Consider the following 112,926-nt stretch of genomic DNA (forward strand, 5'->3'; position numbering starts at 1 on the left):
GGGGGCCGGGGGGGGGGGGGGGGGGGCCCCGGGGGGGGGGGGGGGGGGGCCCCCGGCGGGGGGGGGGGGCGGGGCGCCCCCCGGGGGGGGGCCCCCCCGGGGGGGGGCCCCCCGCCCCGGTACGGGGTCGGTTGCGGGGCCGGGCCCAGGGCCGTGGCGCTACTGGCGGTGCCGGGGCGCGCCCTTGCGCGGGGGCAGGGTCAGGGTGATCTGCCGGACGAGCTGCTGGAGACAGGCCAGGCACGCGACGGCGGGCAGGGCGGCGCCGGCGACACCGGTGAAGGTCCTGTCGGCCTGGGCCACGCACAGCGCCATCGCGACGGAGGAGAACAGCAGGACGATGAACCACGAGTGCAGGGCCCGGCGCTGGTGCAGGGCGGTCCGCAGGATGGAGAGGGAGGCCACTGCCCAGGGGCCGTACACGAGGAGGGGCCACCAGGGGATCACGCCGCCCTGCGAACCGGACGGGATGTTCTGCAGGGGCCCGTACGCCACCACGCCGGAGAAGACGCTGACCATCGCCACGATGACGGCGACGAACGCGACGATGACGAAGCTGCCGGCCTGGAGCCACTTGAACCGGAACCTGCGGACCCGGATCTTCCGGTGCCCGGCGGAGGAACGGCGGAGGGGCGGCAGCTGAGCGGTGATCTGCGCCAGGTTCTCCATCGGATCGGAGTGATCGGCGCCGGAGTAGTCGGTACGGGAGTGGTCGGCGCCGGAGAAGTCGGCGCCGGAGAAGTCGGCGCCGGACGGCGGCTCGCTGCGCGGTGGCGGCACCGTGGCCGCCTGCTCCGCCGGAACGGCCTCCTGCAGGAGGTAGGCGAGTTCCTCGACCGGGTCCCAGTTCGTGTCGGGGGGCACCAGGGGCGTTCCCGGGTCCGCGGTGTCGACAGGGCGGACGCGCCGGCCGACGCCCGTCCCGTAGACGTACGAGTCGGAATACCATTCATGTCGCATGAAGGACGGATCCGCATAGTCGTTGTTCATGGAATCCGCCCCCCGTCACGCGAGATCGGCGTGGCAAGCGGCGCTTTTCCGGCCGCTCCACCGCCGGTCGAGTTCCGCCTGGGCCGTCTCGAGGAGCGTGAGGAACTCGCGCAACAGCGGTTCGGTGACCTGGAGTTCGGCCCGCGTACCGGCCCCGTGCGAGGTGCCGCGTGCCGCAAGCGCCGAATGTGTGCCACCGGGCGAGCACGTGCATTTCCCCGCTGTCACATCACGCGGCGCAGGCGGATTATCCTCCCTCACACGACGGTGAGGAAGGCCGTGGAACCTTGCTTTGGTCATATCCCGCTAACGCCTGTTCCACTCATCCAGATGCGCGCCAAACGAGTGACCCCGGCGCGGAGTGAAACGTTGCGGAGAGCGTTTCTTCATTTATGTCATCCGCGTTCCGCCCCGCACATCATGGGCCGAACGGGTTGTCCGATCGGCGGACGAAGGGCCGTCGGCGCCGTGTGCGGCGCGGGGCGGCGCGCCGGTGTCCGGTCGGTTCCGCCGGTGCGCGGCCGGCGCGGGTCAGCCGATGATCGGGGGCACGGGAGCGGGAGTGCCGCGCAGCGCGTGCACGGCTGACCGCGCCGCACGCTCCACGGCGGATATGCCGTGGGACATGGTCGGACTGCCGTGGGAGAGGACGGCGAGGTAGTACGTGTCCCCGTGGGCCTTGACCCGGCCCATGCTGTTGATCGCCCAACGCTGGGAGACGGACCGCTGGAGCCAGCCGTTCTTGAGCTGCCATCGGCTGCCTTCCGCGGACACGCCCCAGTCCTGGTCGGCGTCGATGCGGCCCATGAAGGTCTGGATCAGGCGGCGTGAGGACGCGCTGAGGGGGGAGTTGTCGGCGAACACGGCGGTCAGCAGCGTCAGTTGGTCGGCCGCCGTGGTGCGGGTGAGGCCCCAGTGGGTGCCTGGTCCCGCCTGGGTGGAGGTCAGCCCCAGGGTCTTGTTGGCCTCCGTGAGCCCCGCGCCGCGGCCGATCCGCCGCCACAGGGCGTCCGCGGAGGCGTTGTCGCTGCTCTGGATCATCGAAGCGGCGGTGGAGGTCTCCCACGAGGTGAGCGACCGCCCCTCGCGCTGGGCCTGCAGCAGCAGGGTCACCAGGATGTTCACCTTCGCCAGGCTCGCCGTGATGTGCGTCTGGGAGCCGGACACCGCCCGTCGGCCGGTCCTGGGCTCCAGAACGGCGACCGACAGCCGGGTGCCGCCCTTCCTCCGGATCGGTTCGAGGGAGCGGGCGAGCACGCTGTTCGCGTCCGTCGCGTCCGTCGCGTCCCCCACGCCCCCCACGTCCCCCGCGTCCCCCGCGTCGGGAGTCCGTGCGCCGGGGCTGCCCTGCGCCGCCCGGGCCGGCTTGCCGTCCTCCGTCGCCGCGGGCGCCCGGTTCTGCGCCGGGGGGCGTCCGTCCCGGTCGTCGGGCGCGCCGTGACCGGCGGCGAAGCAGCCGGTGAGCAGTACGCCCGCCGCCGAGGAGGCCAGCGCCATGCGTATCCGCTCCCGGCGCAGGCGGGCCCTGACGGGGCCGCTCGGTGCGGGCGGGACGGGCGCGTGCCCCTTCCCGTGGGGCGGACGGGTGGCGTGGTGCGCAGTCATCGGGAACCTCGATCACACGAGCGGCGGCAGCCGGGACGGAAGAGCATGCCCCCAGTCTTTTCCGGGGTCAGGCGCGCCGCACTCGGAGGCGGATTCCCCCGAACGGCGCAACACCCGCACCGCGGAACCGACCTGACGCCCCGTCGGCTTCGATGCGAAGGCCCGTTCTCCCAGCCCGGCGCGCCCGCTCCGAGCCGGGATGCCGTGTGACACGGGCCGGCCGGGCCCGGCTGCCGCGGCCTGCCCGGACCACCCTTGCCGGTGAGCGTCCCGAGGCGTTCGGGGGAGTCGGCGCCGCTGCCCCGCTCCCGCACCTCCGCCTCCGCTCCCGCATCCCCGGAGCGCCGCGGCCGCCGCCTCACGCCCGCTGTTCCCGGCGTGCCGCCGCCACCTCCGACGGCCGGGTCCGCGCCCACCCCGGCACGCGCCCAGCCCCGGGACGCGCCCAGCCCCGACACGCGCCCAGCCCTCGGCATGCGCCTCCAGACGCGACGAGGGCCCCGGTCGTCCCGCCCCGGCATGCGTCCTACCCCGGCATGCGCCCCGCCCCGGCACACGCCCCCAGACACGACGAGGGCCCCGGTCGTCCCGCCGGGGCCCTCGTCGTCGTACCAGGTGGTCCTACCGGATCAGCCGCACTGGCAGGGGTTGCCCGACTGGCATCCGCAGCCGCACCCGGAGCCGCAGCCGCACGCGGCGATCAGCGTCAGGTTCACGATCTCGGCGGGCTGCTCGGTCGGGCGTTCCTGGGTGGGGTCGGGCGTGGAGGTGCTGAGGGCTTCGGCCATGGGTTCCTCCTGGGCTAGGGCGCCTGTGCCCATTGCACGCCCGTTCCGCCGGGCGCATCAACGGCGCACGGTGGCTTCTCCGCGCCCCGGGCGTCCGCGCACCCCCCTGCGCACTCCCCGGCGACCCGCCTACGCCCCCTCGATCGGCTGGATCTCCGTCGGCAGGTCCTGCTGGATCTCGTCCGCGTGCTCACCCGTCACCAGGAACACGACCCGCTTGGCGACCGCGACCGCGTGGTCGGCGAAACGCTCGTAGTAGCGGCCGAGCAGGGTGACGTCCACCGCCGTCTCGATGCTGTGCTTCCAGCGCTCGTCGATCAGGTGCTGGAAGAGCGTGCGGTGCAGGAGGTCCATCGCGTCGTCGTCCGTCTCCAGCTGGAGCGCCAGGTCGACGTCCTTGGTGATGATCACCTCGGCCGCCTTGGCCATCAGGCGCTGCGCGAGCTGGCCCATCTCCAGGATGGTGGCGTGCAGGTCCTGCGGCACCGCCCGCTCGGGGAAGCGCAGCCGGGTCAGCTTCGCCACGTGCTGGGCGAGGTCGCCGGAGCGCTCCAGGTCGGCCGACATGCGCAGCGACGTGACGACGATCCGCAGGTCCGTCGCCACCGGCTGCTGCCGCGCCAGCAGGGCTATGGCCCGGGCCTCCAGGTCGTGCTGGAGCTCGTCGATCTTCTTGTCGGCCTCGATGACGCTCTCGGCCAGCTTCAGATCGGCATCGAGGATGGACGTCGTGGCGCGCCCGACGGCCGACCCGACCAGTCGGGCCATCTCCACCAGACCGTCGCCGATCGAGTCCAGTTCCTCGTGGTACGCGTCCCGCATCGGGGGTTCCTCTCGTACTCGTCCTTCGGGGGGGCTCAAGGGGCCGGAACCGGCCGTCGACCGGTACCGGGACCGGCCTGGAACCGGCGCTGTGAACCCCACGGTGCCACGGTCCGCCCCGTACGCGTCGGTTTCCGTCATCCCGAATGAACCACTTCTGGCTCCCAGGTGAACTCTGGGCGACGAGTGTTCGAGCTCCCACCTCCGCGTCTGTGGCCAGGCAGGATCGCATGCCTAACCTGGACGCATGGACGTGAACGCGGCGGTCGCCGCAGCGGCGGCGATCGCCGGGGTGCTCACCGGTGTCATCGCCATGCTGGCGTTCCGTTGGAGTGAACGCGACCAGAACCGACCCACCAGGACCTCCTTGCACACCGATCCCGTGCTCCCCCCCGGCGTGGACACCGTCCTCTCCGTCCTCCGTTCCTCGGCCGTCGTCCTCGACGAGGCCGACGCCGTCGTCAAGGCCAGCTCCGCCGCGTACGCCCTCGGACTCGTCCGCGGCGGCAAGCTCGCCGTGGAGCCCATGCTCCAGATGGCGCGGGACACCAGACGCGACGGGGAGATACGGCAGGTCGAGCTGGACCTCCCGCGGCGGGGGACCGGGCGCGGCGAGGCCCTCGCGGTCTCCGCGCGCGTGGCCCCGCTGGGCTCCCGGCTGGTCCTCCTCCTCGTCGAGGACCTCACCGAGGCCCGGCGCATCGAGGCCGTGCGGCGCGACTTCGTCGCGAACGTCAGCCACGAGCTGAAGACGCCGGTCGGCGCGCTCTCCCTGCTCTCCGAGGCCGTCATGGACGCCTCCGACGACCCGGAGGCGGTGCAGCGCTTCGCCGGCCGCATGCAGATCGAGGCGACCCGGCTGACCAATCTGGTGCAGGAGCTCATCGACCTCTCACGGGTCCAGAACGACGACCCCCTCGAGGACGCCGAGCCGGTCCGCGTGGACGAGCTGGTCGCCGAGGCCGTCGACCGCTGCCGCCACCAGGCGGGCGCCAAGCAGATCACCATGGCCGCCGCGATCCAGGGGGCCGCGGGCCACTTCGAGGACGGCGACGAGAGCCGCACGGGCACCGCCGGACTGCGCGTGTGGGGCAACCGCGGCCAGTTGGCCGCCGCCCTCGGCAACCTGGTCGAGAACGCCGTCAACTACTCGCCCGCCCGCACCCGCGTCGGCATCGCCGCCCGCCGGGTGACCGGGAACGGCGGGGACCTCATCGAGATCGCCGTGACCGACCAGGGCATCGGCATCTCCGACAAGGACAAGGAGCGCATCTTCGAGCGCTTCTACCGGGTCGACCCGGCCCGCTCCCGTGCCACCGGCGGCACGGGGCTCGGCCTGGCGATCGTCAAGCACGTGGCCGCCTCGCACGGCGGGGAGGTCACGGTGTGGAGCGCCGAGGGACAGGGCTCCACCTTCACGCTCCGGCTGCCGGAGGCGGGCCCCGCCCGCGACCGCGCCCCACAGCACCCCGATCTCGACGCCTACGGAGTGGACGACGAGGACGGGCCCGCAGCCGGCACCCCCCATGCCTCACCCCCCGATTCAACCGCGTACCAGACGCTTTCCGCCCCGGAGGTCCTTCCGTGACCCGAGTGCTCGTCGTCGAGGACGAGGAGTCCTTCTCCGACGCCCTGTCGTACATGCTCCGCAAGGAGGGCTTCGAGGTCGCCGTCGCGACCACCGGGCCCGACGGACTCGACGAGTTCGAGCGCAACGGCGCCGACCTCGTCCTCCTCGACCTGATGCTGCCCGGCCTGCCGGGCACCGAGGTGTGCCGTCAGCTGCGCGGCCGCTCCAACGTCCCCGTGATCATGGTGACCGCGAAGGACAGCGAGATCGACAAGGTCGTCGGCCTGGAGATAGGAGCCGACGACTACGTCACCAAGCCGTTCTCCTCGCGTGAGCTGGTGGCCCGCATCCGGGCCGTCCTGCGCCGCCGCGGCGAACCCGAGGAGGTCACGCCGGCCGCCCTGGAGGCGGGGCCGGTCCGCATGGACGTCGACCGCCACGTCGTCACCGTCTCCGGCGCGAAGGTCGACCTGCCGCTGAAGGAGTTCGACCTCCTGGAGATGCTGCTGCGCAACGCCGGCCGCGTCCTGACCCGCATGCAGCTCATCGACCGGGTCTGGGGCGCCGACTACGTCGGCGACACCAAGACCCTCGACGTCCACGTCAAGCGCCTGCGCGCCAAGATCGAACCCGACCCGGGGGCGCCCCGGTACCTGGTGACGGTCCGGGGGCTGGGCTACAAGTTCGAGCCGTAGACCGAAGGCCGCCGGGTCCGCCCGGGCCGCCGGACGGAGTCCGGCGCGGCGCTCCGGTGCCCGCGCGGCGGCGGCCGTGCCGGCGGCCGGCGGGCACCGGCGTGTACGACGGAGGGCGGCACCCCGCGCGGGATGCCGCCCTCCGTCGTACGGACCAGGCGTCCGTGGCTCAGTGGCCGGTCGTCGCCGACTCCGAGGCGCTCGCGGAGGCCGTGCCGGCCGGGGACGACCCGTCCGTCTCCTCCTGCGCGCCCTCGTCCTCGGAGCCCGGCCGGCCCGACGGGGAGGCCGACTCGCCCGTGGCCGGGGAGGTGGCGGGGGAGGCCGCGGGGGCGGACGGGACCGCGGTCGGGCCCCACGAGCTGAAGTAGCTCTCGGCGGGGACGACGAAGGCGTCCACGCTGACCTGGCCGGTCTTGCTGAAGGTGAAGGTGACCTTCTGGGCGTTGCCGTCCTCGACCGCCTCGCCGGCGTCGGGCAGCACGGCGGAGGCGTTGTTCGCGCCGCCGATGACGACCGAGCCGCCGGCCGGGACGGTCAGCTTGCCGCTGCCCTTGGCGGGCTTGATCGTGACGGGTTCGCTGACGCCGTCCACGGTGATGGAATCCAGCGTCTGCTCGCTGCTGCCGCTGTTGAAGACGGTCGCGGACACCGCGGCCGGGCCCGGCGTCTCCGGGTCGGGCTGGGTGATGACGACGACGTTCTGCAGCTTGATGTCACCGACGCTGGTGGCGGCGTTGTCCGGCTTGATCTCCAACGTCTGGGCGTCGTTGCCGGCGCCGCAGGCGGCGAGCGTGGCGATCGAGAACGCGAGGGCGGAGGCGGCGAGGGCGCCGCGTCGAAGGCTGCTGCTCACGGCGGCGGCAACTCCTTTGGAACGCGCGGGCAGCTCTCCTCAATAAAGCCGCCCTAAGGGTCTGTCAGCGGCCTCAGGTTACCGAGCCGTTCCCGCGGCGCCGCACCCGACCCGCCTCTAACGCCCTCCCGGGCCCCGCCGGCCGCTCCGGCCGCCTCCTCTTCCCTCACGTCACCGGAGGCCACGGACGTCCACAAGTGACCCGTCGGTCACATCGGCTTCTTCCCGCTCGCCGGTACGTCGCCCCCCATTCACATAAGCGCCGCTCGGCGCCGCCCGCGGATTTTCCGTGCCGGAATGCGGGACCCTCCCGAGAATTGATCATCGGCTGTTCGGCCGACGGCGTGATCAATTCCGGAAACGGCGAGGATCCGCCTCCGGTCGCCGAACGGAGTAACGTAAGTCGCACACACGGAACCGGACATATCGGGATGTTCGGCCGTTCGGTGGGACCTTCGGGTGTGTGTGACGTGCGCGTTTCGTCCCCCTCGGAGAGACGCTCCGACCTGCGAATACCTGCTTCCGCCGCCCGTCCGCAGCACGTCCCTGTCACTGTTGTCAAGCCCCGAGATATGCCCTGACCTGCGAAAACGCCATTCAGAAGACGCCGTATCCGTGTTACCCTGGATAGCCACGGAAGGGGTACCTGTCACATGACGTTCAAGGTTGGCGACACCGTGGTCTATCCCCATCACGGGGCCGCGCTGATCGAGGCCATCGAAACTCGCCAGATCAAAGGCGTGGACAAGACCTACTTGGTGCTGAAGGTCGCCCAGGGTGACCTGACGGTACGTGTGCCAGCGGACAATGCGGAGTTCGTCGGCGTGCGTGATGTGGTCGGTCAGGACGGGCTGGACCGGGTCTTCGAGGTGCTGCGCGCGCCGTACGCCGAGGAGCCCACGAACTGGTCGCGTCGCTACAAGGCAAATCTGGAGAAGCTCGCCTCCGGCGATGTCATCAAGGTCGCGGAAGTCGTGCGTGACCTGTGGCGTCGTGAGCGCGAGCGCGGACTCTCCGCCGGCGAGAAGCGCATGCTCGCCAAGGCCCGCCAGATCCTGGTGAGCGAGCTCGCCCTCGCGGAGAACACCAACGAGGACAAGGCCGAGGCGCTCCTCGACGAGGTCCTCGCGTCCTGACGCCGACGCAGGCCGGCCTGCTTCAGCTCAGCACACTGAAATGCCGCGGTGCCCGATGACGTATCTCCTGTCGCCGGGCGCTGCGGCATGTTCGCGTCCGATGCCGTACGCCTGATCCCCTCGGGGGACACTCCCCCGACCCCTCGACCTGACATGCCGGGCCCGGGCAGCTGGCTCGACCGGCGCGTCACGGAAGGGTCCGGTCAAGGCGTCGCGCCCGGCACGCTGTCTCCGTACCCACGTAGGCCGAGCACACAAACCTGACAGGAACCGATGTCTGAGGATTCGCTTCCCGCACCCGCCCCCACCCGCACGGCCGCGGTGATCCCGGCCGCCGGCCGGGGCGTACGCCTGGGTCCGGGCGCCCCCAAGGCGCTCCGTGCCCTGGGCGGCACCCCCATGCTCATCCACGCGGTGCGCGCCCTCGCCGCCTCCCGCGCCGTCTCCCTCGTGGTCGTGGTGGCCCCGCCGGACGGCGCCGCCGAGGTCAGGTCGCTGCTCGACGCGCACGCGCTGCCCGAGAGGACCGACTTCGTCGTCGTCCCCGGCGGCGACACCCGGCAGGAGTCCGTCAGGCTCGGCCTGGACGCGCTGCCGCCCGGCTACGACGTCGTCCTCGTGCACGACGCCGCCCGCCCGCTGGTGCCCGTCGACACCGTCGACGCCGTGATCGAGGCCGTCCGCGAGGGCGCCCCGGCCGTCGTCCCGGCGCTGCCGCTCGCCGACACCGTCAAGGAGGTCACGCCGGCCGCCGTCGCCGGCGAGCCCGAGCCGGTCGCCGCCACCCCCGACCGCGCCCGCCTGCGCGCCGTCCAGACGCCCCAGGGCTTCGACCGGGCCACGCTGGCGCGCGCCCACGAGACGGTCACCGAGGACGTCACCGACGACGCGAGCATGGTGGAGCGGCTCGGCCTGACCGTCGTGGTCGTGCCGGGCCACGAGGAGGCCTTCAAGGTCACCCGCCCGCTCGACCTGGTCCTCGCCGAGGCGGTCCTGGCCCGCAGGAGGCTGAACGATGGCTTCTGACGCATCCGCCGCCCCGCTGCCGCAGGACGGCCCGCCGCTGCCCCAGGTCGGCATCGGCACCGACATCCACGCCTTCGAGGAAGGCCGCGAGCTGTGGTGCGCCGGCCTGAAGTGGGAGGGCGAGGGCCCGGGGCTGGCCGGCCACTCGGACGCGGACGTCGTCGCGCACGCCGCGTGCAACGCCCTGTTCTCCGCCGCCGGCCTCGGTGACCTCGGCCGGCACTTCGGCACCGGGCGCCCGGAGTGGTCGGGCGCCTCCGGCGTCGCGCTGCTGACGGAGGCGGCCCGGATCGTGAACGCGGCGGGCTTCCGGATCGGCAACATCGCCGTGCAGGTCGTGGGCCCCCGGCCGAAGATCGGCAAGCGGCGGGACGAGGCGCAGAAGATCCTGTCGGAGGCGGCGGGGGCGCCGGTGTCGGTGTCCGGGGCGACGACGGACGGACTGGGCTTCCCGGGCCGGGACGAAGGGCTGATGGCGGTGGCCACCGCGCTGGTGGTCCGGCAGGCGTGAGGGCGCCGGGCCGAGGCGGCGCCGGCCCGAGGGGGCGCGGCTCCGCGCCCCCTCGGGCCCCCGCCGCCTCGGCCCGGCCACGGTGGAACCGCCCTCTTGCGCCACGCACTCCCCGAGGCCCACTACCCTGGTGGCGTGACTATTCGCCTGTACGACACCAGCGCCCGGCAGATCCGTGACTTCGCCCCGCTCACGCCGGGTTGTGTCTCGATCTACCTGTGTGGCGCCACCGTGCAGGCGGCCCCCCACATCGGGCACATCCGGTCGGGTCTGAACTTCGACATCATGCGCCGCTGGTTCGAGCACCGCGGCTACGACGTCACGTTCATCCGCAACGTCACCGACATCGACGACAAGATCATCGCCAAGTCGCACGACCAGGACCGCCCCTGGTGGTCCATCGGCTACGACAACGAGCGCGCGTTCAACGACGGCTACCAGGCCCTCGGGTGCCTGCCGCCGACGTACGAGCCGCGCGCCACCGGGCACGTGCCCGAGATGATCGAGATGATGCGCGGGCTCATCGAGCGCGGCCACGCGTACGAGGCCGACGGCAACGTCTACTTCGACGTGCGCTCGTTCCCCGAGTACCTCCAGCTGTCCAACCAGGAGCTGGACAACCTGCTCCAGCCGTCGGGCGAGGGCGAGACCGGGAAGCGGGACGCCCGTGACTTCGCCATGTGGAAGGCGGCCAAGCCGGGCGAGCCCAGCTGGGAGACGCCGTGGGGGCGCGGCCGGCCCGGCTGGCACCTGGAGTGCTCGGCGATGGCCCACAAGTACCTGGGCAGCGCCTTCGACATCCACGGCGGCGGCCTCGACCTGATCTTCCCGCACCACGAGAACGAGATCGCCCAGGCCAAGGCCTACGGCGACGACTTCGCGCGGTACTGGGTGCACAACGCCTGGGTCACCATGCGCGGCGAGAAGATGTCGAAGTCGCTCGGCAACAGCGTCCTCGTCTCCGAGATGGTCAAGCAGTGGCGTCCGATCGTGCTGCGCTACTACCTGGGCACCCCGCACTACCGCTCGATGATCGAGTACAGCGTGGAGGCCCTGCGCGACGCCGAGTCGGCGTTCGCGCGGATCGAGGGCTTCGTGCAGCGCGTCGTCGAGAAGGCCGGGGGAGCGGTCGAGCCGGCCGCCGAGGTGCCGCCCGCCTTCGCCGAGGCGATGGACGACGACCTGGGCGTCCCGCAGGCGCTCGCCGTCGTGCACACCACCGTCCGGCAGGGCAACAGCGCGCTGGCCGCCGACGACAAGGAAGCCGCCGTGGCCCGCCTCGCCGAGGTCCGCGCCATGCTCGGCGTCCTCGGTCTCGACCCGCTCGACCCGCACTGGGCCGGGGAGACCGACCGGGGCGAGGACCTGCACGGCGTGGTCGACAGCCTCGTACGCCTGGTCCTGGACCAGCGGGAGGCGGCCCGCGGGCGGAAGGACTGGGGGACCGCGGACGCGATCCGCGACCAGCTCAACCAGTCCGGGCTGGTCATCGAGGACAGCCCGCAGGGGCCGCGCTGGACGCTCGGTCCGCGCTAGTCGCGCCCCGTAGATCGACTGTGCCGCCCGGCCCCCCGGGCGGCACACTGCATAAGACGCACCACGCGTACGCACGACAGCTCATACGACAGCTCAACGGAAACAGGTAGGTCATGGCAGCCAACAACCGTCGCATGTCCGGCAAGAAGGGCGCGCAGGTCGGCAGTGGCGGCCAGCGGCGCCGGGGCCTGGAGGGCAAGGGCCCGACCCCGCCCGCCGAGATGCGCAAGGGGCACAAGAAGAACCGCATCGCCACCGCCAAGGCCAAGCAGGCCCAGCGCCGTCCCGCGGCGCGCGGTCGGGGCGGCAAGGGCACGTCCGAGATGGTCGTCGGCCGCAACCCGGTCGTCGAGGCGCTGCGCGAGGGCGTGCCCGCCACCACGCTCTACGTCCAGCAGTTCATCGACAACGACGAGCGGGTGCGCGAGGCGCTCCAGCTCGCGGCCGAGCGCGGCGGCATCAACCTCATGGAGGCCCCGCGCCCCGAGCTGGACCGCATGACGAACGGCCTCAACCACCAGGGCCTGGTGCTCCAGGTCCCGCCGTACGAGTACGCGCACCCCGAGGACCTCGTCGAGGCCGCCCACGACGAGGGCACCGACCCGCTGATCGTCGCGCTCGACGGCGTGACCGACCCGCGCAACCTCGGTGCCGTCGTCCGCTCGGTCTCCGCCTTCGGCGGCCACGGCGTGGTCGTCCCCGAGCGGCGCGCGGCCGGGATGACCGCCGGCGCCTGGAAGACGTCCGCCGGCACGGCGGCCCGTACGCCGGTGGCCCGCGCCACCAACCTCACCCGCGCCCTGGAGGCCTACAAGAAGGCCGGCATCGCGGTCGTCGGCCTCGCCGCCGACGGCGAGCACGAGATCGGCGAACTGGAGGCGCTGGAGGGCCCGGTCGTCGTCGTGGTGGGCAGCGAGGGCAAGGGACTGTCCCGACTGGTCGGCGAAACCTGCGACTTCCGGGTGCGGATCCCGATGCCGGGCGGGGCCGAGTCCCTCAACGCCGGTGTGGCCGCGGGGATCGTGCTCTACGAGGCGGCGCGCCGACGGTCCTGAACAGCCGTGCGTCGCCTCACCCGAACGGGTCAATTCCGGCGCGCGGGGCAACCTTGACGGGGTCCGGACAGATCCGGCGGGTCAAGGCAGTGTCCTAATCACACGTCACTCGGTTAGATGAGTGTGGACACCAGAACACCCCGCACACCCACGGGGGACCGCTCGTCGGGATTCGACGACGCTCCCGCGCTGAGCATGGTGAAGGTGCCGAGCGATCCGGCGCAGATCATCGTCAACCACGCGAGTTTCCGCGTGCAGTTGGGAGCGTCCGCACGGCGCAGCCAGTCTCCGCGGATCGCCCGGCAGCCGAGTGCCGGCCAGAACACCGCGCGCATGCCCGGCGCCGCGGCGGCGGGCAGAGCGGGGGCGGCCGCCGCGGCGGCCGCGGCCCGTCGCCGGCCCGTCGTCTGGAGCGGCAGGTCGGCCCCGGACGACACCGGCGCCCACCGGCTGCTCCAGGCCGTGCGGGCGGGCAGCGTCGGCCACGGCGGCGACGCGCCCACCGCGGACGCCGGCGCCACCCAGGTCATCCCGCGGGTCACGGTCGGCGACGGCTACGGCGGCGACCCCACCGCGCAGACCGTCGAGACCCCGGTCGTCGGCCACCCGCGCGGCCCCGGCGCCGGCGAACAGCGGCTCCTGCCGCCCCTGCGCACGGCCGGCAGCGCCTACGACGAACCCGGCTACGACCAGCAGGACTACGACCGGCAGGACCACGACGGGCCCGGCTACGACCGGTCCGGCCACGACGCCCGCTTCGAGGACTTCGGCGAGGCCGTCGCCGCGGAGACCGCCCCGCGCGCCAGGCGGCACGGCGACGACCCCGCCCGGCACGCCTACTTCCCGGGCCGCCGGATGAACCTCGGCGGGGTCCTGCTGCCGCTGCGCGTCCTGCTCGGCTGCATCTCCGTCTACGCCGGCATGGGCAAGCTGTGCGACCCCCTGTACTTCGACGGCGGCGAGCGCGGCTCCATGGTGAAGTGGCTCAACACCCTGCACCCCTGGGAAGTCGCCGAGCCGCTGCGCCAGTTCGCCCTGCACCACCCCGTCGGCTCCGGGCTCGTCATCGCCTTCCTCCAGGTCGTCGTGGGCGTCCTCACGGTCCTGGGCTGCTGGCAGCGGGTCGCCGCGGCCGGCGGCGCGATGCTCTCCGCCGCGCTCCTCGTCACCGTCAGCTGGAAGACCGCCCCGGTCTACGAGACCCCCGACATCATCTACCTCGCCGCCTGGTCGCCGCTGATCATCGCGGGCGCGCCCGTCTACTCCGTCGACGGCCGTCTCGCCGCCGGCGCCTGGCGCCGGCTCGGCCCGCGCGCCGACCTGTGGGAGCTGCGCTACCACGTCCTGCGCCGCGGCGCCCTCGTCACCGCGATCGTCGTCGGACTCACCCTGCTCGTCGGCTCCCTGCTCGGCGGCGCGGTCCGCGACGCCGACCGGGTGGTCGTGCCCGGCCCGGGCGAGGCCCCGCGCAACGAACTGCCCGGCTCGCCCCTCCCGGAGGAGCCCGAGGAGCGCCGGCCCAGCGAGAACCCGTCCGCGTCCACCTCGCCCACCCGGGGCGCCACCTCGCAGGCGCCGACGGAGGAGGAAGAGAGCGCTCCGGACACCACCGAGGACACCGAGGGCGCCGCCACCGGCGCGCCCAGCCAGACCCAGGGCACGGGCGGCGAGGCCCCGCCGGAGCAGTCCACGCCCGTCGAGCAGGAGCCCAGCACCAGTTCCGGCCCCACCTCCGGCGGTTCCACCGGCTCGGGCGGCTCGACCGGTTCCGGCGGCTCGACCGGCGGCTCCGACGGCGGCGGCTCGTCGTCCTCCGACCGGTCGGGCCTGGTCGGCGGCCTCCTGGGCTAGCACCGGGCCACCCGCGGCACGACGACGGGGTCCCGCACGTGAGAACGTGCGGGACCCCGTCGTCGTACGGCCGTGAACGGCTCTCAGCGGCCCAGGGCGGCCAGTTCCTTGGCGGCCTCCGTCAGGTCCTTCGCCGTGTCGATCGCCCGCCAGTACGCGCCCTGGGGGATCGGGAACCCCGCGAGCCGCCGCTCACGCGCGAGGTGCGGGAACGTCGTCCGCTCGTGGTCCCCGCGCTCGGGCAGCAGCCCGGCGAACTCGGGGGAGAAGACGTAGACGCCCGCGTTGATCTCGAACGTCGACGGCGGGGCCTCGATGAAGTCGGTGATGTGGCCGAAGCCGTCCGTCTGCACCGCCCCCCACGGGATGCGCGGCCGCGCCAGCGCGAGGGTCGCGACGGCGTCGCGCTCGGTGTGGAAGTCCGCCATGTCGCGCAGCGAGAACCGGGTCCAGATGTCGCCGTTGGTGGCGTACCAGGGCCGGTCGGGGTGGGGCAGGCGGGCGGCCGCGTACTTCAGGCCGCCGCCGCGGCCGAGGGGCTCGGACTCGACGACCGTGATCACCTTCAGGGGCAGGTCGGCGGAGTCCAGCCAGTGCTGGAGGACGTCGGCGAGGTGGCCGCAGGAGACGACGACGTCCGTCACGCCCTCCTCGGCGAGCCAGCCGAGCTGGTGACCGATGATCGGCGTCCCCGTCCCGGGGATCTCGACCATCGGCTTGGGCCGGTCGTCGGTGTAGGGACGCAGCCGGGAACCCTGGCCACCGGCCAGGACGACGGCTTGCGTGGGGCGGGACGCGGCGTGCGGATGGGTCATGCCCGCACTGTACGCGGCACCCGATCACGGGCACGCGGCTCCCCCGACGGAGGGGAGCGGCACGGACGGGACGGGGTGCGGGGGCGCGGCCGGACGGGGCCGGCCAGGCCGGCCGGAGTCGGCCAGGCCGGCCGGAGTCGGCCGATGCCGGGGGGAGTCGGAGAGGGCCGGTGCCGGGCAGGCCGGGCCGAGTGGGGTCGGCTGATGCCGGGCAGGTCCGGGCAGTGGCCGAGCCGGATGGGGATGGTGTCGGGGCCGACCAGGGGGTGGCGCGGGGCCGTGGTCGCGGAGGTGGGCGTGCCGGGTCGGCGGGGAGAGGGCGGTGGGGGGAGTGGGTGGTGGCGCGGGAGCGGCGTCGGACCTTCGTCACCTCGTCCGCCGCCGGCCGCCCGGCGCCACCACCCGTCGGCAGCGCCCCGGCGACCGATGACGACGCCGCAGATGCGCGTGCCGGGCCCCGCGACCGCGGCAGGATCCGAAAGGGAGGCCCTAGCTGTGCGCGGCCAGGACGCCCGAGGCGAAGGACGTGTCGCAGACGGGGCGCGAGTAGGACTGGGCGCGGGAGGGGCCGTAGACGCGGACGGCCGCGCGGCCCAGGGCGCGGGCGATGGAGGCGCAGTGCTCCGCCAGGGACGGCTTGCCGTTCACCGCCGCCTGGAGGTGGGTCAGCGCGACGCCCGGGTCCTTCTCCTGGAGCTCGGTCAGCAGCTGGTCGCGCAGGACGTCCTGCGGGGCCCGGGCCGCGCCGTGGGAGGCGCGGTGCGCCGTGGAGACGTCGGCGGCGGTGAGCACCGAGTCGGAGGAGGGGTTCCCCGTCCAGTTGACCCGGGTGACCGCGAGGGTCCCCGAGAGCACCATGACGACGGGCAGGACGAGGGCGAGGGAGCGGCCGATCCGCCGGGCGGGGCCCCGGCCGCGTCGCGTCTGTGGGGTGCTGGAGTGCTTCACGGAGTGCTTCACGCGTGTGAGGGTAGCGCGGCGTGATGCCCTCGCGACGTTCAGTCACCCGGTCGGGGGATGAAGGAGTGCCTCTTTTTGGGTAGGGGGTTGACGCCCGTCGTCCGGGTCGTCCCGCTGCGCCGGGGGTTCGACCCCAGCGAGAAGGGCCCCGCAGCGCTCTGCGGGGCCCTTCTCGTCGACCCGGGGTGGATTCACCCGGTTCCGTACATCGCTCGCGCTCAGTCGGAGAGGCGCGCGCCCGTGGAGGTCGAGAACACGTGGGTCTCGCCCGCGCGCGGGACGACGTGCAGCGTGCTGCCCTTCTCCGGGACGTCACGGCCGCCGACGCGCACCACGAGGTCCTTCGACTCGCCGCCGACCCGGGCGGTGCCGTAGACGAAGGCGTCGGAGCCGAGCTCCTCGACGACGTTCACGGTGACCTCGACGCCCTGGTCGGAGTCGGCGCCGGCCACGTCGAAGTGCTCGGGGCGGACACCGACGGTGACCGTCTTGTCGGTGGCGGCGGTGAGCGCGTCACGCTGCACCGGCACCACGCTGTTGCCGAACTTCACGCCGCCGTCGGTGATCGGCACCTCGACGAGGTTCATCGCCGGGGAGCCGATGAAGCCGGCCACGAAGAGGTTGGCGGGCCTGTCGTACATGTTGCGCGGGGTGTCGACCTGCTGGAGCAGACCGTCCTTGAGGACCGCCACGCGGTCGCCCATCGTCAGGGCCTCGACCTGGTCGTGGGTGACGTAGACGGTGGTGATGCCCAGGCGGCGCTGCAGCGAGGCGATCTGGGTACGCGTCGACACGCGCAGCTTGGCGTCGAGGTTGGACAGCGGCTCGTCCATGAGGAAGACCTGCGGCTCGCGCACGATGGCGCGGCCCATCGCGACACGCTGGCGCTGACCGCCGGAGAGCGCCTTCGGCTTGCGGTCCAGGTACTCGGTGAGGTCGAGGATCTTCGCGGCCTCCTCGACCTTCTGCCGGATCTCCGCCTTGTTGACGCCGGCGATCTTGAGCGCGAAGCCCATGTTGTCGGCGACGGTCATGTGCGGGTAGAGCGCGTAGTTCTGGAACACCATGGCGATGTCCCGGTCCTTGGGCGGCAGGTGGGTGACGTCGCGGTCGCCGATGCGGATGGCGCCGCCGTTGACGTCCTCGAGCCCCGCGAGCATCCGCAGCGAGGTGGACTTGCCGCAACCCGACGGGCCGACCAGGACGAGGAACTCGCCGTCCGCGATCTCGATGTCGAGTGCGTCGACGGCGGGCTTGGTGGAACCCGGGTAGATCCGGGTCGCCTTGTCGAACGTGACTGTGGCCATGGTGATGGGCCCCCTTCTACCGGCAGGAACGTGCCGGACGATCCGTTGTAGGAAGGTGGTTGGTGTAGTCCACACGGGTGAACTGGCTCAGGACGCTACCTGGCGTCCACCCGCTCTGTCAGCACCCGAGGCCATGTGAACTTCGCGGAAATTTTCGACAGGGCACCCCCGCGAGCTGGGTACACTGCACGGGCACCTGTGTGCAGGCCTCCTTAGCTCAGCTGGTAGAGCACCGCTCTTGTAAAGCGAAGGTCGTCGGTTCGAGTCCGACAGGGGGCTCTTCTCCTCTTCCCTCCCGGCCCGCCTCGCCGTCGTACCGCGCCTGTGCTCGCGCCGACCCGTCCGGAACGTCGATCACGCCGCCGACGACAACGGCCGCACGCCGGGGCGGGCGGTGTCCGGTCATACGGCGGGCTGGGGCACGGCCTCCTCGGACGGGGCGTCGCGCCGGGGGCGCTCGGCCGTGACCAGCAGGCCCGCGCTCAGGCTCGCCAGCACCATGATGGCGGCGGCCCATCCGATGGCGACCGTGTAGCCGTGCACCGTGCCCTGCGCGGTGAGGTCCGCCGGGCGGCCGGGGTCGGTGAGGCGGGCGTCGACGTACGCAGCGCCCGTCGTGGTGGCGACGGTGTTGAGCAGGGCCGTGCCGATGGAGCCGCCCACCTGCTGGGAGGTGTTGACGGTCGCCGAGGTGACGCCGGCGTCCTGCGGGTCGACTCCGGCGGTGGCCGTGGAGAAGACCGGCATGAAGGTGAGGCCCATGCCGAGGCCCATCAGGACCAGGGCGGGGAGGATCTCGGTGGCGTACGCGCTGTGGACCGTCATGCGGGTGAGGATCAGCATGCCGACGGCCGCGAGGAGCATGCCCGGCACCATCAGGGCGCGGGGTGGGAAGCGCGGCAGCAGACGGGCCGAGATCTGCTGGGAGCCGAGGAAGATCGAGGCGGTCAGGGGGAGGAACGCGAGGCCCGTCCGCAGGGGGGAGTAGCCGAGGACGGCCTGGAGGTAGTAGGTCATGAACAGGAACATGCCGAACATGCCGATGACCGCCAGGGCCATGGTCAGGAAGCAGCCGGCGCGGTTGCGGTCCTTGAGGACGTGCAGGGGCAGCAGCGGCACCCGTGCCCTCTTCTGCCACCACACGAACACCGCGAGCAGCACGACGCCGCCCGCGAACGCGGCCGTCACCAGCGGGTCGGTCCAGCCGCGCGGCTCGGCCTCGCCGCACCCGTAGACGATCAGGACCACACCGCCGCAGCCCAGCAGGGCCCCGGGCACGTCGAGGCGGGCGCCCTCGCGGCCGGGGCCGTCGTGCAGGAAGACGAGGGCGCCGATCACGCCGACGACCGCGATGGGCACGTTGACGTACAGGCACCAGCGCCAGGTCAGGTACTCGCTGACCAGGCCGCCGGCGACGAAGCCGATCGCGGCGCCGCCGGCGGCGAGCGTGCCGAAGATCCCGAAGGCCCGGTGCCGTTCCTCGGGGTCGGTGAAGGTGGTGGTCAGCAGGCTCAGCGCGGACGGGGCCAGGGCGGCGGCGAAGACGCCCTGGAGGGCGCGGGCGGCGAACAGCATGCCCGGGGTGGTCGCCGCGCCGCCGAACGCGGAGGCCGCGGCGAAGCCGATCAGGGCGACGACGACGGTGCGTTTGCGGCCCGCCAGGTCGGCGATCCGGCCGCCGAGCAGGAGCAGACCGCCGAAGGCCAGCGAGTAGGACGTGATCACCCACTGCCGGCTGCCGTCCGTCATGCCCAGGTCGCGCTGCGCGGAGGGCAGTGCGATGTTCACGATCGTCGAGTCGAGGACGACCATGAGCTGGGCCAGGGCGATGAAGACAAGGCTCCACCAGCGGCGGGGGTCGGGTCCCGCCACGGACTCCTCTGCCCGCGTCTCGCTCACCCGGCCAGAAGACCACGGAACGGGTGGCCCCGCGACTCGGAGCGTGCGCGCCCGGTCACGTTCCGTCAGACCGCGGCGTCCGGGGGACGTAGGCGCGAGGCGCGAGGTGCGTGGTGCGGACGGAGGCCGCCCGCCGGGCCCGCGGCCGTGGCGCCCGCGTCCGCCGCCCGTCCGGCACCGGCGCGTCCGCGCGGGTCGGCGGGATTGTCGGTGGTGGGGTGCAGCATGGGGGCATGGCGAGGACGGGTGCGGGTTCGGGCAGGCTGAAGCTGAAGGGGGCGCGGCGGCCGGAGGTGCGGCTGCCGGCACTGGAGGCGTACGGGGGCGGGGAGGTGGAGCCCGACGGGGACTACGACGGGGTGGAGTTCGCGGGGACCGACCTCGCCGGCCAGGACGGCGCGGGGGCGCGTTTCCTGGACTGCGCGTTGCGGGCGTGCGCGCTGGACGGGACGCGGCTGCCGCACGCCCGGTTCCTCGACTCGGTCCTCACCGGCATCCGGGGCGTCGGCACGGACCTGGCCGGGGCGACCCTGCGGGACGTCGAGATCGTCGACGCCCGCCTCGGCGGCACCCAGGCGCACGGCGCGGTCCTGGAGCGCGTCCTGGTGCGCGGCGGCAAGATCGACTACCTGAATCTGCGGCAGGCCCGGCTGCGGGACGTCGTCTTCGAGGGCTGCGTCCTGGTCGAGCCCGACTTCGGGGGCGCCCGGCTGGAGCGGGTCGAGTTCGTCGACTGCGCCCTGAGGGCCGCCGACTTCACCGCGGCGGCCCTCGCCGACGTGGACCTGCGCGGCGCGACCGAGCTGGGCGTCGCGGGCGGCCTGGACCGCCTGTCCGGCGCGGTCGTCAGCACGGCCCAGCTGCTCGATCTGGCGCCGGCGCTGGCGGCGGAGCTGGGCATCAGGGTGGAGGACTGACGGTGGGGACGCCCCACGGCGACGTGGGGCCGGGCCGGTCAGCTCACCCGGGGGAAGCGGGCCTGGAGGGTCCAGATCGCCGGGTTCTCGCCCAGGTCCTCGTGCAGGTCGACCAGGTCGGCGATCAGGTCGTGCAGGAAGTCGCGGGCCTCCCGGCGCAGTTCGCTGTGGGAGAAGGTGAGCGGGGGCTCCTCGGCCGGCATCCAGTCGGCCTCGATGTCCACCCAGCCGAAGCGGCGCTCGAAGAGCATGCGGTCGGTCGACTCGGTGAAGTCCAGCTCCGCGTACTGGGGGCGGGAGGCGCGGGAGCCGGCCGGGTCCCGGTCGACGCGCTCCACGATGTCGCACAGCGCCCACGCGAAGTCGAGCACCGGCACCCATCCCCAGGCCGTGGACAGCTCCCGGTCCGCCTTGGTGTCGGCGAGGTAGACGTCCCCGCAGAACAGGTCGTGGCGCAGGGCGTGGACGTCCGCCCGGCGGTAGTCCGTCTGCGGCGGGTCCGGGAAGCGGGTGGAGAGGGCGTAGCCGATGTCGAGCACGTAGCGATGGTGTCACGCCGCCGACCGGCCCCGGCCCGCCGACCGTAGGATCCCTGACATGTCCAGATCCGCGCGCCTTGTCCGGTCGACCGCCGTCCTCCTGGCGTTAGCCCTCCCCGCCGTCCTCACCGCATGCGACTCGGACGGGCGGGAGGAGAGCGGCGGCGCGGGCGCCGGAGACCCGTACTTCCCGAAGGCCGGCAACGGCGGCTACGACGCCCGCCACTACGCCCTCGACCTCGCCTACGACCCGGCGGCCCGCCGGCTGTCCGGCACCGCCCGCATCACCGCCCGCGCCACCCGCCCCCTGACCGCCTTCGACCTCGACCTGAAGGGCATGACGGTGCGGAAGGTCACCGTCGAGGGCGCGGCCGCCTCCTTCGACCGGGACGGCCAGGAGCTGACCGTCCGCCCGAAGGACCGCCTCGACCGGGGCGAGACCTTCGAGGTGACGGTGGACTACGCGGGCCGCCCGCAGACGGTCACCGACCCGGACGGCTCGAAGGAGGGCTGGCTGTACACCGAGGACGGCGCCCTGGCGCTCGGCCAGCCGACCGGCTCCATGGCGTGGTTCCCCGGCAGCCACCACCCCTCCGACAAGGCGGCCTACGACCTCACCGTCACCGTGCCGGCCGGCCTGACGGCGGTCTCCAACGGGGAACTGCGCGGCAGGAGCACCGCCGGCGGGCGCACCACCTTCGTCTGGCACACCGCCGAACCCATGGCCAGCCACGTCGTCACGCTCGCCGTCGGGCGCTACGACGTCACGTCCTCCACCACCCCGGAGGGCCTGCCCCTGTACGTCGCCGTCGACCCCACCCAGGCCGCCGCCGGCCGCACGGCGCTCACCCGGCTCCCCGAGGTCCTCCAGTGGGCGCAGGACAGCTTCGGCCCGTACCCCTTCTCCTCCGCCGGAGCGATCGTCGACCGCCCGGGCGACGCCCGGTACGCGCTGGAGACCCAGAACCGGCCCGTCTTCCCCGGCGCCCCCGGTGCCGAGCTGCTCGTCCACGAGATCGCCCACCAGTGGTTCGGCGACTCCGTCACGCCGAGGACCTGGCAGGACATGTGGCTCAGCGAGGGCTTCGCCACCTACGCCGAGTGGCTGTGGACGGAGGACGAGGGCGGCGCCACCGCCGAGGAGACCTTCCAGGAGCTCTACGCCGACGGCGAGGACACCTACGAGGACCTCTGGTCCTTCCCGCCCGGCAGGCAGCCGAGCGCCGTGCAGGTCTCCGACGAGCCCGTCTACCAGCGGGGCGCCATGGTCATCCACAAGATCCGCCGGACGCTGGCCGACGACGACGCCTTCTACGACCTCGTCCAGGGCTGGACCGCCGCCCACCGGCACGGCAACGCCGGCACCGCCGACTTCACGGCGTACGTGGAGGAGCAGGCCCCCGAGGAGGACTTCGACGCGATCTGGGACGACTGGCTGTACGGGGAGGGCAGGCCCGCCCACCCGTGAACCGGCAGGGGGAGGACGGGCCGGCGCATGCGTGGTGGGGGAGTCGGCCGGACCGGCCGGCCTCCCCCGCGTCCCGCAGCCACGCGAGCGCCGCCGGCGCACCGGCTCCGCCTCCCGCGTCAGTCCGCCGGGCCCCGCGGGTCGACCACGGCGGCGCGGGCGGCGCGGCGCGGGGTGCGCAGCGGCTTGCGCAGCACCGTGCAGGGGCGGTCCCGCTGCAGGTCGCGGCGGTGGTCGACGACCTCGTAGCCGAGGGCCGTCCAGAAGGCGAAGCCGCCGGGGTTGGCGTCCAGGACGGCGAGCCGTACGGCGTCGCGGCCGGCCGCCCGGAAACGCTCCTCGACGGCCTCGGCGATCCGCCGCCCGTACCCCTGCCCCTGCACGGCCGCGTCCACCATCAGCAGCCCGATCCACGGGTCCGGGTCGGCCGGGTCGGGATGGTGCGCGAGGGTGACGACGCATCCGGCCAGCCGGCCCCGGCCGCGGGCGAGCAGCACCTCCACGTCCGGGTGGGCCAGCTCCTCCGCGAGGGCGGCCGCCACCTGCTCCGGGCGGATGCCGTCCGGGTCGGGGAAGTCGCCGCTGAGGGCGTGGAACGCGCGGTTCGAGGCGTGGAGGGCGGTGAGCTCGCTGAGCAGGGGGCCCGGGATGCCGCGGTCCGGGGTGAGGGGGAGGGCGTCGAGGATCACCCGGGCAACCTACCGCCGGCGCGCCGGAGCCCCCGGACCGCTTCCGGTCCGGGGGATCCGACGGGGGCGGGTGCCGCTCAGACGTTCACGCCGAAGTCCTGGGCGATGCCCACCAGGCCCGAGGCGTAGCCCTGGCCGACCGCGCGGAACTTCCACTCCGCGCCGTTGCGGTACAGCTCGCCGAAGACCATGGCCGTCTCGGTGGCCGCGTCCTCCGAGAGGTCGTACCGGGCGATCTCGGCGCCGCCGGCCTGGTTGACGATGCGGATGTAGGCGTTGCGGACCTGGCCGAAGTTCTGCGAGCGGCTCTCCGCGTCGTAGATGGAGACCGGGAAGACGATCTTGTCGATGTCGGCCGGGAGGGCCGCCAGGTTGACGTTGATCGCCTCGTCGTCGCCCGCGCCCTCGCCGGTGCGGTTGTCACCGGTGTGGACGATGGTGTTGTCGGGGGTCTGCTTGTTGTTGAAGAAGACGAAGTGGGCGTCCGAGTAGACCTTGCCCTGGGCGTTCACCGCGATCGCGGAGGCGTCGAGGTCGAAGTCCGTGCCGGTGGTGGTGCGGACGTCCCAGCCGAGGCCCACGGTGACGGCGGTCAGGCCCGGAGCCTCCTTGGTGAGCGAGACGTTGCCACCCTTGGACAGGCTTACAGCCATGGTTGGGGAGTCCTTTCCCTCGGTGCGTAGAGGCTTCGTGCGCCACGAAGCTACAGCTATCCCTAGGAACGCGGCGAAGGGTGCCGAAGGTTCCCGTGTCTTTACTTTCTTTACCGTCGGCCCCACGGACGGCCCCGTCGCGCGGCCGCCGCTTAATCGGGTGACGTGGACCGGTCAGGGGCGGGAACATGTACGGCATGTCCGGTCCCTATCCCGTCCGCGGCTCCGTCTCGCTGCCCGAGGCCGAGCTCATGTGGCGTTTCTCGCGGTCGTCGGGGCCCGGCGGCCAGCACGTCAACACCACCGACTCGCAGGTGGAGCTCCGCTTCGACCTGGCTCGCACCGAGGCGCTGCCCGAGGTGTGGAAGGCGCGGGCGCTGGAGCGGCTCGCCGGGCGCCTCGTCGACGGCGTCCTCACCGTGCGCGCCTCCGAGCACCGCTCCCAGTGGCGCAACCGCGAGACCGCGGCCGTGCGCCTCGCCGCGCTGCTCGCGCAGGCCACGGCGCCCCCGCCGAAGCCCCGCAGGCCCACCCGCGTCCCGCGCGGCATCAACGAGCGCCGGCTGCGGGAGAAGAAGCAGCGGTCGCAGACCAAGCGGGGCAGGTCCGGGCAGGACTGGTCCTGACCCCGGGCCCCCGCCGCCGCGCCGTCGCACCCCCGCCCCCGGCCGACGGCGCGACCGGCCCCGCCGTCCGCGCCGACGGGCGGCCGGCCCGCGAACCGGCCTTCACGGTCGTACACGACCGGATCGCCGCGAACGGCACCGCGACGGACCCGGAGCGGCCGGCCTGGACAGCGCTGGAGCCGCTCCGGCCGGGAGGCGCGCCGCCCGCCTACAGCGCCAGGACCCCCACGGTCTCCCCCTCGCTCCGCTCGCCGGTGTCCCGGAAGCCCAGGCCCCGGTAGAAGCCCTCGGGGCCGTGCTCGCCGGGATGCCAGGTCACGTGGAGCTCCGTGCCGCCGCGGCGGCGGATCTCCGCGGCGACGGACTCGACGGCGAACCGGCCGTAGCCGCGGCCCTGTTCGCCCGCGGCGATGTTCAGGCGCCACAGGCCGGAGCGGACGAGGCCGGCGCCGGGGTCCCAGTCGATGTCGAAGAAGGCCATGAGGAAGCCGACGGCCCGGTCGCCGTCGACGATCAGGCGCGGCCAGGCGACGCCGGGGTGGACGTACGCCTCGGCGAGGGACTTCACCACGGGGGAGACCGCGAATTCCTGCTCGGGCCGGACCCGAATGGCGAGCGCGGTCTCGATATTTGCGCGGGTGATTTCTTCGAGTCCGAGGGAAGTCCCCGACTCCGGAGTTCCCGGTGCCGTTCCCGGCTCCGGAGTTCCCGCTGTCGTGCGCGGGGCGGTTGTCGTCATCCGGGCACCATAGGGCGGTGGATCACCGGCGAACCACTGAATTGCCGTTCAGTCCGTCAGCCCAACTGCCGGTAACGGCCCTTGAAATAGACCAGCGGACCGCCCTCCGCGCTCGGTACCCGGGCGCGCAGCACGCGGCCGATCACCAGGGTGTGGTCGCCCGCCTCCACCCGCTGCTCGGTGCGGCACTCCAGGACGGCCAGCGCGCCGCCGACCAGGGGCGCGCCGGTGGCCTCGCCGCGGGCGTACGGAATGTCCTCGAAGAGGAGCCGGTCGCTGAGCCGGCCCTTCATCGCGAAGCGGCCGGCGATGTGGCGCTGGCTCTCGGCCAGCACCGACACGCCCCACAGGGGCTGCTCGTCGAGCAGGTCGTCCATGCGGGAGCCGGTACGCAGGCTGACCAGGACCAGGGGCGGGTCCAGGGACACGGACAGGAAGGCGGTCGCCGTCATGCCGGCGTACTCGCCCTGCGGCGCCAGCGGGTCGTCCGGGTCCAGCGCCGGTTCCTGCGCGGTCACCAGGACCACGCCGCCGGCGAGCCGGGACATCGCGGCGCGGAACTCGTCGTGGGTCACCCCCTCAGCATGCCCGGAAGCGGCCGCAGGGGCGGGGGAAGGGGCGGGTACGGACAACTGCCGGAGTACGTCTGAAGACACTCCTGCACGTTAGTGTCCGCCCGGCGCGGCCCGCATCGGACCTCCGCCCGAGTGCGGTCGTAGGTCCGCGGTCGGATTCGCGTACGCTCGGCCGTGCGGCGCCATACGCTCAGTAAACACACAGGGAGAACGCGGAAACTCCACTCAATTGTTCACGTTCTTATGTGACTTGAGTCACAAGAGCCGTTAATTGTTGACCCTGTGTACCGAGTGGGCAGCACGCTGTGATTCAGTGGCGGAGGCGTCACTGGTTCAGACCCACGACAGAACAACGGCCGACGGAACGACAGATAACGACGTTACGCCGAAGACAACCCTTGATTCGCTGCGAAGTCTCGGGGGGAGGGCGAGCATGGAGACCGAGTCGGAGCCCTACGTCCGTCTTGCGTCCCTGCGACAGCTGCACCAGGTCATGGCCGACATGAACACGGCCCGGAGCCTGGCCGACACACTGCAGACCGTCGCCGACGGCGTGGTCACCGCGCTCGGCTACGAGCTGGCGTGCGTCAACCTCGTGCGCCAGGACGGCGACCTGGTCGTCGCCGCCTTCTCCGGCAACCCCGCCGCGGAGGCCCTCATCACCGGCCGGGTCGGCTCCCGCGAGTCCTGGGAGCGGCGCCTGGCCATGGGGGAGAACTGGGGCGACCTGATCTTCATACCGCACACCGAGGGCTGGATCCTCGACGACGACGACGTCCCGCAGTGGTACACCGACGGGCCCGCGCCCCGCTTCGAGGACGAGTGGCACCCCTCCGACCGGCTCTTCGCGCCCATGTACACGCCCGCGCTGCCGGGCGGCTCCAGCGGCGAACTGATCGGCGTGCTGTCCGTGGACCGGCCGCGCAACGGCCGGCGGCCCGGCGCCTGGGGCCGCGAGGCGCTCCAGATGTACGCCTTCCAGGCCGCCATCGCCATCAGCAACGCGCGTCTGCGGGCGAACATGCAGCGCGCCCTGGTCCGGCTCGAACGCGAGCAGCAGGCCCTGCGCGCCAGCGAGGAAAGCTTCCGGCAGGCCTTCGAGTACGCCCCCTCCGGCATGGCCATCGCCGAGATGGGCGGCGACCAGCACGGCCGGATCCTGCGCACCAACGACGCCCTGTGCCGCTTGCTGGGCCGCCCCGCCTCCGCGATGCGCCGCTACTCCTTCTCCGACCTCGTCCACCCCGAGGACATAGGCACCCTGCTCCGCACGTCCGCGGAGGGCGGCCGCGCCGAGCTGCGCCTCGCCCGCCGGGACGGCAGCTACGTCTGGGTGTCCCTGCGCAACTCCGTCGTCGCCGACGCCGCGGACGGCCCCCGCTTCCTCCTCACCCACGTCGAGGACATCGAGGAGCGCAAGCGCCGCGAGCTCCAGCTCGCCCACCGCGCCTCGCACGACTCCCTCACCGGCCTGCCGAACTCCGCCGAGCTGCGCTCCCGCCTCTCCTCCCGGCTCTGCCGGCGCCCGCAGTCCACCCGTCCCACCGACGTCGACGCGATGGACGCGGCCTACGACCACGCCGCCTTCGACACGGGCGGCCACGGCTTCGACCACCTGCCCGGCGGCGAGGCCTACGACGCCTACGACCACCACGTGCACACCGTCGCCCCCGAGGACACCGGCCGCGACGACGGCACCAAGGGGCTCGCCGTCCTCTTCTGCGACCTCGACGGCTTCAAGTCGATCAACGACCGGTTCGGGCACAACGCCGGTGACGCGGTCCTCATCGAGGTCGCCCGGCGGCTCTCGAGCGGCGTCCGCGACGGCGACACCGTCGCCCGGCTCGGCGGCGACGAGTTCGTCATCCTCGCGGACGGCCTCGGCCGCGCCGACGCCCAGGACCTCGCCGTGCGCCTGCGCAACGAGATCATCCAGCCGATCCGCGCCGAGGGCCGGGCCGTCCGCGTGGGCGCCAGCTTCGGCATCGGCTGGGCCCACTGCGGGATGACCGCCGACGAAGTCCTGAAGTCGGCCGACGAACGGATGTACGTCGAGAAACGATCTCGTCCCAAACAGCACCGACGGGCCGGCTGAATCCCGGGCAGAACGCCAGGTCGGAGGCGTTTTCGCCGCGGCGGTGCGGTCCGAGTCACCCGTTCGGGGCACCGAGAGCGGGTAGGCTCGCCCATCTGACCCTTGCATCGCATCAGCCCCGCACCTGTTGAGGAGATCGAAGGGATGACGCCCGGCAACAACGGCGCGAGCTCGCCCGAGGACGACGACCCGTTCGGCTACCTCTACGCCGACGGCCAGGCCAACGGAGCCCAGCCCCCCTCCGGCGGTTACGGCTATCCGAACTCGGTCAGCCGCGTGCGTACGGTCGGCGAGCGGCAGTACGGACAGCAGCCGCCGCAGCAGACCGCGCAGTACGGACAGCCGACGGTGCCGCAGCAGGGTGCGTACGGCCAGCCGAACGCCCACCACGCCGCGCCCGGGTCCGGCGGCGCGTCCACCGGCACCCGCCAGCAGGCGTCCGGCGGCGGCCGGGGCCGCGGCCCCAACACCAAGGGTCTGCTGATCGGCGCCGTCGCGGTCGTCGCCGCGGTCGTGGTCGGCATCGCCGTGGTGATGTCGCAGGGCGACTCCGACCCCGACGACAACCAGAGCGGCGGCCAGGTCTCCGCCTCGTCCAGCGTCTCCGCGAGCGCCTCGCCCAGCGAGTCCGGCGGTGACGAAGAGGCCCAGGAGGCCGAGCTGCCGACGATCGACGCCAAGGCCCTCCGGCTCGGCGGCACCGCCGCACTGGCCTCGGACGTCCAGGGCGCGCAGGCCGCCGGCGGCATCTACGTCGGCAACCTCAACCAGGTCGGCAACTCCGTCACCTGGAGCGTCGACGGCATCCCCGAGGACGGGTCCTACACGCTGTTCGCGCACTACAGCACGGCCGGCGAGGACCAGTCGATGACGTTGACGATCAACGGCAAGACGTTCGGCAGCAAGTTCAACCTGAGCAACTTCGCGCACGCCGCGGACGGCGACTTCGCGAAGGGCTGGACCGAGACGTACGCCTACCCGACGCTGACCAAGGGCACCAACACCATCCAGCTGTCCTGCCAGGACGGCGACAAGTGCAACATCCTCCTCGACCAGTTCCGGCTCAAGAAGGGCCAGGTCAAGGAGTAGGAGGGCCGGTGGGCCCTCAGGCCGCGCTGGCCTCCCCGGTCACCGCCACCCGGCCCACCAGCTCCTCGTAGACGGACCGGTCGAACTCGCCGGCCGCCGGGGACAGGACCGTCGCCGCCGACAGGGCGACCGCGCGGGCCAGGCGCTGGGGCCAGGGGAGGCGGTCGACCAGGCCCGACAGCAGGCCGGCGGAGGCGGAGTCGCCGGCGCCCGCCGGATTGCCGCGCAGCCGGGCCGGCGGTGTGGCCCGCCAGCGGCCCTCCGGGGTCGCGGCGACGAGGCCCTCCGGGCCCAGGGAGGCCACCACGGCCCGGGCGCCGCGCCGACGGGCGTCCAGGGTGGCGCGCAGCGGCTCGTGGGAGCCGGTCAGTTCGGCCAGTTCGTCCGCGCTGGGCTTGATCAGGTCCGGGCGGGCGGCGACCGCGCGGCGCAGCGGCTCGCCCCGGGTGTCCAGCAGCACGGGTACGCCGGCGGCGCGGGCGGTGCGCACCAGTCCGGCGTACGCGCCCACCGGCACCCCCGGCGGCAGGCTGCCGCACAGGGCCACCGCCTGGGCGCCGGCCACCAGATCCGTGTACGCCTCCTGGAAGGCGGACCACTCGGCGGGCGTGATGACGGGGCCCGGCTCGTTCAACCGGGTGGTGTCGCCGGTGCGTTCGTCGACGACGGCGATGGTGCGGCGGGTGGTGCCGGAGACCTGGACGAGGGCGTCGGTGACGTCCGGGAGGCGGTCGCGGACGACCCGGCCGGTGGCGCCGCCCGCGAAGCCGGTGACCGTGACCTCGTGGCCGAGGGCGGCCAGGACGCGCGCCACGTTCAGGCCCTTGCCGCCGGGGCGTTCCGTCACGGCGGTCACCCGGTGCGTGGCGTGCGGGCGCAGCGCCGGGACGCGGTAGGTGACGTCGAGAGCGGAGTTCAGCGTGACCGTGAGGATCACCTGGGCCGACCTCCCCCGATAGCTGGCGTTCGCCTCGTGTTCTCGTGATCCCGGTTTCCGTCGCCGGGTTTCCGGGTGCCCGGAGGTTCGATCATGCCAAAGAGACGGCGGACGGCCCAGCCCTCGGGTCGGCCACCGTCTCCCTGCGGGCGGACGTTTCAGGAGAGTTGGGGATCGATCACCCATTCCCCGCGCCGCATCACGCCCTTGAGGGCGAAGTCCTCGTCCAGGAGGACCAGGTCGGCGTCCTTGCCGGGCTCCAGGGAGCCCACGCGGTCGTCCATGCCCAGCAGGCGGGCCGGGTTGGCGGAGAGGGCGGCGACCACGTCCTCGACGGGGAGGCGGTCGACCGTCACCGCGCGCTGGAAGGCGCGGTCCAGGGTGAGGGTGGAGCCGGCGATCGAGCCGCCCTCCACCAGACGGGCCACGCCCTCGCTGACCTCGACCTCCAGCGGACCGAGCAGGTAGCGGCCGTCGCCGGCGCCGGCGGCGTCCATCGCGTCGGTGATGAACGCCACGCGGTGCGGGCCGGCGTGACGGAACGCCAGCTCCAGGGCGGCCGGGTGGAGGTGGACGCCGTCGTTGATCAGCTCGACCGTGACGCGCTCGTCCTCCAGCAGCGCGGCGATCGGGCCGGGGGTGCGGTGACCGAGGGCGGGCATCGCGTTGAAGAGGTGGGTGGCGACCGTGGCGCCCGCCTCGACGGCCTCGACGGTCTGCTCGTAGGTGGCGTCGGTGTGGCCGACGGCCGCGATCACGCCGTGCTCGGCGAGCAGCCGGACGGAGGCGAGGCCGCCCGGGAGTTCCGTGGCCAGCGTGACCATCCTGGCCCGGCCGCGTGCCGCGTCGATCAGCTTGCGGACCTCCGCCGGGTCCGGGTCGCGCAGCAGCTTCTCGGAGTGCGCGCCCTTGCGGCACGGGGAGATGAACGGGCCCTCGAAGTGGATCCCGGCGAGGTCGCCCTGCTCGGCCAGCTCGGACAGCAGTCCGGCCTGCCGCACCAGGACGTCCATGTCGTCGGTGACGGTGGAGGCGACGAGGGTGGTGGTGCCGTGGCGGCGGTGGGCGCGGACGGCCCGCAGGGCGTCCTCGGCCGTGCCGGAGAAGGAGGCCCCGCCGCCGCCGTGGTTGTGGATGTCGACGAAGCCGGGGACCAGCCAGTGGCCCCGCACGTCGACGACCCGGGCGTCCGCCGGGGTCGCATCGGAGATGCGGGTGCCGGTGACGCCGATCCTGCCGTCGGGCACCGTGCCGGTCGGCAGCACCACCCGGGCGCCGGCCAGCACCGTCGTGCGTCCGCCGCCCGCGGGCTCCGGGTGCGTCGTGGCTGGTCGTGCCCCGCGGCCGGGCCGCGTGTCGGCGCTGTCCCGCGCCCCTAGGGGGGTGGCCATCAGCGCGTTACCTCCGTACGGTCGGTCGCTTCCAGGAGATCCCAGGCCAGGAGCCCCGCGCCCAGGCATCCGGCCGCGTCCCCGAGGGCCGCGGGGACGATCTCCGGCAGCTTCTGGAAGGTGATCCGCTGCCGGACGGCGTTCCGCAGCGGTGTGAACAAGGTTTCTCCTGCCTCCGCGAGTCCGCCACCGATGACGAGCGTGCGGGGGTCCAGCAGGGTGAGGGCGGTGACCAGGCCGTCCGCGAGCGCGTCGACCGCCTGCTGCCAGACCCGGACGGCGTTCGGGTCGCCGGACGCGACGGCCTTCGCGCAGTCCGCCGCATCGGCCTCCGGGTCGCCGCAGGCCCGCGCCCACGCCTCGCCGACCGCGGCCGCGGACGCGAACCGCTCCAGGCACCCGCGCTGTCCGCACGGGCAGGGGGTGCCGCCGGGCCGTACGACGACGTGGCCGATCTCGCCCGCGGAGCCGTGCGCGCCCGCCTCGACCCGGCCGCCGACGCCGATCGCGCCCGCGATGCCGGTGCCGAGCGCCACGAACAGGAAGCGGTCGGCGCCCCGGCCGGCGCCGACACGGCCCTCCGCGAGGCCGCCGGTGCGCACGTCGTGGCCCAGGGCGACCGGGATGCCCAGCTCCGCGCCGAGCAGGTCGCGCAGGGGGACGTCCCGCCAGCCGAGGTTGGCGGCGTAGACGGCGACGCCACGGGTCTCGTCGACGATGCCGGGGACGGCGACTCCGGCGGCGGCCGCGGGTTCGCCGAGGTGTTCGGCGCCGTGGGCGCGCAGCTCGGCGGCGAAGTCGAGGACGCCGGCGACGACGGCGTCGGGGCCGTGCTCACGGCCGGTGGCGCGGCGGGCCCGGTGCAGCAGCGCGCCGTCCGCCCCGACCAGAGCGGCCTTCATCCCGGTGCCGCCCACGTCGAGGGCGATGACATGTCTCACGGGGACAGTGTGGCCCGAGGACCCGTAAGAGGTCTAGTCCACTTGCGTGGATTAGACCTGCGTTCGAATAACGGTTTAATTGGTCGGAACAATCATCGACCCGGGCGTCCGGCCCGGTGGTCGGGGGCCCGCGGGCCCAGGGAGAGCGGGAGAAGCGCAGTGCAGCGGCGGGCAGGCAGGTCAGGAACGATCGCGGTGGTCTCCGCCCTCGGCATGACGGCGGTGCTCGCCGGGTGCGGGCTCGGCGGCGACTCCGGCGACGTCACCCTCAGACTCGTCGCCGCCGACTACGGCGACAGCTCCGCCAACAGCTCCCAGAAGTACTGGGACGCGCTGGTCGAGGCGTACGAGAAGGACCACCCCGACGTCACCGTCGAGGTCACCGTCCACTCCTGGAACGACGTCGACCGCGAGGTCAAGGAGATGGTCGACGCGGGCGAGGCGCCCGACATGGCGCAGATCGGCGCGTACTCCGACTACGCCGCCGCCGACCTGCTCTACAAGGCGGGCGACGTCCTCTCCATCCCCGTCCAGGCCGACTTCGTGCCGCAGCTCGCCGACGCGGGCGAGGTGCGGGGCGTGCAGTACGGCATGCCGTTCGCCGCCTCGACGCGGCTGCTCTTCTACAACAAGACCCTCTTCGACAAGGCCGGGATCACCCCGCCCACCACCTGGGCCGAGCTCGCCGACGACGCGCGGGCGCTCGAGGAGGAGGGCGTGAAGTACCCGTACGCGCTGCCCCTCGGGCCCGAGGAGGCGCAGGCCGAGACCATGCAGTGGCTGCTCAGCGGCGGGGGCGGCTACACCGCGACCGCCACCGGCTACAGCCTCGACTCCACCGAGAACGTCGAGACCTTCTCCTGGCTGAAGAACGAACTGGTCGGCAAGGGGCTGACCGGGCCGGTCGCACCGGGCAAGCTCAACCGGGCCGACGCGTTCGCGGCGTTCGCCGCCGGACAGGTCGGCATGCTCAACGGGCATCCGTCGCTGCTGAAGGCGGCCCGCGAGAAGGGCGTGCAGGTCGGCATGGTGCCGATGCCCGGCGTCGACGGCGCCACCAAGGTCTCCATGGGCGTCGCCGACTGGATGACCGCCTTCAAGCAGAACGGGCACGCCGAGCAGATCAAGGGCTTCCTCGACTTCGTCTACAGCGAGAAGAACGTCCTCGCCTTCTCCCGCGAGTACGACCTGCTGCCGGTCACCACCTCCGCGTCCCAGACGATGAGCGCGGCCGCGCAGGACGCGGACCTCAAGCCGTTCCTGGACCAGCTCCCGCTGTCCGAGCTGTACCCGGTGGGGCGGACCTCGTGGGCGGCGGTCAGCGCGGACATCAAGAAGCGGATCGGCCAGGCCGTGACGTCGTCCGGCAGCCCGGCCGGCGTCCTCGGGCAGCTGCAGGCGACGGCCACCACCGCGGAGAGCGCCTCCGTCGGCTGAGCCGTTGGGTTACGGTGCGGGGATGGAGCGGCCAGAGGCAGCAGGGCTGGGGGCGAGGGAGCGGGACATCCTCGCCCTGGAGCGGCGCGGGTTCTCCGGGCCGGGAGCGAAGGAGCGGGCCGTCCGCGAGGAGCTGGACCTGTCGCCGGTCCGCTACTACCAGCTGCTGAACGCGCTGCTGGACGATCCGCGGGCGCTGGCCCACGACCCGGTGACGGTGAACCGGCTGCGGAGGGTGCGGGAGGCCCGGCGGGGCGGACGGTGAGTTGCGGGGCCGCCGAGGGGATCCCGCCCCCGCCCTTCCCCTCCCCGGGGACCGCCGCCCCCGGATCCCCGCTCCGGCCCTGAACGGGCCTCGTCCGCGAACGCCGGACGGGCCGGATCGCCGGTGCCGGCGCTGCGGAGGCGCACCCCGCGGTTATGGTCGCTCTATGGGCACCCAAGAGACGTACTCCGCGGAACCCGGTCTTCCGACCCCCGTCACCGCCGCCGGCCAGGACGCCCTCCGCGCGATCCTGGAGCGCCCCGGCACCACGCTCGTCGCGCTCGACTTCGACGGCACCCTCGCGCCGATCGTCGAGAACCCGGACGAGGCCCGGGCGCACCCCGACGCCGTGCCGGTGCTCGCCGGACTCGCGCCCAAGATCGCCTCCGTCGCCGTGATCACCGGCCGCCCCGCCGCCGTGGCCGTGCGCAACGGCGGGTTCGCCGGGGTGCCGGGCCTGGAGCACCTCACCGTGCTCGGGCACTACGGGGCCGAGCGCTGGGACGCCAGGACCGGCACGGTCAGCGCGCCGGCCCCCCACCCGGGCGTCGCGGCCGTCCAGGCCGAGCTGCCGGGCGTGCTGGCCGCGGCCGGCGGCACGCCGGGGATCGGGGTGGAGGACAAGGGGCGGGCCGTCGCCGTGCACACCCGGAGGGCGGAGGACCCGCAGGCCGCCTTCGAGGCCCTGCGGCAGCCCCTGGCCGACCTCGCCACCCGGCACGGACTGATCGTCGAGCCCGGCCGGATGGTGCTGGAGCTGCGGCCCCCGGGGGTGGACAAGGGCGTGGCGCTGACGGAGTACGTCCGTGAGACCGGCGCCGGGGCGGTCCTCTTCGCCGGCGACGACCTCGGCGACCTCCCCGCCTTCGCCGCCGTCGAGAAGCTCCGCTCCGACGGCGTGCCCGGTCTCCTCGTGGCCAGCGGCAGCGCCGAGGTGACGCAGCTCGCCGAACGCGCGGACCTCGTCGTCGACGGGCCCGCCGGCGTCGTACGGCTGCTGCGGGCGCTCGCGGATCAGCTGGGCTGAAGGTCCCGCAGCGCCTGCAACTGGTCCAGGAACCACTGGGCCGGGGGCAGCGCGGTGGCGGCCGCGGCCAGCCTCTTGGTGCGCTCCGCCCGCTCCTCCGGCCCCATGGACAGCGCCTCGTGCAGGGCGCGGGCGGTCTCCAGGACGTCGTAGGGGTTCACCACCAGCGCGTCCTCGCCCAGCTCCCAGTACGCCCCCGCCTCCCGGGACAGCACCAGCGCGCAGCCCCGGTCGGAGACGACCGGCACCTCCTTGGCGACCAGGTTCATGCCGTCCCGGATGGGGTTGACCAGGGCCACGTCCGCGAGGCGGTAGGCGGCCAGGGAGCGGGCGAAGTCGTCCTTGACGTGCAGGACGACCGGGGTCCAGTCCGCGGTGCGGTACCGGTCGTTGATCTCCCGCGCCACCCGCTGCACCTCGGCGGTGTACTCGCGGTAGACGGCGAGGTCCTGGCGGGAGGGGTAGGCGAAGGCGACGTGGACGACCCGCTCGTGCCACTCCGGGTGGTCGTCGAGCAGCTGCCGGTACGCCAGCAGGCCGCGCACGATGTTCTTCGAGAGTTCGGTGCGGTCGACGCGGACGATCGTCCTGCGCGGGCCGCCGTCGGGGGCCGTGCCGATCTCCGCGCGCAGGACCGGGAGGCGTTCCTCGACGTCCGCCTCGTGGGAGCGGGCGCGCAGGAAGTCGGCGTCGGCGCCGAGGCCGTGCACCCCGACCAGGGTCCCGTCGAGGCCCCCCGCGAACTCCGCGCAGCACGCGGTGAACGCGTCCGCCCAGCGGTGGGTCAGGAAGCCCACGCGGTCCGCGCCGAGCATGCCCCGCAGCAGCTGGACGCGGATGTCGGCGGGCAGCAGGCCGAAGTAGTCCACCGGCGCCCACGGCGTGTGCGAGAAGTGGCCGATGCGCAGGTCGGGGCGGAGTTCGCGGAGCATGCCGGGGACCAGGCACAGGTGGTAGTCCTGCACCAGGACCGCCGCGCCCTCGGCCGCCTCCTGCGCCAGTGCCTCGGCGAAGGCCCGGTTGTAGGTCTCGTACGACGCCCACTGGCGCCGGAACTCCGCGTCGAAGACCGGCTCCAGCGGGGTCTGGTACAGCAGGTGGTGGAGGAACCAGAGCACGGAGTTGGCGATGCCGTTGTACGCGTCGGCGTGCACGTCGGCCGGGACGGGCAGCATCCGCACGCCCTCCTCGCCGACCCCGCGCCGGACCGCCTCCCGGTCGCCCTCGGACAGGGCCGAGCACACCCACAGGGCCCCCGCGTCGGGGCCGATCGCCGACAGCCCGGAGACCAGCCCGCCGCCGCCCCTCCTGGCGTGCAGCGAGCCGTCGTCGCGGACCGTGTAGGAGACCGGGCCGCGGTTGGACGCGACCAGCACCTGGGCGCCCCGGGCGCCCTGAGCAGCAGGACCGTGCGTGGAAGCCATACGCCTCAACCTAGCCCGGTCCTGATCCGCTCAAACGTACGGACGCGCTGTCGGAACGGGTCGTATCCGGCCGTATACGACCCGTCGCGCGGACGGCACGGCCCCGGTCACCGGACGGTCACGCGGCCTTGCGGGCCGCGTACTCCGCGATCTGCGCCATCGGGGGCCGCTCCTCCGTGTCCACCGGGTAGGTGCGCGGCTCGAAGCCGTCCGGGCCCCGCTCGAACTGGGTGAGGGAGGGCCGGACCAGGTGCCCCCGGGCCAGCCGCAGCTGGGCCGTGCGGTATATCGCCGCCGCCATCCGGCCGAGCGCCTGCCCGTCCTGGTGGCGGTGCTTGCGCACGCCCACGTCGACCTGGGCGAGGGCGTCGAGGCCCACCAGGTGCAGGGCGTCGACCAGCATGCCCAGCTCCACGCCGTAGCCGACGGGGAAGGGCAGCTGTTCCAGCAGGGTGCGGCGGGCCGCGTACTCGCCGCCCAGCGGCTGCACGAAGCCGGCCAGCCGCGGCCAGTGCAGGTTGAGCAGGGGGCGGGCCATCAGCTCCGTCACCCGGCCGCCCTGGCCGGCGGACCTGCCGGAGGCGGGCCCGTCCGACTCGGTGCCCAGCGGACGGTCGTACATGGCCTTCACCAGTTCGACGCCCGGGTCGGTGAGCAGCGGGCCCACGATCCCCGAGACGAAGTCGGAGGAGAACTCCTTCAGGTCGGCGTCGACGAAGCACACGATGTCCCCGGTGGTGGCCAGCAGGGAGCGCCACAGCACCTCGCCCTTGCCGGGCACGGCCGGCAGGCGCGGGAGGATCGTGTCCCGGTGGACGACCCGCGCGCCGGCCGCCGCGGCGACCTGCGAGGTGCGGTCGGTGGATCCCGAGTCGACGACGACGAGCTCGTCGACGAGCGGGACCTGCTGCATGAGGTCGTGACGGATGACCGCGACGATGTCGCCGACCGTCTCCTCCTCGTTCAGCGCGGGCAGCACCACGGACACCGACTGGCCCGAGGCGCGCTTGGCGGCCAGGATCCTGTGGAGCGGGCGGTCGGTCACCGACCAGGAGCGGGTGACCAACCAGCGCTCGACTTCTTCCAGCACGGTCTGCGGCTCCTCACTGTCGGGATCACGCGGGGTGCACGGGCGGTGACCCTGTGATCCATCTCGCGGTTCGGACGTCTGTCTCAACTGTCCAGGCCTTCGGTTACAGTCTTGAGCAACGCGGGTGACCATCGCATGTCCGGGGTCGTTCCGCGTCCCTGAGTTCAACAACCGCATACCGCTCATCCAGAGGGGCAGAGGGACACGGCCCGATGAAGCCCCGGCAACCCTCCAGCCGGTCCACCACGTCGTCGTGGTGAGGCTCCCGGCTAGGGAAGGTGCCAAATCCGTCTCACGGCGAGATGCGTCGTGAGGAAGATGAGGAGAAAGGGCCTCCCCTCACATGGCTGCGCAGACAGTTGCCACCACCACCGACTCCGCGAGCACCGTCGACCTCGGTCCCGCCGCCGCCCTCTCCTGTCGCGAGTGCGGTCACCGGGTGCCCCTCGGTCCGGTCTTCGCGTGCGAGGAGTGTTTCGGCCCGCTCGAGATCGCGTACGACTTCTCCTCCTACGACCCGGAGGAGCTCCGCAAGCGCATCGAGGCGGGACCCGCGAACATCTGGCGCTACGCGCCGCTGCTGCCCGTCCCGGCCGACGTGGCGGACAAGCCGAACCTCAACCCCGGCTGGACCAAGCTCGTCAAGGCCGACAACCTGGCGCGCGAACTGGGCGTGACCGGCGGGCTGTACGTGAAGGACGACTCCGGCAACCCGACCCACTCCTTCAAGGACCGGGTGGTCGCCCAGGCCCTGGAGGCCGCCCGCGCCTTCGGCTTCACCACCCTCTCCTGCTCCTCCACCGGCAACCTGGCCGGCGCCGTCGGCGCCGCCGCCGCCCGGGCCGGCTTCCGCTCCTGCGTGTTCATCCCGCACGACCTGGAGCAGGGCAAGGTCGTCATGGCCGCGATCTACGGCGGCGAACTCGTCGGCATCGAGGGCAACTACGACGACGTCAACCGCTTCTGCTCCGAGCTCATCGGCGACCCGGCGGGCGAGGGCTGGGGCTTCGTCAACGTCAACCTGCGGCCGTACTACGCCGAGGGCTCCAAGACGCTGGCGTACGAGATCTGCGAGCAGCTCGGCTGGCGGCTCCCGGACCAGCTGGTCGTCCCCATCGCCTCCGGCTCGCAGCTCACGAAGATCGACAAGGGTCTGCAGGAGCTGATCAAGCTCGGCCTCGTCGAGGACAGGCCGTACAAGATCTTCGGCGCCCAGGCCGAGGGCTGCTCGCCGGTGTCCACCGCCTACAAGGCCGGTCACGACGTCGTGCGCCCCCAGAAGCCGGACACCATCGCCAAGTCGCTCGCCATCGGCAACCCGGCGGACGGCCCGTACGTCCTCGACATCGCGCGGCGCACCGGCGGTGCGGTGGAGGACGTGACCGACGAGCAGATCGTCGACGCGATCAAGCTGCTCGCCCGGACGGAGGGCGTCTTCGCCGAGACGGCGGGTGGCGTGACGGTCGGCGTCACCAGGAAGCTGATCGAGAACGGTCTGCTGGACCCGAGCCTCACGACCGTCGTGCTCAACACCGGCGACGGGCTGAAGACGCTGGACGCGGTGGCCGGCACGGGGCTCACCGCGACCATCCGCCCCACCCTGGACTCGTTCCGTGAAGCCGGCCTCGCGTAGGCAGGACCCGCCGAATCACCTGACCGGAGGTCAGCAGCACATGAGCGTCACCGTCCGCATCCCCACCATCCTGCGCACCTACACCGGCGGCCAGGCCGAGGTGTCCGCCGAGGGGGCGACCCTCGCCGAGGTCATCGAGGACCTGGAGAAGAACCACACCGGCATCGCCGCGCGCGTCCTGGACGACCAGGGCAAGCTCCGACGGTTCGTCAACGTGTACGTGAACGACGACGACGTGCGGTTCGAGCAGGGGCTGGAGACGGCGACCCCCGCCGGCGCCGGCGTCTCGATCATCCCCGCCGTCGCCGGTGGCTGATCCCCGGTCGGTACCCGCCGGTAGTAACCGTCGGTAAGAGCGATGACCGTGCGTTCATCGAATTGCCCCCTCCGTGAGAGAAGCGGAGGGGGCAATTCAGTGTGGTTGAGCGCGGTACAGTTGGGGAACTCGCCGCCATTCGCACGCCGAACGCAGAGGAGTTCCGGCTTCGCGTGCGGTGAGAAGTAGCCAAAGTGTGCAGCTGTTTTGCGCCTTTCGTTCCCTATGTGAGGCCCGACTTGCCCTGAGTGCGGGGGAATTCTCGCCATATTTCGGGCCGCCCACGTCCAGAATTCTCGTCCGATCGACCTGTTGCAGACGGCAGTTGGACAGATACATTCAGCCGCGGTCGACGCGTTCCGGCGCACGCCCCCAACCAGTCTGGGGGGTGAGGTCTGACCCGGATCCGCGAAGTGTGGATCTGTGCAAGGGCCAGTAATAGGGGAGTTAGGCATGGCTCAGGGCACCGTCAAGTGGTTCAACGCGGAGAAGGGGTACGGCTTCATCGCGGTCGACGGTGGTGCGGACGTCTTCGTCCACTACAGCGCGATTCAGATGGACGGCTACCGCACCCTGGAAGAGGGCCAGCGGGTCGAGTTCGAGATCTCGCAGGGTCAGAAAGGCCCGCAGGCCGACATGGTTCGCGTCACCGCCTGAACGTTCAGCAACGCCACGTCCACGAAGGGCCCGCACCCGGCGCAGGGTGCGGGCCCTTCGCCCTGCCCGCCCGCCCGCGCCCGCCGTCCGGCCGCCTCCCCGGCCGACCCGCTTCGCGGGTGCGCCTTGCACTCGAGGTGCCCGAGTGCTAATCATTGCGTTAGCACTCTGAAGGTGAGAGTGACAAAGAAGGACCGGGTCGGTGAGGCCCGCAGGCCAGGTGGGGCAAGGAACCACAGGCCGGCGAGCCGTCCGTCGCGGGCGCGGGCGCGGTCCGAAGGAATCACCCCCAGTCCTGGAGGGACCACTTCACATGGCCAAGATCATCGCGTTCGACGAGGAGGCGCGGCGCGGCCTCGAGCGCGGCATGAACCAGCTCGCGGACGCCGTGAAGGTGACGCTCGGCCCCAAGGGCCGCAACGTCGTCCTCGAGAAGAAGTGGGGCGCCCCCACGATCACCAACGATGGTGTCTCCATCGCCAAGGAGATCGAGCTCGAGGACCCGTACGAGAAGATCGGCGCCGAGCTGGTCAAGGAAGTCGCCAAGAAGACGGACGACGTCGCCGGTGACGGTACGACCACCGCGACCGTCCTCGCCCAGGCCCTGGTCAAGGAGGGCCTGCGCAACGTAGCCGCCGGCGCCAACCCGATGGCCCTGAAGCGCGGTATCGAGAAGGCCGTCGAGGCCGTCTCCGCCGCCCTGCTCGAGCAGGCGAAGGACGTCGAGACCAAGGAGCAGATCGCCTCCACGGCCTCCATCTCCGCCGCCGACACCCAGATCGGCGAGCTGATCGCCGAGGCCATGGACAAGGTCGGCAAGGAAGGCGTCATCACCGTCGAGGAGTCCCAGACCTTCGGTCTGGAGCTGGAGCTCACCGAGGGCATGCGCTTCGACAAGGGCTACATCTCGGCGTACTTCGCCACCGACATGGAGCGTATGGAGGCCGTCCTCGACGACCCGTACATCCTGATCGCCAACTCCAAGATCTCCAACGTCAAGGACCTGCTCCCGCTCCTGGAGAAGGTCATGCAGTCGGGCAAGCCGCTGCTGATCATCGCCGAGGACGTCGAGGGCGAGGCCCTGTCGACCCTGGTCGTCAACAAGATCCGCGGCACCTTCAAGTCCGTCGCGGTCAAGGCCCCGGGCTTCGGCGACCGCCGCAAGGCCATGCTGAACGACATCGCCATCCTCACCGGCGGCGAGGTCATCTCCGAGGAGGTCGGTCTCAAGCTCGAGAACACGACCCTCGACCTGCTCGGCAAGGCCCGCAAGGTCGTCATCACCAAGGACGAGACCACCATCGTCGACGGCGCCGGCTCCTCGGAGCAGGTCGCGGGCCGCGTGAACCAGATCCGCGCCGAGATCGAGAACAGCGACTCCGACTACGACCGCGAGAAGCTCCAGGAGCGCCTGGCCAAGCTCGCGGGCGGCGTGGCCGTCATCAAGGCCGGTGCCGCCACCGAGGTCGAGCTCAAGGAGCGCAAGCACCGCATCGAGGACGCCGTCCGCAACGCGAAGGCGGCCGTCGAGGAGGGCATCGTCGCCGGTGGCGGCGTGGCCCTGCTCCAGGCCTCCCAGGTGTTCGAGAAGCTGGAGCTCGAGGGCGACGAGGCCACCGGTGCCGCCGCCGTCAAGCTGGCGCTCGAGGCCCCGCTGAAGCAGATCGCGGTCAACGCCGGCCTCGAGGGCGGCGTCGTGGTGGAGAAGGTGCGCAACCTGACCCCGGGCCACGGCCTGAACGCCGCGACCGGCGAGTACGTCGACCTGGTCGCCGAGGGCATCATCGACCCGGCCAAGGTGACGCGCTCCGCGCTGCAGAACGCCGCGTCGATCGCCGCGCTGTTCCTCACCACCGAGGCCGTCATCGCCGACAAGCCGGAGAAGGCCGCTGCCCCGGCCGGCGGCGGCATGCCGGGCGGTGACATGGACTTCTGATCCTCTTCGAGGATCGGACGCGTCCGCGGTACCGAGGGCGGCACTCCCTGTTCCGGCAGGGGGTGCCGCCCTCGGGCGTTCTCCCGTGCGCGCGGGCCGTGTCACGCGGTCAGCGCCCGAGAGCGCGCCGCATCGCGTCCGGGACGTCGGTGGTGAAGCCGTCCACGCGCAGGTCGCGGAGGCGGCGTGCCTGGCCGGCGGTGTTCACCGTGTACGGCCACACCTTCAGGGGCGTGCCGTGCGGGCCCTCGAGGGCGTGGGCGCGGCGCACGAAGTCGCCGGTGGTGGCCGTGTGTTCGGGGTTGACCGAGTCGGCGAACCGCGCGTACGACGCCAGCTCGCCGGGTGACACCCGCTCGTCGCAGATGCCGAGCCTGATGTCCGGCCGCTCCTCGCGGACGGATCTCAGGGCGGCGGGCAGGAAGCTGATCACGTACAGCCGGTGGTGGACGTGGTGGGCGTCCAGCCAGCCCTTGCGGCCCAGGACCCGCAGCGTGTCCCGGACGACGCCGGGGTGGCCGCCCGGCCACTTCAGTTCCAGGAGCAGGCCCTGGCCGGTGCGGTCGAGCCGGTCGAGGAGCTGCCCGAGGGTGGGGACGCGGGCCGTCTCGTACCGGGAGCCCTTCCACCGGGGGGAGGCTCCGGCGCGCAGTCTGTTCAGTTCCGCGTAGGTGAAGTCGCCCACCTTCCAGGGCGCCCGGCGCGGGAAGACCTCCTCGGCGTCGGTCGTGCGCGCCAGGTCCTGGTCGTGCATGAGGACGAGCACCCCGTCCTTGCTGCGCTGCACGTCCGCCTCCACCCAGGAGGTGCCCGCCCGGTGGGCCCGTTCGACGGCTTCCAGGGTGTTCTCGGGGGCCAGTCCGGCGGCTCCGCGATGGCCGATGACGAGCGGGGCGGCGGGCTCCGCGCGGGCCGCGGGGGCGAGCGCCGCCACCGACAGGGCGAGGGCGGCGGACGTCGTGACACAGGTGCGTCTGAGCATGGGTGTGGCGCCTTTCCGGGGTTTTTCGGTGAGGTGCACCACGAGCTTTGGGCGGTCGGCGCGCGCGTGCCCACCGGTGCTGGTCCATGCGGGAAGACGCGGAGAATATGGGGAACAACGGGGGAAACTTCGCTGAACGGACGGCGAACGACCGTGGAACCGCAGGGGAGTTGGGGGTGCGCGGGGCGCGGGCGCCCGGAGTGGACGTGGGCGGGATCACAGGGCGGGGCGGGCGGGGGCGGAATGACCGCGGCGGACGGGGCGGTTGAACGGTCCGCAGGCATTCGATGCGTGTGCACATACCGCCCGGACCCCCCACCGTGAGGAGCCCCACGTGAGCCTCGTCCCGCCGACTCCGACCCGCGCCGCCGAGATCCTGTCCCGGCCGGTCTCGATCAACGGCCTGACCGTCCCGAACCGCATCGCGATGGCCCCGATGACGCGCATGTTCTCCCCGGGCGGCGTCCCCGGCGAGGACGTGGTCTCGTACTACTCCCGCCGCGCCGCCGCCGGCGTGGGGCTGATCGTCACCGAGGGGACGTACGTCGGTCACGAGTCCGCGGGGCAGAGCGACCGCGTGCCCCGGTTCCACGGTGCGGAGCAGCTGGCCGGCTGGGCGAAGGTCGCCGAGGCGGTGCACGCGGCGGGCGGGACGATCGTGCCGCAGCTGTGGCACATCGGCATGGTCCGCAACCAGGGCGAGCCGCCCTTCGCGGACGCCCCGGCCGTCGGCCCCTCCGGCATCCGCGTCGACGGCACCGAGGCCACCGGCAAGGCGATGACCCGGCGCGACCTGGACGACGTCATCGGCGCGTTCGCCGAGGCGGCGGCCGCCGCCGAGCGCATCGGCTTCGACGGCGTCGAGATCCACGGCGCCCACGGCTACCTCGTCGACCAGTTCCTGTGGGCGCACACCAACCGGCGCACGGACGCCTACGGCGGTGACCCCGTGGCCCGCACGAAGTTCGGCGCCGAGATCGTCGCCGCCGTCCGCGAGACCGTCTCGCCGGAGTTCCCGGTCGTCTTCCGCTACTCGCAGTGGAAGCAGGAGGCCTACGACGCCCGGCTCGCCGAGACCCCGCAGGAGCTGGAGGCGATCCTGGCCCCGCTGGCCGCCGCCGGCGTCGACGCCTTCCACGCCTCCACCCGCCGCTACTGGCTGCCCGAGTTCGACGGCTCCGACCTCAACCTCGCGGGCTGGACCAAGAAGCTCACCGGCAAGCAGGCCATCACCGTCGGCTCCATCGGCCTCGACGGCGACTTCATCCGAGGCTTCGCGGGCGAGGGTTCCCCGGTCAGGGGCCTCGACGACCTCCTCGACCGCCTGGAGCGCGACGAGTTCGACCTGGTGGCGGTGGGCCGCGCCCTGCTCCAGGACCCGCAGTGGGCGGCGAAGGTCCTCGCCGGCCGGTTCGACGAGCTGAAGCCGTACGACGCGTCCGCCTTGAAGACCCTCAGCTGACCGTCGACACGCCCGGTGGGTCCGGGAGACGAGCGCCTTCCGTCTCCCGGCCCCCCGGGGCGGCCGCTAGAGGTTGCCGAGGGGCTCGATGTCGACCCGTACGGGGGTGCCCCATATGCGCAGGACCTCGTAGTCGGTGAACTCGTGGACCAGGCGGTAGGCCATGGCGGGACGGGGGCCGCGGCGCAGGGCGGCGAGGTACAGCTCGGCCTCCCGGCGGTCCCGGCGGGGGGTGCCGCACAGCTGCCACTCCTGGCCGTTCCACAGCTCCGGGAGCCAGCGCTGCTGGGGCTGCGGGCGGTCGGCGCGGGTGCCGTAGCGCGAGGGGGCGGAGGCGGGGGCCCGGCCCTGCGGGGCGGGGCCGTTGAACTCGGCGCGGCGGGCCGCCCGGCGCCGGGTCTCGCACAGCAGGCAGCGGTCGGGGGCGGCCTCGTCGACCGGGCCGTTCGGATGTTCCGCGCAGCGGGTCGCCGGGGCGGTGCCCACGCCGCTCTCGTCCAGCAGTTCCAGGGCCCGCCGCAGGTCGGCCCTGACCTCCTGGAGCCTGGCGTCGGGGGTGTCCGCGGTGAGGGCCTCGCCGTGCTCACCGAGGAGGCGCAGGGCACGACCCAGGTGGGTGAGCTGGGCGTGGTTCATGGCGGGCGTCTCCGTCCTGCTGCGTGCTTTCCGTGACCGTGGGGTGCCGGACCCCCACGACACCACCGTCGCACACGCCACGGACAGCGCGGCCGCCCCGGAGGGTGCGGCGCATCACGCCGGCGGCGCCCCGCCGTCGCTCCGCGCCGCGGCCGGCGCCGCCGCGCGGGCGGGGACGCCGACCGCGTACGTCACGGCGAAGCCGACCGCGTAGCCCGTCAGCAGGCCGCCCGCGTAGACCGCGAGCAGGGTCCCCCAGCCCCGGTCCCCGGCGAGCAGGGGGAACAGGGCCCAGCCGGACGGGCCGATGGCCGTGGCCCCCACCCGGTCGCCGAGCATCGCGAAGAAGCCGACGAAGGCCCCGCCGGCCGCCCCGCCCGCGCAGGCCGTGAGGAAGGGCCGGCCCAGGGGGAGGGAGACGCCGTAGATCAGCGGCTCGCCCACGCCCAGCAGGCCCGCCGGGAGCGCCGACCTGATCGTCGTCCGCAGCGACGCGTCGTGCCGCAGACGCACGTAGACCGCGAGGGACGCGCCGACCTGGCCCGCGCCCGCCATGGCCAGGATCGGGAGCAGCACGGTGTACCCCTGCTGTTCGATGAGGGTGGTGTGGATCGGGATGAGGGCCTGGTGCAGGCCCAGCATCACGAGCGGCAGGAACAGGCCGCCGAGGACGAGCCCGGCGAACGCGCCCGTCGTCTCGAGCAGCAGGTTCGCGGCCGTGCCGACGGCGGAGGACACCGCGCCGGCCGCGTACATGAGGCCGTACAGCGTGGCGAGGCCCGCGACCAGGACGGTCAGGGTCGGGGTCAGCAGGACGTCCAGGGCGTCCGGGACCCGGCCGCGGCACCACCGCTCCACGTACGTCGCCAGCAGCGCGGCCGCCAGCGCGCCGAGGACCCCGCCCTGGCCCGGGGCGAGCGTCACCCCGAACGCGGTGACCTTCGCGACGCCCGGGTACACGACGACCGCCGCGACGGCGCCGCCCAGCACCGGCGTGCCGCCGAACTCCCGGGCCGTGTTGTGCCCGACGAAGACGGCGATCAGCGCCATGAAGCCGGAGGCGACGGCGGCCAGCGCGGGCGTCAGCCACGGCAGCAGACCGGCGTTGACCAGCAGGCCGTTCACGCCGGCGAGGACGCCGCAGCCGATGAGGGCGGGGATGAGGGGGACGAAGACGGCGGCGACGCGGCGGAGGGCGGTCCTGACCGGCGTGGCGTTGCGCCGCCGCCGCTCCTCCTTCAACGCCGCTCCCCGCGCGGCCAGTTCCGCGGCCGTTCCCCGTGGAGCCGGCTGTCCCGCTTCCCGCGCCGCCGGGTCCCCGCCGGCCGGCGACCGGCCCGCGAGTTCCTCGAACGCGGCCGTCACCCTCGTCACCACGCCCGGCCCGAGCACCACCTGGTACGTGCCGTCGGCCACCACCACCCCGAGCACACCGGGCAGCGCCCGCAGCGCGTCCTCGTCCACCCGGGACGCGTCGGCCAGGCCCAGCCGCAGCCGGGTCATGCAGTGGGCGACGGAGACGACGTTCGCGGGACCGCCGACCAGGGGGAGGAGCGCGCCGGCCGTGGCAAGGGGATCAACAGTCACCCCCCGAGCGTGCGGCTCAGGGGCGCGCCGCGGCGAGCGCGGCACGCAGACGGCCGCCGGACTCCTCCAGAAGGCGGGTGGCCGTCGGCCCGTCCACCCCCGCGAGCAGCACCAGGACCGCGGGTTTCACCTCGCCGCCGGTGGCCGCGAGGGCGTCCTCGATCTCGGCGTCGCCCGCGCCCGTCGCGAGGGACAGGATCCGCCGCGAGCGGGCGCGCAGCTTCTCGTTGGAGGCGCGGACGTCGACCATCAGGTTCCCGTACGTCTTGCCCAGCCGGATCATCGTGATCGTCGACAGCATGTTGAGCACCAGCTTCTGGGCCGTGCCCGCCTTGAGCCGGGTGGACCCGGTGAGCAGCTCCGGACCCACGACGACCTCGATGCCGTGCTCGGCGGCCGCCGCCAGCGCACTGCCGGCGTTGCAGGCCAGGCCGACGGTCAGCGCGCCGCGCGAGCGGGCGTACTCCACGGCGCCGAGCGCGTACGGGGTGCGCCCCGAGGCGGAGACGCCGACCACCGTGTCGTCGGGGGTCGGCGCGAGCCGGGCGAGATCGGCCCGGGCCAGCTCCCGCGAGTCCTCGGCGCCCTCGACCGAGCTGGTCATGGCCTCCGGCCCGCCCGCGATGACCCCGACGACCTGCCCGGGGGCGGTGCTGAAGGTGGGCGGGCACTCGGAGGCGTCGAGGACGCCGAGCCGGCCGGCCGTGCCCGCCCCGGCGTAGATCAGCCGTCCGCCCCGCGCCATCCGTTCGGTGACGGCGTCGACGACGGCCGCGATCTGCGGCAGCACCCCGGCCACGGCCCGGGGGACGCCCGCGTCCTCGCCGTTCATCAGCCGGGCGATCTCGATCGTGGGCAACCGGTCGATCTCGGCGAGCTCGGGCCGGAAGGCCTCGGTGGTGAGGGAGGAGAGCTGGGAGAGGAGACGATCGGGGCGGGAGGCGGAAGTCATGGGAAGCGGCTTTCTCCGGTGCCTTCGGAACGGGGGCGGTGCAGCATGCATGAAGGGGCGCGGGACTCCATCGATACGCGGCGGCGCCGCGCGGGCGCGACCAGCCACGCCCTGCCCGCGGTCACCGACGGACGATCAGCCCTACGGCCTACCGGTGCGGTGCCGGTGGGCCAACGCCTCGTAGCTCGCAGCCAGCGCGGGCGCCGCCGTCTCGTACGTCCGCTGCGCCACCCCCACGAACAGGCAGTCCACCACCAGCAGCTGTCCCGTCCGCGACGACATCGCCGCCGGCCGCAGCTCGCTCTCCCGCGCCGTGGACGTCGTCAGCACGTGGTCCGCGTACTGCGCGACCGCCCCGCCCGGCCGCCCGGTGACCGCGACGGTCGTCGCGCCCCGCTCGAACGCCACCCGCAGCGGCTCGATGACGTCCCCGGTCGACCCGGAGTGCGTGACGGCCACGGCGACGTCGCCCGCCCGCAGTTGCACGGCGTTCGTCACGGCGAGGTGCGGGTCGCCGTGGGCGTGGGCGACGAGCCCGATCCGCAGCAGCTTCTGGACGAGGTCCTGGGCGACCAGGCCGGACGCGCCGATGCCGTAGACGTCGGTGCGGCGGGCGGCGGCCACCGCGTCGACGACCGCCGCGAGTTGGGCGATGTCGAGGCCGGCGGCGGTGTCGGCGAGGGTCTGCCGCTCGTCGTGGGCGAGTTTGGCGACGACGTCGGCGAGGGGGTCGTCGACGGCGATGTCGGTGGTGAGGACGGGCGCGCGGCCGGACTGCTGCTGGGCCGCGAGGCCGGCGAGGGCCAGGCGCAGGTCGCGGTAGCCGGGGTAGCCGAGGAGCCGGGCGGTGCGCACGACGGTGGCCTCGCTGGTGCCGGTGCGTTCGGCGAGGCCGGTGACGGTGAGGGCGGCGCAGCCGGCGGGGTCGCTCGCGACGGCCTCGGCGACGCGCTGCACGGAACGGGTCATGGACGGGGCGAGCGTGCGGACCTTGGCGGCGAGGGCCGGGGCCGCGGCGCCGCTGAAGGTTTCCTTCAGGTCCCGGGGCATGGGTGAAAAATATTTTCAGCTCGGCCCCGGGGTCAAGAGTGCGCACAATGGGGACATGGATCCCTCCGGCAGCTCCGTCAACTCCCTGGAACAGGCGTTGCACGCCGCGCGCGCCCTCGTCCTCGCCGATCTGACCGCGGGCGAGGTGGCCGCGGCGGACGTGGTGTCCCTGGTGGAGGACTCCGTGGCGCAGCGGCGGTGGTGGGTCGAGCAGTGGCCGGACGGCGCCGCCTTCGTCGCCGGGCTGGTGGCGCAGGACGTGCAGGACGCGCTGCTGGAGCGGTACGGGCGCTGGCCGTTGTGCCCGGTCTGCCGCTCCGGCGACCCGCACGCCCTCGACGTCGAGCCGGACCTCGGGCCCGATCCGCACTGGGTGTGCCACAAGGCGGGCGTGAAGGTCGCCGCGGTGGGGGCGCTCGGCTCGGCGACCGACACAGAGCCGTCCTCGTGAGGCGACGCACGTGACGATCTACATCGACCCGCCGCAGTGGCCGGGGCACGGACGCATGTGGTCCCACCTCGTCAGCGACGTCTCCTACGACGAACTGCACCTCTTCGCCCAGGAGTTGGGCGTCCCCGGACGGGCCTTCGAGCGGGACCACTACGACCTCCCGGCGCACCGGTACGCGGACGCGGTGCTCGCCGGCGCGGTCGAGGTGAGCAGCCGGGAGGTGGTGCGGCTGCTGCACGGGGCGGGACTGCGCCGCCGCAAGCGCGGCGGACGGGCGGAGGGCGTCGGCCGTTGACCGCGGACGGTGCCGCCGGCGCTCCCGGACGGTGCCGGCCGGCGGCGGACCGCGTCAGCCGGTGAACACCGGCTCCATCGTGTGCCACCAGGCGGTGAGGCCCGCCCGGTCGGGGCCGGCGATCTGCACGAGCGCGGGACGGTCGTAGTAACTGCACAGGAAGACGTACTGCCCCGAGGTCGCCACGTAGCAGACCACGTCGCCGGCGGCCTCGTCCGGACTGCCGTTCTCGGCCCAGCTGCCGTACACGTTGGTCTGCGTCTCGCAGTCGCCCGTCTGCACGCGGGAGGCGTACTGCTGGAAGACGGCGTCCCGGGCGCTCTTCGTCGCGTACGCCACCACGCTCGCCTTGCCGGTGTGCGCGATGCCGTAGTCGTCGGTGGTGGTCACCGTGCAGAACAGGGCGGCGTCCGAGCCGGGCCACAGGGCGCGCGTGCAGCTGTCGCGGGACCACTGGCCGGCGTTGAGCGAGTCGCGCAGGGTGTGCTCGGCGCCGGTGAGGCCGTCGCTCGTGCCGGTCGTGTCCGTGGTGCCGGAGGTGTCCTCGGTGGAGGGGTCGGGGTCCGGCGCGGGGCTGTCCGACGTGTCGTCGTCGGGCGTGGGGGACGGGTCGTCGCCGGTGCCCTCCGTGCCGCCCGCGCCGACGACCTCGCCGCTGCTGGACGTGGTGTCCGACTCCGAGGTGTCGTCCGAGGACTGCGATGCCTGCACGTACAGGCTGACCAGGGCGATCACCGTGCTGATCACCAGGCTGACGATGGTCCAGCGCACGCCCCGCCGGGCCCAGGTGTGGTCGGGGTCCGGCGTCGGCGGCGTGGACGGATCGGTGCTCATGACGCTCCCCCGCTTCCCCCGGCGTACACGGCCCGCGCGCGGCGCGGTCGTGTCGGATATTATTCGGAAGGACGCGGGGGGCGGGCGAGGCGAAACGGTGAAGATCGGCTCCGCCTACGCCAGGTCGAGGGGGGCGGAGCGGCGCATGCGCGTACCGCTCCTCGCTTTGGCCAGGGGTTCGCCGGGCGGTGCGGTCACGCCGTCAGCAGGTCCAGTTCGCCGCGCAGGTTGTAGCGCGCCGTGGCCTCCCAGTGCTCCCGTCCGTACGGCGTACGGAACAGGCGCGGCAGGGCGAGGAGTTGCCGCAGCACGTCGGCCCGGCCCTCGCGGAAGGCCTCGTTCGGGACGAAGTGGTACTCCTCGCGGACCGCGGCCGTGTACGCGGCGTACGCGGACGGCGGCGCGGCCAGGATCGCGAGGTCGGCGTCGCACAGGACCTGGCCGTCGCGGTCGTCGTCGGCGGGGTCGTGGGTGACGGTGAGCCGGACCAGCCGGGCGACCTCGGCGGTCCTCGCGTCGGGGAGGCCGGCCTCGGGCAGGGCGCGTTCGGCGAGGCGGGCGGAGCGCTCCTCGTTCTCGGAGCGGTCGGGCAGGTAGACCGCGTCGTGGAACCAGGCGGCCAGCCGGACGGCGTCCGGGTCGTCGGCGTACTCCGCCAGGGCGTCGACGTGGTCCAGGACCGCGGTGAGGTGCGTGAGCGTGTGGTAGTGCCGCTGCGGTTCGCGCCAGCGGGCGAGGAGGTCGTCGGCGTAGAGAACGGGGTCGGGACCGTCCCCGGAGCCGCGGGCCCCTTCCAGGGCGCGGACGAAACGGGCACGCAGGGCTTCGGTGTCGGCCATGCCGCCATTCTCGCCGGTGCGCGCCCGTTCCGTGGCTCCGCGGGAGCCCGCTCCGGGCGACTCCGGGAACACCGGCCGGGGCGCCTTCGCGCTGGTCCCGCCGCCCGGTCCGCCGTCCTCGCCCCCCGCACGCCGCGCTCACCGAAAGAGAAGGCGCGTCAACGCAGCGTGACATTCGGCTTGACCCGCTTCCGTCGGATTTGGCAGTATCGGCGGTAGCAAACACAGCGTGGTGCATATGGCTGCACCAGGTCCTGGGGCCGCTCCTTCGGGAGCGGCCCGAGTGTTTTCCGGAGGGATCGTTGTACCTGTGCTACATCGACGAGGCGGGCAACGGCCAGACGCTCGGCCCCGCCAGACCGGACGCCCCGCCGGTCCTCGTCGTCGGTGGCTTCACCGTCCACGACTCCCACATCAAGCGGTTGACCTGGGACTTCCTCGGCGTCAAGAAGAAGTACCGGCCGCAGCTGCTCCGCGCCCCGCACCTCTCCGAGGTGGTCCGCACGGAGATCAAGGGCTCCGACGTCCGCAAGGACGTCCGCGTCGGGAACCGGGACCGGCGCCGGGCGGCGATACACCTCGTGGACTCGGTCCTCGGCCTGCTGGAGCGCTGCGACGCACGCCTCCTGGCCCGCGTGTGGGTGAAGCAGGAGGGCCGCGCCTTCGACGAGACCGGCGTGTACAGCACCTCGGTGGGGAGCCTCACCGAGACCTTCCAGGCCCAGCTGCTGGACTGTCATGCGCGGGGCGTCATGGTCCTCGACAGCCGGACCAAGTCCAAGAACGCGCCGAACGTGCACTGCGTCACGACGCGCAAGTACCGCGCGGGCGGCGACCTCCTCAAGGGCGTCATCGAGTCGCCGGTCTTCGGGCACAGCGACACCCACACGCTGCTCCAGCTCGCGGACCTCGTCGTCTCCTCCCTGCTGTTCCCCATCGCCTGTCACGCCTACCTGGGCGACGTGACGTGGAACGTGCACTGCGACGACGCGTACCGCCCGCTGAGGGAGGAGTTCGGGGAGCGGCTGAAGAAGCTCCAGTTCCGGTACCGGGACCCGGCGGGCAAGTGGCGCGGCGGGATCGTGGTGTCCGACCGGCGGACCGCGCGGCCGTCGAGCCTGATGTTCGGAGCGGGGAGGACCGTTCCCGGGGCGGTCATCCCCGCGCAGCAGGCGGACGGCGGGGGACTGCCGAGCACGGTGTAGGGAACCCGGCGGGGAGGCGCCTCCTCCCCCCAGGACGTGTTCCGGGCCGAGGGGCCCTCCTCCGCACTAGCGTGGTGTCCATGACGACTCCTGCGGATGTGCAGAACGTACGTGACCCCGAACTGCCCGGGCGGCTGCTGGCCGTCGAGCGGGACGCGCTGATCCCGCTGCTGCGGGGGCGGGACGGGGCCGACTTCGCGCTGCCGGTGGCGGCGTGTCCGGGGTGGACGGTGCGGGACGTGCTGGCGCACTGCTCGGCCGCGTTCACCCGGGTCCTGGAGCGCCGGTTCGAGGAGGGGGTGTTCTCGCCCGGGTCCAACGACCGGGACATCGCCGAGCGGGCCGACTGGACGAACGCCCGGGTCCTCGACGAGCTGGAGCGCGGGATGACCGGGGCCGGGCCGGTGATCGCGAAGGCGGGCGGGGCGCTGGACGTGCTCGCGCTGGGGGAGTGGGTGCACGCCGGGGACGTGCGCGAGGCGCTCGGCGAGCCGGGCGCGTACGCGGGCGCGGGGCTGCCGCACGCGCTCGCCCTGCTGGCCCAGGTCACCGCCCTGAAGGGCCACCTGCCGCTGCACGCCGACCTCGACGACGCCGACGAACCGCTGCGGCTGGGCGACGCCTCGGGGGAACGGCCCCCGGCGCGCTACATCGGGGACGGGCCGACGCTCGTGCGGCTGTACGCGGGGCGGCCGGTGGACGGCGCCGGGTACGAGCTGGCCGGGGCGGAGGCGGCGGAGCTGAACATCTTCGGCGGGTGAGGCGGGGCCCGGACGCGACCGTGGGGGCGCGGATCCCGGGGGCGCGGGCGTAGGCTGGGATTGGACTAGACCTGTAGAGCCGTCGCCGATGCCGGTGAACGCCGACGAACGCCGATGAATGGGGCCCCATGAGCAAGCGTGCAGTCCTGGAGGTGATCGCCCTCGACACCGAGGACGCGGTCGCCGCCCAGGCGGGAGGTGCGGACCGCCTCGAGCTGGTCACCGACATGGCGGCCGACGGGCTCACCCCGTCGGCCGCCACCGTCGCCGGGATCCGCGGGGCCGTCGACCTCCCGCTGCGGGTGATGCTGCGGCTGGCGGACGGGTTCGCGGCGGGCGACGTCGACCGGCTGGTGGGCGCCGCGTGCGAGATGCGCGCGGCCGGGGCGGAGGAGTTCGTGCTCGGGTTCCTCGCCGCGGACGGCGGGGTGGACCTCGACGCGGTCGAGCGGATCGTCGGCGAGCTGGACGGCTGCCGGTGGACCTTCCACCGCGCGATCGACCGTGCCGCCGACCGGGACGCCCTGCGCAAGCAGCTCGACGGGCTGCCCGGCCTCGACACCTACCTCACGGCCGGCTCCGCCGCCGGCGTCGACGACGGGCTCCCCACGCTGTGCGCCGAGGCGGGCCGACGCGGCGAGCCCGGCTACGAGCAGCAGCTGCTGGTGGGCGGTGGTCTGCGCCTGGAGCACGTGCCCCCGCTGCTGGAGGCGGGCCTCGACGGCTTCCACATCGGAGGGGCGGCCAGGCCGGACGGCTGGGACGGGCCCGTCTCGGCGCGGGCCGTCGCGCAGTGGCGCGCGGCGGTGGACGGCGACGGACACGGCGACCGACCGTGACCGGCGGCCGGACCCGCGTCCGGCCGCCGGTCACGGTCAGCCCAGCTGCTCCGGCAGCGGGGCCGTGTGCGTCACGATCAGGCCCGACACCGCTCGGGTCAGCGCCACGTACAGGCGCCGCAGGCCGGTGCGTTCGTCGGGTTCGCCGTCGACGACCGCCCGGGGCTCGTCGAGGACCACGTAGTCGTACTCCAGGCCCTTGGCCAGGGAGGCCGGGACCAGGGTCAGGCGGGTGTCGCGGGTGGTCTCCTCGCCGGGGGCCAGGTACGGGACGCCCGCCGCGGCGAGCGCCTCGGCCAGGGCGGGGACGCGGGCGTCGGCCGCGATCAGGCCCGTGGAGCCCTCGTTGCGCAGCAGTTCCGCGCAGGCGGCGACGACGTCCGCGACGTCCTCGACCGGGCGCAGGGCGAAGAAGCCCGGGTTCTCGCGGACCGACGCCACCGGCGTCAGGCCCGGCGCGATGTGCGGCAGCAGGCGGGAGGCGTAGGCGATGACGTCCGTCGGGACGCGGAAACCGGCCGTCAGCTCCTCGATTGCCGCCTCCGGCTTGCCGAGGTGCGCCAGCGCCTCCCGCCAACTGCGCGTCGCCCACGGCGTGGTGCCCTGCGCCAGGTCGCCGAGGACGGTCGCGCTGCCGGTGGAGCAGCGGCGGCCGACGGCCCGGTACTGCATGGGGGAGAGGTCCTGCGCCTCGTCCAGCACCACGTGCCCGAGCGAGTGGGTGCGCTCCACCAGGTCGGCCGCCTCGTCGATCAGCACCGCGTCGGCGGCCGACCACCTGGCGGACTTCACCGACCGCACCTGCTTCGCCCACAGGATCGTCTTCTGCTCGTCCTCGGTGAGGACGCCCTCCGCGTGCGCGGCGAGGAAGTCCGCGTCCGTGAGCAGGCGCAGCACGAGCTTGGCGGGATCCACCGCCGGCCAGACCGCCTTGACCGCCGCCTTGACCGCGCTGTTGCGGGCCACCGCGTCCTGCACCCGGTCGTCCGGGGCCTCCCCGGACCGCTCCATCTGCACCAGCACGGCGTGCGCGATGCGCTGCGGCAGGGCGTCCCGGGCGGCGCCGTAGCGGATGTCCCGGTCGAGCAGCTCCCGGACGATGTCCTCCAGTTCGTACGCCGGGACGCGCCAGCGGCGGGAGCCGCGCACGACCACCACCGGCTCGGTGGGCAGCGTGACGTGGGAGTAGAGGGCCCGGCGGAGCACCTGGGCCATCCGCGCGTCGCCCTTGACCACGGCGGCCGCCGCGTCGTCCGTCCCGCGCACCTCCACCCGGGCGACGAGGTCGTCCACCGTGGCCTGCCGCACCGCCAGCTCGCCCAGCGCGGGCAGCACCTGCTCGATGTAGTGGAGGAAGGAACGGTTCGGCCCGATGACCAGCGTCCCGGTGCGGGCGAGCCGCTCGCGGTGGGCGTAGAGCAGGTACGCCACCCGGTGCAGGCCGACCGCCGTCTTCCCGGTGCCGGGGCCGCCCTGGACGCAGACGGAGCCCGAGAGCCCGGAGCGCACGATCTCGTCCTGCTCCGGCTGGATGGTCGCCACGATGTCGCGCATCGGGCCGACACGCGGACGCTCGATCTCCTGCTGGAGCAGCTTGCTGGTGGTCGCCGCCTCGGCCGGGTCCGACAGGTGCTCGTCCTCGTACGCGGTGAGGTCGCCGCCCGTGTAACCGAAGCGGCGGCGCAGCGCGACGTCCATCGGGTCCTTCTTGGACGCCCGGTAGAACGGCTGCGACACCGGCGCGCGCCAGTCGATGACCATCGGGTCGCCGTCGGCGTCGTGCACGTGCCGACGCCCGATGTAGAACCGCTCCCCCTCCGCGCCCTCCGCCCGCTCGGCGCCCGGAGCGTGCAGGTAGTCCAGCCGGCCGAAGAACAGCGGGGTGTCGCTGAGGTCGGCGAGCGCCTTGATGCGCTCCCCGATCTGGCGCTCCAGGATCTGGGCGTTGACCCAGTTCGCGGTGACGTCGCTGATGTCGAGGGCCTCGACGTCCTCGCGCATGGCGCGCAGCGCGGAGCGGGAGGCGCTCAGGTGGGCGCGCTCACGGGCGAGGGGGTCGTCGGGGGCGGAGCCGAGGGGGCCGTCGTACGGGCCGTCGAGGGAGTCGTGGACGGGCGTGGACAAGGGGGTGCCTCCGGAGGGGACCTGCGGGAAGGGCGCTGCGGGATGCCGTCCGGTTTCCGTCCGGACGACGGCACTCCGTCGAGGAGGCGGGCAAGAGCGGAGATTTTAGGTGAGGGGGCCGGGAGAGGCCAATGGATTTCGCGCGCGCCAGGACGCACCGGGACGCCCCGCCCCCGGCCCGAGGCCGCGACTCCTGCGCGACCCCTAGGGGACGACGGACCGCTCCCCGGGGGAAGCGGTCCCTCCCGAGGCGTACGAACGGGGTACGCGGTCCGGGACCTGGGGCCGATGCCACTCCCGGCCCCGGCTCCCATCATGGAGACATGAGTACAGCGACCCTCACCCCGGCACCAGGTCGCCCGCCCGGCGCGACCCCGCTCACCGGCGCCCACCACCGTCACCGTCTCGGCGACGCCCTGCGCGCCGTGCGGGTCTTCGCCGGCGCCGCCTTCGACGTGATCGTCCTCGGCGAGTACGGCGAGGAGGCGGGCGTCCGCCACCGGTGACGCCCCCTCCTCCCGACGGCCGGCTCAGCTCTCCGCGAGCAGCTCGTCCGCGTCCACGATCCGGTACGCGTACCCCTGCTCCGCCAGGAACCGCTGCCGGTGCGCGGCGAAGTCCTGGTCGATGGTGTCGCGGGCGACCACGGAGTAGAAGTGGGCCTGGTGGCCGTCGGCCTTCGGCCGCAGGACGCGGCCCAGGCGCTGGGCCTCCTCCTGGCGGGAGCCGAAGGTGCCCGACACCTGGATGGCGACCGTCGCCTCCGGCAGGTCGATCGAGAAGTTCGCGACCTTGGAGACCACCAGCACGCTGATCTCGCCCTCCCGGAAGGCGTCGAAGAGCTTCTCGCGCTGGGCGTTGGAGGTCTCGCCCTTGATGACCGGCGCGTTCAGGTGCTCGCCCAGCTCGTCCAGCTGGTCGATGTACTGGCCGATGACGAGGATCTGCTGCCCGGCGAAGCGGCGGACGATCGCCTCCGTCACCTTCCGCTTCGTCGCGGTCGTCGCGCAGAAGCGGTACTTCTCCTCCGCCTCGGCGGTCGCGTACGCCAGCCGCTCCGAGTCCGTGAGGTTCACCCGGACCTCGACGCAGTCGGCGGGCGCGATGTAGCCCTGCGCCTCGATCTCCTTCCAGGGCGCGTCGAACCGCTTCGGGCCGATGAGCGAGAACACGTCCGACTCGCGGCCGTCCTCGCGGACGAGCGTCGCGGTCAGCCCCAGCCGCCGCCGGGCCTGGAGGTCGGCGGTGAACTTGAAGACGGGCGCCGGCAGCAGGTGCACCTCGTCGTAGACGATCAGCCCCCAGTCCCGGGAGTCGAACAGCTCCAGGTGCGGGTAGACGCCCTTCCGCCGCGTCGTCAGCACCTGGTACGTGGCGATCGTGACGGGCCGGATCTCCTTCTTCGTCCCGCTGTACTCGCCGATCTCGTCCTCGGTCAGCGACGTCCGCTTCACCAGCTCGTGCTTCCACTGCCGGGCGGAGACCGTGTTCGTGACGAGGATCAGCGTCGTGGACTTCGCCTGCGCCATCGACCCGGCGCCGACCAGCGTCTTGCCCGCGCCGCAGGGCAGGACGACGACCCCGCTGCCGCCGTGCCAGAAGTTCTCCACGGCCTGCTTCTGGTACGGCCGGAGCGCCCAGCCGTCCTCGGCCAGCTCGATCGGGTGCGCCTCGCCGTCGACGTATCCGGCCAGGTCCTCGGCGGGCCAGCCCAGCTTCAGCAGCGTCTGCTTGATCTGCCCGCGCTCGGAGGGGTGCACGACGACCGTGTCCGGGTCGATGCGGGCGCCCACCAGCGGGGCGATCCGCTTGGAGCGCAGGATCTCCTCCAGGACCGGCCGGTCGGTGGTCGTCAGGACCAGCCCGTGCGCCGGGTGCTTGGACAGGGTGAGCCGGCCGTAGCGGTCCATCGTCTCGGCGACGTCGACGAGCAGCGCGTGCGGCACCGGATAGCGGCTGTACTGCACCAGCGCGTCCACGACCTGCTCGGCGTCGTGGCCCGCCGCGCGCGCGTTCCACAGGCCGAGCGGGGTCACCCGGTAGGTGTGGATGTGCTCCGGCGCCCGCTCCAGCTCCGCGAAGGGCGCGATGGCACGACGGCAGTCGTCGGCCTGCTCGTGGTCCACCTCCAGGAGCAGGGTCTTGTCCGACTGGACGATCAGCGGTCCGTTCACGTACGCACATCCCTTCCGCACGGCCAAACGTCCAGTGTGCCTCACCGGGCGGCGGTCACTCCCGGTCGTCGGCCAGCTCGGCCACCCCGGTGATCCGGTGCAGCGGATACGTCCGCACCTCGTCCGCCGTGTGGTCGTACGCCGTCACGAAGCCGCCCTCCACCCGGACCGGGGCGATGACGCGCTGGCTGGCGCCGCCCTCGGCGTTGACGTAGCCGATCCACAGGGCCTCACCGGTGAGGACGGCGGCCTGCACGGTGGCGAGGGTCTCCGCCGGGCTGGTGCGGGGCAGCTCGCCGGGGGCGAGCGGGGCGGAGTCGGTGGGCTTGCGGGGGGTGGTGGAGGCCAGGTCGCCCGCCCGGATCGCGCGGATCGCCGCCGTCAGGAGGGTGGCGTCGGGGACCGGCGGGCCCTCGGGCACCGGCTCGGGCGCCGAGCGCGGCGGGGTGCGGTGGGCCTGCGCGCGGGTGATCAGGACGTCGCCCTCGGCGGACTCGGCGGCCGGCGCGTACCCCATCGCGCGCAGCCCGTCGAGGAGGGCCGCCGGGTCGGCCTGCGCGGCCAGCACCGTCGGCGCGAGCCGGCGCAGCCGCAGGGCGGCGGCCCGTCGGTCGGCGAGGATCTCGTTCAGCAGGGCGTCGTCGTCGCAGCGGACGTACGCCGAGGCCGCGCCCACCCGCAGCCGGCCGTGCCGGCGGGCCACGTCGTCGATCAGGTACGCCAGCGGCTGCGGGACCGGCGTACGGGAGTGCTCGGCGAGGAAGGCGTGCAGGTCGGAGGCGGTGCGGCCGGCGTCCAGGGCGCGGCGCACGGAGGCCGGGGTGAAGCGGTAGACGGTCGCGCCGCCCTTCGACTCGACGTCCGCGAGGACGCCCAGCACGTCGGCGAGCGGGCGTCGCAGCGGGCCGGGGGCCACGGCCGTCAGGTCCGCCTGGAGCAGGACGTGGTCCAGCGGTTCGGGCAGCAGCGGGGCGAGCAGGCGGGCGGCGGCCGCGGTGGCGACGGCCTGCTCGGGCGGGGAGAGCGGCACGGGGGCCGAGGGACGGTGGTGGACGGGGAGCTTGTCGCCCGGCCCCTTCGGCTCCTCCTGGGCCCGGTGGACCACGGGCGCGCCGAGCAGCGCCCGGCCGTGCGCCGACAGCGCGCCCCGGCCGGTCACGCCCAGCAGCTCGGCCTCCGTCAGCGTCCAGCGGGCCAGCCGGGTGCGCAGGTCGTCCTCGCCGCGGGCCTCCCGGGGGCCCTGCGGGGCGCGCAGCGGCCGCTCCCAGCGCAGCCGGTCCAGCACCGCCTCCGCGTCCGGCGCGCCGCCCTCCGGCAGCGCGGCCAGCAGCGTCAGCACCCGGTGGCGCACCTCCGGCGCCGCCGAGCGGTCAAGACCCGGGCCCAGCGCCGACAGCGTCCGGTCCTTCGCGTCCCGCCCGCCGACCACCCCCGACGTGCGGGTCGCCGTCAGCCACGCCTCGGCCAGCAGCGCCCACCGCTCGGCCGCCGGACGCTCCCGCCACTCGTCGTACGCCGGGGTCGCCGCGTACCGCTCGTCGGCCTCCCCGTCCGAGGCGAGCAGCCCGGCGGCGTACGCCAGCTCGACCCAGAAGGCGGCGACCGGCTCGGAGACGTCGAGGGCGACGGCGGTCCGCTTGAGGTCGCGGACGCTGAGCCCGCCGGCCCGCAGCACCGCCGGGCCGCCCTCGTCCCAGTCCTTCAGCAGCTCCTCGACGGTCGACAGCGCCGTGTACGCCTGCCCGGCCGCGGTCGTGTCCACCACCTGCGGGCGGTGGGCGGCGGCCGGCTCGACGGCGGGCGGGACCGGCTCGGGCGCACGGTGCGCGCGGCCGGCCCGCAGGTGCAGGGCGACCTCGCGGGGCAGCACCACGGTGCCCGGAGCGGTCGGCAGCAGCAGGCCCCGGTCGAGCAGCCACCGCAGCCGGGGCGCCGGGTCGGCGGTGACCTGCCCGTACGGCGGTCCCCAGACGAGCCGGTCCAGCACCTCGCGGGAGTCGGCGGGGGCCCCGTCGAGCAGGGCGCCCATCTTCTCGCGGTCGGTGAACAGGGCGGTCAGCGCGGCGACCGCCGAGACCGAGTCGTGGGTCGACGGCAGCCCGGCCGCCGCCACGATGTCCTGGATCCGGCCCGGCGACATCCCCGCGGTGGCCTCCTGCACGGACGGGCCGAGACCCGTCGGGGACGGGTGCTGCGGGGACGGCGCCAGCAGCTCACGGGCGGTGCGGACCAGCCGCAGCCGGTCGTCGGCGCCCCAGACGAGGGCCTGCTCCCGCAGGGCGGCCACGGCGCCGGGCAGCGCGCGGGCCACGGCCGGGTCGGCCGCGTCCCCCGCCATCAGTCCGAGCAGTTCGCTGTACGTCGCCGGGTCCCCGGCCACGGCCAGCGCCTCCGCCGTCTGCAGCGTGAACCGGTCCAGCCGCTCCAGCGCCCGCACGACGGAGGCACGGGTGCCGGCGCGGGTGGCGAGCTGCGTGAGGTCCGTGGGGACCGGCGTGATGAGGTCGGGGCGACGCCGCAGGAGAGCGGCCAGGGAGGCGTCGTCCCGTACGCGGAGCGCTTCCGCGAGGGACCGGGGGGCCGGATGGTCCTCGGTGCTCATCTGACCCACGGTAGCGGGTCGCTTCCGGGGGACCGAGCGGAAGTCCGGCGGCCGGCCGCGCGGACGGGCGGGGGCCGGGTCCGGGCCGGGGGCCTGCCGCGCCCGCGCCGGTGCGGACGCGGGCCTGCCGCCCCCCCCCGGGCCGTGCTCCGGTTCCGGGCGGGCCTCGCCCTCCGGCGCCGGGCGGGCCGGGAGGCCCGGGTCGGTGGTGGTGAGCACGGTTCTCCGTGCGGGACGCGCGGTAGCGTCTCCCCGTGGGGATCGAGAGCGACCAGGTCGTCTACGAGTATCTGAGCCGCGTCGGGGACGTGGCGCAGCAGCGGCAGCTGTCGTCGGCCACGCGGATGCGGCTCGTCGCGGACCTGCGGAACGAGATCGACCGGCGCCGGGCCAGGGCGCCCGTCGACAGTCCCGCCACCGTGCGCCGCATCCTCTCCCGCCTCGGCACCCCGGACGAGGTCGTCACGGCCGCGTCCGGCGAGCGGCCCGTCGTGCCGGAGACGCGGGCGCCGTCCGTACCGGTGCAGCGGGACGGCGAGGGGGAGCGGGCCGACGGGGGCAGGAAGGCGAAGGGGAACTGGTGGAGCGTGCCGCGTCCGCGGTCCGACGCGCCCCCGCCCGCCGCCTCGGACGTACCGTCCCCGCCGCACCGGGCCGGGGCGCACGAACTCGGCGACTCCGCGCAGAGCCCCGACTGGTGGCGGCGCGGACCCGACCCCCTCGGACTCGGTGACGAGGTGCCGGGGTTCGTCGGCGGCATCGAGATCCCGGACATGCTCAAGCCCCCGCCCGCCAGGGGCCCGGAGGGCCCGGCGAAGGAGGACGTGGCAGGCGCGGCCGGGGACGCGGCGGGCGCGGAGAAGGCGGAGGCGCCGGCCCGCGGCCGGTTCCTGCCCTTCCTCGGCGGCCGCCGCCGCTGGACCAACCCCCTCCTCCTGGCCGCCGCCGGCTGCCTCGTGGTCGGCGCGGTGATCGGGGAGTGGCTCGTGATGGCCGCGGGCTGGCTCATCGCCTACGCCTCCCGCCGGCTGACCGAACGGGAGACGAAGTGGGCGGTCGTGGTGCTCCCCGGGCTCGCGGCCGGGGCCGGCGTCGTCTGGCTGTGGGGGCGCGGCGAGGGACGCTGGGGCGACCCCATCGCCGAGGGACAGCTGAACGACGCCGTCGGCGCGACCGTGCCGTGGGTGGTGCGGGGCGCGGCCGTGGCGTCGGCGCTGTTCCTGCTGTGGCGGTCGCAGCGGAAGAAGTAGGCCCACCCGGCCGGGCCCGTGCCGGCCGGGCCCGTGCCGACCGGGCCCGCGTCGGCCAGGACCGGACCCGCGTTGGCCGCGACCGTGCGGGAGAGGCCCATGCCGGAGGGGTCCGCGCCGGAGGGGTCCGCGCCGGAGGGGTCCGCGCCGGAACCGGCGGCCAGGGCGTCTGGGCTGGCCTGAGCGTCCGGGGCGGCCGGGGTGGCCGGGGTGGCCGGGGTGGCCAGGGCGTCCGGAGCGGCCGGGGCGGCCAGGGCGTCTGGGCTGGCCTGAGCGTCCGGGCTGGCCTGAGCGTCCGGGGCGGCCAGGGCGTCTGGAGTGGCCTGAGCGTCCGGGGCGGCCAGGGTGGCCGGAGCGGCCGGGGTGGCCGGGGTGGCCAGGGCGTCCGGAGCGGCCGGGGCGTCCGGGGCGTCCGGGGCGGCCAGGGTGGCCAGGGCGTCTGGGCTGGCCTGAGCGTCCGGGGCGGCCGGAGCGGTCGGGGTGGGCGGGCAGAATGGCGTCCATGGCCCCCACGAGCTCCGCCCCCGCCCCCGCCCTCACCGTCGGCTTCGACCTCGACATGACCCTGATCGACTCCCGCCCGGGCATCCGCGCCTGCTGGGTGGAGCTGTCCGCGCGGACGGGGACGTACGTCGACGCCGACCTGGTGGTGTCGCGGCTGGGGCCGCCGCTGGAGGAGGAGATGGCGTACTGGTTCGCGGCGGAGGAGATACCGGCGACGGCCGACCTCTACCGCGAGCTCTACCCCGAGTACGCCATCACCGGGACCCTCGCGATGCCCGGCGCCCGCGAGGCGATCGCGGCCGTGCAGGCGGCCGGCGGGCGCGCCGTCGTCGTCACCGCCAAGTGGGGGCCCAACGCCGAGCTGCACATGAAGCACCTGGGCATGGCACCGGACGCGGTGATCGGCAACCTGTGGGCGGAGCAGAAGGCGGTGGCCCTGCGCGAGCACGGCGCCGGCGTCTACGTCGGCGACCACGTCGGGGACGTGCGCGGCGCCCGGCGCGCCGGGGCCTTCTCGGTGGCCGTGGCCACGGGCCCGTGCAGCCCCGCCGAGCTGACCGAGGCGGGGGCGGACGTCGTCCTCGACGACCTGACGCGGTTCGGGGAGTGGTTCGCCGGCCACGCCGGCTGACTCACCGGGCGCGGCGGCTCACCGCGAGGGCCGACTTCCGGCCGTTCGCGCCCGCCGGCGTCCCGCCGCGATCGACCGGAGAACACCCGCGCCCGCGATGAGGAAGCCGACGCCCATGAACATGCTCAATCCGAACATGTACGTCGGGAAAGGCGTCGTCCCGAGCAGCAGCGGGGCCACGGTGACGAGAGTGGCCACGGCACCGATGAAGAACACGACGGCACCGGCGCGGATCAGTCGGTCACCGGGCGCGGCGGAATTCGTTTGGGTTTTGTCACGCACCGGACCAGGGTAGTTCCCAGCGCGAAGGAACAACCGGGCGACGTCTTGTCACCCGCCCGAAGACCATTAGCCTTGGTACCGGCGGGTCATGGTGGACCCGCTGTAGTGCTATCAAGAGCTGTTTTCCGAAGCAGTTTTCCGACGATACGAGGACGAGGACAGACGTGCCTACCGGCAAGGTCAAGTGGTTCAACAGTGAGAAGGGCTTCGGCTTTCTCTCCCGCGACGACGGCGGTGACGTCTTCGTCCATTCCTCGGTCCTCCCCGCCGGAGTCGAGACACTGAAGCCGGGACAGCGCGTGGAGTTCGGCGTCGTGGCCGGACAGCGCGGCGACCAGGCCCTCTCCGTCGTCCTCCTCGAGCCGACCCCCTCGGTCGCGGCCGCCCAGCGCAAGAAGCCGGACGAGCTGGCCTCGATCGTGCAGGACCTGACGACCCTCCTCGAGAGCATCACCCCGTCGCTCGAGCAGGGCCGCTACCCCGACAAGGTCTCCGGAAAGAAGATCGCCGGCCTGCTGCGCGCGGTCGCCGACCAGCTGGACGTGTGACCCGGATTCACGGGAAGGCGAGCGCCCGCGGGTCGAGGGGCGGCAGCAGCCCCTCGGCCGCCGCGCGCGTGAGCAGGCCGCGTACGGCCGCGTAACCGGCCTCGCCGAGGTCCGCCGTGAACTCGTTGACGTACAGGCCGATGTGCTGGTCGGCGACGGACGGGTCCATCTCCTGGGCGTGTTCCATCACGTAGGGGCGGGACAGCTCGGGATCGCCCCAGGCCGCCCGGACGGACGTCCGGATCGCGTCGGCGAGCCGGCGCAGCCGCTCCGCGCCCAGCGACCGCTTCGCGATGATCGCGCCCAGCGGGATCGGCAGGCCCGTCGTGGACTCCCAGTGCTCGCCCATGTCCGCGAGCTTGTGCAGGCCGTAGTTCCGGTACGTGAAGCGCGCCTCGTGGATGACCAGTCCCGCGTCGACCTTCCCGTCCCGCACGGCCGGCATGATCTCGTGGAACGGCATGACCACGATCTCGCCCACCCCGCCGGGGACCGTGTCCGCGGCCCACAGGCGGAAGAGCAGGTACGCCGTCGACCTCTCGCTCGGCACGGCGACCGTGGCGCCGACGAGACCGGCGCCCGGCTCGCGCGTGAGCACCAGGGGGCCGCAGCCCCGGCCCAGCGCGCCCCCGCACGGCAGCAGCGCGTACGTGTCGAGGACGTACGGCAGCACCGCGTACGACACCTTCAGCACGTCGTGCTCGGCGCGCTCCGCCATGCCGTTGGTGACGTCGATGTCCGCGAACGTCACGTCGAGGGCGGGCGCGTCCGGGACGCGGCCGTGGGCGAGGGCGTCGAAGACGAAGGTGTCGTTCGGGCAGGGGGAGTACGCGGTGCGCAGCGGCTGCTCACGGGTGGTCATGCGAATTCCAACTCTCCAGGACGGGTGCGAGCTTCCCGAAGGCCGTCGTCAGGGCGGCCAGCGCGTCGCCGATGCGCCAGGCGGCGCGGTCGCGCGGGCCCACGGGATTGGAGACCGCGCGGACCTCCAGGACGGCCGCGCCGTGCGCGGCGCACGCCTCGGCGACCCCGAAGCCCTCCATGGCCTCGGCGAGGGCGCGGGGGTGGCGCTCGCGCAGGGCGGCGGCCCGGGCGGCGGTGCCGGTGACCGTGGAGACGGTCAGGACCGTGCCGGCGCGGGCGCCGGTGGCGGCCACGGCCTCCCGCACCAGGGACCGGGGCGGAACGTGGGTGATCCTGCCGAAGCCCAGCTCGGTGACCGGCAGGAAGCCGTCGGGGGTCTCCGCGCCCAGGTCGGCGGCGGTGATCCGGTCGGAGACGACCAGGGAGCCGACGGGGGCCTCGGGGAGGAACCCGCCCCCGATGCCGGCCGAGACGACCAGGCCGTACGGCGTGCCCCGGAGCCCGGCGGCGGTCAGCGCGGCGGCGACGGACGCGGCGGCGAGGGCCGGCCCGACGCCGGCGGCGAGCAGGTCGAGGGTCCCGCCGGTGCGGTGCAGGGACACACCGGGCCCGTGCACCGGCCGGCCGGGCTCCGGGAACGCCCGCGCCACCGCGTCGCGTTCGGCCGGGACGGCGGTGGCCACGAGGACGCGTGGCGGGGGTACGGCGGCGGACGTGGTCAGTCGTCCTTCTCGAGCTTGAAGGACCACAGGCCGGTGACCGTCTGGCTGTCCTTCTTGCCGTCGCCCGCCTTGATGGAGACCAGGGTCGAGTCGCCCTGGGCGCCGTACTGCGCGTTGAAGAACACGCTGCCCGGGATCGTGCGGTACGTCTTGTCGCTGTCCTCGGTGAGCGGCTGACCGTTCATCAGGATCGTCCAGCGCTTCTCGGCGACGTCGGGGTCGACGCCGAAGCGGACGGTCTCGTCCGGGTCGACGCTGATCGACTTGATGTCCTTGTCCGCCAGGCACTTCGTGAGCTGCGCCTGCCCGAGGGCCTTGCCCTCGCCGCCGCAGGTGGCCTCCTCGCTGACCGAGGTCTGGCCGACGGTGATCGTGGACAGGGGCGTCGGGCTGTCGCAGGCCGACAGGACGAGCAGTCCGGCGGAAACGGCGCCGGCGGCGGCGACGGCGCGGCGGCGTCGCACGGCGCGGTGTACATCAGCGGCTTCGCCGCGGGGCAGCGTGGTCATGTCCGAAGGCTATCGGGCACGCCCGGAGGTCTCTCTACGTGGGGGGCGGCGTGGCCGGGTGTCACGCCACGGGGTGCACCCCGTCGTCCGGCCGCTCAGACCGGGCCGGGCCGTGCGGGGCCGCCGTGGCGGGCCGAGCGGAGCAGGCCGCGGACGGTGGTGCCCCAGCCGACCGCCACGACGACCGCCGCCACCGACAGGCCCAGCGGGCCGTTCAGCGGCATCACGATGCCGACCGCGCCGCCGAACACCCAGGACATCTGCAGCAGCGTCTCCGAGCGCGCGAACGCCGACGCCCGCACCGGCTCCGGCACGTCCCGCTGGATCAGCGCGTCCAGGGACAGCTTGGACAGCGCCTGCGAGAAGCCCGCGAACGCCGTCAGGCACGCCACCAGGAACGCCCCGAAGAACACGGCCGCCGTGATCGCCGCGCCCAGCACGACCGCCACCACCGTCACGATGATCAGCTCCGGCGCCCGGGAGCGCAGCCCCGCCCCCACCGCCGTGCCCAGCGCGTTGCCCGCGCCCGCCGCGACCGCCACCATGCCCAGCGACACCGCCGCGCTCTGGCCGGTCAGCGGGTGCTCGCGCAGCAGGAACGCCAGGAAGAAGGTCAGGAACCCGGACAGCCAGCGCAGGGACGCGTTCGCGCCCAGGGCGTGGGTGACGGCGATGCCGACCGTCCTGAGACCGGGGCGCTTGACCGGCCGGCGGTGCGGGCCGTGCAGGTGCTGCTCGTCCGCCGCGAGCAGCGCCGTGTCCTCGCCCTTCGCCGAGTCGACCTTCCGGGGGAGGGAGAACGACAGGAACGTTCCCGCCACGAAGATCAGGAAGGCGCCGTAGAGCGGATAGCGCGGGCCGAGGACCTGGAGGCCCGCCGCCACGGGGGCGGCGATCCCGGTGGCCAGCAGACCGCCGAGCGTGACCCGGGAGTTCGCCTTCACCAGGGAGAAGCGGGGCGGCAGCAGGCGGGGCACCACGGCGCTCCTGACCACGCCGTACGCCTTCGACGCGACCAGGACGCCGAGGGCGGCCGGGTACATCTCGATGCTGCCGGTGACGACCGCGCCGGAGAGGACGAGCGCGAGGAGCGCGCGGGCGAGCATCGCGCCCGCCATGGCGGCCCGGCGGCCGTGCGGCAGCTTGTCCAGGAGCGGGCCGATCACCGGGGCGAGGACCGTGAACGGCGCCATCGTGATCGCCAGGTACAGCGCGACGCGGCCGCGGGCCTCGTCCGTGGGGACCGAGAAGAAGACCGTGGACGCGAGGGCGACCGTGACCATCATGTCCCCCGCGCCGTTCACACCGTGCAGCTCGATCAGCTTGCCGAGCCCGGACTCGCCGGCGCCGTGCGCGTGCGTGGCCCTGCGGATCCCGCGGGCGGCGGCCGTGAACGGAAGCCGCAGGGCACGACCGATCGCGCGGACGGATCCGTGCACACGGTCCGAACCGCTCACCCGGCTCCTCCCCTTGTTCCCCGTGGCCGCACCTGTCCCGGTGGCGCCCTGGGGTGTCCTCGCGGTTGCCACCCCGTCATAGTGCCCCGAGAAGGCCGTGCGTAGTGCGGTTACCGCGCGTATGTCCGTGTACTGTCCGGCCGACGGGGACACGGACCGGGGCGGGACCGGAGGGCCGGACACGGTTCGAAGGTCCGCAGAAGCACCGTCGGTGTGGGCTGAGAGCGCGCGAACAGGTAGCGTGCGTATCTCAGCCATCCCGCACAATGGATGGCACAGGTGCGCCCGAGCGCGATCGGACGCTGACGTCGACGCGGCCCCCAGGTCCGCTCCGTCCGCGCCGCCGCCGGAGGCAACCGCACCCGAGAGACGGCGTAGGAGAGAAGCGATACCTGTGAGCGCAGCGAGCACGCGAAGCCGCACCCCCGACCGCCTGTGCGCCGAGGCCGTCGACCTCGCCCGCACCGCGGCAGAGGAGGCCGCCGCGCCCGGCGTGGTCGGGGAGCACGTCGGCGTGCTCTCCGAGGGCGACCGCGTGGTGACGCACTTCTTCGAGTGCCGTGAGCTCGGCTACCGGGGCTGGCGCTGGGCGGTGACCGTCGCGCGGGCCTCGCGGGCGAAGATCGTCACCCTGGACGAGGTCGTGCTGCTGCCCGGTCCGGACGCGGTGCTGGCACCGGAGTGGGTGCCGTGGAGCGAGCGCCTGCGCCCCGGCGACCTGGGTCCCGGCGATCTGCTGCCGACGGAGGCGGAGGACCTGCGCCTGGAGCCCGGCTACACCGCCGAGGACACCCCGCCGCCGAACTCGGCCGTCTCGGAGGAGATGGCCGACCTCGTGGAGGCGGAGGACGCGGAAGTGACCGCCGGCCCGCCGGCGAAGCTCCCGACGGCGCCGTCGCGCGGCTCGATCGCCGCGGTCGCGGAGGAACTGGGCATGCGCCGTGCCCGCGTCCTGTCGCGCTACGGCCTGCACACCGCGGCCGACCGCTGGGAGGAGTCCTTCGGCGCCAAGACGCCCATGGCCCAGGCGGCCCCCGCCTCCTGCGTCACCTGCGCCTTCCTCCTCCCCGTCGGCGGCTCCCTCGGTCAGGCCTTCGGCGTCTGCGCCAACGAGTTCTCCCCCGCCGACGGCCGCGTCGTCTCCCTGGCCTACGGCTGCGGCGGCCACTCCGAGGCCGCCGTCATGCCGAAGCCGCCGCAGCCGGCTCCGCCGGTCATCGACGAGACGAGGGTGGACCCCTTCCCGCTGCGCCCGGCCCCGGACTCGGGTTCGGTGCCGGCGGTGGCGGACGAGGAGTCGGCGGAGCTGGGACACTCCTGAGCCGTCGGCGTCCCGGCCGCGGCCGGGCGTCCTCGTCCCGGTGGAGGGGCAGGGCGTCCGCCGGGATCGTCCGGTCGCCGATGGTGACGTCCTCCCCGTGCACGAAGTCCTCGCGGGTCGCGTCACGCGGGCCGTCGGGAGCGGAGCGGATGCCGGTGAGGACGGGCGGCCGCGCGGTGAGGCGGTGGGCCAGGAGGCCGGTGGCCCGCTGGAGCGGTGCGGGGGAGGGGACGGCGGGGCGCGGGACGTCCGGGAGCCGCTTGCGGGACGGTGCCGCGCGCTCACGCTTCCCGGTGGCGGGCGCGGATCCCGCGGCGGGGGCGGCGGGGTGACCGGGCGCCGGTCGCGGCGCGGGTGTCCGTGGGTCTTCAGCTCGCGCAGCGCGGCGGAGACGCGGGTGGTGCCTTCCTCGAAGCGGGCGGCGAGGCTCTTGACGTCCACGGGGGCGCCGGTGGGCGGCGACGGGACGTGGCAGCCGAGGCCGATCGCGAGCAGCGACAGCTCGGCGTGCCGGGTGAGGTGGTTGCCGATCACCACGAAATGAGTGGTGTGGCGGGTGTTCTCGTGGATGACGCCGCCGGTGCGGTGACGCGAACGGGTCGGATTGTTCCTTGGTGGTCAGATCCCCGCACGGGGATTGCCGTCCCGGCGGGGGCCGAAGTCTTTTTGCGGTTGTGTGCGCTGAGCGCAGGGGTGCCGGGGATTCGAAAATCCGGCTGAGCCGGTGATGTTCACCCACCCGGGTGACCGGGCGCCGCGGGCGGGAGGGGTGGGACTCGGCGGGGTTTTTCTCCCCGGTTTTTGTCCGGAAGGGATCGCCCGTGTCACCGGGGCGCGCGTTTTCGGGTTCCGGTGACAGACGGATTTCCGCCCGCACCGTCTTGCGCGGCCGCGGCGCGAACGGCTGCCGGAGCCGGGGCGGTCGTCCTGCGGGACGCTTCAGGCCATGCCGGCCGACGCCGACCCCCGCCCCCGCCGCCTGGTCCGGCTTCCTCCCGTACGCCTCCGGAAGCTGACCGTCACCGCCGCGCGATACCTTCTCCTCACGCCGACGAGGGCCGATGAGGAGAGTCAACGTGAGCAAGTTCGTGCGGCCGGCGCCCGAGGGCGCGGACCCCTTCGGCACGGCCCGTCTGCGCCGCGGGGTGCTGGACGCCTGGGCGACCAGTCCCGCCCGTTTCCGGGAGGACGCCAACGCCGAGGAGGACCTCGTCCTCGGCGGCTACCGGGACCGCCTCGTCGTCGAGCTGGCGCAGAACGCGGCCGACGCGGCGGCGCGGGCCGGCGTCCCCGGGCGGCTGCGCCTCACGCTCCGCGAGGACGTCCTCGTCGCCGCGAACACGGGCGCCCCGCTGGACGCGGCCGGCGTCGAGTCGCTCGCCACCCTCCGGGCGTCCGCCAAACGGGACACGCAGCAGGTGTCCGTCGGACGGTTCGGCGTCGGTTTCGCCGCCGTGCTCGCCGTCACCGACGAACCCGCCGTCGTCGGCCGGCACGGCGGGGTCCGCTGGTCGCTGGCGGAGGCCCGCGTGCTGGCCACGGAGACCGCCCGGCACAGCCCGGGGCTGGGCGACGAGATCCGCCGCCGCGACGGGCACGTCCCCCTGCTCCGGCTGCCGTTCGCCGCCGAGGGCACCGCCCCGGACCCGTACGACACGGCCGTCATCCTGCCGCTGCGGGACCCGGCCGCCGCCGACCTCGTCGAGCGGCTCCTGACCGCCGTGGACGACGCCCTGCTCCTGGCCCTGCCGGGTCTCGAGGAGGTCGTCGTGGAGGTGCGCGACCAGGCGCCGCGCACCCTGCGCCGCCGCGCCGACGGCGACCTGACCGTCGTCGAGGACTCCCGGGACGGCACCACCCGCTGGCGTACCGCCGCCGCGAACGGGCCGCTCACGGCGGACCTGCTCGCCGACCGGCCGGTGGAGGAGCGGCTGCGGCCCCACTGGTCGGTGACCTGGGCCGTGCCCGTGGACGACGACGGCGGCCCGGCGCACCCCCGCACGAGCCCCGTCGTGCACGCGCCCACCCCGAGCGACGAGCCGCTCGGCGTGCCCGCGCTGTTCATCGCCTCCCTCCCGCTGGACACCACGCGCCGGCACGCCGCGCCCGGCCCGCTGACCGACTTCCTGGTGCAGCGCGCCGCCGACGCGTACGCCGGGCTGCTCGCCGGCTGGCGGCCGGTCGGCGCCGGGATCATCGACCTGGTGCCCGGCCCGCTGGGCAAGGGCGAGCTGGACGGCGCCCTGCGCCGGGCGATCCTGGAGCGGCTGCCCCGCACGGCCTTCCTGCCGCCCGCCGTCGAGGCCGCGCCGGAGGACGAACTGCCCGAGGCGCTGCGGCCGCGCGACGCGGAGATCGTGGAGGGGGCGGGCGCCGACACCGTACGGGTGCTGGCGGAGGTGCTGCCGACCCTCCTGCCCGCCGGTCTGGAACGGCGCGCGGAGCTGCGCACGCTCGGCGTCGCCCGGATCCCGCTCGCCGACGCGATCGACCGGCTGGCCGGCCTGGAGAAGGACCCGGACTGGTGGCACCGGCTCTACGACAGCCTCGCCGGCGTCGACCCGGACCGGCTGTCCGGCCTGCCCGTGCCGCTCACCGACGGCCGGACGACGATCGGGCCGCGGCAGGTGCTGCTGCCCACGCCGGAGGCGGCGAGCGTCGACGCCGACGTCCTCGGCCGGCTCGGCCTCAAGGTCGCCCACGCGGACGCCGCGCACCCGCTGCTGGAGAAGCTGGGGGCGCTGCCCGCGACGCCGCGTGCCGTGCTGACCACTCCGCAGGTGCGGGCCGCCGTCGCCGCCTCCCTGGACGAGGACGGCGGGGCCTGGGAGGAGGACACCCCGGACGCGGAGGAGCTCGCCGACACCGTCCTCGCGCTCGTGCGGGACGCCGGTCTGGAGCCGGGCGAGGAGCCCTGGCTCGGGGCGCTCGCGCTGCCCGACGAGGACGGCGAGCTCGCCCCGGCCGGTGAACTCGTCCTTCCCGGCAGCCCGTTCGCGCGCGTCATCCGCGACGGCGAACTCGCCGCCGTGGACGCGGAACTGGCCGAGCGGTGGGGCGAGCAGCCGCTCGCCGCGTGCGGGGTCCTCGCCGGCTTCGCGCTGGTCCGCGCCACCGACGTCGTCCTCGACCCGGACGAACTGGAGCCCCGCGAGGGCGACTTCGCCGAGCCCGACGACGCGGGCCTGCTGGACGCCGTGGACGTCTGGTGCGAGGACGTCCTCGACCGTTTCCCCGACTCACCGGTCCCGCCCGTCGCCACCGAACTGGTCGCCGTCCGCGACCTCGACCTCGTCGACGACGACCGCTGGCCGCAGGCGCTCGCCCTGCTGGCCCAGCCGCCCCTGCGCGACGCCCTCACCCAGCCGGTGCGCGTCCTGCTGCCGGACGGCACGCACGAGGTCGTCCGGCCCTACACGGCCTGGTGGCTGCGCGGGCACCCGGTGCTCGACGGCCGGCGCCCGGCGGGCCTGCTCGCCTCCGGCGGCGACCCCCTCCTGCGCGGGCTGTACGACGAGGCCGACGCCACCGGCTTCGACGACGAGCAGGTGCTGCGGGCGCTCGGAGTCCGCACGTCCGTGGCCGCGCTGCTCGACGAGCCGGGCGGCGCCGCCGAGCTGCTGGACCGGCTGGCCGACCCGGACCGGCCGGTCACCGCGGCGCAGCTGCACGGCCTGTACGGGGCGCTGGCGGAGCTGGACCCGGAGCAGGTGACGCTGCCGGACGAGCTGCGGGCCGTCGTCGACGGGCGGGTGGAGGTCGTCGACGCGGCCGACGCCGTCGTCGTGGACTCGCCCGACCTGCTGCCGTTCACCGAGGGCGTCCCGCTGCTGCCGGTACGGCCCGCGCGCGCCGCCGAGCTGGCCGAACTCTTCCAGGTGCGGCGGCTGAGCGAGTCCGTGACGGGCCAGGTCGACTCCGAGGGCGCCGAGCACGACGTGCCGGAGCCGGTGCGCGTGCTGCTCGGACCGCGGACCCCGGACAGCTACGTGGAGCACGACGAACTCGTCGTCGACGGCGTGGAGATCGACTGGCGGCTGACGGACGACGGCGTCCTGCACGCCGCCACCCTGGAGGGGGTCGCCGCGGGCCTCGCCTGGGCGGCCGGGCAGTGGCCGCGCCGCTTCGAGGTGGCGGCACTGCTGGAGGACCCGTCCCGGACGCGGGAGCTGGCGCGGGACCGCTGGTTCGACTGACGGCCCGGCACGTCCTTCACGGGCCCTTCGCATCTCCTCACTTTTTCTTCGTAGAACACGCAACCATCGAGCGCGCGTGCGAGTCTCACTCGGCGAGTCCGCGAGCGCGGCGACAGCCGGGTGAGGGAACCGCCGGGTGAGGCGGCGACCGAGCGCGGCAGCCGCCGGGGACTCGCTCTGTTCATCGCACACTTGGGCTCCGCGGGACGGTGACGACCCCGCGGGGCCACGGGGGGACATCCATGCGCCTTCGCGCCACCGCCGCCGTCACCCGCGGCGCCCCGGCCGGCACCGTGCCGGCCGGCGGCGCGGCCCCGGACACCTCCGGAAACCGGGGCGCCCGCAAGGGACTTCGTCGACGTGACGCGGACCGGCGGCCCCCGTACAACCCTTTCCCCTCGTCAGGGATCTGATCGTGCGAGCCGACAGGCTCGCGTCCACTCGGGCTCACCGCGGGCATCCGCCCGGTCGGCCCCTTCTCCACTTGGGACATGCATGCGCATTCGTGCCACCGTGGCCGCCGTCACCGGCGCCCTGGCCCTCTCCGCCTTCGCCGTGCCGGCCGCGCAGGCCGTCGACGGCTCGCCGAGCAAGGCCGACATCTCCGCGGCCGCGCACCGGGCCGCCTCCGGCAAGACCGCGTACACCGGCAGCGACACCGGTACCCCCTACGCGCTGAACCTGAAGTTCTCCGGCGTCACGGTCAACGGCGGCAAGCCGATCGTGGTGGGCCCCACCAACCACGCCCACGTCCCCGTGGCGTTCACGGTCACCCACGCCGCGGACGTCGACATCACCGCGGACGACTTCTTCCTGGACGTGGAGCTCTACCGCGGCGCGTCCTACCAGAACATCGACAACCTGCTCTGGGGCGACACCTGGCCCACCTGCACGGTGAAGACGGCCACCACCGCCACGTGCAAGGGCTACGTCGACATCTACTCGGCCGACGAGCTGGACAACGTCGACGCCACCACCTGGAAGGCGGGCGGCTACGCGATCGCCTACAACGGCGAGGACCCGACCTCCGACGACATCGACCTGAACAAGGTCGGCTACGCCGAGCAGGACGGCCTCGCCACCGCCCGGCTCCAGCGCCACACCACGCTGACGGCCAACGCCGCCCCCGAGCCGGTGAAGAAGGGCAAGACCATCACCGTCACGGGCAAGCTGTCCCGCGCCAACTGGGACACCGACACGTACACCGGGTACTCCGGCGTCTACGCGCAGCTCCAGTTCCGCAAGAACGGCTCCTCGACCTACTCCACGGTCAAGAGCGTCAAGACCACCTCCACCGGCGGTCTGTCCACCACCGTCACGGCCTCGGTGGACGGCTACTACCGCTACAACTTCGTGGGCACCACGACCGCCCCGGCGGTCGCCGCCGCGGGTGACTTCATCGACGTGCGCTGACGTCACCGGGCCCTGGCCGGCCCGGGAGGCCCGGTCCCCGCAGCCGGCGGGGACCGGGCCTTCGCGTGTCCGCCGGCCCCGCCGCTTCCCCGCCGGACCCTAGGCGGGGAAGCGGCGGTCGACCCACTTCCACAGGAGTTCCAGGGCTGCGGACGCCACCACCGCGACGCCCACCGCGATCCACGGCATCGTCACCCCGACCAGCCGCAGCGCGAAGAACTCCTGGAGCCACGGCACCACCAGCACGACCAGGAAGCACCCGCCCATCGCCGCCACCAGCGCGATCCGCCACCAGGTGTAGGGGCGGGCGACGACCGCCAGCACCCACATCGAGACCAGGAACAGCGTGAGCGTCGCGGCGCTCGTCTCGGCGTCCAGCGCGCCCTCGCCCGTGTAGTGGCGGCCGGCGATCAGATAGGTCACGAAGGTCGCCACCCCCGCCACGATCCCGCCCGGGATCGCGTACCGCATGACCCGGCGCACGAAGTGGGGCCGGGCCCGTTCGTTGTTGGGGGCCAGGGCGAGGAAGAAGGCCGGGACGCCGATGGTGAGGGTGGAGAGCAGGGTCAGGTGGCGGGGCAGGAAGGGGTACTCCACCTGCCAGCACACCACCAGCAGCGCCAGCAGCACCGAGTAGACCGTCTTCACCAGGAACAGGGTCGCCACCCGGGTGATGTTGCCGATGACCCGCCGGCCCTCCGCCACCACCGACGGCAGGGTGGCGAAGCTGTTGTCCAGCAGCACGATCTGCGCCACGGCCCGGGTCGCCTCGGAGCCCGAGCCCATCGCCACGCCGATGTCCGCGTCCTTCAGCGCGAGGACGTCGTTGACGCCGTCCCCGGTCATCGCCACCGTGTGCCCGCGCGCCTGGAGGGCGCCGACCATGTCCCGCTTCTGCTGCGGGGTGACCCGTCCGAAGACGGTGCCCTCGTCGAGGGCCCGGCCCATGCCGTCCCGTTCGGCCGGCAGCCGGCGCGCGTCGACCGTACGGGCCCGGAGGCCCAGCTTGGTGGCGACGGCGCCGACCGAGACCGCGTTGTCGCCGGAGATGACCTTGGCCCGCACGTCCTGCTCGGCGAAGTAGCGCAGGGTGTCGGCGGCGTCGGGGCGCAGCCGCTGCTCCAGGACGACGAGGGCGGTGGCGCGGGCCCCGCGGGCGACCTCGGGGTCGTCGAGGTCGCGGGCGGCACGGGCGAGCAGCAGCACGCGCAGGCCCTGCTCGTTGAGCCGCTCGGTGTCGGCGAGGGCGGGGTCGCCGGCGGGCAGCAGCACGTCGGGGGCGCCGAGCAGCCAGGTGCTGGTCTCGCCGTCGCCCTCGCTGAAGGCGGCGCCGCTGTACTTGCGGGCCGAGGAAAAGGGGAGCGACTCGGTGCAGCGCCAGTCGTCGGCGTCCGGGAAGGCGTCGATGATCGCCTGGAGCGAGGCGTTGGGGCGCGGGTCGGACTCGCCGAGCGCCCCGAGGACCCGCCGTACGTAGCCGGCGTCGCTGCCGCCCAGGGGGCGCACCTCGGTGACGTCCATGCCGCCCTCGGTGAGGGTGCCGGTCTTGTCCAGGCAGACGGTGTCGACGCGGGCGAGGCCCTCGATCGCCGGGAGCTCCTGGACGAGGCACTGCCGGCGGCCGAGGCGGATGACGCCGATGGCGAAGGCGACGGAGGTGAGCAGGACCAGCCCCTCCGGGACCATCGGGACGATGCCGCCGACGGTGCGCGCGACGGAGTCCTTGAGGTCGTTCTCCTTGACGACGAGCTGGGTGACGACCAGCCCGAGCGCGGCCGGGACCATCATCCACGTCACGTACTTGAGGATCGTGGAGATGCCGGAGCGCAGCTCGGAGTGGACGAGGGTGAACCGGGAGGCCTCCTCGGCGAGCTGGGCGGCGTAGGCCTCGCGGCCGACCTTCGTGGCGCGGAAGGCGCCGCCGCCGGCGACGACGAAGCTGCCGGACAGGACCTCCTCCCCGGGCCGTTTGACGACGGGGTCGGCCTCGCCGGTCAGCAGGGACTCGTCGATCTCCAGGCCGTCGGCCTCGACGCAGACGCCGTCCACGACGATCTTGTCGCCGGGTCCGACCTCGATGAGGTCGTCCAGGACGAGGGCGGAGGTGCCGACCACGACGGCGATGCCGTCGCGGCGGACGGTGGGCCGGGCCTCGCCGATCACGGCCAGGGAGTCGAGGGTCTTCTTGGCCCGCCACTCCTGGATGATGCCGATGCCGGTGTTGGCGAGGATGACGAACCCGAACAGGCCGTCCTGGATCGGCGCGACGAACAGCATGATCAGCCAGAGCACGCCGATGATGGCGTTGAACCGGGTGAAGACGTTGGCCCGGACGATCTCGCCGACGCCGCGGCTGCTGCGGACGGGCACGTCGTTGACCTGACCGCGCGCGACGCGCTCCGCGACCTCGGCGGTGGTGAGACCGGTCGCCGGGAGCGCCGGGGCGGTGGCGTCGGTATGGGTCATGGAATCGACGGTACGTGCGGACGGGGGCGTTCACCCGCCGGATGCCGGGAAGATCCGACCTGGGAAGGAGGGACGTCGTGCGGTGGTACCACGGGCCGCCCGCCCGGCCCCTACTCGGTCCGGACCCCGTCCCTGCTCGGTCCCGCTTCCCGCTCCCCGGCGGCCGCCCGCCTGAGCGCCGCGTCCCGCTTGCGGACGTACCAGATGCCGATGAGCCCGAGGCCCGCGCCGGCCAGGCAGGTCCACAGCCACCACAGGTGGCCGTGGTCGTCGAACCAGCCGTAGAAGGGGAGCTGCACGAGGAACAGCACGAACCAGAGGATCGTGCCGCCGGTGATGGTGGCGACCACGGGGCCCTCCAGGGGCTCCGGCGCCTCGTGCTGGGGGGTCCACTTCGCCATGGGCACAGCTTACGAGGCGCGCCGGCCGCGACACGGGCCGCCGGTGTCTACGCGCGGAGATAGCGTTCTGGTCCTCATATGTTCATACTGAAACCGTTTGTATCTGACCACTTATCTTCGTAGGAAGCACCGAAGCGGCTGGGGGAAGTCCGCCGGTGATTGAGGTTCCGCATGTCCACCTCGGCCCCCGCCAAGGTTCCCGCGCCCGAAGAGCCGGGCGGCGCGCCCGCGTACGGCGCGCTCGACCGCTATTTCAAGATCTCCGAGCGGGGCAGCACCCTGGCCCGTGAGGTCCGCGGCGGTTTCGCCACCTTCTTCGCGATGGCGTACATCATCGTGCTGAACCCGATCATCCTCGGCAGCGCGAAGGACATGTACGGGCACCAGCTCGACAACGGCCAGCTGGTCACCGCGACCTGTGTGTCCGCGGCGTTCACGACGCTGCTGATGGGCGTCATCGGCAACGTGCCGATCGCGCTGGCCGCCGGTCTCGGCGTCAACTCCGTCGTCGCCCTCCAGCTCGCGCCCCGGATGTCCTGGGCGGACGCGATGGGCATGGTGGTGCTGGCCGGCTTCGTGGTCATGCTCCTGGTCGCCACCGGTCTGCGCGAGCGCGTCATGAACGCCGTGCCGTTCGGGCTGCGCAAGGCGATCTCCATCGGCATCGGCCTGTTCATCATGCTGATCGGGCTCGTGGACTCCGGGTTCGTCTCCCGCATCCCGGACGCCGCCCACACCACCGTCCCGCTCCAGCTCGGCGCCGACGGCCACCTCAACGGCTGGCCGGTGCTGGTCTTCGTGCTGGGCGCGCTGCTCACCCTGGCGCTGATCGTCCGCAAGGTCCCCGGCGCGATCCTCATCTCGATCGTCGCGATGACCGTCCTGGGGCTGGTCGTCAACGCCGTCGCCGACGTGCCGAGCTGGGGCCTCACCACTCCGGAGTGGCCCGGCAACCCCCTCGACACCCCCGACTTCGGCCTGATCGGCGAGGTCAGCCTCTTCGGCGGGTTCGGCAAGGTCGGCGTGCTGACCGGTGTCCTCTTCGTCTTCACGGTCCTGCTGTCGTGCTTCTTCGACGCGATGGGCACGATCATGGGCGTCTCCGACGAGGCCAAGCTGACCAACGCCAAGGGCGAGATGCCCGGCATCAACAAGGTCCTGTTCGTCGACGGCCTCGCCGTCGCCGCGGGCGGCGCCAGCTCCTCCTCCGCCACCACCGCCTTCGTCGAGTCCACCGCCGGCGTCGGCGAGGGCGCCCGCACCGGCCTCGCGAACCTCGTCACCGGCGGTCTCTTCGCCGTCGCCCTCTTCCTGACCCCGGTCGCCACGATGGTCCCGGCCCAGGCCGCCACCCCCGCCCTGCTCGCGGTGGGCTTCCTGATCCTGGCGAACTCCGTCAAGGAGATCGACTGGGCCGACTACACGATCGCCATGCCGGCCTTCATCACGATGGTGATGATGCCGTTCACGTACTCGATCACCAACGGCATCGGCATGGGCTTCATCACCTTCGTGGTCCTGCGCCTGGCGGCCGGGCGCGGCCGGGAGGTGCCGGCGCCGATGTACGTGGTCTCCGCCGTGTTCGCCTTCTACTACCTGATGCCGGCCCTCGGCCTCACCTGAGCCGCGGTCCCCGGCCGGGGACGCCTCACGTGAGCCCGTAGAACTTCTCCGTCTCCTCGACGGCGGTCTGGAACCGCTGGTCGAAGTCATCCCGAATGAGCGTCCGGACGACATAGTCCTGGACGCTCATTCCCCGTTTGGCGGCGTGGTGCCGCAGCCGTTCGAGCAGGTCGTGGTCTATTCGCAGGCTGAGCACGCTGGTCCCCATGGGTACGAGGGTCGCTGCACGGTTCGGGGCGGTGAGTGACGTTCCGCCTGCCTATCACCCGTATGAGTGATATTCGGGTGGGGGTGCGGTTCAGTGGCGCGCGTCACGGGCAGCGGGGCACCTCCACGCTGGTCCTTAGCGAGGGTAATGAGTTACGCTAAAGAACATGCCGGACCTTAGCCATGGCGACGATGCCGCCGCCGTGAACTCCCTGCGATCCGCCGTGATGCGGCTGTCCCGTCGGCTCAAGCACCAGCGGGTCGACGAGTCGCTGAGCCCGACCGAGATGTCGGTGCTCGGCACCCTCTCCCTGTGCGGCAGCGCCACCCCGGGGGAGCTCGCCCGCAAGGAGCACGTGCAGCCGCCGTCGATGACCCGCATCGTCGCGCTGCTGGAGGCCAAGGGCCTGGTCCGGCTGGAGCCGCACCCGGACGACCGGCGCCAGAAGGTCGTCACCAGGACCGAGCAGGCCGAGACCATGCTCGAGGAGAGCCGCCGCAAGCGGAACGCGTTCCTCGCCTCCCTGGTCGACGGCCTCGACGAGGACGAGTGGGCCAAGCTGCGCGCCGCCGCCCCCGTGCTGGAGAAGCTCGCACACCTGTAGGCAGTCCACGAGGAGGCGAACACTTTTGAGTACGGGACCCGGAGCAGACTCCGCCCCCGCACCGGCCACCCACGACACCCCGACCACCCACGACACCCGGTCCCCCCGGAACACCGCGGTCACCCCGCAGGCCCCGTCCCGCGAGCCCCGCGGATCCTCGATGTTCAGCTCCCTGAAGGTCAGGAACTACCGCCTGTTCTTCCTGGGCCAGGTCGTGTCCAACATCGGCACCTGGATGCAGCGCATCGCCCAGGACTGGCTGGTGCTCAGCCTCACCGGCTCCGCCACCGCCGTGGGCGTCACCACGGCCCTGCAGTTCCTGCCGATGCTGCTGTTCGGCCTGTACGGCGGCGTCCTCGTCGACCGCCTGCCCAAGCGCCGCGCGCTCCTGTTCACCCAGACGGCGATGGCCGTCACCGGCATCGCGCTCGCGCTGCTCACCCTCTCCGGACACGTCCAGGTCTGGCACGTCTACGTCGCCGCCTTCGCCGTCGGTCTCGCGACCGTCGTCGACAACCCGGCCCGCCAGTCCTTCGTCTCCGAGATGGTCGGCCCCGGCCAGCTCCAGAACGCGGTCAGCCTGAACTCCGCGAACTTCCAGTCCGCCCGCCTGGTCGGCCCGGCCGTCGCCGGTCTGATGATCACCGGCGTGGGCACCGGCTGGGCGTTCCTGTGCAACGGCCTGTCCTTCGTCGCGCCCATCGCCGGCCTGCTGCTGATGCGCGCCCGCGAACTGCACGTCGTCGAGCGCGCCCCGCGCGGCAAGGGCCAGCTGCGGGAGGGGCTGCACTACGTGGCCGGCCGCCCGGACCTGATCTGGACGATCGTCCTGGTCGGTTTCGTCGGCACCTTCGGCTTCAACTTCCCCGTCTACCTCTCCGCCTTCGCCGACGACGTCTTCCACGCGGGCGCGGGCTCCTACAGCCTCTTCAACACGCTGATGGCGGTGGGCTCGCTGGTCGGCGCGCTGCTGGCGGCCCGCCGCGGCACGGCCCGGATGCGGGTGCTGGTCGCGGCGGCGGTGGCGTTCGGCCTGGTGGAGCTGGTGGCCGCCGTCGCTCCCTCGCTGTGGCTGTTCGCGCTGCTGATGGCCCCGATCGGCATGTTCGGCATGACGGTCAACGTCACCGCGAACACCAGCATCCAGATGGGCACCGACCCGGCCATGCGCGGCCGCGTCATGGCCCTCTACATGATGGTCTTCCTGGGCGGCTCCCCGGTGGGCGCGCCGATCGCCGGCTGGATCACGGACGCGTACGGCGTCCGGGCGGGCCTCGCGGTGGGCGGCGCGATCGCCGCGGCGGCGGCCGTGACCATCGGCCTGGTCCTGGCCCGCGTCGGCGGCCTGCGGCTGTCGGTGGGCTGGCACGAGGGCCATCCGCGGGTGCGGTTCGTGCCGCGGGAACGACGGGAGGAGCTGGCCGCGACCGCGTGATGCCGGACCGGGTCGGCCCTCTCGCTCCTGTCGTCCAGGACGGTCATGGTGGCGTTCCTCCCGGCTGTCCTTCCGCAGGCACAGCCGCGCGGTACGACGCTACCCACGGCCCCCGGGACACGCGCGAGGGTGCGGGGGCCGGGGGGAGACTGGCCGCATGAGACTCTTCGCCGCCGTGCTCCCGCCGGACGACGTCGTCCGCGAGCTCGCCGCCCGCGTGGCCGGGCTGCGCAAGCTGCCCGGTGCGGACGGGCTGCGCTGGACCGGCCGTCCCGGCTGGCACTTCACGCTCGCCTTCTACGGGGAGGTCGCCGAGGACCTCGTACCGGACCTGTCGGCACGGCTGGAGCGGGCCGCGCACCGCGGGGAGCCCTTCGAGCTGGCGCTGCGGGGCGGGGGACAGTTCGGGCACGGCCGGGCGCTGTGGACGGGGGCCGCGGGAGACGTGACGGCGCTGCGGCTGCTGGCCGACCGGGCGGAGGCGGCGGCGCGCAAGGCCGGCCTGGACATGGGGGAGCACCGCCGCTACAAGGCCCACCTGACGGTGGCCCGCAGCCGGGACGCCGTGGACGTGAGGCCGTACGTCGAGAACCTCGCCGACTTCGCGAGCCGGACGTGGACGGTGGACGAGCTGGTGCTGGTCCGCAGCAACCTGCCGAGGTCCGGGAGACCGGGGGAGCAGCCCCGGTACGAGCCGGTCGGTCGCTGGGCGCTCGGCGGGGCCGGTTAGGCTCGGGGTGTGGACCCGAAAACCCGGAACCGGATCATGGCCGCCGTGCTGGTGCTGATGTTCGTCGTCGTGGCGGTGGCCGCGGCGCTGTGACTCCGTGGGCCGCGCGGTGGACCGGGGACCGCGCGTCGCCGGCCGGCCGCGGGTCGCCGGTGGCTCGTCGCGCGGTTCCCCGCGCCCCTCAAGGGGTGGTGCTCGCCGTGTCGCCGGGAGCCCCACGCCCCTGAGGGGGTGCCTTTCGAGGCGTTACCAGGCGAAGGCCTCCGGGGACGGGCCCGGGCCGGGGAAGACCTCGTCCAGGCCCGCCAGGAGTTCCTCGCCCAGCTCCAGCTCCACCGCGCGCAGGGCGGAGTCGAGCTGCTCGGCGGTGCGCGGGCCGACGATCGGGCCGGTCACGCCGGGCCGGGTGAGCAGCCAGGCCAGCGCGGCCTCGCCGGGCTCCACCCCGTGCTTGTCGAGGAGGTCCTCGTAGGCCTGGACCTGGGCGCGGACGGTCGTGTTCGCGAGGGAGTCGGCGGCCCGCCCGGAGGCGCGGCGCCCGCCCTCGGCCTGCTTCTTGATCACACCGCCGAGCAGCCCGCCGTGCAGCGGCGACCAGGGGATGACCCCGAGCCCGTAGTCCTGCGCGGCCGGGATGACCTCCATCTCGGCGCGCCGCTCGGCGAGGTTGTAGAGGCACTGCTCGCTGACCAGGCCGTACGACCCGCGCCGGGCGGCGGCCTCGTTGGCCTGGGCGATCTTGTAGCCGGGGAAGTTGGAGGACCCGGCGTAGAGGATCTTGCCCTGCTGGACGAGGACGTCGACGGCCTGCCAGATCTCCTCGAAGGGGGTGCTGCGGTCGACGTGGTGGAACTGGTACAGGTCGATGTGGTCGGTCCGCAGCCGCTGGAGCGACGCGTCGACCGCCCGCCGGATGTTCACCGCGGACAGCTTGTCGTGGTTGGGCCAGGCCTCGCCGTCGGCCCCCATGTTCCCGTAGACCTTGGTGGCGAGGACGACCTTGTCGCGCCGGTCGCCGCCCTTCGCGAACCAGGTGCCGATGATCTCCTCGGTACGGCCCTTGTTCTCGCCCCACCCGTAGACGTTGGCCGTGTCGAAGAAGTTGATGCCGGCGTCCAGCGCCGCGTCCATGATCCGGTGGCTGTCGGCTTCGTCCGTCTGCGGTCCGAAGTTCATGGTCCCGAGGACCAGTCGGCTGACCTTGAGTCCCGTGCGTCCGAGCTGCGTGTACTTCATGGCACTCAAGCCAACGTCTTCGAGTGCGCTCCAGGCAAGCGGGTCCGGTCAGTCGCGGGGGAACACGTCGGTCTCGAGAGTGAGGCCGAGGGGGGGTGGTCATGTCGACGTCGGTTCCGTAGGCGACGCGGAGCTCACACGTGTAGTCGCCGTCCTTGGGCTCGGTGCGGACGGTGCACCCGCGCCGGTAGGGATCGGCGATGAGGCACACCGGGACCTCGGCGACCGCGTAGGCCGTTTTCTCGGGGCCGTAGTCGTTGGGCGCCGTCCCCTGCGAGACGACCTCCGCGACGAACTCGACGTCCTGGTACCGCCAGCGACCCTCTTCGTCCTTCGTCGCGCCGTCGCGGAGCTTCGCCACGTCGGGGCAGAAGCCGTCCTGGTGGCCGGGAAAGCCGATCCGGACGTCCGAGAAGACCCGTGCGCGCCGCCTTCCGAAATGGTCCTCCAAAGCCCAGGGGATCTCGCGGATGGTTTCCCAGTGGAGGTCCCGCTGCGGAGCCATGCAGACGTAGCCCCCGACGATCTCGGCCTTGTGTCCCTCGGGGACGGGCAGTCGCTCAAGCCGCTCGAACCACTCGTCCAAGCGCTTGGTGTTCTCATCGGCCACCGCGATCCCGATCCTGTCTTCCAGGACGGTCATCCGGCGCTCCTCCCCGGCTGCCCTCAGGGACGAGTGCAGCCGCGCGGTACAACGATACGCACGGTGACGAGGCCGCGGGCTCGGGTGCATGTGCCAGGCGGCGCGCCTCAGCCCTCGTACGCCCCGCCCAGCCCCCACGCCTCGTGCATGGCGTCCGCGAACGCCCCCGCCAGTTTGTGCTCGCCGCTCGCGTTGGGGTGGGTGCCGTCGTAGGTGTCGGTGTGGATGTCCCAGGTCTCCGGGACCGAGGCCAGGAGGACCGGGGACGTGCGGTCGTCCAGGTCGGCCGCGGTCTTCTCGAGGAGCACGTTGAAGGCGGCGACCTCGGCGGCGAAGGGGGCGTCGTTCGCGGCGCGGACGTTCGGGATCACCGGCAGCCAGACCATGCGCACCCGGGGGTTGGCCGCGCGGGCCGCGGCGACGAAGGCGCGGGCGTTCTCCGCGGTCTGCTCGGCGTTGGTGTAGAAGCCCAGGTCGATCAGGCCCAGGGAGACCAGCAGGACGTCCGCCCGGTTCCCGCGCACCGCCTCGCCGATCAGCGGGGCCATGTGCTGCCAGCCCTCGCCCCAGCCGGCCAGGTGGGCGCGGGGGAAGTCCGGCTCGGCGTAGGCGTACGACGCGGGGGCGTCCGCGGCCTTGTCGTACAGCGTCTCGCGGGGGCCGACGAGCGTGAAGGGGCCGCCGTACGTCGCGCACAGGTGCTGCCACAGCCGGTAACGCCAGGTGTGTTCACCGGCGCTGCCGATCGTCATGGAGTCACCGACGGGCATGAACCTGAGCATCCGCTCATCATGAGGGATCACTGTGACGTGTGGGGTGTGAGACCTGCCACGACACCCGGAAAACCCGGGCGGGATGGCAGTCTTGGGGCATGCGCCGACCGTTCGCCCTGCTCGCCGGGGCCCTGCTCGCGGCCGCCCTCGCGGCGCCCGCCTCCGCCGCCGACGGCGACAGGAGCTTCACGATCGAGGACCCCCGGATCACCGAGTCCAGCGGCCTGGCCGCCAGCCGGCAGCACCCCGGCGTCTACTGGACGCACAACGACCAGGACACCGGCGCCTACCTCTACGCGGTCGACAGCGCCACCGGCCGGACCGTGGCCACGATCACCCTGACCGGCGTGGGCACCCCGCGCGACGTCGAGGCGATCGCCGTCGGCCCGGACGACCAGCTCTACGTCGGCGACATCGGGGACAACGACGGCGTCGCCTGGGACCACGTGTGGGTCTACCGGCTGCCCGAGCCGAAGACGCTGAAGGACCAGGCGGTCCGCGCCACCCAGTACGTCGTGAGGTACGCGGACGGCTCCCGCGACGCCGAGTCGCTCGTCGTGCACCCGGAGACCGGGCGGGTCTACATCATCGACAAGCAGGAGGACGGCGGGCACCTCTACGCGGGCCCGGCCACGCTCTCCGCCTCCGGCACGAACGTCTTCGAGCCCGTCGCCCCCGTCGACCTGTGGGCCACCGACGCCGCCTTCTCCCCGGACGGCCGGCGCCTCGCCGTCCGCGGCTACTTCGGCGGCATCCTCTACGACTGGAACGACGGCCGGCCGAAGCGGCTGGAGCGGCTCGACGTGCCGTTGCAGCAGCAGGGCGAGTCCGTGACGTACTCGGCCGACGGCTCGAAGCTGATGTACGGCACCGAGGGCACCGGCAGCGGGGTGCGGGCGGAGGACGCGCCCGGCGCCTCGGACGGCTCCGGGGCGCCGTCGGGGAGCGCGAGTTCGCAGGCTTCGGACGGTGGCGACGGCGGTCCGGGGGTGAGCGGGAACGTGAAGACGGGCGCCCTCGCCCTGGCCGCCGTGTGCGCGGTGCTCTTCGGCTTCCGGCGGCTGTTCCGGCGGGGCTGAGGCCGGCCCGCCCGCGGGGTCGCCAGGCCCGTGGCGTCGCCCGGCCCGTGGCGTCGCCCGGCCCGTGGCGTCGGCCCGGGGTGTCGGCCCGCGGTGTCGGCCCGGGGTCGCTCGGGTGAGCCGGTGACGCCGGAAGTCTTGACGTGCTCATGTGGTCTGCGTCCAATGGTGGGTGCGGGGTGGGAGCGCTCCCACTCGTTCCGGTCCGCGCCTCCCGAGAGGAAGCAGGCACATGTTCCGCAGCTTGCGAAGAGCGCTGTGCGCGGCGGTCGCCGCGCTCCTGTTACCGCTGGCGGCGGGCGCGCAGACCGCCCGCGCGGCCGATGACGACGTGCGCGCGGCGGACGCCGGCGCGGGCTACTGGCACACCAGCGGCCGCCGGATCCTGGACGCGGCCGGACAGCCGGTCCGGGTCGCGGGCATCAACTGGTTCGGCTTCGAGACCTCCAACCACGTCGTCCACGGCCTCTGGTCCCGCGACTACAAGAGCATGATCGACCAGATGAAGTCGCTGGGCTACAACACCCTCCGGCTGCCGTTCAGCGACGACATCCTCAAGAGCGGCACCCTGCCGGACAGCATCAGCTTCGACGGCGGCAAGAACGCCGACCTGCAGGGGCTCACCTCGCTGCAGGTCCTGGACCGGATCGTGGCGTACGCCGGCCAGGACGGCCTGAAGGTCATCCTGGACCGCCACCGCCCGGACGCGGCCGGGCAGTCGGCGCTCTGGTACACCTCGGCGGTCCCCGAGTCGACCTGGATCGCCAACCTCAAGGCGCTGGCCGGCCGTTACCGGGGCAACCCCACCGTCGTGGGCATCGACCTCCACAACGAGCCCCACGACCCGGCCTGCTGGGGCTGCGGCGACACCACGAGGGACTGGCGGCTGGCCGCCGAACGGGCCGGCAACGCGGTCCTCTCCGTCAACCCCGACCTGCTGGTCTTCGTGGAGGGCGTGCAGTCCTTCAACGGCGTCTCCGGCTGGTGGGGCGGCAACCTGATGGGCGTCGCCCAGTACCCCGTCCGCCTGGACGTCCCCGGCCGGCTGGTGTACTCCGCCCACGACTACGCGACCAGCGTCGCCCAGCAGAGCTGGTTCAGCGACCCGTCGTTCCCCGCGAACATGCCCGGCATCTGGGACAAGTACTGGGGCTACATCTTCCAGCAGAACATCGCGCCCGTCTGGCTCGGCGAGTTCGGCACCACGCTCCAGTCGACGACCGACCAGAAGTGGCTGGCGGCGCTGGTCTCCTACCTGCGCTCGACGTCGGCGTACGGCTCCGACTCCTTCCACTGGACCTTCTGGTCCTGGAACCCCAACTCCGGGGACACCGGCGGCATCCTCAAGGACGACTGGACGACGGTGGACACGGTGAAGGACGGCTACCTGGCGAGCATCAAGGCGCCGGGCTTCCCGCCGGGGACCGGGTCCGGCGATCCCGGTGACCCGGGCGACCCGGGCGGCGGGACGGCCGCCTGCTCCGCCGCCTACACCGTCAGCAGCGACTGGGGCGGCGGCTTCAACGCCGACGTGAAGGTGACCAACACCGGGACGACGGCGATCGGTTCCTGGAAGGTGACCTGGACCTGGCCCGGCTCCCAGAAGGTCACCAGCATGTGGAACGCGTCGTACACCCAGACCGGGGCGACGGTGACCGCGACGAACGCCGCGCACAACGGGACGATCCAGCCCGGCGGTTCGGCGGGCTTCGGGTTCGGGGGCGCGCCCGGCGGCGCGGGCGTGCCGAGCGTGAGCTGCACGGCGGCCTAGCCGCCGGTGACGTCACCGGGCCGGGGCGCCCGGCACCACCGGGCGCCCCGCGCTCACCCGGGCGCCCGCTGCGTCACGCGCCACAACCGCCGGGGCAGCTCCCCCTCCTCGAAGGGGACCACCTCCTCCAGCGTCCAGCCGTGCGCCAGGGCGTCCACCAGGGCGCGGGGGGAGAAGTGGACGGCGAAGCCTCCGTGCTCGTGGATGTCGTCGCCGTGGGCGAGGCCGGTGCCGTAGTGGGCGTCGCCGGTGTGGCGCACGGTGTGGACGAAGACCCCTCCCGGGCGCAGGACACGGCGGATCTCACCGACGAGGGCGTGGATCCGCGGGGTCGACAGCGCCATGCACAGCAGCATGTGGGCGAAGACCGCGTCCACCGAGTCGTCCGGCAGCGGAAGCGGGTCGCGGACGTCGTGCACGAGGGTGGTGACGCGCTCGGTGACGCCCTGCTCCCCGGCCGCGCGGCGCAGTCGGGCGAGGCCGGTGGCGCTGAAGTCGGTGGCCCGCACGGTGAAGCCCTCGCGCGCGAAGAAGAGGGCGTCGCGGCCGTGCCCGGCGCCGAGCTCCAGGACGTCGTCCGCGCCGGCCGCGCGGAACAGGGCGGCGGCGTGCACCGCGGGGTCGGAGGGCCGTTCGCCGTACATCCCGGGGTGCGCGGCGTACGTGTCCTGCCGGTGGGCGCGCTGGGCGTCGGCCAGGTCCTTCTCGTCCGCCATGGCTCCCAGCCTCTCGCCGGGGAAGGGGGAGAGGACCGCGGAGACGACGGAAGGGCGCCCGGTGTACACCGGGCGCCCTTCCGTGCCGTACGGGAGTGATCAGAGCTTCTCGATCACGTAGTCGACGCACTTGGTCAGCGCCTCGACGTCCGCTGGATCGATCGCCGGGAACATGGCGACGCGCAGCTGGTTGCGGCCGAGCTTGCGGTAGGGCTCGGTGTCGACGATGCCGTTGGCGCGCAGGACCTTGGCGACGGCCGCCGCGTCGACCTCGTCGCTGAAGTCGATCGTGCCGATGACCTGGGAGCGCTTGGCCGGGTCGGCGACGAAGGGGTTGGCGTACTTGACGTCCTCGGCCCAGCCGTACAGGGTGCGGGCGGAGGTGGCGGTGCGGCGCACCGCCCAGTCGAGGCCGCCCTGGCCGTTGAGCCACTCCAGCTGCTGGTTCAGCAGGAAGAGGGTGGCCAGCGCCGGGGTGTTGTACGTCTGGTTCTTGCGGGAGTTGTCGATCGCCGTGGGGAGCGAGAAGAACTCCGGGACGTGACGGCCGGAGGCGTGGATCCGCTCGGCGCGCTCGATCGCGGCCGGGGAGAAGACGCCGATCCACAGGCCGCCGTCGGAGGCGAAGGACTTCTGCGGGGCGAAGTAGTAGACGTCGGTCTCGGCGATGTCGACGGGGAGGCCGCCGGCGCCGGAGGTGGCGTCGACCAGGACCAGGGAGCCCTCGTCGGCGCCGGCCACCCGCCGGAGCGGCATGGCGACGCCGGTGGAGGTCTCGTTGTGGGTGAACGCGTAGACGTCCACGCCCGCCTCGGCCCGCGCCTCGGGGTGCGTGCCCGGGTCGGAGGAGACGACGGTGGGCTCGGCGAGCCAGGGGGCGAGCTTGGCGGCCTTGGCGAACTTGGAGCTGAACTCGCCGAAGGTGAGGTGCTGCGACTTGTTCTCGATCAGGCCGTGGGTCGCGACGTCCCAGAACGCGGTGGAGCCGCCGTTGCCGAGGATCACCTCGTAGCCGTCCGGGATCCGGAACAGCTCGGCGATGCCCTCGCGCACCTTGCCGACCAGGTTCTTGACCGGGGCCTGGCGGTGGGAGGTCCCGAGGAGGGACGTGCCGGTGGCGGCCAGGGCGTCCAGCGCCTCCACCCGCACCTTGGAGGGGCCCGCACCGAATCGACCGTCGGCGGGCTTGATGTCAGCAGGAATCTGGATCTCAGCCACGGCCGGAGCGTATCCCCTGGAGGAAACGGTGCGGGAACGTGTCCGTTCGATGAGACGAGATATCCGGAGTTCGGAGCTGTGCGGACCTACGGGACGGCCGGGCGTTTCGGTCACTGTCAGTGACGGGGTGCATGCTGGAGGCATGACGGATCTCGAGGGGGAGCTGCGCCGGGCGGTCCGGGGCGAGGTGGGCTTCGACGTCACCTCCCGGGCCCTGGTGACCATGGACGCGTCGAACTACCGACGGGTGCCGCTGGGCGTCGTCGCACCGCGGGACGCCGACGACGTGGCGGCGGTGCTCGAGGTGTGCCGGACACGCGGAGTGCCGGTGGTGGCGCGCGGCGGCGGCACGTCCATCGCCGGGCAGGCGACGGGCACGGGCGTGGTGCTGGACCTCACCCGCCACTTGAACCGGTTGGTCACCTTGGATCCGGGGTCGCGGACCGCCGTCGTCCAGCCGGGGCTGGTCCTCGACCGGCTCCAGGAGGCCGCCGCCGCGCACGGGCTCCGCTTCGGCCCCGACCCCTCCACGCACAGCCGGTGCACCCTCGGCGGCATGATCGGCAACAACTCCTGCGGGTCGCACTCGGTGGCCTGGGGGACGACCGCGGACAACGTCCGGGAGCTGGACGTCGTCACCGCGCGCGGGCGGCGGCTGCGGCTCGGGCGGGACTGGGCGGGCGCGCCGGACGGGCTGCGGGACCTGGTCGAGGGCGGGCTCGCGCCGCTGCGCACCGGCTTCCCCGACCTGCCCCGCCGTATCTCCGGGTACGCGCTGGACGCGCTGCTGCCCGAGCGGGGCGCCGACGTCGCCCGGTCCTTCTGCGGTTCGGAGGGCACGCTGGGCGTGCTGACGGAGGCGGTCGTCGACCTCGTCGAGGCGCCCCCCGCGCGTGCGCTGGCCGTCCTGGGCTACGCCGACGAGGCCGCCGCCGCCGAGGCCGCGGCCGGGCTGCTGCGGTACGCGCCGCTGACGGTCGAGGGGATGGCGGCCGACCTGGTGCCGTCGGCGGCGGGGCTGCCGCGGGGCGCCGCCTGGCTGTTCGTGGAGACGGGCGGGAACACGGCGGGGGAGGCACGCGCGCGTGCGCGGGAGATCGCGCGGGCGGCGGACGTCGTCGACGCGGCCGTGGTGAGCGATCCGGCCGGACAACGGGCCCTGTGGCGCATCCGCGAGGACGCCAGCGGGACGGCGACCCGGATGCCGGACGGCTCCGAGGCCTGGCCCGGCTGGGAGGACTGCGCGGTCCCGCCCGCCCGGCTCGGCGCCTACCTGCGCGACTTCCGCGCCCTGCTGACCGCCCACGGCCTGCGCGGCTCCCCGTACGGCCACTTCGGCGACGGCTGCGTCCACGTCCGCATCGACTTCGACCTGCTCACCGAGGCGGGCGTCGGCCGCTTCCGCCGCTTCTCGGAGGACCTGGCCGGCCTGGTCACGTCGCACGGCGGCTCCCTGTCCGGGGAGCACGGCGACGGGCAGGCCCGCGCGGAGCTCCTGCCGGTGATGTACGGCGAGGACCTGGTCCGCCTCTTCGAGCGGGCCAAGGGCGTCTGGGACCCGGACGACCTGCTCAACCCCGGCATGCTGGTCCGCCCCGCGCCCCTGGACGGCAACCTCCGCTTCTCCGTCCTGCCCCGCGGACCCGTCGACGTGGCCTTCGGCTACCCCGGCGATGGCGGCGACTTCTCCGCCGCGGTCCGCCGCTGCGTCGGCGTCGCCAAGTGCCGTACGACGACGGCGGCCGGGCCGGCCGTGATGTGCCCGTCGTTCCGGGTCACCGGGGAGGAGCGGCACTCCACGCGCGGCCGGGCCCGCCTGCTGCACGAGATGCTGGCGGGCGAGCTGGTCACCGACGGCTGGCGCTCCACGGAGGTCCGCGACGCCCTCGACCTGTGCCTGGCCTGCAAGGGCTGCCGCTCCGACTGCCCGGTCGGGGTCGACATGGCCACGTACAAGGCGGAGTTCCTCCACCACCACTGGGCGGGACGCCGCCGCCCCGCCGCCCACTACAGCATGGGCCGCCTGCCGGTGTGGCTGCGCTGGGCGAGCCGCACCCGCGCGGTGGCCGTGATCAACGCGCTGGCCTCGGTCCGTCCCCTGGCCGCCGCCGCGAAACGGCTGGGCGGCATCGCCCCCGAGCGGGAGATCCCCCGACTGGCCCGGGAGACGTTCAGCGCGTGGTGGCGCCGGCGGGGGCGGGGCGGGACGGCTGAGGGGGGCGGGCCGCCGCGTCCGGGCGGGCCGCCGCGTCCGGGCGGGCCGTCGGGTTCCGGCGGGTTGTCGGGTGCCGGCGTGCTGCCGGGTTCCGGCGGGTTGTCGGGTGCCGGCGTGCTGCCGGGTTCCGGTGGGTCGTCGGGTGCCGGTGGGCCGGAGGCGCAGGCCGGGGGTGCCGGTGCGGGTGCCGGTGTGCCGGGGTCCGTCGGGCCGGAGGTCCGGGCCGCGGGTACGGGTGTGGGCGCGGACGCCGGTGCGCCGAGCCCCGCCGGGCCGGAGGCGCGGGCCGCCGGTGCGGGTGCCGGTGCGCTGGTCGTGCTGTGGCCCGACACCTTCACCGAGCACCTCGCGCCGTCCGTCGGCCGGGCGGCCGTCCGCGTGCTGGAGGCGGCCGGGCTGCGGGTGGCGCTCCCGCCGACCCTGCTGATGCGGGGACGCCCGGTCGCGGACGGCCGGTCGAGGTCCGCGGCCGCGCTGCTGACGGCCCGCCGCGGCCGGGTCTGCTGCGGCCTGACGTACCTCTCCACCGGCCAGCTCGATCACGCGCGCGCGGTGCTGCGCTGCACCCTCGACCTCATGGAGCCGGTGCTGGAGACCGACGTGCCGGTGGTCGTGCTGGAGCCGAGCTGCGCGGCCGCCCTGCGCGGCGACCTGCCCGGGCTGCTGCCCGACGACCCGCGCGCGGCCCGCCTCGCCGCCCGGGTCCTGACCTTCGCGGAGACCCTTCAGCGGCACGCCCCCGACTGGCGCCCGCCGCGCCTGGACCGCCCGGCGGCCGGCCAGACCCACTGCCACCAGCACGCGGTCCTGGGCGACGGCGCCGACCGCCGGCTGCGCGAGGCCGCCGGCCTCACCGGCGACCTGAGCGGCGGCTGCTGCGGCCTCGCCGGCGACTTCGGCTTCGAGAAGGGGCACTTCGAGGTGTCCAGGGCGTGCGCGGAGGAACAGCTCCTGCCGGCCGTGCGGGAGGCGCCGCGGGACGCGGTGGTCCTGGCGGACGGATTCTCCTGCCGGACGCAGCTGGAGCAGCTGGCGGGGGTGCGCGGACGGCACCTGGCGGAAGTCCTGGCCGAGGCGCTGCCCGACGACCCGTCGGCGCACCGGTGACGGCGAGCCCCCGTCCTCGGGCGTCCGCTTTCCGCCTTCCGCCTTCCGCCCGACGGCCTGTCCGGTGACCGGTGCGCGACAGGCGTCGCGCATGCCCGCCGCGACGACCGCGGACGCGTAGTCTGCAAGATCACCGCAAGGGAGCGGCTGTCGAGAGGAGCCCCGCATGAGCCTGCGAATCCAGCCGATCAGCCGGGACGAGCACCTGGCGTACGTCGCGGGCCTGCCCTCGGCCAGCCATACGCAGATCCCCGCGTGGGGTGACGTGAAGCCGGACTGGCGGGCGGAGAGCCTGGGCTGGTTCGACGAGGGGGACCGGCTCGTCGGAGCGGGCCTGGTGCTGCTGCGGCCGCTGCCGAAGCTGCGGAAGTACCTCGCGTACCTGCCCGAGGGGCCGCTCGTCGACTGGTACGCGCCGGATCTCGTCGAGCGCTGGCTGGCGCCGATGCTGGCCCACCTCGAGGCGCGCGGGGCGTTCTCGGTCAAGATGGGCCCGCCCGTCGTCGTACGGCGCTGGAGCGCCGACGCCGTCAAGGCCGCGATCGCCGATCCCGCGACCCGTCGCCTGCGGGACGCCGAGGCCACCTCGACCGAACAGCGCGCCCTCGACGTCGCCGGCCGTCTGCGCCGGGCCGGGTGGCGGCAGACCGACCCCGGCGGCGAGGAGGGCTTCGCGGCCGGGCAGCCCCGCTACGTCTTCCAGGTGCCGTACGAGGGCCGCACGCTGGAGGAGATCCACCGCGGTCTCAACCAGCAGTGGCGGCGCAACATCAAGAAGGCGGAGAAGGCGGGCGTGAAGGTGGTCCGGGGCGGCCCCGAGGACCTCCAGGCCTTCCACACCCTCTACACCGAGACCGCCGCGCGCGACCGCTTCGTCCCGCGCCCGCTCGCCTACTTCCAGCGCATGTGGACCGCGCTGAACGCCGAGCACCCCGACCGCATGCGGCTCTACCTCGCCCACCACGACGGCGAGGTCCTCGCCGCGGCCACCATGCTCACCGTCGGCCGGCACGTCTGGTACTCCTACGGCGCCTCCACCAGCCGCCGGCGCGAGGTCCAGCCCAACAACGCCCTGCAGTGGCGCATGATGAGCGACGCCCACGCGCTCGGCGCCTCCGTCTACGACCTGCGGGGCATCACCGACACCCTGGAGGACTCGAACCACCTCCTCGGCCTGCTCCGCTTCAAGGTCGGCACGGGCGGGCGGGCCGTGGAGTACCTGGGGGAGTGGGACTTCCCGCTGAACCGGCTCCTGCACAAGGCGCTGGATGTGTACATGGCGCGCCGGCGCTGAGACGCACGGGCCCGCGCCCGGGACCTCGCCACCGGAGGGCCTCGCTCAGGCGCCCACGGCGACCGTTCCGCCATGTGAGATGTCGCCTCGACAGTCGCATCGGGGCTTCACAGTGCTGACGGGAGTCCATTACTGTGGACCCACTGGTACACCTTGATGAACGTACCGTCGTCTGTACCGCCCTCGAGCCCCAGGACCGCCCGTGAGCACCCCCGACACCGCCACCCCCACCCGCTTGGCCGCGGCGACCGGTACGGGCTCCGCCCCCGGCCGCCGGGGCTCCCTCGGCCCCGTCGGCCTGGTGCTCGCCGGAGGCGTCTCGGTGCAGTTCGGCGGGGCTCTCGCGGTGACGCTGATGCCGAGGGCGGGCGCGCTGGGGGTGGTGGCCCTGCGGCTGCTGGTCGCGGCCGTCGTCCTCCTCGTCGTCTGCCGGCCCCGGCTGCGCGGGCACTCGCGGGCCGACTGGGGCACCGTCGTCGTCTTCGGCGTCACCATGGCCGCCATGAACGGCCTCTTCTACCAGGCCGTCGCCCGCATCCCGCTGGGCCCGGCGGTCACGCTGGAGGTGCTCGGCCCCCTCGCCCTGTCCGTCCTGGCCTCGCGCCGGGCGGTCAACCTGGTCTGGGCCGGGCTGGCCCTCGTCGGCGTCTTCCTGCTCGGCGGCGGGGGATTCGGCGACCTCGACCCGGCGGGGGCCGCGTTCGCCCTGGGGGCGGGCGCGATGTGGGCGGCGTACATCGTCTTCAGCGCCCGGACGGGCCGCCGTTTCCCGCAGGCCGACGGGCTCGCCCTCGCCATGGCGGTGGGCGCGCTGCTCTTCCTGCCCCTGGGCCTCGCCGAGTCGGGCGCGAAGCTGGCCGACCCGGTGACGCTGGGCCTGGGCGCGTCGGTGGCGCTGCTGTCCTCGGTCCTCCCCTACACGCTGGAACTCCTCGCCCTGCGCCGGCTGCCCGCCTCCACCTTCGCGATCCTCATGAGCCTGGAGCCCGCCATCGCCGCCACGGCCGGCTTCCTCGTCCTCGGCCAGGCCCTGTCCGTCATGGAGGCGGCCGCGATCGCCCTCGTCGTCGCGGCGAGCATGGGTGCGGTGCGGACCCAGGTGGGGCGGGCGAAGACGGCGGTCCCGGAGGCCTGAGGAAGGTCCGCGGGCGGCCCGGAGGCCTGAGAAGGGGTCCACGGGCCGCCCGGAGGCGGGACGCGCCGACTCCCGGGACGCGCCGACTGCCTCGCTTCCCCGCCGGGTGACGTCCGGTCCCCGCGTCCGGACACAAATTCATGCAAGCATGCTTGCTTGTTTCTGGGCCCGCTGCCATGCTCCTCCCCATGGCCGACCCGACGCCCGTCCTCGACGACCTGCGTGCCGAAAGCGACGAACTCGACGGTCTCGTCGCCGAGTTGACCCCCCGGCAGTGGACGCTCCCGACCCCCGCCCCCGGCTGGACGATCGCCCACCAGATCGCGCACCTCGCGTGGACCGACCGGTCCTCCGTGCTGGCCGTGACCGACCGGGACGCCTTCGCCTGTGAGGTCGAGAAGGCGCTGGCCGCGCCCGGCGACTTCGTGGACGAGGGTGCCGAGGAAGGGGCCGGGAAGCCGCCCGGGCAGGTGCTCGCGGACTGGCGGGCCGGGCGCGACGCGCTCCAGGACGCCCTGCGCGCGGCCCCCGCCGGGGCGCGGTTCCCCTGGTACGGGCCGCCCATGTCCGCCGCCTCGATGGCCACCGCCCGGCTCATGGAGACCTGGGCCCACGGCCAGGACGTCGCCGACGCGCTGGGCGTGACCCGCGCGCCCACCGACCGGATCCGGCACATCGTCCGCCTCGGCGTCCGCACCCGCGACTTCGCCCACGGCGTGCACGGACTGCCCGCGCCGTTCGAGGAGTTCCGCGTGGAACTGCGCGCCCCCTCCGGCGAGACGTGGACGTACGGCCCGGAGGACGCCGCGGACCGCGTCACCGGGCCCGCCCTCGACTTCTGCCTCCTGGTCACCCAGCGCGCCCACCGCGCCGACCTCGCCCTGCGCGCCGAGGGCCCCGGCGCCGACCGCTGGCTGGACATCGCCCAGGCCTTCGCGGGCCCGCCCGGCGCCGGCCGGCCGCCGGAGGGGGCGGGGCGGGACGCCGGCGAGGGGCCCACGCGGTGACCGCGCTGCGCGTGGGCAACGCCTCCGGCTTCTACGGCGACCGCTTCGACGCCCTGCGCGAGATGCTCACCGGCGGCGACCTCGACGTCCTCACCGGCGACTACCTCGCCGAACTGACCATGCTGATCCTCGGCCGGGACCGGCTGAAGGACCCGTCCGCCGGATACGCCCGCACCTTCCTGCGCCAGCTGGAGGAGTGCCTCGGCCTCGCCCACGACCGCGGCGTCCGTATCGTCACCAACGCCGGCGGCCTCCACCCGGCCGGACTCGCCGACGCCGTGCGCGAGCTGGCCGGCCGGCTCGGCGTCCCCGTACGCGTCGCCCACGTCGAGGGCGACGACCTCGGCCCCCGGTACCCCGGCAGCCTCACCGCCCACGCCTACCTCGGCGGTTTCGGCATCGCCGCCTGCCTGCGGGAGGGCGCCGACGTCGTCGTCACCGGGCGGGTCACGGACGCGGCCCTCGTCACCGGGCCCGCCGCCGCCCACTTCGGCTGGGGCCCCGCCGACCACGACCGGCTGGCGGGAGCCGTCGTCGCCGGGCACGTCCTGGAGTGCGGGACGCAGGCCACCGGCGGCAACTACGCCTTCTTCCGGGAGGGCGACGTCCGCCGCCCCGGCTTCCCGCTCGCCGAGCTCCACGCCGACGGCACCTGCGTCATCACCAAGCACCCGGGCACGGGCGGCTTCGTCGACGTCGGCACGGTGACCGCCCAGCTGCTGTACGAGACGGGCGGCGCCCGGTACGCGGGACCGGACGTCACCGCCCGCCTGGACACCGTACGGCTCACCCAGGAGGGGCCGGACCGCGTGCGGATCACCGGGGTGCGCGGGGAGGCCCCGCCGCCCACGCTCAAGGTCGGCCGCACCCGCCTCGGCGGCTTCCGCAACGAGGTCGTCTTCGTCCTCACCGGACTCGACGTCGAGGCCAAGGCGGCACTGGTGCGCGAGCAGATGGCGGAGGCGCTCGCCGCGTCCCGCCCGGCCGAGGCGCGCTGGGACCTCGTGCGGACCGACCGGCCCGACGCCGGCACCGAGGAGACCGCGAGCGCGCTGCTGCGGCTGGTCGTACGGGACCCCGACCAGGCGACCGTGGGACGGGCGTTGACCGGCGCGGCCGTGGAACTCGCGCTGGCGAGCTACCCCGGCTTCCACGTCCTCGCCCCACCCGGCAAGGGTTCCCCGTACGGCGTCTTCGAGACCGCGTACGTCCCCCGGGAGGACGTCGGGCACGTCGCCGTCCTCGACGACGGGCGCCGCGTCCCGGTGCCCCCGGCCGCCGGCACCCTCGTCCCGCGGGACCTCCCGGAAGCGGAGCTGCCCGAGCCGCTCCCGCCCGGGCCGGTCCGCCGCGCGCCCCTCGGGCTCGTGGCGGGCGCCCGCAGCGGGGACAAGGGCGGCGACGCCAACGTGGGGGTGTGGACGCGCACCGACGAGGCGTGGCGCTGGCTCGCCCACACCCTCACCGTCGACAGGCTCCGCGAACTCCTGCCCGAAACACAGGGGCTGACGGTCACCCGGCACGTCCTGCCGGGCCTTCGCGCCCTGAACTTCGTCGTCGAGGGCCTCCTCGGCGCCGGCGTCGCCTCCCGGCACCGCTTCGACCCGCAGGCCAAGGCGCTCGGCGAATGGCTGCGCTCCCGCCACCTGGACATCCCGGAGGTCCTGCTGTGACCGTCCTGCCGTCGGCCCTGGACACGGGCGGCCCCGACTACCGCGCGCACCGCGAGGCCATGCTCGCCAAGCTCGCCGACCTCGACGCCGAGCACGCGAAGGCGCTCGCGGGCGGCGGCGAGAAGTACGTCGCCCGGCACCGGGGGCGCGGCAAGCTGCTCGCCCGTGAACGCGTCGAACTGCTCCTCGACCCCGACACGCCGTTCCTGGAGCTGTCGCCGCTGGCCGCCTGGGGCAGCGAGTACACGGTCGGCGCCTCCCTCGTCACCGGGATCGGCGTGGTCGAGGGCGTGGAGTGCCTGATCACCGCCAACGACCCGACCGTGCGCGGCGGCGCCAGCAACCCGTGGTCGCTGAGGAAGGCCCTGCGCGCCAACGACATCGCGCTCGCCAACCGGCTGCCCTGCATCAGCCTGGTGGAGTCGGGCGGCGCCGACCTGCCCTCCCAGAAGGAGATCTTCATCCCGGGCGGCGCGATCTTCCGGGACCTGACCCGTCTGTCCGCCGCCGGCATCCCGACGGTCGCGGTCGTCTTCGGCAACTCCACCGCCGGCGGCGCGTACGTCCCCGGCATGTCCGACCACGTGATCATGGTCAAGGAGCGCGCGAAGGTGTTCCTCGGCGGGCCGCCCCTGGTGAAGATGGCCACCGGCGAGGAGAGCGACGACGAGTCCCTGGGCGGCGCGGAGATGCACGCGCGCGTGTCCGGGCTCGCCGACTACTTCGCCGTCGACGAGCAGGACGCGCTGCGCCAGGCGCGGCGCGTGGTCGCCCGGCTCAACCACCGCAAGGCGTACGGCGATCCGGGCCCCGCCGAGCCGCCCAAGTACGACGCGGAGGAGCTGCTGGGCATCGTCCCGGGCGACCTGAAGGTCCCCTTCGACCCGCGCGAGGTGATCGCCCGGATCGTCGACGCCTCCGACTTCGACGAGTTCAAGCCCCTGTACGGGACGAGCCTGACGACCGGCTGGGCGACCCTGCACGGCTACCCGGTGGGGGTGCTGGCCAACGCCCGGGGCGTGCTCTTCAGCGCGGAGTCCCAGAAGGCCGCCCAGTTCATCCAGCTCGCCAACCAGCGCGACATCCCGCTGGTCTTCCTGCACAACACCACCGGCTACATGGTCGGCAAGGAGTACGAGCAGGGCGGGATCATCAAGCACGGCGCGATGATGATCAACGCGGTGAGCAACAGCCGCGTGCCGCACCTGTCCGTGCTGATGGGCGCCTCGTACGGGGCCGGCCACTACGGCATGTGCGGGCGCGCCTACGACCCCCGCTTCCTGTTCGCCTGGCCCGGCGCCAAGTCCGCCGTCATGGGCCCGCAGCAGCTCGCGGGCGTCCTGTCCATCGTCGCCCGCCAGTCGGCCGTCGCCAAGGGGCGGCCCTACGACGAGGACGCCGACGCCGCCCTGCGCGCCATGGTCGAGCAGCAGATCGAGTCCGAGTCGCTGCCGATGTTCCTGTCCGGGCGGCTCTACGACGACGGCGTCATCGACCCGCGCGACACCCGCACGGTCCTCGGACTGTGCCTGTCGGCCATCCACACCGCGCCGTACGAGGGTGCGCGCGGCGGTTTCGGCGTCTTCCGGATGTGAGGCTCATGGTGACTTCCGTACTGGTGGCGAACCGCGGCGAGATCGCCTGCCGCATCGTCCGCACCTGCCGCGAACTGGGTATCCGGACGGTCGCCGTGCACTCGGACGCCGACGAGAACGCCCTGCACACGCGCGTGGCCGACACGGCCGTCCGCCTGCCGGGTGCCGCGCCCGCGGACACCTACCTGCGGGCCGATCTCCTGGTGAAGGCCGCCGTCGGCGCCGGCGCCGACGCCGTGCACCCCGGCTACGGCTTCCTCTCCGAGAACGCCGACTTCGCGCGGGCCGTCCTGGACGCCGGCCTGGTCTGGATCGGACCGCCGCCCGAGGCGATCGAGGCGATGGCCTCCAAGACGCGCGCCAAGCAGCTGATGGGGCTCGCACCGCTGTCCCCCGACGAGCTGACCGAAGCGGACCTGCCGGTCCTGGTGAAGGCGGCCGCGGGCGGCGGGGGGCGCGGCATGCGCGTCGTACGCCGCCTGGCGGACCTGCCCGCCGCGCTGGAGGCCGCCCGCGCGGAGGCCGCGAGCGCCTTCGGCGACGGCGAGGTGTTCGTCGAGCCCTACGTCGAGAACGGACGCCACGTCGAGGTGCAGGTGCTCGCCGACACCCACGGCACCGTGTGGGCGCTCGGCACCCGCGACTGCTCCCTCCAGCGGCGCCACCAGAAGGTCGTCGAGGAGGCGCCGGCGCCCGCGCTCCCCGAGGACCTCACGGCGCAGCTGTGCGAGCTGGCCGTGCGCGCCGCCCGTGCCGTCGCGTACGTCGGCGCGGGCACCGTCGAGTTCCTCGTCGCCGACGGCCGGGCGCACTTCCTGGAGATGAACACCCGCCTCCAGGTCGAGCACCCCGTCACCGAGGCCGTCTTCGGCCTCGACCTGGTCGCCGAGCAGATCCGCGTCGCGGAGGGCCACGCCCTGGCCCCGGAACCCCCCCGCGCGCGGGGTCACGCCATCGAGGCCCGCCTCTACGCCGAGGACCCGGCGAACGGCTGGACCCCCCAGACGGGCACCCTGCACCGCCTCTCGGTCCCCGAAGGCGTCCGCCTGGACACCGGCTACGCCGACGGCGACGAGATCGGCGTCCACTACGACCCCCTGCTCGCGAAGGTCGTCGCCCACGCCCCCACGCGCGCGGAGGCGGCCCGCCGGCTCGCGGGCGCACTGGAGAGGGCCGCGGTCCACGGCCCGGTGACCAACCGCGACCTCCTGGTCCGGTCGCTGCGCCACGAGGAGTTCACCGCGGCGCGCATGACCACGGGCTTCTACGACCGCCACCTCGCCTCGCTCACCGCGCCGGCCCCCGACCCGCACGCCCCGCTGGCGGCGGCCCTCGCCGACGCGCGCACCGGCCCCCGCTCCCGCTTCGGCGGCTGGCGCAACCTGCCCTCCCAGCCGCAGGTGAAGCGGTACGCGGTGGGCGGCGAGGAGATCGAGGTCGCCTACTCGTACGGGCGCACCGGCCCGACCGCCGACGGCGTCCGGGTCGTGCACGCGGACCCGGACCTGGTCGTCCTGGAGATCGACGGCGTCCGGCGCCGTTTCGAGGTCGCCCGCTACGGCGACCGCGTCCACGTCAATACCACCACCCTCACCGCCCTGCCCCGCTTCCCCGACCCGGTGGCCCAGCACGCCCCCGGCTCCCTGCTGGCCCCGATGCCGGGCACCGTCGTCAGGATCGCGGACGGTGTCGTCACCGGATCGGGTGTCCAGGCGGGTGAACCGCTGCTCTGGCTCGAAGCGATGAAGATGCAACACCGCATTTCCGCCCCGGTGACGGGGACGCTGACGGCGCTCCCGGTGACGGAAGGACAGCAAGTGACGGTCGGAATGCTGCTGGCGGTGGTGCAAGCCACCTAGGGGCGCGGGGAACTGCGCGACCGACCACGACGACGCCGCACCCGAAGGAGCCACCTTGACCACCCTCATCGAATCCGACGAGCACACGGCACTCCGCGAAGCGGTCTCCTCCTTCGCGAAGAGCCATGACCACGACTCCAGGACCCTCTGGCAGGAAGCCGCCAAGCTCGGCTACATCGGCGTCAACCTGCCGGAGGCGTACGGCGGCGGAGGCGGCGGCATCGCCGAACTCTCCATCGTGCTGGAGGAGATGGGCGCCGCCGGCAACCCCCTCCTCATGATGATCGTCTCCCCGGCGATCTGCGGCACGGTGATCGCCCGCTTCGGTACCGAGGCCCAGAAGCGGGAATGGCTCCCCGCGCTGGCCGACGGCTCCCGCCTCATGGCCTTCGGCATCACGGAGCCCGACGCCGGCTCCAACAGCCACCGCATCACCACCACCGCCCGTCGCGACGGCGTCGACTGGCTGCTGACCGGCCGCAAGGTCTTCGTCTCCGGCGTCGACATCGCCGACGCCACCCTGATCGTCGGCCGCACCGAGGACTCCCGCACGGGCCGCCTCAAGCCCTGCCTGTTCATCGTCCCGCGCGACGCGGCGGGCTTCTCCCGTCACCGCATCGACATGGAACTGCACAGCGTGGAGAAGCAGTTCGAGCTGGTCCTGGACGACGTGCGGCTGCCCGCCGACGCGCTCGTCGGTGGGGGAGAGGACGCGGGCCTGCTCCAGCTGTTCGCCGGCCTCAACCCGGAACGGATCATGACGGCCGCCTTCGCGATCGGCATGGGCCGCCACGCCCTCGCGAAAGCCGTCGCGTACGCGCGCGACCGCACCGTCTGGAGGACCCCGATCGGCGCCCACCAGGCGATCGCCCACCCCCTGGCGCAGGCCCACATCGACCTGGAGCTGGCCCGCCTGATGATGCAGAAGGCGGCCCACCTGTACGACGCCGGGGACGACGTCGGGGCCGGCGAAGCCGCCAACATGGCGAAGTACGCGGCCGGGGAGGCCTGTGTGAAGGCGGTCGACCAGGCCGTGCACACCCTCGGCGGCAACGGCCTCACGCGCGAGTTCGGCCTCGCCCGGCTGATAACGGCCGCGCGCGTGTCTCGTATTGCCCCGGTGAGCCGGGAGATGATTCTCAACTACGTCTCCCACCAGACCCTGGGTCTGCCCAAGTCGTACTGAACGGCACAGCGTTGTGCCCGTCGCGCGAGGAGGAACCGTGTTCCGCAGCGAGTACGCAGACGTCCCGCCGGTAGAACTCCCCATCCACGAGGCCGTCCTGGGACACGCCGCCGACTTCGGCGACCGGCCCGCCCTCGTCGACGGCACCGACGGCACCACCCTCACCTACGAACAGGTGGACCGGTTCCACCGGCGGATCGCCGCCGGTCTCGCCGAGGCCGGCGTCCGCAAGGGCGACGTGCTCGCCCTGCACAGCCCCAACACCGTCGCCTTCCCGCCCGCGTTCTACGCGGCCACGCGCGCGGGAGCCACCGTCACCACCGTGCACCCGCTCTCCACGGCCGAGGAGTTCGCCAAACAGCTCCGCGACTCGGCCACCCGCTGGATCGTCACCGTCTCCCCGCTGCTGGAGACGGCCCGCCGGGCCGCCGAACTCGCCGGCGGCGTCCAGGAGGTCTTCGTCTGCGACAGCGCCCCCGGCCACCGCTCCCTCATCGACATGCTCGCCTCGGCCGCACCCGAACCGGAGATCGCCGTCGACCCGGCCGACGACGTGGCGGCCCTGCCCTACTCCTCCGGCACCACCGGTATCCCCAAGGGCGTGATGCTCACCCACCGGCAGATCGCCACCAACCTCGCCCAACTGGAACCGGCGATCCCGGCCGGCCCCCAGGACCGCATCCTGGCCGTCCTGCCCTTCTTCCACATCTACGGCCTGACCGCCCTCATGAACGCGCCCCTGCGCAAGGGCGCCACCGTCGTCGTCCTGCCCCGCTTCGACCTGGAGACCTTCCTCGCGGCCGTCCAGAAGCACCGCATCACCGGCCTGTACGTGGCCCCGCCGATCGTGCTGGCCCTCGCCAAGCACCCGGCCGTCGCCCGGTACGACCTCTCCTCCCTCCAGTACGTCATCAGCGCCGCCGCGCCCCTGGACGCCGACACCGCCGCCGCCTGCTCCCGGCGTCTGGGCCTGCCGCCCGTCGGCCAGGCCTACGGCATGACGGAACTGTCCCCGGGCACCCACGTCGTGCCCCTGCACGCCATGGCCCACGCCCCCGCCGGCACCGTCGGCAGACTCATCGCCGGCACCGAGATGCGCATCGTCTCCCTCGACGACCCCGGCAAGGACCTCGGCGCCGGCGAGACCGGCGAGATCCTCATCCGCGGCCCGCAGGTCATGAAGGGCTACCTGGGCCGCCCCGACGCCACCGCCGCCATGATCGACGCCGACGGCTGGCTGCACACCGGCGACATCGGCCGCGTCGACGCCGACGGCTGGCTCTTCGTCGTCGACCGCGTCAAGGAACTCATCAAGTACAAGGGATTCCAGGTGGCCCCCGCCGAACTGGAGGCGCTGCTGCTCACCCACCCCGGCATAGCGGACGCCGCCGTCATCGGCGAGTACGACGACGACGGCAACGAAGTGCCGCACGCCCACGTGGTCCGCCAGCCCACCGCCCCCGGCCTCACCGAGGGCGAGGTCGCCCTCTACGTCGCCGAACGGGTCGCCCCCTACAAACGCGTCCGCCGCGTCACCTTCATCGACGCCGTGCCCCGCGCCGCCACCGGCAAGATCCTGCGCCGGCAGCTCAGGAAGGACCGCACATGACCTCACTGATCGGCCGCACCCGCGCACGGGGCGTCGAGACCCTCAGCCTCGACTCGCCGGACACCCGCAACGCCCTGTCGCGGGCGCTCGTGGCCGAGCTGGCGGACGCGCTGAAGCAGTGCGGGGAGGACCCCGGCGTACGCGCCGTCGTCCTCACCCACACCGGCACCACCTTCAGCGCGGGCGCCGACCTGCGCGACCCGCCCGACCCGGACGCGTTCGTCGGCCTGCTGCGGCAGATCGTCGAGCTGTCCACACCGGTCGTCGCCCGCGTCACCGGACACGTCCGCGCCGGCGGCCTCGGCCTGCTGGCCGCCTGCGACATCACGGCCGCGTCCACCGGGTCGAGCTTCGCGTTCACCGAAGTGCGCATCGGGGTCGCCCCCGCGGTGATCTCACTGCCGCTGCTCCCCCGCACCGACCCGCGGTCCCTGTCCCGCTACTACCTCACCGGCGAACGCTTCGACGCCCCCGAGGCCGTCCGCATCGGCCTGCTCACCACGGCCGGCGACGACGTCGACGCCGTGCTCGCCCCCGTCCTCGACGGACTGCGCAGATCCGCCCCCCAGGGCCTGGCCGAGACGAAACGGCTGCTCACGGCTAGGGTGCTGGAGACCTTCGACCGGGACGCGGCCCACCTCACCGCGCTCTCGGCCCGGCTGTTCTCCTCCCCGCAGGCACGCGAAGGGATGACGGCCTTCCTCGAACGACGGGATCCCTCATGGGCGCTGTGACCGCGGCCGACCGGACCTCCGGCGACCGTGCCCCCAAACAGGACCGCAGCCGGGCCACCCGGCAGCGGCTCCTGGAAGCCGCCGTGGCCTGCCTCGCCGAACACGGCTGGGCGGGCTCCACGGTCTCCGTCGTCGCCGAACGCGCGGGCGTCTCCCGCGGCGCCGCCCAGCACCACTTCCCCACCCGCGAGGACCTGTTCACCGCGGCCGTCGAGTACGTCGCCGAGGAACGCTCCCTCGCCCTGCGCGCCCTGTTCCCCGAAGGCGGTGCCGACCGCCACGCGGTGGTGTCCGCGCTCGTCGACCTCTACACCGGCCCCCTCTTCCGCGCGGCCCTGCACCTGTGGGTCGCCGCCTCCGACGAGGAGCAGCTGCGCCCGCGCGTGACCGAGCTGGAGGCCCGCGTGGGCCGCGAGACCCACCGGATAGCCGTCGACCTCCTCGGCGCCGACGAGTCCCGCCCCGGCGTCCGCGAGACCGTCCAGGGACTGCTCGACATGGCCCGCGGCCTGGGTCTGGCCAACCTCCTCACGGACGACGGAGGGCGCCGCGAGCGGGTGGTGGCCCAGTGGGCGAGCCTGCTGGACGAGACGCTGGGCTGACCGGCCCCGCCACCGGCCGGGGACCACCCGTCGCCGGCCGGGCCCCGGGCGCTGTCGGCGGGGTCATCTACGGTGCGGCCATGGGAGACACATTCCAGACGATCGTCGACCGTGACGCGAGCCCTCGGGACGCGGTCCGCCTCGCGCGGACCGTGGTGGACTGGCTCGTCGCCGAGGGCATCGTGCTCGCCGGGGCCGAACCGGGCTGGGCCCTGGGCGACCACCCCGCCCATCCTCCCGGCCCGCACTGGCACAAGGCCGTGCGGGACGCCCGCTGGGGCGCCCCCGAGGGCGTCGCCGTGTACACCGAGCACCACGTCTTCTGGAGCAACTTCCACGACCTCGGGACGGCGGCGCCGGTGACCTGCCCCCGCTGCGGCCGGGGCGCCGACGAGTCGCTCTTCTCCGCCGCGGCCGACCGGTGGCACGAGACGGGCGAGGCCGACGTCGACTGCCCCGCCTGCGCCGAGACGGTCCCGTTGCCCGCCTGGAACTGGGCGGACGACCACCTCGCGTTCGTCCACCTCGGCTTCGAGTTCTGGAACTGGCCCTGGCTCAGCGACGACTTCCGCGCCCGGGTGGCGGAGTTCCTGCCGGGACACCGCACCGCCTTCCTGCCGGGCAAGGTGTGAGGGCACCCCGGACACCCCGGCACCCCGTCCCCCAGGACCCCGCCGACACCGCGGTCGACGCCGCCACGGTCCCCTCAGGGACTCAGCCGCTCCACCCGCCAGCTCCCGTCCGCCTCCGCCACGTACCGCAGCCGGTCGTGCAGCCGGTTCTCCCGCCCCTGCCAGAACTCCACCGACTGCGGCGCCACCCGGAACCCGCCCCAGTGCGGCGGCACCGGCACCCGCTCGCCCTCCGGGTAGCGGGCCGACAGCTCCGCGTACGAGGCGTCCAGGTCGGCCCGGGTGGTGACGACCGCGGACTGGTCACTGGCCCACGCGCCGAGCTGCGAGCCGTGCGGCCGGGTGCGGAAGTACGCGGCCGTCTCGTCCCGGCCGGTACGCCGGGCCACCCCCTGCACGATGACCTGCCGGGCCATCGGATGCCACGGGAAGAGCAGGGAGACGTACGGGTTCTCCGCGAGGTCACGGGCCTTGCGGGAGCCGTAGTTGGTGTAGAAGACGAAGCCCCGCTCGTCGAAGTGCTTCAGCAGCACCGTACGGGAGCTGGGCCGCCCCTCGGCGTCCGCCGTGGCGACGACCATGGCGTTCGGCTCGAACAGGTGGGCCTCCGCCGCGGCCTGCTTGAACCAGCGCGCGAACTGCTCCAGGGGCGTCGCGGCCAGATCGGACTCGGAGAGGCCCTCGGCCCGGTACTGCTTGCGCATGGAGGCGGGGTCCGGCGGGACGGAGTCGGTGGGGTTCACGCGGTCATCTTGCCGTATGGAAGCCACGCGTCGAAGGGTGGCACTGAGTGCCGCAAGGGCTCCCCAAAGGTGGCACTCGGGGATATGGTGCTGGGGAGATCCCCGGTGGGGTGACCCCCCGCCGCACGGGGCATCACAGGGATGACCGCCCAGGACCGCGAGTCCCCACGGACCGCGGAGCCACCGGCGCCATCCACCGGAGCACCGCCACAAGAGCTGCCAGAACACCCGCCGGGAGTGCTGTTCGCCGGGAGAGTCCCCAGAACCCCTGGCCCGACCCACGACACAGCACCCGCCGCCCACACCCCGAGGAGCCGCCTGATGTCCGACTTCGTACCCGGGCTCGAAGGAGTCGTCGCGTTCGAGACGGAGATCGCCGAACCGGACAAGGAAGGCGGTGCGCTCCGGTACCGGGGCGTCGACATCGAGGACCTGGTCGGCCACGTCTCCTTCGGCAACGTCTGGGGCCTCCTCGTCGACGGCGCCTTCAACCCCGGCCTGCCGCCCGCCGAGCCCTTCCCCATCCCCGTCCACTCCGGCGACATCCGCGTCGACGTCCAGTCCGCCCTCGCCATGCTCGCACCCGTCTGGGGCCTGAAGCCGCTCCTCGACATCGACGCCGAACAGGCCCGCGAGGACCTCGCCCGCGCCGCCGTCATGGCCCTGTCCTACGTCGCCCAGTCCGCCCGCGGCCAGGGCCGCCCCATGGTCCCCCAGCGCGAGATCGACAAGGCGCAGTCCGTCGTCGAACGCTTCATGATCCGCTGGCGCGGCGAACCCGACCCCAAGCACGTGGCCGCGGTCGACGCCTACTGGACCAGCGCCGCCGAACACGGCATGAACGCGTCCACGTTCACCGCCCGCGTCATCGCCTCCACCGGCGCCGACGTGGCCGCCGCCCTCTCCGGCGCCGTGGGAGCCATGTCCGGCCCCCTGCACGGCGGCGCCCCCTCCCGCGTGCTCGGCATGATCGAGGAGATCGAACGGACCGGCGACGCCGAGGCCTACGTCAAGCAGGCCCTCGACAAGGGCGAACGCCTCATGGGCTTCGGCCACCGCGTCTACCGCGCCGAGGACCCCCGCGCCCGCGTCCTGCGCCGCACCGCCCGCGAGCTGGGCGCACCCCGCTTCGAGGTCGCCGAAGCCCTGGAGAAGGCCGCCCTGGCGGAACTCCACGCCCGCCGCCCGGACCGCGTCCTGGCCACGAACGTCGAGTTCTGGGCGGCCATCGTCCTGGACTTCGCCGAAGTCCCGGCGCACATGTTCACGTCCATGTTCACCTGCGCCCGCACGGCCGGCTGGTCGGCGCACGTCCTGGAACAGAAGCGCACCGGCCGTCTCGTCCGCCCCTCCGCCCGCTACATCGGCCCCGGCCCCCGCAACCCCCGGGAGATCGAGGGCTACGGCGACATCGCCCACTGACCGACGACGCCCCGGGCCGACGGCTCAGGTGCCGTCGGCCCGGGCGCCGCCGCTGATCACGCGGGGCTGAGCAGCTCCGCGTGATGCCGCTCCGCCACCAGCGGATGCGCCCGCAGCTTGCCCTTCAGCTCGTTGTAGCCGTACTCCGCGAACAGCGGGTTCGCCGGGTCGTCGGTGACGCCGGGCGCGGCGGAGGCGTGCGGGAACGGCAGCGGCTCCACGCGCGCGTCCAGCCGCGGGTTGTAGAAGAACGGCACGGAGAACCGCTCCACCGCACTCGGCGGCGACACCACCCGGTGGTTGGTGGCCACCAGGTACCCGTTCGTCGCCACCTCCAGCAGCTCCCCGAGATTGACGACGAACGCCCCGTCCAGCGGCGGCACGTCGTGGAACAGCCCGTCCTCCCGCTGCACCTGGAGCCCGCCCACCCGGTCCTGGAGCAGCAGCGTCAGGAACCCGTAGTCCTTGTGGGCCCCCACGCCCTGGTCGGCGCCGTCCCCCGCGCTCCCCGGATACCGCACCAGCTTCAGGTGCGGATGCGCCCGCTCCCCGAAGACCGGGTCGTAGAAGTCGGCGGGCGCGCCGATCGAGGCGAGCAGCTCGTGCAGCAGCTTCCCGGCGACGGCGCTCAGCCGCTCGATCCACCCGAGCGCGGCGACCCGCAGCTCGGGGAGCCCGGCCGGCCACTGGTTGGGCCCCTCCAGCCACCAGTACGCGGGCTCGCCCGCCCCCGGCGCGCGCGCCGGCCGCTCCGCCCCGATGTCCAGCTGGTCCCGCCAGTCCCGCCGTCCCCCGGTCCGCTCGTCACCGGTCCTGGTGTACCCGCGGAAGTGCGGCGAGTTCACGTTGTCGAGGGCGAGCCGCTCGGCCTCCGGCAGGGCGAAGAACCTCCGCATGGCGGACAGCAGGCCCGCGGTCTCCCGCTCGGTCACCCCGTGCCCCACGAGCTGGAAGAACCCCACGTCGTGCGCCGCGCTGTGCAGCTGGGCGTGCAGCAGCGCCCGGGCCTGCGGCCCGCGGTCGGCGGCGGAGAGGTCGATGATCGGCAGTTGCTGGTACGACGGGTTCGTCATGGTGTGTCCGCAGGTGTACGGGGACCGGCCACCGCCATGGGTGGGGCGGCGCACGGGTGCCAAGTGGGCGGGGGAGGGGAAACGCGGGCGGCGGTGAGCCGCGGAGAACGCGAGAAGCGGCCGGACGGCTCAGACGGAGCGTCGACAGCCCGTGCTCGTGACGCGGACGTAGTCCACGTGGCGGCGCCGAACGAGCGAAAGCATGCCCTCAGCGTACTGCTTGCCGGAAGATCCGTACGTGCCGGGGATCACGCGCCGGAAGATCTGCGGGGCGGGCGGAGAAGGCCCCGGGAAACGCAGACGACCCGCGAGCCTGGTCCTCCAAAGGAGGGGCCGGCCGGACGTACCGGCGACTCGCGGGTCGGGTGACTGCTGGGGATTGGGCCGGCTGCACGCGACTCTCACGCGCTGGTCCGGCACCGCACTGGGTGTGGTGGCGAGCCGCTAGCCCGCAGTCACCTCACGCGTCCGGTTTTCATACATCTGCCGAACCACCTCCCTTCTCGTGTGCTCGCTACCTTAAGAAGCGATCTGCGGTGGCTCAAGCCCTTTTTTCGAGATGCCGGCCGTCGTGGTCGGTCCGCGACATGAGCCCGTCCCGCGCCGGGGCGGGTGACCGCGGCCTCGCGCACGCGCGGGTGCCGGGCGCCCGCGGGATCGAGACGTGCGTGCCGGCCGCGAGCGGGGGCGGCCTGCGGTTCGCGGTGGCGCGCGGCTTCGTGGAGGCCGGGCGGTACGTGCGGGACGGCGGGAGCGATCTGCGGGCCGACCTGCGGCTCGCGGCCGCCTGACGGGCTCCGCCGGTGCCGTGGCGATTCCTCTGCAATCTTGCGGGAACCCTATGTGGGCTGCGTCACGTTCGAGTTGAATAAGGGCAAGTGAGCGAACCTGCAGGGGGTCCAGGTGAGTGCTTCCCGGCGTAGTGGGGCCACCGACGAGCTGGGGCCGGACGAGCCCGAGCGGCCCGGCCCCGGTCCGGTCGGCCCGGACGGGGCGGACCTGCTCGCCGCGCTGCTCGACGGGATGGACGCCGCCCTGTGCGCCTTCGACGCGGAGGGCGTGGTCACCCACTGGAACCGTGAGGCGGAGCGCATCCTCGGCTGGGCCGCAGAGGAGGCCGTGGGCCGTCGTGGCTTCGCCGGGTGGGCGGCGCGCGAGGCGGACGCCGGGGAGGTCGAGGGCCGCCTGATGTCCGCCATGCACGCGCCGGGCCGGCAGGTGCACGAGTTCGCCCTGGTCACGAAGGACGGCGGCCGGGTGCTCGTGCGGACCCAGTCCGCCGCCGTGCGCGGCCCCGACGGCAGGGCGGCCGGCCTGTACTGCGCCTTCAGCGAGGTGCACGCCCAGATCGACCTGGAGCGCTCCATCGCGCTCAGCGAGGCCCTGTTCGAGGACGCCTCCTGGGGGGTGGTGCTCGTCGACGCCGACCTGCGCCCCGCCGTGGTCAACGCGCACGCGGCCCGTGCGCTCGGCACCGGCCGCACGGCCGTCCTGGGCCGCCCGCTGGGCGAGCTGCTCACCCGGGGCGTCGAGGACCTGGAGAACGCGCTGACGCACGTCCTGGCCGAGGGCGCCCCGCCGGCGCCCGCCGAGATGTGGGTGGGGGTGCGCACCCCGGACGGGGAGAAGCGGCGCTGCTGGCGCAGCGGCTTCGTGCGGCTGGCCTCGCCGCTGGCCGAGGAGCCGGTGCCGCTCGGCGTCGGCTGGCTGTTCCAGGACGTCACGGAGGCCAAGCGGGGCGAGCAGGAGGCCGCGCTGCTGCGTTTCCGCGCCAACCAGCTGCACCGGGCCTCCCGGGCGGCCGCCGAGTGCGAGGACCCGGCCGAGGCGGCCACCGTGCACCTCGACTTCGCGCTCGCCGGGTTCGCCGACCACGCCGTGATCGACCGGGTCGCGGGCCCCCCGGCGGCGGACGGCGACGCCGGTGCGCCGGTGCGGCTGGTCCGGGCGGCGGCCACGCCCTCGGGCGGCCCCGGGCCCAGCGCGCTCACCGGCCACGCGGGGCTGCCCGTGCGCTATGCCGAGGGGCATCCGGCCCTGCAGTGCGTGGCCCGCGCCGGTTCCGTGCGCGCCTCGTCGGGCACGGCGGCGCCGGATCAGGCCGGTGAGTGGGCGCGCGTGCGTCAGTGGCCCGAGGACACCGTGCACGCCCTGTGCGCCGTCCTGCGCAGCCGTGGCCGCACGCTCGGTGTCGTGACGTTCCTGCGCGGCGCCGCCCGCACCGCGTTCGAACGGTCCGACGCGACGTACGCCGAGGACGTCGCCGTCCGCATCGCGGCGGCCCTGGACCTGGCGGGGCCGCCGGGAGCGGGCGAGGGCGTCCCGTGCGATTGAGGGGGCGCGAGCGAGCCGGGGGGCGAGGGGCGGGGTGGACCGTGCCGGCGCGGGCGCGGTGCCGTACGGCTCAGCGCCGGTAGAAGATCCGGTCCCCGTACTCCTCCATGATCCGTCCGTTCCACTCGTGTCCGCCGTCCACGTTGCCGGAGCGCAGCAGCGGGGGCTCGACGCCGCGGTCGGCGAGGGAGGCGGCGGCGGTGGCCATGACGGCCTGGAGCAGGGCGGTGGTGACGACCGTGGAGGCGGGGGCGAAGGGCGCCGGGACGGTGTCGAGGGTCAGCTCGGCGTCGCCGACGGAGATCTTGGAGTCCAGGACGAGGTCGCAGTGGTCCTTGAGGAACGTTCCCGAGGCGTGCCGGGAGGTCGTCTCCGTCGCGTAGGCCACCGACGTCACGCCGATGACCTTCAGGCCCAGGGCGCGTGCCGTGCGGGCCATCTCCACGGGCAGGGCGTTGCGGCCGGACAGGGAGACGATCACGAGGGCGTCGCCGGCGCGGACCGGGGAGGTCTCCAGGACGGCGCCCGCCAGACCCTCGACGCGCTCGAGGGCGGAGCCGAGGGTGGCGGGCACGACGTCGACGCCGACGGTGCCGGGAACGGCGAGCAGGTTCATCAGGGCGAGCCCGCCGGCCCGGTAGACGACGTCCTGGGCGGCCAGGGAGGAGTGGCCGGCGCCGAAGGCGAAGAGGCGGCCCCCGCGGACCACGGTGTCGGCGAGCAGGGCGCCCGCGGCCTCGATGGCCCCGGCCTCCTCCTCGCGGACCCGGTGCAGCAGGCCGATCGCGGCGTCGAAGAACTGCCCGGCGGGCGTGCGGTCGCTCATCCGAAGGGCCCCTTTGCCTGTCCGGTGTCCATGTCGCGGATCACCGTGCGGTCTGGACCAGCGCGCTGTCAATACGGCGCCGCGGCCGGGGGAGGGCGGTGCTCCGGCGCCGCCCGGGCGCGACGTGACCGCGGTGTTCGGGCGGCGCGGCACGCTTGTCGGTGGTATCCGGCAGAATTGAGGCCAGGGCCAGCGCACGCGCCGGAGAGCCGTCGAGCCTTCGGCACATCTCATCGAGGGGCACGTATGTCCGGACTGATCGACACCACGGAGATGTATCTCCGCACCATCCTCGAGCTGGAGGAGGAAGGTGTGGTCCCCATGCGCGCCCGGATCGCCGAGCGGCTCGACCAGAGCGGGCCGACGGTCAGCCAGACGGTGGCGCGCATGGAGCGGGACGGCCTGGTCGCCGTGGCCAGCGACCGGCACCTGGAACTCACGGACGAGGGCCGCCGGCTGGCGACGCGCGTGATGCGCAAGCACCGCCTCGCCGAGTGTCTCCTCGTGGACGTGATCGGCCTGGAGTGGGAGCAGGTGCACGCCGAGGCGTGTCGCTGGGAGCACGTGATGAGCGAGGCCGTGGAGCGCCGCGTCCTGGAGCTGCTGCGTCACCCCACCGAG

Annotated in this window: 98 protein-coding genes, 1 tRNA gene, 2 pseudogenes and 1 riboswitch (1 of these 102 cut by a window edge); of the genes and pseudogenes, 56 read left to right on the top strand and 45 right to left on the bottom strand. The window is 73.7% G+C overall.

The features are described 5' to 3' along the window. Positions 1 to 159: 159 nt before the first annotated feature. The 4 genes from ACH4F6_RS12185 to phoU form a co-directional block, all read right to left on the bottom strand. Entirely contained in the window at positions 160 to 960 is an 801-nt protein-coding gene (locus tag ACH4F6_RS12185; RefSeq protein ID WP_397959934.1) for a DUF2637 domain-containing protein, read from the bottom strand. A gap of 561 nt (positions 961 to 1,521) precedes the next feature. After that, positions 1,522 to 2,595: a serine hydrolase gene (locus ACH4F6_RS12190; protein WP_397959935.1), complete on the bottom strand. Its 1,074-nt coding sequence runs from the start codon at positions 2,593 to 2,595 to the stop codon at positions 1,522 to 1,524. A gap of 629 nt (positions 2,596 to 3,224) precedes the next feature. Continuing rightward, complete coding sequence (locus tag ACH4F6_RS12195; protein ID WP_397959936.1) at positions 3,225 to 3,383, bottom strand: hypothetical protein; 159 nt, start codon at positions 3,381 to 3,383, stop codon at positions 3,225 to 3,227. A 129-nt stretch (positions 3,384 to 3,512) separates the two neighbouring features. Next, positions 3,513 to 4,205 carry a phosphate signaling complex protein PhoU gene (gene phoU, locus ACH4F6_RS12200; RefSeq protein WP_397959937.1) on the bottom strand — a complete coding sequence of 231 codons (693 nt, stop codon included), beginning with the start codon at positions 4,203 to 4,205 and terminating at the stop codon, positions 3,513 to 3,515. A 247-nt stretch (positions 4,206 to 4,452) separates the two neighbouring features. Between phoU and ACH4F6_RS12205 the strand changes: the two genes are divergently transcribed. Next, entirely contained in the window at positions 4,453 to 5,793 is a 1,341-nt protein-coding gene (locus ACH4F6_RS12205) for a sensor histidine kinase (protein WP_397959938.1), read from the top strand. Then, on the top strand, positions 5,790 to 6,470 hold the full coding sequence (locus tag ACH4F6_RS12210; protein ID WP_200420995.1) for a response regulator transcription factor: 681 nt from the start codon (positions 5,790 to 5,792) through the stop codon (positions 6,468 to 6,470). Before ACH4F6_RS12205 ends, ACH4F6_RS12210 begins: the two co-directional genes overlap by 4 nt. A gap of 169 nt (positions 6,471 to 6,639) precedes the next feature. Here the strand turns inward: ACH4F6_RS12210 and ACH4F6_RS12215 are convergent, their stop codons facing one another. After that, a complete protein-coding gene (locus tag ACH4F6_RS12215) occupies positions 6,640 to 7,326 on the bottom strand; it encodes a DUF461 domain-containing protein (protein WP_397959939.1) in 687 nt (228 codons plus the stop codon). A gap of 653 nt (positions 7,327 to 7,979) precedes the next feature. Between ACH4F6_RS12215 and ACH4F6_RS12220 the strand changes: the two genes are divergently transcribed. From ACH4F6_RS12220 to ACH4F6_RS12245, 6 genes are all read left to right on the top strand, one after another. Continuing rightward, positions 7,980 to 8,462, top strand: coding sequence for a CarD family transcriptional regulator (locus ACH4F6_RS12220; protein WP_003953493.1), 483 nt, complete (start codon positions 7,980 to 7,982; stop codon positions 8,460 to 8,462). A 273-nt stretch (positions 8,463 to 8,735) separates the two neighbouring features. Beyond that, the gene (ispD, locus tag ACH4F6_RS12225; RefSeq protein WP_397959940.1) at positions 8,736 to 9,488 is read left to right on the top strand and encodes a 2-C-methyl-D-erythritol 4-phosphate cytidylyltransferase; all 753 of its coding nucleotides are present in this window, start codon (positions 8,736 to 8,738) and stop codon (positions 9,486 to 9,488) included. Next, on the top strand, positions 9,478 to 9,999 hold the full coding sequence (gene ispF, locus ACH4F6_RS12230; RefSeq protein ID WP_397959941.1) for a 2-C-methyl-D-erythritol 2,4-cyclodiphosphate synthase: 522 nt from the start codon (positions 9,478 to 9,480) through the stop codon (positions 9,997 to 9,999). Before ispD ends, ispF begins: the two co-directional genes overlap by 11 nt. Before the next feature lie 135 nt (positions 10,000 to 10,134). After that, positions 10,135 to 11,535, top strand: coding sequence for a cysteine--tRNA ligase (gene cysS, locus ACH4F6_RS12235; RefSeq protein ID WP_397959942.1), 1,401 nt, complete (start codon positions 10,135 to 10,137; stop codon positions 11,533 to 11,535). A 113-nt stretch (positions 11,536 to 11,648) separates the two neighbouring features. Then, entirely contained in the window at positions 11,649 to 12,590 is a 942-nt protein-coding gene (rlmB, locus tag ACH4F6_RS12240; RefSeq protein ID WP_397959943.1) for a 23S rRNA (guanosine(2251)-2'-O)-methyltransferase RlmB, read from the top strand. 117 nt (positions 12,591 to 12,707) lie between these two features. Continuing rightward, entirely contained in the window at positions 12,708 to 14,441 is a 1,734-nt protein-coding gene (locus tag ACH4F6_RS12245; protein WP_397959944.1) for a DoxX family membrane protein, read from the top strand. A gap of 83 nt (positions 14,442 to 14,524) precedes the next feature. On the opposite strand, the gene ACH4F6_RS12250 is transcribed toward ACH4F6_RS12245, so the two are convergent. The 3 genes from ACH4F6_RS12250 to ACH4F6_RS12260 form a co-directional block, all read right to left on the bottom strand. After that, positions 14,525 to 15,256, bottom strand: coding sequence for an NDP-sugar synthase (locus ACH4F6_RS12250; RefSeq protein ID WP_397959945.1), 732 nt, complete (start codon positions 15,254 to 15,256; stop codon positions 14,525 to 14,527). Positions 15,257 to 15,745: 489 nt separating this feature from the next. Further along, entirely contained in the window at positions 15,746 to 16,204 is a 459-nt protein-coding gene (locus ACH4F6_RS12255; protein ID WP_397960338.1) for a hypothetical protein, read from the bottom strand. 230 nt (positions 16,205 to 16,434) lie between these two features. Further along, positions 16,435 to 17,523 (bottom strand): ABC transporter ATP-binding protein, encoded by a 1,089-nt coding sequence (locus ACH4F6_RS12260; RefSeq protein WP_397959946.1) that lies wholly within the window; start codon positions 17,521 to 17,523, stop codon positions 16,435 to 16,437. A 206-nt stretch (positions 17,524 to 17,729) separates the two neighbouring features. Here ACH4F6_RS12260 and ACH4F6_RS12265 point away from each other — a divergent pair. Further along, a tRNA-Thr gene (locus ACH4F6_RS12265) sits at positions 17,730 to 17,802 on the top strand. Between the two features lie 123 nt (positions 17,803 to 17,925). On the opposite strand, the gene ACH4F6_RS12270 is transcribed toward ACH4F6_RS12265, so the two are convergent. Continuing rightward, positions 17,926 to 19,395, bottom strand: a complete 1,470-nt coding sequence (locus tag ACH4F6_RS12270; protein WP_397959947.1) for an MFS transporter — start codon at positions 19,393 to 19,395, stop codon at positions 17,926 to 17,928. Positions 19,396 to 19,655: 260 nt separating this feature from the next. Here ACH4F6_RS12270 and ACH4F6_RS12275 point away from each other — a divergent pair, with 260 nt between their 5' ends. Beyond that, positions 19,656 to 20,339 (top strand): pentapeptide repeat-containing protein, encoded by a 684-nt coding sequence (locus tag ACH4F6_RS12275; protein WP_397959948.1) that lies wholly within the window; start codon positions 19,656 to 19,658, stop codon positions 20,337 to 20,339. A 38-nt stretch (positions 20,340 to 20,377) separates the two neighbouring features. Here the strand turns inward: ACH4F6_RS12275 and ACH4F6_RS12280 are convergent, their stop codons facing one another. Continuing rightward, entirely contained in the window at positions 20,378 to 20,878 is a 501-nt protein-coding gene (locus ACH4F6_RS12280) for a hypothetical protein (protein WP_397959949.1), read from the bottom strand. Between the two features lie 58 nt (positions 20,879 to 20,936). On the opposite strand from ACH4F6_RS12280, the gene ACH4F6_RS12285 reads away from it, so the two are divergent. Continuing rightward, positions 20,937 to 22,346: a M1 family metallopeptidase gene (locus ACH4F6_RS12285; protein ID WP_397959950.1), complete on the top strand. Its 1,410-nt coding sequence runs from the start codon at positions 20,937 to 20,939 to the stop codon at positions 22,344 to 22,346. Positions 22,347 to 22,477: 131 nt separating this feature from the next. On the opposite strand, the pseudogene ACH4F6_RS12290 reads toward ACH4F6_RS12285, so the two are convergent. Beyond that, a pseudogene (locus ACH4F6_RS12290) lies at positions 22,478 to 23,035 on the bottom strand (GNAT family N-acetyltransferase); the annotation flags it as partial. Between the two features lie 77 nt (positions 23,036 to 23,112). After that, the gene (locus ACH4F6_RS12295; protein ID WP_397959951.1) at positions 23,113 to 23,688 is read right to left on the bottom strand and encodes a TerD family protein; all 576 of its coding nucleotides are present in this window, start codon (positions 23,686 to 23,688) and stop codon (positions 23,113 to 23,115) included. Positions 23,689 to 23,876: 188 nt separating this feature from the next. Between ACH4F6_RS12295 and arfB the strand changes: the two genes are divergently transcribed. Then, a complete protein-coding gene (arfB, locus tag ACH4F6_RS12300) occupies positions 23,877 to 24,314 on the top strand; it encodes an alternative ribosome rescue aminoacyl-tRNA hydrolase ArfB (RefSeq protein WP_397959952.1) in 438 nt (145 codons plus the stop codon). A gap of 208 nt (positions 24,315 to 24,522) precedes the next feature. On the opposite strand, the gene ACH4F6_RS12305 is transcribed toward arfB, so the two are convergent. Next, positions 24,523 to 25,053: a GNAT family N-acetyltransferase gene (locus tag ACH4F6_RS12305; RefSeq protein WP_397959954.1), complete on the bottom strand. Its 531-nt coding sequence runs from the start codon at positions 25,051 to 25,053 to the stop codon at positions 24,523 to 24,525. A gap of 56 nt (positions 25,054 to 25,109) precedes the next feature. Beyond that, complete coding sequence (locus tag ACH4F6_RS12310; RefSeq protein ID WP_397960339.1) at positions 25,110 to 25,601, bottom strand: flavin reductase family protein; 492 nt, start codon at positions 25,599 to 25,601, stop codon at positions 25,110 to 25,112. A gap of 460 nt (positions 25,602 to 26,061) precedes the next feature. Between ACH4F6_RS12310 and cdgB the strand changes: the two genes are divergently transcribed. Both cdgB and ACH4F6_RS12320 read left to right on the top strand, forming a co-directional pair. After that, positions 26,062 to 27,723 carry a diguanylate cyclase CdgB gene (cdgB, locus tag ACH4F6_RS12315; RefSeq protein WP_397959955.1) on the top strand — a complete coding sequence of 554 codons (1,662 nt, stop codon included), beginning with the start codon at positions 26,062 to 26,064 and terminating at the stop codon, positions 27,721 to 27,723. Positions 27,724 to 27,867: 144 nt separating this feature from the next. Further along, positions 27,868 to 28,812: a carbohydrate-binding protein gene (locus ACH4F6_RS12320; RefSeq protein WP_397959956.1), complete on the top strand. Its 945-nt coding sequence runs from the start codon at positions 27,868 to 27,870 to the stop codon at positions 28,810 to 28,812. 16 nt (positions 28,813 to 28,828) lie between these two features. On the opposite strand, the gene ACH4F6_RS12325 is transcribed toward ACH4F6_RS12320, so the two are convergent. From ACH4F6_RS12325 to ACH4F6_RS12335, 3 genes are all read right to left on the bottom strand, one after another. Beyond that, positions 28,829 to 29,749: a 1-phosphofructokinase family hexose kinase gene (locus tag ACH4F6_RS12325; RefSeq protein ID WP_397959957.1), complete on the bottom strand. Its 921-nt coding sequence runs from the start codon at positions 29,747 to 29,749 to the stop codon at positions 28,829 to 28,831. A 158-nt stretch (positions 29,750 to 29,907) separates the two neighbouring features. Then, the gene (gene nagA, locus ACH4F6_RS12330; protein WP_397959958.1) at positions 29,908 to 31,140 is read right to left on the bottom strand and encodes an N-acetylglucosamine-6-phosphate deacetylase; all 1,233 of its coding nucleotides are present in this window, start codon (positions 31,138 to 31,140) and stop codon (positions 29,908 to 29,910) included. After that, positions 31,140 to 32,081 carry an ROK family protein gene (locus ACH4F6_RS12335; protein WP_397959959.1) on the bottom strand — a complete coding sequence of 314 codons (942 nt, stop codon included), beginning with the start codon at positions 32,079 to 32,081 and terminating at the stop codon, positions 31,140 to 31,142. Before ACH4F6_RS12335 ends, nagA begins: the two co-directional genes overlap by 1 nt. 213 nt (positions 32,082 to 32,294) lie before the next feature. Here ACH4F6_RS12335 and ACH4F6_RS12340 point away from each other — a divergent pair, with 213 nt between their 5' ends. From ACH4F6_RS12340 to otsB, 3 genes are all read left to right on the top strand, one after another. Continuing rightward, positions 32,295 to 33,518: an extracellular solute-binding protein gene (locus tag ACH4F6_RS12340; protein ID WP_397960340.1), complete on the top strand. Its 1,224-nt coding sequence runs from the start codon at positions 32,295 to 32,297 to the stop codon at positions 33,516 to 33,518. Positions 33,519 to 33,540: 22 nt separating this feature from the next. Continuing rightward, on the top strand, positions 33,541 to 33,783 hold the full coding sequence (locus ACH4F6_RS12345) for a DUF3263 domain-containing protein (RefSeq protein WP_397959960.1): 243 nt from the start codon (positions 33,541 to 33,543) through the stop codon (positions 33,781 to 33,783). Between the two features lie 166 nt (positions 33,784 to 33,949). Continuing rightward, complete coding sequence (gene otsB / locus ACH4F6_RS12350; RefSeq protein WP_397959961.1) at positions 33,950 to 34,810, top strand: trehalose-phosphatase; 861 nt, start codon at positions 33,950 to 33,952, stop codon at positions 34,808 to 34,810. Here the strand turns inward: otsB and ACH4F6_RS12355 are convergent. Then, complete coding sequence (locus ACH4F6_RS12355) at positions 34,798 to 36,234, bottom strand: trehalose-6-phosphate synthase (RefSeq protein ID WP_397959962.1); 1,437 nt, start codon at positions 36,232 to 36,234, stop codon at positions 34,798 to 34,800. The two genes, otsB and ACH4F6_RS12355, sit on opposite strands and share 13 nt — an antisense overlap. A 118-nt stretch (positions 36,235 to 36,352) precedes the next feature. Continuing rightward, positions 36,353 to 37,324 carry a glucosyl-3-phosphoglycerate synthase gene (locus tag ACH4F6_RS12360; RefSeq protein ID WP_397959963.1) on the bottom strand — a complete coding sequence of 324 codons (972 nt, stop codon included), beginning with the start codon at positions 37,322 to 37,324 and terminating at the stop codon, positions 36,353 to 36,355. Between the two features lie 179 nt (positions 37,325 to 37,503). Next, positions 37,504 to 37,649: riboswitch (SAM riboswitch) on the top strand. Between the two features lie 18 nt (positions 37,650 to 37,667). On the opposite strand from ACH4F6_RS12360, the gene thrC reads away from it, so the two are divergent. The 4 genes from thrC to groL all read left to right on the top strand — a co-directional run bounded on the left by thrC (position 37,668) and on the right by groL (position 41,866). Next, complete coding sequence (gene thrC / locus ACH4F6_RS12365) at positions 37,668 to 38,957, top strand: threonine synthase (RefSeq protein WP_397959964.1); 1,290 nt, start codon at positions 37,668 to 37,670, stop codon at positions 38,955 to 38,957. Between the two features lie 40 nt (positions 38,958 to 38,997). Then, entirely contained in the window at positions 38,998 to 39,273 is a 276-nt protein-coding gene (locus tag ACH4F6_RS12370) for a MoaD/ThiS family protein (protein WP_397959965.1), read from the top strand. Positions 39,274 to 39,726: 453 nt separating this feature from the next. After that, positions 39,727 to 39,930, top strand: a complete 204-nt coding sequence (locus ACH4F6_RS12375; RefSeq protein WP_004986573.1) for a cold-shock protein — start codon at positions 39,727 to 39,729, stop codon at positions 39,928 to 39,930. Positions 39,931 to 40,243: 313 nt separating this feature from the next. Beyond that, the gene (groL, locus tag ACH4F6_RS12380; RefSeq protein WP_365459967.1) at positions 40,244 to 41,866 is read left to right on the top strand and encodes a chaperonin GroEL; all 1,623 of its coding nucleotides are present in this window, start codon (positions 40,244 to 40,246) and stop codon (positions 41,864 to 41,866) included. 109 nt (positions 41,867 to 41,975) lie between these two features. Here groL and ACH4F6_RS12385 read toward each other — a convergent pair whose 3' ends face one another. Then, a complete protein-coding gene (locus tag ACH4F6_RS12385; RefSeq protein WP_397959966.1) occupies positions 41,976 to 42,848 on the bottom strand; it encodes a glycerophosphodiester phosphodiesterase in 873 nt (290 codons plus the stop codon). 334 nt (positions 42,849 to 43,182) lie between these two features. Between ACH4F6_RS12385 and ACH4F6_RS12390 the strand changes: the two genes are divergently transcribed. Next, a complete protein-coding gene (locus tag ACH4F6_RS12390) occupies positions 43,183 to 44,310 on the top strand; it encodes an NADH:flavin oxidoreductase (RefSeq protein ID WP_397959967.1) in 1,128 nt (375 codons plus the stop codon). A gap of 66 nt (positions 44,311 to 44,376) precedes the next feature. Here the strand turns inward: ACH4F6_RS12390 and ACH4F6_RS12395 are convergent, their stop codons facing one another. The 4 genes from ACH4F6_RS12395 to ACH4F6_RS12410 form a co-directional block, all read right to left on the bottom strand. Next, on the bottom strand, positions 44,377 to 44,946 hold the full coding sequence (locus ACH4F6_RS12395) for a hypothetical protein (RefSeq protein WP_397959968.1): 570 nt from the start codon (positions 44,944 to 44,946) through the stop codon (positions 44,377 to 44,379). Positions 44,947 to 45,060: 114 nt separating this feature from the next. After that, on the bottom strand, positions 45,061 to 46,533 hold the full coding sequence (locus ACH4F6_RS12400; RefSeq protein ID WP_397959969.1) for a PTS transporter subunit EIIC: 1,473 nt from the start codon (positions 46,531 to 46,533) through the stop codon (positions 45,061 to 45,063). Between the two features lie 16 nt (positions 46,534 to 46,549). Further along, the gene (gene murQ, locus ACH4F6_RS12405; protein WP_397959970.1) at positions 46,550 to 47,485 is read right to left on the bottom strand and encodes an N-acetylmuramic acid 6-phosphate etherase; all 936 of its coding nucleotides are present in this window, start codon (positions 47,483 to 47,485) and stop codon (positions 46,550 to 46,552) included. Between the two features lie 141 nt (positions 47,486 to 47,626). Then, positions 47,627 to 48,535: a MurR/RpiR family transcriptional regulator gene (locus ACH4F6_RS12410; protein ID WP_397959971.1), complete on the bottom strand. Its 909-nt coding sequence runs from the start codon at positions 48,533 to 48,535 to the stop codon at positions 47,627 to 47,629. 55 nt (positions 48,536 to 48,590) lie between these two features. On the opposite strand from ACH4F6_RS12410, the gene ACH4F6_RS12415 reads away from it, so the two are divergent. Then, on the top strand, positions 48,591 to 48,986 hold the full coding sequence (locus tag ACH4F6_RS12415) for a hypothetical protein (protein WP_397959972.1): 396 nt from the start codon (positions 48,591 to 48,593) through the stop codon (positions 48,984 to 48,986). Positions 48,987 to 48,996: 10 nt separating this feature from the next. Further along, the gene (locus ACH4F6_RS12420; protein ID WP_397959973.1) at positions 48,997 to 49,281 is read left to right on the top strand and encodes a DUF4031 domain-containing protein; all 285 of its coding nucleotides are present in this window, start codon (positions 48,997 to 48,999) and stop codon (positions 49,279 to 49,281) included. Positions 49,282 to 49,335: 54 nt separating this feature from the next. Here the strand turns inward: ACH4F6_RS12420 and ACH4F6_RS12425 are convergent, their stop codons facing one another. Both ACH4F6_RS12425 and ACH4F6_RS12430 read right to left on the bottom strand, forming a co-directional pair. Further along, entirely contained in the window at positions 49,336 to 50,115 is a 780-nt protein-coding gene (locus ACH4F6_RS12425) for a hypothetical protein (protein WP_397959974.1), read from the bottom strand. 194 nt (positions 50,116 to 50,309) lie between these two features. Then, positions 50,310 to 50,954 carry a hypothetical protein gene (locus ACH4F6_RS12430; RefSeq protein ID WP_397959975.1) on the bottom strand — a complete coding sequence of 215 codons (645 nt, stop codon included), beginning with the start codon at positions 50,952 to 50,954 and terminating at the stop codon, positions 50,310 to 50,312. A 302-nt stretch (positions 50,955 to 51,256) separates the two neighbouring features. Here ACH4F6_RS12430 and ACH4F6_RS12435 point away from each other — a divergent pair, with 302 nt between their 5' ends. The 3 genes from ACH4F6_RS12435 (at position 51,257) to ACH4F6_RS12445 (ending at position 53,759) form a co-directional block, all read left to right on the top strand. Beyond that, positions 51,257 to 52,159 carry a DUF3800 domain-containing protein gene (locus ACH4F6_RS12435; RefSeq protein WP_397959976.1) on the top strand — a complete coding sequence of 301 codons (903 nt, stop codon included), beginning with the start codon at positions 51,257 to 51,259 and terminating at the stop codon, positions 52,157 to 52,159. 80 nt (positions 52,160 to 52,239) lie between these two features. Then, the gene (locus tag ACH4F6_RS12440) at positions 52,240 to 52,920 is read left to right on the top strand and encodes a maleylpyruvate isomerase family mycothiol-dependent enzyme (RefSeq protein WP_397959977.1); all 681 of its coding nucleotides are present in this window, start codon (positions 52,240 to 52,242) and stop codon (positions 52,918 to 52,920) included. A 128-nt stretch (positions 52,921 to 53,048) separates the two neighbouring features. Continuing rightward, a complete protein-coding gene (locus ACH4F6_RS12445; RefSeq protein ID WP_397959978.1) occupies positions 53,049 to 53,759 on the top strand; it encodes a copper homeostasis protein CutC in 711 nt (236 codons plus the stop codon). A gap of 36 nt (positions 53,760 to 53,795) precedes the next feature. Here ACH4F6_RS12445 and ACH4F6_RS12450 read toward each other — a convergent pair whose 3' ends face one another. Further along, positions 53,796 to 55,883 carry a HelD family protein gene (locus ACH4F6_RS12450; RefSeq protein ID WP_397959980.1) on the bottom strand — a complete coding sequence of 696 codons (2,088 nt, stop codon included), beginning with the start codon at positions 55,881 to 55,883 and terminating at the stop codon, positions 53,796 to 53,798. A 323-nt stretch (positions 55,884 to 56,206) separates the two neighbouring features. Between ACH4F6_RS12450 and ACH4F6_RS12455 the strand changes: the two genes are divergently transcribed. Further along, entirely contained in the window at positions 56,207 to 56,389 is a 183-nt protein-coding gene (locus tag ACH4F6_RS12455; protein ID WP_397959981.1) for a hypothetical protein, read from the top strand. Between the two features lie 24 nt (positions 56,390 to 56,413). Here the strand turns inward: ACH4F6_RS12455 and ACH4F6_RS12460 are convergent, their stop codons facing one another. Together ACH4F6_RS12460 and ACH4F6_RS12465 are read right to left on the bottom strand one after the other, a co-directional pair. Further along, on the bottom strand, positions 56,414 to 58,057 hold the full coding sequence (locus tag ACH4F6_RS12460; protein WP_397959982.1) for a DNA repair helicase XPB: 1,644 nt from the start codon (positions 58,055 to 58,057) through the stop codon (positions 56,414 to 56,416). 55 nt (positions 58,058 to 58,112) lie between these two features. Continuing rightward, positions 58,113 to 60,659, bottom strand: coding sequence for a helicase-associated domain-containing protein (locus ACH4F6_RS12465; protein ID WP_397959983.1), 2,547 nt, complete (start codon positions 60,657 to 60,659; stop codon positions 58,113 to 58,115). A 254-nt stretch (positions 60,660 to 60,913) separates the two neighbouring features. On the opposite strand from ACH4F6_RS12465, the gene ACH4F6_RS12470 reads away from it, so the two are divergent. Further along, on the top strand, positions 60,914 to 61,909 hold the full coding sequence (locus ACH4F6_RS12470) for a hypothetical protein (RefSeq protein ID WP_397959984.1): 996 nt from the start codon (positions 60,914 to 60,916) through the stop codon (positions 61,907 to 61,909). A gap of 493 nt (positions 61,910 to 62,402) precedes the next feature. Beyond that, complete coding sequence (locus tag ACH4F6_RS12475) at positions 62,403 to 63,044, top strand: HAD family hydrolase (protein ID WP_397959985.1); 642 nt, start codon at positions 62,403 to 62,405, stop codon at positions 63,042 to 63,044. A gap of 18 nt (positions 63,045 to 63,062) precedes the next feature. On the opposite strand, the gene ACH4F6_RS12480 is transcribed toward ACH4F6_RS12475, so the two are convergent. After that, on the bottom strand, positions 63,063 to 63,326 hold the full coding sequence (locus ACH4F6_RS12480; RefSeq protein WP_397959986.1) for a hypothetical protein: 264 nt from the start codon (positions 63,324 to 63,326) through the stop codon (positions 63,063 to 63,065). A gap of 164 nt (positions 63,327 to 63,490) precedes the next feature. Here ACH4F6_RS12480 and ACH4F6_RS12485 point away from each other — a divergent pair, with 164 nt between their 5' ends. Continuing rightward, positions 63,491 to 63,874, top strand: a complete 384-nt coding sequence (locus tag ACH4F6_RS12485; RefSeq protein ID WP_397959987.1) for a cold-shock protein — start codon at positions 63,491 to 63,493, stop codon at positions 63,872 to 63,874. A gap of 7 nt (positions 63,875 to 63,881) precedes the next feature. Here ACH4F6_RS12485 and ACH4F6_RS12490 read toward each other — a convergent pair whose 3' ends face one another. The 4 genes from ACH4F6_RS12490 to ACH4F6_RS12505 all read right to left on the bottom strand — a co-directional run bounded on the left by ACH4F6_RS12490 (position 63,882) and on the right by ACH4F6_RS12505 (position 67,498). Further along, positions 63,882 to 64,736, bottom strand: coding sequence for a 1,4-dihydroxy-6-naphthoate synthase (locus ACH4F6_RS12490; RefSeq protein ID WP_397959988.1), 855 nt, complete (start codon positions 64,734 to 64,736; stop codon positions 63,882 to 63,884). Beyond that, on the bottom strand, positions 64,723 to 65,487 hold the full coding sequence (locus ACH4F6_RS12495) for a futalosine hydrolase (RefSeq protein ID WP_397959989.1): 765 nt from the start codon (positions 65,485 to 65,487) through the stop codon (positions 64,723 to 64,725). The genes ACH4F6_RS12490 and ACH4F6_RS12495 overlap by 14 nt, the downstream gene beginning before the upstream one ends. Continuing rightward, a complete protein-coding gene (locus tag ACH4F6_RS12500; RefSeq protein ID WP_397959990.1) occupies positions 65,457 to 65,969 on the bottom strand; it encodes a DUF2771 domain-containing protein in 513 nt (170 codons plus the stop codon). Before ACH4F6_RS12500 ends, ACH4F6_RS12495 begins: the two co-directional genes overlap by 31 nt. A gap of 95 nt (positions 65,970 to 66,064) precedes the next feature. Beyond that, the gene (locus ACH4F6_RS12505; protein WP_397959991.1) at positions 66,065 to 67,498 is read right to left on the bottom strand and encodes an MFS transporter; all 1,434 of its coding nucleotides are present in this window, start codon (positions 67,496 to 67,498) and stop codon (positions 66,065 to 66,067) included. 322 nt (positions 67,499 to 67,820) lie between these two features. Here ACH4F6_RS12505 and ACH4F6_RS12510 point away from each other — a divergent pair, with 322 nt between their 5' ends. The 3 genes from ACH4F6_RS12510 to ACH4F6_RS12520 all read left to right on the top strand — a co-directional run bounded on the left by ACH4F6_RS12510 (position 67,821) and on the right by ACH4F6_RS12520 (position 74,356). Continuing rightward, positions 67,821 to 68,747: a DUF3027 domain-containing protein gene (locus ACH4F6_RS12510; RefSeq protein ID WP_397959992.1), complete on the top strand. Its 927-nt coding sequence runs from the start codon at positions 67,821 to 67,823 to the stop codon at positions 68,745 to 68,747. Between the two features lie 1,076 nt (positions 68,748 to 69,823). Further along, positions 69,824 to 72,943, top strand: a complete 3,120-nt coding sequence (locus ACH4F6_RS12515; RefSeq protein ID WP_397959993.1) for a sacsin N-terminal ATP-binding-like domain-containing protein — start codon at positions 69,824 to 69,826, stop codon at positions 72,941 to 72,943. A 495-nt stretch (positions 72,944 to 73,438) separates the two neighbouring features. Then, positions 73,439 to 74,356, top strand: coding sequence for a hypothetical protein (locus ACH4F6_RS12520; RefSeq protein ID WP_397959994.1), 918 nt, complete (start codon positions 73,439 to 73,441; stop codon positions 74,354 to 74,356). Positions 74,357 to 74,455: 99 nt separating this feature from the next. On the opposite strand, the gene ACH4F6_RS12525 is transcribed toward ACH4F6_RS12520, so the two are convergent. Together ACH4F6_RS12525 and ACH4F6_RS12530 are read right to left on the bottom strand one after the other, a co-directional pair. After that, complete coding sequence (locus ACH4F6_RS12525; protein WP_397959995.1) at positions 74,456 to 76,822, bottom strand: HAD-IC family P-type ATPase; 2,367 nt, start codon at positions 76,820 to 76,822, stop codon at positions 74,456 to 74,458. 110 nt (positions 76,823 to 76,932) lie between these two features. After that, a complete protein-coding gene (locus ACH4F6_RS12530; RefSeq protein ID WP_397959996.1) occupies positions 76,933 to 77,223 on the bottom strand; it encodes a DUF2530 domain-containing protein in 291 nt (96 codons plus the stop codon). Between the two features lie 171 nt (positions 77,224 to 77,394). On the opposite strand from ACH4F6_RS12530, the gene ACH4F6_RS12535 reads away from it, so the two are divergent. Then, positions 77,395 to 78,846: an NCS2 family permease gene (locus tag ACH4F6_RS12535; protein WP_397959997.1), complete on the top strand. Its 1,452-nt coding sequence runs from the start codon at positions 77,395 to 77,397 to the stop codon at positions 78,844 to 78,846. Between the two features lie 25 nt (positions 78,847 to 78,871). Here the strand turns inward: ACH4F6_RS12535 and ACH4F6_RS12540 are convergent, their stop codons facing one another. Next, entirely contained in the window at positions 78,872 to 79,054 is a 183-nt protein-coding gene (locus ACH4F6_RS12540; protein ID WP_397959998.1) for a ribbon-helix-helix protein, CopG family, read from the bottom strand. A gap of 166 nt (positions 79,055 to 79,220) precedes the next feature. On the opposite strand from ACH4F6_RS12540, the gene ACH4F6_RS12545 reads away from it, so the two are divergent. The 3 genes from ACH4F6_RS12545 to thpR all read left to right on the top strand — a co-directional run bounded on the left by ACH4F6_RS12545 (position 79,221) and on the right by thpR (position 81,823). Continuing rightward, positions 79,221 to 79,658: a MarR family winged helix-turn-helix transcriptional regulator gene (locus tag ACH4F6_RS12545; protein WP_397959999.1), complete on the top strand. Its 438-nt coding sequence runs from the start codon at positions 79,221 to 79,223 to the stop codon at positions 79,656 to 79,658. A gap of 25 nt (positions 79,659 to 79,683) precedes the next feature. After that, entirely contained in the window at positions 79,684 to 81,093 is a 1,410-nt protein-coding gene (locus tag ACH4F6_RS12550; RefSeq protein ID WP_397960000.1) for an MFS transporter, read from the top strand. Positions 81,094 to 81,250: 157 nt separating this feature from the next. After that, positions 81,251 to 81,823 (top strand): RNA 2',3'-cyclic phosphodiesterase, encoded by a 573-nt coding sequence (gene thpR / locus ACH4F6_RS12555; RefSeq protein WP_397960001.1) that lies wholly within the window; start codon positions 81,251 to 81,253, stop codon positions 81,821 to 81,823. Positions 81,824 to 82,069: 246 nt separating this feature from the next. Here thpR and ACH4F6_RS12560 read toward each other — a convergent pair whose 3' ends face one another. The 3 genes and pseudogenes from ACH4F6_RS12560 to ACH4F6_RS12570 form a co-directional block, all read right to left on the bottom strand. Continuing rightward, positions 82,070 to 83,059, bottom strand: a complete 990-nt coding sequence (locus ACH4F6_RS12560; protein WP_397960002.1) for an aldo/keto reductase — start codon at positions 83,057 to 83,059, stop codon at positions 82,070 to 82,072. A gap of 48 nt (positions 83,060 to 83,107) precedes the next feature. Continuing rightward, positions 83,108 to 83,702: pseudogene (locus ACH4F6_RS12565) on the bottom strand (Uma2 family endonuclease). Between the two features lie 107 nt (positions 83,703 to 83,809). Further along, on the bottom strand, positions 83,810 to 84,484 hold the full coding sequence (locus ACH4F6_RS12570) for a GDSL-type esterase/lipase family protein (RefSeq protein ID WP_397960003.1): 675 nt from the start codon (positions 84,482 to 84,484) through the stop codon (positions 83,810 to 83,812). An 89-nt stretch (positions 84,485 to 84,573) separates the two neighbouring features. Here ACH4F6_RS12570 and ACH4F6_RS12575 point away from each other — a divergent pair, with 89 nt between their 5' ends. Beyond that, positions 84,574 to 85,554, top strand: a complete 981-nt coding sequence (locus tag ACH4F6_RS12575; RefSeq protein WP_397960004.1) for a WD40 repeat domain-containing protein — start codon at positions 84,574 to 84,576, stop codon at positions 85,552 to 85,554. 232 nt (positions 85,555 to 85,786) lie between these two features. Continuing rightward, positions 85,787 to 87,325 (top strand): cellulase family glycosylhydrolase, encoded by a 1,539-nt coding sequence (locus tag ACH4F6_RS12580; protein WP_397960005.1) that lies wholly within the window; start codon positions 85,787 to 85,789, stop codon positions 87,323 to 87,325. Between the two features lie 53 nt (positions 87,326 to 87,378). Here ACH4F6_RS12580 and ACH4F6_RS12585 read toward each other — a convergent pair whose 3' ends face one another. After that, positions 87,379 to 88,041 (bottom strand): class I SAM-dependent methyltransferase, encoded by a 663-nt coding sequence (locus tag ACH4F6_RS12585; RefSeq protein ID WP_397960006.1) that lies wholly within the window; start codon positions 88,039 to 88,041, stop codon positions 87,379 to 87,381. 99 nt (positions 88,042 to 88,140) lie between these two features. Next, entirely contained in the window at positions 88,141 to 89,259 is a 1,119-nt protein-coding gene (serC, locus tag ACH4F6_RS12590; protein WP_397960007.1) for a phosphoserine transaminase, read from the bottom strand. Between the two features lie 142 nt (positions 89,260 to 89,401). Between serC and ACH4F6_RS12595 the strand changes: the two genes are divergently transcribed. The 12 genes from ACH4F6_RS12595 to ACH4F6_RS12650 all read left to right on the top strand — a co-directional run bounded on the left by ACH4F6_RS12595 (position 89,402) and on the right by ACH4F6_RS12650 (position 105,907). After that, positions 89,402 to 92,581 (top strand): FAD-binding and (Fe-S)-binding domain-containing protein, encoded by a 3,180-nt coding sequence (locus ACH4F6_RS12595; protein ID WP_397960009.1) that lies wholly within the window; start codon positions 89,402 to 89,404, stop codon positions 92,579 to 92,581. A gap of 166 nt (positions 92,582 to 92,747) precedes the next feature. Continuing rightward, positions 92,748 to 93,875 (top strand): lipid II:glycine glycyltransferase FemX, encoded by a 1,128-nt coding sequence (locus ACH4F6_RS12600; RefSeq protein WP_397960011.1) that lies wholly within the window; start codon positions 92,748 to 92,750, stop codon positions 93,873 to 93,875. 202 nt (positions 93,876 to 94,077) lie between these two features. Further along, on the top strand, positions 94,078 to 95,010 hold the full coding sequence (locus ACH4F6_RS12605) for an EamA family transporter (RefSeq protein WP_397960013.1): 933 nt from the start codon (positions 94,078 to 94,080) through the stop codon (positions 95,008 to 95,010). A 188-nt stretch (positions 95,011 to 95,198) separates the two neighbouring features. Beyond that, positions 95,199 to 96,017 carry a TIGR03084 family metal-binding protein gene (locus tag ACH4F6_RS12610; protein WP_397960015.1) on the top strand — a complete coding sequence of 273 codons (819 nt, stop codon included), beginning with the start codon at positions 95,199 to 95,201 and terminating at the stop codon, positions 96,015 to 96,017. Further along, complete coding sequence (locus ACH4F6_RS12615) at positions 96,014 to 97,690, top strand: acyclic terpene utilization AtuA family protein (protein WP_397960017.1); 1,677 nt, start codon at positions 96,014 to 96,016, stop codon at positions 97,688 to 97,690. The genes ACH4F6_RS12610 and ACH4F6_RS12615 overlap by 4 nt, the downstream gene beginning before the upstream one ends. Continuing rightward, positions 97,687 to 99,285: an acyl-CoA carboxylase subunit beta gene (locus ACH4F6_RS12620; protein ID WP_397960019.1), complete on the top strand. Its 1,599-nt coding sequence runs from the start codon at positions 97,687 to 97,689 to the stop codon at positions 99,283 to 99,285. Before ACH4F6_RS12615 ends, ACH4F6_RS12620 begins: the two co-directional genes overlap by 4 nt. Positions 99,286 to 99,290: 5 nt before the next feature. Next, the gene (locus tag ACH4F6_RS12625) at positions 99,291 to 101,144 is read left to right on the top strand and encodes a biotin carboxylase N-terminal domain-containing protein (protein ID WP_397960021.1); all 1,854 of its coding nucleotides are present in this window, start codon (positions 99,291 to 99,293) and stop codon (positions 101,142 to 101,144) included. A gap of 55 nt (positions 101,145 to 101,199) precedes the next feature. After that, complete coding sequence (locus ACH4F6_RS12630; protein WP_397960023.1) at positions 101,200 to 102,330, top strand: acyl-CoA dehydrogenase family protein; 1,131 nt, start codon at positions 101,200 to 101,202, stop codon at positions 102,328 to 102,330. Between the two features lie 37 nt (positions 102,331 to 102,367). Then, the gene (locus tag ACH4F6_RS12635; RefSeq protein ID WP_397960025.1) at positions 102,368 to 103,939 is read left to right on the top strand and encodes a 4-coumarate--CoA ligase family protein; all 1,572 of its coding nucleotides are present in this window, start codon (positions 102,368 to 102,370) and stop codon (positions 103,937 to 103,939) included. Beyond that, positions 103,936 to 104,673: an enoyl-CoA hydratase family protein gene (locus ACH4F6_RS12640; protein ID WP_397960027.1), complete on the top strand. Its 738-nt coding sequence runs from the start codon at positions 103,936 to 103,938 to the stop codon at positions 104,671 to 104,673. The genes ACH4F6_RS12635 and ACH4F6_RS12640 overlap by 4 nt, the downstream gene beginning before the upstream one ends. Next, the gene (locus ACH4F6_RS12645) at positions 104,661 to 105,275 is read left to right on the top strand and encodes a TetR/AcrR family transcriptional regulator (RefSeq protein ID WP_397960029.1); all 615 of its coding nucleotides are present in this window, start codon (positions 104,661 to 104,663) and stop codon (positions 105,273 to 105,275) included. The genes ACH4F6_RS12640 and ACH4F6_RS12645 overlap by 13 nt, the downstream gene beginning before the upstream one ends. 80 nt (positions 105,276 to 105,355) lie before the next feature. Next, the gene (locus ACH4F6_RS12650; RefSeq protein WP_397960031.1) at positions 105,356 to 105,907 is read left to right on the top strand and encodes a hypothetical protein; all 552 of its coding nucleotides are present in this window, start codon (positions 105,356 to 105,358) and stop codon (positions 105,905 to 105,907) included. Between the two features lie 74 nt (positions 105,908 to 105,981). Here ACH4F6_RS12650 and pdxH read toward each other — a convergent pair whose 3' ends face one another. After that, entirely contained in the window at positions 105,982 to 106,611 is a 630-nt protein-coding gene (gene pdxH / locus ACH4F6_RS12655) for a pyridoxamine 5'-phosphate oxidase (RefSeq protein WP_397960341.1), read from the bottom strand. Positions 106,612 to 106,971: 360 nt separating this feature from the next. Between pdxH and ACH4F6_RS12660 the strand changes: the two genes are divergently transcribed. Then, on the top strand, positions 106,972 to 108,072 hold the full coding sequence (locus ACH4F6_RS12660; protein ID WP_397960033.1) for a citrate synthase 2: 1,101 nt from the start codon (positions 106,972 to 106,974) through the stop codon (positions 108,070 to 108,072). A gap of 56 nt (positions 108,073 to 108,128) precedes the next feature. Here ACH4F6_RS12660 and ACH4F6_RS12665 read toward each other — a convergent pair whose 3' ends face one another. Continuing rightward, positions 108,129 to 109,145 (bottom strand): isopenicillin N synthase family dioxygenase, encoded by a 1,017-nt coding sequence (locus ACH4F6_RS12665; protein WP_397960035.1) that lies wholly within the window; start codon positions 109,143 to 109,145, stop codon positions 108,129 to 108,131. A gap of 587 nt (positions 109,146 to 109,732) precedes the next feature. On the opposite strand from ACH4F6_RS12665, the gene ACH4F6_RS12670 reads away from it, so the two are divergent. Both ACH4F6_RS12670 and ACH4F6_RS12675 read left to right on the top strand, forming a co-directional pair. Then, positions 109,733 to 109,936, top strand: a complete 204-nt coding sequence (locus ACH4F6_RS12670) for a hypothetical protein (RefSeq protein WP_397960037.1) — start codon at positions 109,733 to 109,735, stop codon at positions 109,934 to 109,936. Between the two features lie 112 nt (positions 109,937 to 110,048). Next, a complete protein-coding gene (locus ACH4F6_RS12675; protein WP_397960039.1) occupies positions 110,049 to 111,479 on the top strand; it encodes a PAS domain-containing protein in 1,431 nt (476 codons plus the stop codon). 70 nt (positions 111,480 to 111,549) lie between these two features. Here the strand turns inward: ACH4F6_RS12675 and ACH4F6_RS12680 are convergent, their stop codons facing one another. Next, entirely contained in the window at positions 111,550 to 112,305 is a 756-nt protein-coding gene (locus ACH4F6_RS12680; RefSeq protein WP_397960041.1) for an SIS domain-containing protein, read from the bottom strand. A 246-nt stretch (positions 112,306 to 112,551) separates the two neighbouring features. Between ACH4F6_RS12680 and ACH4F6_RS12685 the strand changes: the two genes are divergently transcribed. Further along, a protein-coding gene (locus ACH4F6_RS12685) for a metal-dependent transcriptional regulator (protein ID WP_397960043.1) crosses the window boundary here: on the top strand, positions 112,552 to 112,926 show its 5' portion. Its footprint extends 318 nt past the window's final position; only the first 375 of its 693 coding nucleotides appear in the window; its start codon is at positions 112,552 to 112,554; its stop codon lies beyond the right edge, outside the window.

The organism is Streptomyces sp. NPDC017936 (assembly GCF_044328485.1).
Classification (GTDB): Bacteria; Actinomycetota; Actinomycetes; order Streptomycetales; family Streptomycetaceae; genus Streptomyces.

Coding starts and splice junctions, on each gene's coding strand:
- ACH4F6_RS12355 (WP_397959962.1), bottom strand. CDS start 36,234: ATGGCTTCCACGCACGGTCCTGCTGCTCAGGGCGCCCGGGGCGCCCAG.
- ACH4F6_RS12190 (WP_397959935.1), bottom strand. CDS start 2,595: ATGACTGCGCACCACGCCACCCGTCCGCCCCACGGGAAGGGGCACGCG.
- ACH4F6_RS12375 (WP_004986573.1), top strand. CDS start 39,727: ATGGCTCAGGGCACCGTCAAGTGGTTCAACGCGGAGAAGGGGTACGGC.
- ACH4F6_RS12465 (WP_397959983.1), bottom strand. CDS start 60,659: ATGAGCACCGAGGACCATCCGGCCCCCCGGTCCCTCGCGGAAGCGCTC.
- otsB (WP_397959961.1), top strand. CDS start 33,950: ATGGGCACCCAAGAGACGTACTCCGCGGAACCCGGTCTTCCGACCCCC.
- ACH4F6_RS12320 (WP_397959956.1), top strand. CDS start 27,868: ATGACGCCCGGCAACAACGGCGCGAGCTCGCCCGAGGACGACGACCCG.
- ACH4F6_RS12250 (WP_397959945.1), bottom strand. CDS start 15,256: ATGACCCATCCGCACGCCGCGTCCCGCCCCACGCAAGCCGTCGTCCTG.
- ACH4F6_RS12545 (WP_397959999.1), top strand. CDS start 79,221: ATGCCGGACCTTAGCCATGGCGACGATGCCGCCGCCGTGAACTCCCTG.
- groL (WP_365459967.1), top strand. CDS start 40,244: ATGGCCAAGATCATCGCGTTCGACGAGGAGGCGCGGCGCGGCCTCGAG.
- ACH4F6_RS12525 (WP_397959995.1), bottom strand. CDS start 76,822: ATGACCCATACCGACGCCACCGCCCCGGCGCTCCCGGCGACCGGTCTC.
- ACH4F6_RS12575 (WP_397960004.1), top strand. CDS start 84,574: ATGCGCCGACCGTTCGCCCTGCTCGCCGGGGCCCTGCTCGCGGCCGCC.
- ACH4F6_RS12345 (WP_397959960.1), top strand. CDS start 33,541: ATGGAGCGGCCAGAGGCAGCAGGGCTGGGGGCGAGGGAGCGGGACATC.
- ACH4F6_RS12535 (WP_397959997.1), top strand. CDS start 77,395: ATGTCCACCTCGGCCCCCGCCAAGGTTCCCGCGCCCGAAGAGCCGGGC.
- ACH4F6_RS12530 (WP_397959996.1), bottom strand. CDS start 77,223: ATGGCGAAGTGGACCCCCCAGCACGAGGCGCCGGAGCCCCTGGAGGGC.
- nagA (WP_397959958.1), bottom strand. CDS start 31,140: ATGGCCACCCCCCTAGGGGCGCGGGACAGCGCCGACACGCGGCCCGGC.
- ACH4F6_RS12245 (WP_397959944.1), top strand. CDS start 12,708: ATGAGTGTGGACACCAGAACACCCCGCACACCCACGGGGGACCGCTCG.
- ACH4F6_RS12560 (WP_397960002.1), bottom strand. CDS start 83,059: ATGAAGTACACGCAGCTCGGACGCACGGGACTCAAGGTCAGCCGACTG.
- ACH4F6_RS12670 (WP_397960037.1), top strand. CDS start 109,733: ATGAGCCCGTCCCGCGCCGGGGCGGGTGACCGCGGCCTCGCGCACGCG.
- phoU (WP_397959937.1), bottom strand. CDS start 4,205: ATGCGGGACGCGTACCACGAGGAACTGGACTCGATCGGCGACGGTCTG.
- ACH4F6_RS12475 (WP_397959985.1), top strand. CDS start 62,403: ATGGCGTCCATGGCCCCCACGAGCTCCGCCCCCGCCCCCGCCCTCACC.
- ACH4F6_RS12425 (WP_397959974.1), bottom strand. CDS start 50,115: ATGAGCACCGATCCGTCCACGCCGCCGACGCCGGACCCCGACCACACC.
- ACH4F6_RS12680 (WP_397960041.1), bottom strand. CDS start 112,305: ATGAGCGACCGCACGCCCGCCGGGCAGTTCTTCGACGCCGCGATCGGC.
- ACH4F6_RS12285 (WP_397959950.1), top strand. CDS start 20,937: ATGTCCAGATCCGCGCGCCTTGTCCGGTCGACCGCCGTCCTCCTGGCG.
- rlmB (WP_397959943.1), top strand. CDS start 11,649: ATGGCAGCCAACAACCGTCGCATGTCCGGCAAGAAGGGCGCGCAGGTC.
- ACH4F6_RS12610 (WP_397960015.1), top strand. CDS start 95,199: ATGGCCGACCCGACGCCCGTCCTCGACGACCTGCGTGCCGAAAGCGAC.
- ACH4F6_RS12370 (WP_397959965.1), top strand. CDS start 38,998: ATGAGCGTCACCGTCCGCATCCCCACCATCCTGCGCACCTACACCGGC.
- thrC (WP_397959964.1), top strand. CDS start 37,668: ATGGCTGCGCAGACAGTTGCCACCACCACCGACTCCGCGAGCACCGTC.
- ACH4F6_RS12395 (WP_397959968.1), bottom strand. CDS start 44,946: ATGAACCACGCCCAGCTCACCCACCTGGGTCGTGCCCTGCGCCTCCTC.
- ACH4F6_RS12585 (WP_397960006.1), bottom strand. CDS start 88,041: ATGGCGGACGAGAAGGACCTGGCCGACGCCCAGCGCGCCCACCGGCAG.
- ACH4F6_RS12570 (WP_397960003.1), bottom strand. CDS start 84,484: ATGCTCAGGTTCATGCCCGTCGGTGACTCCATGACGATCGGCAGCGCC.
- ACH4F6_RS12260 (WP_397959946.1), bottom strand. CDS start 17,523: ATGGCCACAGTCACGTTCGACAAGGCGACCCGGATCTACCCGGGTTCC.
- ACH4F6_RS12455 (WP_397959981.1), top strand. CDS start 56,207: ATGAGTACAGCGACCCTCACCCCGGCACCAGGTCGCCCGCCCGGCGCG.
- ACH4F6_RS12650 (WP_397960031.1), top strand. CDS start 105,356: ATGGGAGACACATTCCAGACGATCGTCGACCGTGACGCGAGCCCTCGG.
- ACH4F6_RS12665 (WP_397960035.1), bottom strand. CDS start 109,145: ATGACGAACCCGTCGTACCAGCAACTGCCGATCATCGACCTCTCCGCC.
- ACH4F6_RS12500 (WP_397959990.1), bottom strand. CDS start 65,969: ATGACCACGCTGCCCCGCGGCGAAGCCGCTGATGTACACCGCGCCGTG.
- ispF (WP_397959941.1), top strand. CDS start 9,478: ATGGCTTCTGACGCATCCGCCGCCCCGCTGCCGCAGGACGGCCCGCCG.
- ACH4F6_RS12595 (WP_397960009.1), top strand. CDS start 89,402: ATGACGGATCTCGAGGGGGAGCTGCGCCGGGCGGTCCGGGGCGAGGTG.
- ACH4F6_RS12640 (WP_397960027.1), top strand. CDS start 103,936: ATGACCTCACTGATCGGCCGCACCCGCGCACGGGGCGTCGAGACCCTC.
- ACH4F6_RS12645 (WP_397960029.1), top strand. CDS start 104,661: ATGGGCGCTGTGACCGCGGCCGACCGGACCTCCGGCGACCGTGCCCCC.
- ACH4F6_RS12440 (WP_397959977.1), top strand. CDS start 52,240: ATGACGACTCCTGCGGATGTGCAGAACGTACGTGACCCCGAACTGCCC.
- ACH4F6_RS12220 (WP_003953493.1), top strand. CDS start 7,980: ATGACGTTCAAGGTTGGCGACACCGTGGTCTATCCCCATCACGGGGCC.
- ACH4F6_RS12385 (WP_397959966.1), bottom strand. CDS start 42,848: ATGCTCAGACGCACCTGTGTCACGACGTCCGCCGCCCTCGCCCTGTCG.
- cdgB (WP_397959955.1), top strand. CDS start 26,062: ATGGAGACCGAGTCGGAGCCCTACGTCCGTCTTGCGTCCCTGCGACAG.
- ACH4F6_RS12580 (WP_397960005.1), top strand. CDS start 85,787: ATGTTCCGCAGCTTGCGAAGAGCGCTGTGCGCGGCGGTCGCCGCGCTC.
- ACH4F6_RS12520 (WP_397959994.1), top strand. CDS start 73,439: ATGCGCATTCGTGCCACCGTGGCCGCCGTCACCGGCGCCCTGGCCCTC.
- ACH4F6_RS12600 (WP_397960011.1), top strand. CDS start 92,748: ATGAGCCTGCGAATCCAGCCGATCAGCCGGGACGAGCACCTGGCGTAC.
- ACH4F6_RS12185 (WP_397959934.1), bottom strand. CDS start 960: ATGCGACATGAATGGTATTCCGACTCGTACGTCTACGGGACGGGCGTC.
- thpR (WP_397960001.1), top strand. CDS start 81,251: ATGAGACTCTTCGCCGCCGTGCTCCCGCCGGACGACGTCGTCCGCGAG.
- ACH4F6_RS12195 (WP_397959936.1), bottom strand. CDS start 3,383: ATGGCCGAAGCCCTCAGCACCTCCACGCCCGACCCCACCCAGGAACGC.
- ACH4F6_RS12430 (WP_397959975.1), bottom strand. CDS start 50,954: ATGGCCGACACCGAAGCCCTGCGTGCCCGTTTCGTCCGCGCCCTGGAA.
- ACH4F6_RS12415 (WP_397959972.1), top strand. CDS start 48,591: ATGGATCCCTCCGGCAGCTCCGTCAACTCCCTGGAACAGGCGTTGCAC.
- ACH4F6_RS12295 (WP_397959951.1), bottom strand. CDS start 23,688: ATGGCTGTAAGCCTGTCCAAGGGTGGCAACGTCTCGCTCACCAAGGAG.
- ACH4F6_RS12310 (WP_397960339.1), bottom strand. CDS start 25,601: ATGTCCCGGCTCGCCGGCGGCGTGGTCCTGGTGACCGCGCAGGAACCG.
- pdxH (WP_397960341.1), bottom strand. CDS start 106,611: ATGCGCAAGCAGTACCGGGCCGAGGGCCTCTCCGAGTCCGATCTGGCC.
- ACH4F6_RS12410 (WP_397959971.1), bottom strand. CDS start 48,535: ATGCCCCGGGACCTGAAGGAAACCTTCAGCGGCGCCGCGGCCCCGGCC.
- ACH4F6_RS12305 (WP_397959954.1), bottom strand. CDS start 25,053: ATGACGACAACCGCCCCGCGCACGACAGCGGGAACTCCGGAGCCGGGA.
- ACH4F6_RS12625 (WP_397960021.1), top strand. CDS start 99,291: ATGGTGACTTCCGTACTGGTGGCGAACCGCGGCGAGATCGCCTGCCGC.
- arfB (WP_397959952.1), top strand. CDS start 23,877: ATGTACGGCATGTCCGGTCCCTATCCCGTCCGCGGCTCCGTCTCGCTG.
- ACH4F6_RS12205 (WP_397959938.1), top strand. CDS start 4,453: ATGGACGTGAACGCGGCGGTCGCCGCAGCGGCGGCGATCGCCGGGGTG.
- ACH4F6_RS12340 (WP_397960340.1), top strand. CDS start 32,295: ATGACGGCGGTGCTCGCCGGGTGCGGGCTCGGCGGCGACTCCGGCGAC.
- murQ (WP_397959970.1), bottom strand. CDS start 47,485: ATGACTTCCGCCTCCCGCCCCGATCGTCTCCTCTCCCAGCTCTCCTCC.
- ACH4F6_RS12660 (WP_397960033.1), top strand. CDS start 106,972: ATGTCCGACTTCGTACCCGGGCTCGAAGGAGTCGTCGCGTTCGAGACG.
- ACH4F6_RS12490 (WP_397959988.1), bottom strand. CDS start 64,736: ATGACCACCCGTGAGCAGCCGCTGCGCACCGCGTACTCCCCCTGCCCG.
- ACH4F6_RS12275 (WP_397959948.1), top strand. CDS start 19,656: ATGGCGAGGACGGGTGCGGGTTCGGGCAGGCTGAAGCTGAAGGGGGCG.
- ACH4F6_RS12445 (WP_397959978.1), top strand. CDS start 53,049: ATGAGCAAGCGTGCAGTCCTGGAGGTGATCGCCCTCGACACCGAGGAC.
- ACH4F6_RS12540 (WP_397959998.1), bottom strand. CDS start 79,054: ATGGGGACCAGCGTGCTCAGCCTGCGAATAGACCACGACCTGCTCGAA.
- ispD (WP_397959940.1), top strand. CDS start 8,736: ATGTCTGAGGATTCGCTTCCCGCACCCGCCCCCACCCGCACGGCCGCG.